This window comes from Bacillus sp. 17RED48, assembly GCF_019837545.1.
Lineage (GTDB): Bacteria > Bacillota > Bacilli > Bacillales > Bacillaceae_G > Bacillus_A > Bacillus_A wiedmannii.
On the sequence record NZ_JADAXG010000001.1, the window covers coordinates 513,722 to 627,419 of the forward strand.

Sequence of the window (113,698 nt, forward strand, 5' to 3'; positions counted from 1 at the left end):
CGGCGAACATATGGAGTACGAAAGTAGCTTGTCAAAAAATTGTCCACCCATATGTATCCCCACGTATTTTTCCTTATCGAGAAGGAGCGAAAACATTACCATGTGATTACATAGTAGATCAGGGAATGATAGCAGATTTATTTCCACATTTTTCGATAGAGAAAAGTACAAATAAGCAGTTATGGACGGAAGGTATAAATACTATTTCAGAGAATCGTTTTCAGCAAATAGCAGATGAATTTCTTCTTTGGTGCTATGAGCTAGGCGCTGAAAGAATTTGCATTGTATCTCACGACGGGATAATTACAGCGTATAGGCAATATGTACAGAAAGTCGTTTTAACTAGATCTGATTTTTTGCAAGAAACGGGTATATATGAAATGGATCTATCCCTTAAAAGTTTGATGGATGAGATCTAATGATAGGATGGAGGGTGTATGTTGAATGTTGCATTAGTAGTTGGTTTTAATTCGGATTTAGAGGCGCAATCAATCCGAGCATCGCTTGAATATTTTGGGGCAAAAGTTGTAACATACTGGATTGGTAGACCGAGAGAGTTCATTAATATTCTTTCTGGAAAGGGTTTATATAACGATATCGATTATGTTATTTTTTGCTTTCATGGTGAGGAAGGAAAGTTTGTCATGGAAGAGTTAGGTGAAGATATATATGAACAAGATGAACCGAGGGGATACTTTGGTGCAGCAGAAATTTATAAATATGCAAAATTGCATAATACACATATTGTAAATAGTGGGTGTACGTTAGGGGAGAGAAAACTAGCAGAATCTTTCTTACGTAGTGGGGCGAAATCGTATATTGGATCGATAGATTATGTAGATGGGAATGCAGCACTTATGCTTACAATACGCTTATTTTATGGGCTTATTAACCATGAAAAAACGTTAGAAGATGCTTTTCAAGAGGCGAAATTAATCGATGAGGAGACACATACATTTCAATTATATAAATAGTAAAAAACGCCTATATTCTATATTCGAATATAGGCGTTTCACATTTAACTCACATTTTTTTTACATTTTCTTCAATGAAAATGATTATCACCTATGGTATGATATGTTCAAGTTTTTACAGGTAAAAAAAGTTACTATATAAACGTTAGTTTTTAATGTTTCATACACATGTCACAAATTATTCGTAATTAACGTTTGAAAAATAAGTAACTAATGTTATTATATTATCTGTAACTAACTTAATTACAACTTTAGGAGGAAGATATGGTTATTCAATTTTTAAGAGAAAACAAAGCAGTTTCTTTTGTGTTGGCAATAATTCGAGTGTATCTTGGTTACACATGGTTAATGGCTGGAATCGGTAAACTACAAGGAAAAGGATTCGATGCAACTGGTTATTTACAAGGTGCAATTGAAAAATCTAAAGGAGCACAACCGGCTGTTCAATCTTGGTGGGCATCATTTTTACAAGATTTCGCAATTCCAAACGTTGATCTATTTAATACACTTGTAACGTGGGGAGAAATTTTAGTTGGAATTGGTTTAATTGTAGGCTGTTTAACAAAAACAGCGGTCTTTTTCGGTCTTGTAATGAACTTTTCCTATATGTTTAGTGGGTCAATTGGTGTAAACCCTGAAATGGTTATCCTATCAATGTTTGTTCTAGTCTCTGGTATGAACGCTGGTAAATTTGGAATAGATGGTTTCATTATTCCGAAAGTATTAGGATCAAAAACTCAAAAACGCCAAAAGCAAGCTGCTTAATATATGAAAGCGGGTATCTCAAAATGAGATACCCGCTTATTTTATTTTTCAACTTTATTGTTCTTAAAGAAGTCTTTTACATACCCTACAAATTCTTGTGGCTCTTGACGAAATGGTGCATGATAACCTTTTTCGATAATATGGAAAGTACTATTTTTTAAGAATTGATGATACGTTTCTCCTTCTTTCCAAGAAACGCTACTATCATTTCTTCCCCATATAATTAAGGTTGGTTGTGTAATTTCATTTGCATTGATTTGAAGACGTCTAGGCCATAATTTCATTTTATTGTAATGCTCTTCATCATTACGCTTGGATTTTACTTTGCCCTCATCATAATCTGCAATAGTAGAAACGGTATTTAAATCAGTCGATAACTGTGGTTTTGGTGAGCCTTGTTTATTAACGAATGTATGAGGACCGCCTGTAGCATCAGTTAAAATAAGGTGGGTAACGGCTTCAGGATATAAATACGTTAAATTAAGAGAAATTTCTCCGCCCATTGAGTGTCCCAGTATTGCAAACGAATCATAACCTAGTTTTTTCATTAGTTTATAATACAAATTTGCATGGGTTGGGAAAGAATAGTAAAAATCCATTGGCTTAGATGAGCGCCCGAATCCTAAAGCATCTACAGAAATAATTGTATGATCTTTTGCTAAGTCTGAGTAAATCTTTTGAAAACCATCTGATGATCCACCAAATCCATGGATCATAAGTAAAGGTGGTTTTTCATTACCAATCTTTTTAAAGTAAATGGTTTGACCATCTATTTCTACCATTTTTTCCTCGGTAGCTAGTTTCGCTGTAAGTGTATTTTTAACTTGTTTTACTTGTTCTACTGGCTTTTTTGCTGCACTACATCCTACTAAAAGTGTAAGAGTAAGACAACCTACCATAAAATAGCTAAATCGCTTCAATGAGGTGTCCCCTTTCTAACATAACGCTGTGTCTATCATAGCAAATAGCATATTACGATTTCCAGGAAGTTGGCTACCATTTTTCATCATAAGAGGTGAAAGAAGCGTTTCTTGGAAATTTTCTGTTTGAAGAAATTTACGAAATGAAAATTGTGAATGTGGGACATCGATCCTTACTGTGCCATTCCAACACTCGCAGATCTTCTTGAATAATTGAATAGCATCCTTCTCTTGTTTTGCGATAAGTGGAGTGACGCATAATATATTACCTTTTTGTATACATAAGGAAAAAGCTTCTATACAGTTATTTCTCTCAATTTTAAAAGAGTGTATGGCTCTTGGTAATAGTAACGAGTAAAGTAGAGAGCGATTAACACCAGTTACGATTTGATCGAGAGAAGTGAGAGACAAAAGGTCTTTTTCTTTTACTTGTTGTGTATGAGCAATATGTGTCTTAGTAGTTTGTTTTTCAAAACGATGAATCGTTGTTACTGTGTGAAATTCGCATGATGTATAAAGAGGCTCGCCAGCTTTTGTTGCAATAAGTGCAATTGGTTGTTTTGGGAGAGTGTGTTCTAAGCAACGATTTAGCAAAATACGCCCGATGCCTCGGCCTTGAAAATTAGGATGAACGATTAACATGCCAATAGTAGAAAAACTATCTTTAAAAGGAAATACTCCTCCAGCTGCAATCAGTTTATTTTCATGCATATAACCGATAAGTGTGCCGAGAGAAAGATACATTTCAAATTGTTTTTTCATAAATGCTTTATCTTGTAACCATCCAATAGTTTTGCAAAGGTCGAGTAAATCAAAAATAAAAGTTTCATCTAGCTTTATTGTTTTCATAAATGTTCACCACTTTTCTATTAATTTTCATAAAAGTAAATTGAAAATGTTAAATAAGAGATTTACTTTAAATGAAATCCAACTTATTTATATTTTGATTGTAAAGGGGAAGGAGGTTGCTATGAAAGGACAAAGTTATACAAATTATAACTGATATTTACATAAGTTAACAAAAAATTTACATATAACTAATTTTCTCTTAATAGTCTTCTATTAAATTTGATAGTGGGAAATGAATAACCTAATTAGGGGGACAAGACAGTGAAAAAGTTTGTGAAAAAAGCATGGCCATTTGCAGTTGTGGCGTCGTTAGCAGTTACTTCGGTAGCAACATGGAATTTTACTCGTTCTAGTGAGGTTAATGCAGATGAGAACGGAAGCAATGCAAAGATTAAAAATGTCATCGTATTAATTGGGGATGGTATGGGACCTTCATATATGACGGCTCACCGTTATATGAAAGATAATCCAAAAACTTTTGAGATGGAATCTACAGAATTTGATAAGCATCTTGTAGGAACGCAAAAGACATATCCGGAAGATGAACATGAAAATATTACAGACTCTGCATCTGCAGCAACAGCTATGTCAGCAGGAATTAAAACATATAATGCAGCAATTGCAGTTGATAATGATAAAGCAGAAGTGAAAACTGTACTTGAACAAGCGAAAGAAAAAGGGAAATCAACGGGACTCGTTGCTACTTCTGAAATTACACATGCAACACCAGCTGCTTTCGGTGCGCATGACATTAGTCGTAAAAATATGGATGCAATTGCAAATGATTATTTTGATGAGAAAATTAAAGGGAAGCATAAAGTAGATGTTATGCTTGGCGGCGGCGTAAAAAACTTTGTTAGAAAAGATCGTAATCTTACAGAAGAGTTTAAGAAATCTGGTTATAGCTACGTAACAGATCGAGATCAATTGTTAAATGATAAAAATGATCAAATCCTTGGTTTATTTGCACCAGGTGGATTAGATAAAATGATTGATCGTAATGAGAAGACACCTTCATTAGAAGAAATGACAAATGCAGCAATTGAGCGTTTGAACAAAAATAAAAATGGTTTCTTCTTAATGGTTGAAGGAAGCCAAATTGACTGGGCTGGACACGATAATGATATCGTTGGTGCAATGAGTGAAATGGAAGACTTTGAAAAAGCATTTAAAGCAGCGATTGAGTTTGCGAAAAAAGATAAAAATACGTTAGTCGTTGCAACGGCAGATCACGCTACTGGCGGATTATCTTTAGGTGCGAATGGTGAGTATAACTTTAAAGTAGATCCAATTAAAGCTGCAAAACGCACACCAGACTTCATGGCAAATGAGATTGCAAAAGGTGCAAATGTAGAAGAGACATTGAAAAAATATATTGATTTACAATTAACACCAGAAGAAATTAAAGCGGTAAATGATATTGCTCCTTCAAAAGATGTAACAAAGATTGATAATGCGATTGAGGATATTTTCAATAAGCGTTCGGTTACAGGATGGACGACAGGTGGACATACAGGGGAAGATGTAAACGTATATGCATTTGGCCCAGGTAAATATTTGTTCTCTGGCGTTCAAGAGAATACAAATATCGCTAAACGTGTCTTTGATATTGTTGGCGGTGGCGATCCGAATAAAGGAAGACGCTAATTATAAATGAAAGTGAGGCGAAATGCCTCACTTTTCTTTTTAGGAGATGGAAAGATGAGATCTTTTTTCATGGGAATCGGACCTTTGCTAGTAGGTATAGTATTGCTCGCTGGATGTCAATCTCAAGAGAATCATATAGAACAAAAATCTACTACTAAAAAAATTGAGGAAAAGGTACAAATAACGAAAGAAGAAGAGAAATCGATTCAAGATGTTATGGAGAAATTTGTACGGACGACAAATGAAAAAAATCTGGCTGAACATATGGAATTATTTTCAAAGAAGATGCCTAGTGCTGAAGACTTAAAAACACAAAAAGAAGCAGCTTTTCAAAAGGGAAATAAGAAAATTGAATTGGAACATATAGACATGAAAGCTAGTAAAGCAGGATATGTCTTAGTTGAAATAAAGGAAAAGGAAATAGATGGGGAGGTCACTCTTCAGAAAAATGTACAGTATGCGCTTGGAAAAGAAGAAGATGGATGGAAAATTGAAGAAGTTCGCACGATAGGAAAAAAATAACGTGAAACTTGGGAGCTTACTGCCCGTAAATAGCGAAATAAAAAAGGTTCTCATTGGCGAGAACCTTTTTTTATAGTGGTAACATAATTTGATTTGAGCATGCTTCGATCTCATCAATATCTTGGCGAATTGTTGCCATTTTATTATCAAGATCTTCAGCTTTCATTGCTGCATCATGTAGTTCATCTTTTAAATACTCAGGTATTTTCCCTTCATATTTATAGTAAAGTTTATGTTCTAAACTTGCCCAAAAGTCCATTGCTAGCGTACGTAACTGGATTTCTGCAAATACATCTTTTGTACCAGAATTCAGTGATAAAGGATATTTAATAATCATGTGTAAACTTTTATACCCGTTTCCCTTTGGATTAGCGATATAATCTTTTACTTCTATGATTTCCATATCTTCACGCTTTTGAATGACTTCTTTTAAATGATAAATATCTTCTACGAAGCAACATGTAATACGAATGCCGATGATATCTTGTAAATGAGTTTGGGCATTTTCAACTGTCGGTAATAAATTTTTACGCTCAAGCTTTTTAATAATACTTTCAGGTTGTTTTAATCTTGTTTTTATATGTTCAAACGGGTTGTAATCCTCTAAAAATTGGGCTTCCCGGTTCATAATTTCAAATTTAGTTTTTAACTCTTCTAAAGCAAATGTATATGGTAGTACAAAAGCTTTCCAATAGTTAACTGTTGATTGATTATATTCCATTTATATACACACCTTTTCCAATTTACAAGCGAGGTTATTATACTAAATACCAAAGCATATAAGCGCAAGCAGCAAATGATGAGATCATAAAACGATATTTAGTTTTCATAATTTCAACTCCTTTCGAGTAAGATTCTATATGAATAAACGTGATTGTTAATAAGTTCACTATGTACAATTCCTATAGTAATAGATTCGTGTGAATTTCGTATGAACTAATTGTTTCAGATTTTTGTCTTTTTTTACAATTGACAAATAGAATGAAGTTATATAACATATAAATCGTAATCATTACGTTTTAGTTTGCGATCTTTGAAAGAAAGGAGAATTACATATGCGTGTAAATATTACATTGGCTTGTACAGAGTGCGGTGATCTTAATTATATTTCTAAAAAAAATAAACGAAACAATCCAGAGCGCATCGAACTAAAAAAATATTGTCCACGATTAAAGCGAGTAACGCTACATCGTGAGACGAAGTAGAAGACTAGAGATATCTCTAGTCTTTTTTGTTTATAATTCTTTGGTTTTATTTGTTATAATTAACTTAAATTGTAATGATGGAGAGGTATGATGAATCAAAAAGATAAAGAAAGAAAAGAGCAAGTGGCTCATATGATTGATATTCCAGATGATTTTAGGCTTGTCGTAGATGATCAAGAAGGTGTGGATGACCCATATCATCTATTATGGTGGGAACATAAAGAGGATGAGGAGAGAACGATACAAATTACGCTGAATAGACATACTGGTAATTTAATCGAATTTAGTATAGATGATAAAAAATATTTTTCGAGTGGTAAGGAAGCGCTAGAGGAGAATAAAGCAAGAGAGATTGCAAATGCATTCTTAAAAAAATATACAAAAGAAGGATATGAATTTTATACATATGTAACGGTTAAGGACGACAGGCGCGGTCGGAAAGAATTAAATTATATGCAAGAAGTAAATGGCTATCCATTGCCGAATACAGGGTGTGTTGTGCGAGTTCATCCTTCAGGTAATGTTATGTATTTTCGTTATAATGGACAAAAAGCTATCGAGAAAAAACCTTTATGGCCAAGTGGAATTGTTGAGGAGAACGTCGTTTTAGAAAATTTGAAAGCTAGACAAGATATGAGACTTGTATTTGTAGATTTAACACACTCTTCATGTGAGTATGAAAATGGAGAAGAAGTAAAAGGGTACCATCTTGTATATGAACCAGAACCTAGTCATGCATCTATTAATGCAAGTACGGGAGAAGATTTATTTGGACCAGAACATTATAAATTACCGCCGACAGTAGCTGTTGAAAAAACAAAAAAAGATAGCCGGCAAGGTGACATATTCGAATTAATTGGCTGGGATAAAGAAAGTTTTACAAAAGTAGATGAGACAGAAAATGATGATGAAATAAGGACGAAATTTGTTCCGAAAGAGGAATTACAAAAACAGAAAGAAGAAAAGAACTCATATTTAATGAATGAATTCTTTAAAAAGCATTTACCAATGTTAAAATATAATAATTTAATTGGAATTACGGTTGATAAATATACCAATGAATTAATTGGCTTTATAAAACTGACAGACGATAAAGAAGTAAAGAAAATACTGTCTAGAGAGGAATGTTTACAAAAAGCACTTCAATTTTTGGAACAAGTTATTCCAGATGTCACACAATATCTACGTCTTTGGGAAGAACGTGAAGAAGCAGAAGATGGGATTGAAAGATTTACCTTTTCTGTATATGTGAATGGCATTCCGGCAGAGTATAAGCAATTTATGGTTAATATCAATGCGGAAAATGGGGCTGTGGTGCATTATTCCGGAGAGTCTAGCAACCTTATAAAAGAACTGCTTACATACGAAACAATACCGAAAGTAACAAAAGAAAAAGCGTTACAAATATACAAAGAGGCCATCCTAGTGAAATTAGAATGGCATATAGATGTTGATGTAGAGGAAATGAAATACGAACTGTTGTATAAACAAACGACAGATGAAAATCATAAAGAATCCTTTGGCTGTAGTCGAGAAATTCGTTATATTGATGCTCACACTGGGGAAAAAATTTGGAGTAAATAAGTCTTTAAATAGGGAAAAAGGTCTTCGAGGGAAGACCTTTGTTAGAAAGAACGATTATTTTTCGTATGTATCAATTTTGTATAACCACTTCTGTACACTAGCGGGTGGTCCTTCTGTTCGCCACTTTGTTGTACACATTCCGCAAGAACAGTGGACTTTTCCTTTCGCAAAAATACCGGAAATTTCAGGGATATATCCCCAGGCATGTTTTACGATATTCATCTTTCGGCGCATTGTGCGTTGACGTTGATGTCTTGTATAAGCACGTGTTTTTTCAAATTTCATATTTGTAATCCCTCCTTGTAGTACAAGCAGCTTGCAAGAGCGTACAAGGAGTTCATCTCTTACAAGCTACTTAGGTACAAGAAGGCAATAAAATGTTGCATATTTTACCCTCCTATCTGTTGTTTAAGTATACGTAGCAAATCTTTGTGAGACAAGAATTATGCTTAAAAAGATGTTGGAATGATATCGTACAGACACAAACAACCTCACGCCCACATACACATAGTAAAGACCACTATTTTGGCGGAGGTGAAAGGTTTGAGTCTATTCGCCGCAATTGGATATATGGTTCGAGAAGTGTTTGTCTTTGTTTCTTATGTGAAGAATAATGCGTTTCCGCAGCCGTTATCATCAGACGATGAGAGAAAGTACTTAGAGTTAATGGAGCAAGGTGATGCTCAAGCGAGAAATCTGTTAATTGAACATAATTTACGGCTTGTAGCTCATATCGTTAAAAAATTTGAAAACACAGGAGAAGATGCAGAAGATTTAATTTCAATTGGTACAATTGGGCTCATTAAAGCGATCGAGAGCTATTCGGCAGGAAAAGGCACAAAACTTGCGACGTATGCAGCACGCTGTATTGAAAATGAAATTTTGATGCATTTACGTGTACTGAAAAAAACGAAAAAAGACGTTTCACTTCATGATCCGATCGGGCAAGATAAAGAGGGGAATGAAATATCGCTTATCGATATATTAAAATCAGAGTCTGAAGATGTAATTGATATGATTCAGCTTAGTATGGAGTTAGAAAAGATTAAAGAGTATATCGATATTTTAGACGAACGAGAGAAAGAAGTAATCGTGAAGCGTTTTGGACTGGGGCTTGATAAGGAGAAAACGCAACGAGAGATTGCGAAGGCACTTGGTATTTCCAGAAGCTACGTATCAAGAATTGAAAAGCGCGCTTTAATGAAAATGTTCCATGAATTTGTAAGAGCTGAAAAAGAGAAAAAAGCGAAAGAATAATGTACATTGCAAGCAGCCATATTTTAAAATGGGCTGCTTTTCTTTTTGTAAATAAGGAAAGAAAAAGAGTTGTGTTCAGAAGAAATCTATGTTCACTGTTGAAAATGACGGATTCTATCTGTAATATTAGAGGGTGCTAAACAATTTAAGAATAATACCATACTTAGTTTTCCGCATGTATAATGAAACAGTTCTATATGATATGTGGGAATAAGAACCAATTTTACATATGATATAGAAGGAAAAGAAGGGGAAGCTAAAGTTATAGACTGATTAGGAGGTTTCGCAATTTGCGACGTACATTATATCGACTTATGATCGAACTTACAAATGGTCGTTTTACTTCTTATATATTGCGTAAATTTGCACAATCTCGTTTGAGCTCTATCATTATTCCATCGTATGCGAAAGTTTTTCAAATTAACCAAGATGAGATGGAAAAGGGTTTGAAGGAATATAGAACATTGCATGAATTATTTACGCGTAAGCTAAAAGAAGGAAAACGTAGTGTTGATACAGATGCATCGAGTATCGTTAGTCCTGTTGATGGTGTTTTTGCTGATTACGGTCCTATTGAGGACACAAAAACATTTGATATTAAAGGTAAGCGTTATTCAATCGTGGATATGCTAGGTAATGAAGAACGTGCAAAGCGATATGCAGGTGGTACATACATGGTTATTTATTTAAGCCCAAGTCATTATCATCGTATTCATAGTCCGCTTTCCGGTTCTGTGACTGAAAGGTTTGTACTTGGTAGAAAGTCATATCCGGTAAATGCAGCTGGTATGGAATACGGGAAAGAGCCATTGTCAAAAAATTATCGCTCTGTTACAGAAGTAAATAGTGACGGTGAACATATGGCACTTGTAAAAGTAGGAGCTATGTTTGTTAATAGTATTGAGCTGTTGCATGAAAGAGACACTGTTCAAAAAGGTGAAGAAATGGCATACTTTACATTTGGTTCAACAGTTGTGTTATTGTTTGAAAAAGATATGATAAAAGTAGTGCAGGAATTGAAGAGTGGACAAGAGATTCGTCTTGGTGAAAAAATTGCTACTCGTTCGGCTCATAAGTAAAGAAAACATTTTATAACTGTAAGCAAGAGTTATGGACAAAGATGCTTAATGATGAAATTCCCTAGATGGGAGTACTTGTTTATTCGAGAGCCATCGCAGGATGGCTCTTTTTACAAGTTAGCTCATTAAAATTTCACTTTATATGTAATCAAGACGATTTGACAAGCTTGTCCTCTAATGAGCGTCTAATCATTTCTTGTTTTATAAGTAAAATGAAGTCGGGATTTAATTTTAGTTCTTTTGCTTTATAATAAGACTCAGTGAGTAACTCAGTAGATAACTGTTCCATATATTTTGTTTTCAAGGTGAGTCACCTCCTAATAATTTAAGGATTGATTCGTTGTTGCATTTAATGTACCAAAAAAATATGACAGTCACAAACGAGTGGTTATCCACATACCTAGGTGGATAAAATGTGTATAGATTGTTAGTAAATTCCAAATTGACTGATAAATTAATGTGGAAAATGTGTACAATTTTATCCACAGGTCATATATCGAAATATGTTGTCGAAAAATTTTTATGAAAACTCCTCAAAGAGGTGAAAGAAATTGAAGCTATTTTTACCAAATGAATATGTGAAAAATGTATATCATGTTCAACCAGAAGATTTGAAAAAACGTGGAATTAAAGGTGTCATTACTGATTTAGATAACACGTTAATTGAATGGGATCGTCCAAATGCAACGCCACAACTTGAAGAATGGTTTTTGAAAATGAAAGAGCAAGGCATTCAAGTAACGGTCGTTTCAAATAATAATGAGCAACGTGTGAAAGACTTTGCTGATCCATTAGGTATTCCATTTATTCATAGTGCGCGTAAACCATTTGTTCGCGCGTTTAAGCGTGCGATACAAGAGATGCACCTGCAGCCAGATGAAGTTGTAGTAATTGGAGATCAGTTATTAACGGATGTTTTAGGTGGAAACCGAGTGGGACTTCATACGATTTTAGTTGTACCGGTAGCACAAACGGACGGATTAGTAACGCGCTTTAATCGAAAAATTGAACGAAGAATTATGAGAAATATGAAGAAAAAAGGTTTAATTAACTGGGAGGAATAAAGTTTGACTGAAACAATTAAATGTATTGGTTGCGGTGTAGAAATTCAAACAGAAGATAAAAATGAAGTAGGATATGCTCCTGCCTCATCTTTAGAGAAAGAACAAGTAATTTGTCAACGCTGTTTTCGCTTGAAGCATTACAACGAAATTCAAGATGTATCATTAACAGATGATGACTTCCTACGTATTCTAAACGGAATTGGAAAATCAGATGCATTAGTAGTTAAGATTGTAGATATTTTTGATTTTAATGGTAGCTGGTTACCTGGTTTACATCGTTTCGTGGGAAATAATAAAGTATTACTTGTTGGAAATAAAGCTGATTTAATTCCTAAGTCAGTAAAACATGATAAAGTAAAGCATTGGATGCGCTATAGTGCAAAGCAGCTAGGATTAAAGCCAGAAGATGTCTTTTTAATTAGTGCAGCAAGGGGACAAGGGATTGCTGAGCTGGCAGATGCTATTGAGTATTACCGCGGCGGAAAAGATGTTTACGTTGTTGGATGTACGAATGTAGGAAAATCAACATTTATTAATCGTATGATTAAAGAATTTAGTGATGAGACTGAAAATGTAATTACAACATCTCATTTCCCAGGAACAACACTTGATTTAATTGATATTCCGTTAGACGAAGAATCTTCTTTATATGATACGCCAGGTATTATTAACCACCATCAAATGGCTCATTATGTTGGAAAAGAAAGCTTAAAGCTTATTACACCAACAAAAGAAATTAAGCCAATGGTGTTCCAATTAAATGAAGAACAAACATTATTCTTCAGTGGATTGGCACGTTTTGATTATGTAAGTGGTGGTCGTCGTGCGTTTACTTGTCACTTCTCGAATCGTTTAACAATCCATCGTACAAAGCTTGAGAAAGCAGATGAATTGTATAAAAATCATGCTGGGGATTTACTAAGCCCGCCAACACCAGAAGAATTAGAAAATATGCCAGAGTTAGTGAAATACGAATTTAATATTCGTGAACCAAAAACGGATGTTGTATTCTCTGGATTAGGATGGGTTACGGTAAACGAACCGGGAGCAAAAATTGTTGCACACGTACCAAAAGGAGTAAGTGTTTCGCTACGTAAATCTTTAATTTAATATGGAGAGGGATTTATGAAACAATTATATGGTGTAATCGGAAATCCAATTGGACATTCATTATCACCCGTTATGCATAACGATGCATTTGAACACTTGAATATGGATGCCCATTATCATGCATTTCTTGTTAAAGAGGAAGTGCTAGGGGAAGCAGTAAGAGGTTTAAAAGCATTAGGTATTTCAGGATTTAATGTAACAACTCCGCACAAAGTTGCTATTATGGATTATTTGGATGAGATTGACCCACTAGCAAAACAAATTGGTGCAGTAAATACAGTGGTTCATAATGATGGGAAATTAATTGGCTACAATACAGATGGAATTGGTTTTGTCCGAGCGCTGCAGTCAATTAGTAGTGAACCACTTCAGGAGAAACGTATTTTATTGCTTGGCGCAGGTGGTGCTAGTCGAGCTATTTATTTTTCTCTTGCTGATGTAGGTGTGAAAGAGATTGATGTAGCTAATCGTACAGTAAATAAGGCGAAAGAACTTATTGCTGCATGTACGGCTACTGTTAATTCTGTTGCTTTATCGCTAGAAAAAGCAACGGAAGAACAAGGAAATTATGATATTATCATTCAGACGACAACGATAGGTATGCATCCACGCGTTGAACATACGCCATTACAAATTTCTTCGTTAAAAAAAGGGACGATTGTATCAGATATAATTTATAATCCATTTGAAACGAAAATTTTATGTGAGGCAAAAGAGCAAGGTGCAATGATTCAAAATGGTATTGATATGTTTGTTTATCAAGGTGCGCTTGCATTTGAAATGTGGACAGGGCGTGTACCAAATATCGATAGAATGAAACAATTAGTTATAAGAAAGCTTGGAGGCTAACATATATGTTAACAGGAAAACAAAAAAGATTTTTACGTGCACAAGCACATCATTTAACACCAATTTTTCAAGTAGGAAAAGGTGGAGTAAATGAAAATATGATTAAACAAATCGCAGATACTTTAGAAGTTCGTGAACTATTTAAAGTAAGTGTGCTACAAAACTGTGAATTCGATCGTCGTGAAGTTGCAGAAGAACTTGCAAAAGGCGCACGTGCTGAAATCGTTCAAGTAATTGGAAGTACAATCGTTTTATACAAAGAATCTAGAGAAAATAAACAAATTAAACTTCCGCGATCAAAAGAATAGCATATGCTATTTTTTATCGTTAGTGCGTAATGATGTAGAGAGCGAAACCAATTGAACTTTTATTAACGGTAACTCTCTTCGGATAGGAATGAAGAGAGTTACTGTAGGTAAAAGGAAGGGGCGTTTCTTTTGAGAAAAATTGGCATCATTGGCGGTACATTTGATCCGCCGCATTATGGGCATTTGCTAATTGCAAATGAAGTATATCACGCTTTAAATTTAGAAGAAGTATGGTTCTTACCGAACCAAATTCCGCCGCATAAACAAGGGCGGAATATTACAAGTGTAGAAAATCGCTTACAAATGTTAGAGCTTGCGACTGAGGCAGAGGAACATTTTTCTATTTGTTTAGAAGAGCTAAGCAGGAAGGGCCCATCTTATACGTATGACACTATGTTACAATTGACGAAGAAGTATCCGGATGTGCAGTTTCACTTTATTATTGGTGGAGATATGGTTGAGTATTTACCGAAGTGGTATAACATTGAAGCGTTACTTGATCTTGTGACGTTTGTTGGGGTTGCAAGACCTGGTTATACATTGCGTACACCTTATCCTATCACCACTGTGGAAATTCCGGAGTTTGCAGTTTCTTCATCTTTATTGCGTGAGAGATATAAAGAGAAGAGAACGTGTAAATATTTACTTCCTGAAAAAGTACAGGTGTATATCGAGAGGAATGGGTTGTATGAATCGTGAGAAAGCACTTCATATTGTCAAACAACAAATGCATGAAAAACGTTATATACACACAATAGGTGTAATGGAGACAGCAATTGAACTTGCTAAGTTATACGGTGTGGATGAAAAAAAGGCTGAAGTTGCAGCTATATTCCATGATTATGCGAAGTGTAGAGCGATTTCTGAGATGGAAGAGATTATTAAAAGTGAAGGTTTGCCGAAAGATTTACTTTGTTATAACAAAGAGTTATGGCATGCACCTGTTGGGGCATACTTAGTAGAAAAAGAAGTAGGCATTACGGATCCTGAAATCCTGCAAGCTATTACATATCATACAAGTGGTCATGAGAAAATGACGATGTTAGATAAAGTAATTTATGTAGCTGATTACATTGAGCCTGGGCGAAAATTTCCAGGGGTGGAGGAAGCTCGCAAACTAGCATATACGGATATAAATCAAGCTTTATTATTTGCGTTAAAGCGAACAATTCAATTTTTAATGGAAAAAAATCAAACGATTTATCCATTAACATTCCAAACATACAACGCAGTTATCAAGGAGGAAATTAGTAAATGAAAGATAAAGATTTATTAGTATTAGCAGCAAAAGCGGCTGATGATAAAAGAGCAGAAGATATGGTTGTCCTAAATATGCAAGGTATTTCACCAATTGCAGATTATTTCATTATTTGTCACGGTAACTCAGATAAGCAAGTGCAAGCAATTGCGCGTGAAATTAAATCAAAAGCACATGAGTTTGAAATCGACGTACAACGTATGGAAGGTTTTGACGAAGCACGCTGGGTACTAGTTGACCTTGGAGATGTAGTTGCTCATGTATTCCATAAAGATGAGCGTAATCACTATAATTTAGAGCGTCTTTGGGGCGATGTGCCACGTGAGGATATTACAGACGAGCTAGACCAATGAAATACGAACAATTTGCATTGTTGTACGACGAACTAATGAATGATGTTCCTTATGATAAATGGGTGGAATTCACAGAAGAAAGTTTACAGCAAGCGGATATGAAAGAGGCGAAGATTCTTGATGTAGCATGCGGTACTGGTAATGTAACACTTCCGCTTGTACAAAAGGGTTACGATTTAATCGGTGTCGATCTTTCAGAAGAGATGTTAACGGTCGCTCAGCAAAAACTAGGCGGAGAAGGATACTTTATTCCTTTTTACCAACAAGACATGCGAGAGCTTGATGTTCCAGGTGAGTTTGACTGTGTAACGATTTTTTGTGATTCATTAAATTATGTATTGCAAGAAGATGGAGTGCAAGAAACATTTCGAAGAGTGTTTCACCATTTACGTCAAGATGGTTTGTTTTTATTTGATGTACATTCTTTATATAAAATACATCATGTATTTCAAAATGAAACATACACAGTGAATGGAGAAGAAATATCTCTTATTTGGAATTGCTTCCCTGGTGAAGAATCAAATAGTGTAGAACATGATTTAACATTCTTTGTTCAAGACCCAGAAGAAGATGTGTACCATCGTTTTGACGAATGTCACGTGCAACGTGCATATCAGGTTGAAGAGTTAACGAAATGGCTTGAAGAAGCTGGTTTTACAGTGCTTCGTGTGACTGGTGACTTTGAGCGACTTGAAGTTACAGAACAAACAGAGCGTATTTTCTTCATGGCGAAGAAAAACGCATAAAACAAAAGCAACCGATAAGGTTGCTTTTGTTTTATAAAGAAGTTGTAATTTTAGTTCTAGCATAATAGGAAGATGATATACGTGAAGTGTGAAAATGCTAGTTTAAGTGAAAATGTAATGTAAAAAAGTAAGTATTTATAAAAAGGATTTGGAATGACGATGGCGTATTTATTATGTGTGTTTATTGAATTGTTGATCGACGCATTTTAAATCTTCATCAAATTTCTCGTGTGTCCGCTCAATTAATTTATGAAACATATCCCCAACATGTTCTTCTAAAACACGAATGCCTTCTCCTGTAACGCCGCCTTTAACACATACTTTTTCTTGTAAAGTAGGCAATGTGAAAATCTCTTTTTCAAGTAGTTTCCCCATTCCAATGACCATTTCACTTACTAAAGTAGTGGCTTCTTCATGTGTAATATTTGTTTTATCTACAGCAGCGTTAATGAAACATTGTAATAAATAACTAAAGAATGCAGGGCCGCAGCTTGCTATATCAGATGAAACGCGCGTTATATCTTCTTCTATCATAAGAGGAGTAGAAATGTTTTTGAATAGGCGAAATAGCTTTTGTTGCCACTCTTCAGAGCATTTACTTCCAAATGTAAATAGTGATGCGCCAGACAGGGCGCGGTTTGTAATGCTCGGAATGATACGTGCAATGTGGCAAGGTACAAGCGTCTCTAATTGTGACGGAGATATTGGACTTGTGATAGAAACTAAGCACTTTTCATCAGAAAAATGTTCAGCGTATTTTTGTAGGATCGGGTATATATCTATCGGCTTTACGCAAATAAAAATAAGATGTGATCGTTCGATTACCTCATCGATAGTTTTGGCTATATGAACAGAAGGGTATTTTTCCTTTATATGATATGCTTTGGCGGGCGTTCGATTAATGATTGTAAGGCACGAAGGTTTGACAGCACGGGTTTCTAAAAATGCGTCGATTAGTATATTCCCCATGTTCCCTGTCCCTATAATTCCTATGTTCAATGTTTCATCCCTCCTTCGTAACAGCTTTCTCCTAAACAATATGAATGATGTTATAAATTTATGATTAGAGGTGTAAAATGATGTGGGATTTTCCAAAGAAATGGTTAGGGTTAGTAGCTATTATTGGAACTGTACTTTTTCTTCTTTTTTGGAAAACGAACCAGCATACAGAGCGATCAGTCGTTGCAACGGATGTGCAAGCGAAAGAGATAGAGAAAAAAAGTAAACCGAAAATATCGGATATAAAGCAGCAGAAAAAAATAATTATAATTGATATGAAAGGGGCTGTTGTTAAAGAAGGGGTGTATGAAATGAAAGAAGGGGACCGGGTCAAGGATGCCATTGAAAAGGCAGGTGGTTTTTTGCCTGAGGCAGATAGGAAGAATGTAAATTTAGCACAAATGGTACAAGACCAAATGATCCTTTATGTGCCGAATAAAAATGAACAAGTACAAGAAGTAGCTGCTATTTCAAAGGGGGAGGGGAAAGTTCAAATAAATGCGGCTTCTAAAGAACAACTTGAAAAAATTACAGGCATTGGTTCTCGGAAAGCAGAAAGTATTTTGAAATATCGAGAAGAACATGGTCCTTTTCAGAAAATAGAAGATTTGTTAGAGATTGATGGGATCGGTGTGAAGTCATTGGAAAAAATAAAAGATCAAATTATTATTCCGTAAAAGATTGACGAAGTTTTTCTTCATTCGCTACACTACAAGTAGACAAAAAAGTAGGTGAAAAATATGGAACGAATTTCATGGGATCAATATTTTATGACGCAAAGCCATCTGCTATCTTTACGTAGTACATGTACAAGGCTTGCAGTAGGAGCGACAATCGTTCGTGATAAACGAATTATTGCTGGTGGATACAATGGTTCAATTAAAGGTGGCGTACATTGTATAGATGATGGATGCTACGTTATCGATAATCATTGTGTTCGTACAATTCACGCAGAAATGAATGCTTTATTACAGTGTGCAAAATTCGGTGTGAAAACGGAGGAAGCGGAAATTTATGTTACACATTTCCCTTGTTTACAATGCTGTAAGGCGATTATTCAAAGTGGTATTACAGCAGTTTATTATGCGCAGGATTATAAAAATCATCCATATGCTGTAGAGTTATTTGAAAAAGCGAATGTAACAGTGAAACACGTTCCGCTAGAATATAATATTGCAGCATTAGAGGATCAAAAGCGTCATATGGAGTTAAAAGAACTATTTGCATCTTTAGAAAAAGAAAACTTATCAATGGAAGAATTACAGCATGTATTCACGAAAGCAAAAATGATGCTATAAGGAGTGAGTATAGTTGTATGGACAATGGGGCTATGTTGCAATCTCATTTATCATAGGGATTGCAATTGCCTTTTCCACTTCAGTTGTATTGCTGACTTGTTGTCTCGTTTTGTATGTTTTCTATTGTTTATATCGTACTTCGCGTAAAACCTTCTTTTTTTGTATGTTAGCGTGTTTTAGTGGTGCTATGTACACTACTTATATTCAAGAGCAAAACAAGCCTCTAGGAGAACCTTACGAAGTTACAAGGGGGGTAATACAAAATACACCTCTTATTAACGGGGATCGCCTAACATTTCAAGTTGAAGATCAGAATAAAAATATAGTGCAGTTAAGTTACAAAATTAAATCGGCCTTGGAAAAGAAACAACTGCGACAATTACATGCAGGAGTATCATGTGTATTCGAAGGTGAGAGGAAAGAACCACCAATAGCTCGGAATTTTCATGGTTTTAATTATCGTGATTATTTGTATAAGCAAAATATTCATTTCATATTGGAGGCTACATATATTTCTGAATGCCAAAAAACTTCGTTGTCACTCGTGCAATGGATTCTTCTTTTGAGACAGCAAGCAATCTCGGGCGTTACAGAAATGTTTCCGGAGCAATCAGGTGCATTTATGAATGCATTAGTATTTGGTGATAGACAACAAATGACATTTGAAGTTGAAGAGCAATATCAGCAATTTGGTCTTGTACATTTGTTGGCGATTTCAGGATCGCATATCGTATTGTTAATGGTGATTGTGTATTTTATTTTACTAAGAAGTGGTGTGACGAGGGAGGTAGTGACAATATGTCTGATCTTTTGCATTCCTCTATATATGATTTTAGCAGGAGCGTCACCGTCTGTTATAAGAGCTTCTATAACAGGAGTTTTGATGTTGATTGCTTTCATATGTTCTATTCGTTTATCCAGCTTAGATGCTTTAAGTGTTACAGCTATATGCATGCTTATATTTGATCCGTATCTTGTTTTTAATATTGGCTTTCAGTTTTCGTTCGTTGGTAGTTTCGCTTTGCTTTTGTCAGCCCCGCTTTTACTAGATAGTAGTAATGGAGTAATTCGAAATTCCATTTATATTTCTCTTATTTCACAACTCGTTAGTACTCCGATTTTGTTATATCACTTCGGTTATTTTTCTCCATATAGTATTTTTCTTAATATCCTATACGTTCCGTTTTTATCTCTCATTGTATTGCCGTGTAGTATTATCGTTTTGGTATGTATACCGATCGTCCCGTTTCTTGCAAAAGGACTTGCGAATGTACTATCAATAGGTTTGAATTTTTCTAATGATTTTCTAAGTTATTGTGAAAGTTTACCATTTATCCGCCTTGTTTTCGGGCAAACGCCTATACTTCTTGTAGCTCTATATTGCGCGAGTATTGTTAGTATATTGATGATTTGGGAAAGGCGGGTGTCGAAGGAAATTATGTTCATAGCTTCAGGTATATTTCTTTTTGTTTGTACATGTCATTATTTATATCCGTATTTTCGAGAAAGTGGGAGTGTTACATTTCTTGATGTTGGACAGGGAGACGCAATATTAATTCGCCTCCCGTACGATAAAGAGATTTACCTCATTGATACTGGTGGCACAATGCGTGTAAATAAGGAAGAATGGCAGCGGAAAAAGCATGAATTTTCTGTTGGAAATGATATTTTAATCCCTTATTTACAAAAGGAAGGTATTAAAACCATCGATAAATTAATCGTAACGCATGGAGATGCGGATCATATAGGTGCTGCGCAAGAGTTATTATCGAATATAATTGTAAAAGAAGTTGTATTTGGCCGAAAGGAACAAGATGCGGTATTAGAAAAAGTATTAAAGAAACAGGCATTAGAAAAGGAAGTGAAAATAAGTGAAGTGGGGGAAGGAGAGAATTGGAGTGTAAATGAAGCGGAATTTTTTGTGTTAGCTCCAACAGGAAAAGCAAGAAGTGAAAATAACGCTTCAATTGTAATATGGGCAAAATTAGGAGGGTTAACGTGGCTGTTTACAGGTGATTTAGAAGAAGAAGGAGAGAAGTTTTTAATAGCTACGTATCCAGATTTACGGGCGGATGTTTTAAAGGTTGCTCATCATGGGAGTAATACGTCATCTATAGCGCCTTTTTTGAGCGCTGTACAGCCTGATGTAGCGATTATTTCTGTCGGTGAGCGTAATAGGTATGGGCATCCTCATAAGGAAGTTATAGAGCGTTTTGAGAAGATGGGAATTGAAATATGGCGTACGGATAAGCAAGGCGCTATTTCCTATGTTTTTAAAGAGGAACACGGAACCTTTCGTAGTAAAATCACATATGATGAAACACATAATAGATAAAAAAGAAGACTGCCAGTAGGCAGCAGTCTTTAAGAACCGATAAATTTAATAACAGTTGCAATGATGAAAAGTGTTGCGAAAAAACCAAATGAGACGATAAATCCTACCCCTGAATCAATAGCGTCATTGCGTTTACTTTGAACGTTTTGTTCAAAATCATTCATTTAGAATCCCTCCCCAACATTCCACTTTAGTATAAAATATTGTCAGAAAAAAATCTACAATTTCCAGTGTGAAGAGAAATCGAGCGTTTTTACTACTTTTAGATCATTAAGGAACGTGAGTTTTTTGTTTCCAAGCATGTTAACAGTTGGCACTTATACTCGAATTTTTATTGTGAATAATAAAGGGAAGGTGATTACCGCACACCAATAAGAAACCCGGGGCTTATTGCGTGGCGTTTAATATAAATAAAGGAACGGGTTATAAAGCCTGTTCCTTTGTACTTGTAAAACGAAAGCTAGGGCATTAGTATAAATATATATTGCCAAGTTAGGGAGTAGGAAAAAGTATGAGTGATATACATAAAAAGATTAAAAAGAAGCAGTTTGCTCCAGTGTATTTACTGTATGGAACGGAAGCGTTTTTTATAAATGAAACGATAAAGCTTATTACAACAGAAGCGCTTGAAGAGGAAGATCGCGAGTTTAATGTTGTGACATATGATTTAGAAGAAGCGTATTTAGAAGATGTTGTTGAGGATGCACGTACACTTCCTTTTTTTGGGGAACGTAAAGTGATAGTAATAAAATCACCACTATTTTTAACTTCACAAAAAGAAAAATTAGAGCAAAATATAAAAATTTTAGAAGAATATATTGGAGAGCCTTCTCCATTTTCTATTCTTGTTTTTGTTGCGCCTTACGAAAAACTTGATGAACGAAAAAAAATTACAAAACTATTAAAGAAAACAGCGGACGTAGTAGAAGCGAATGCGATGCAAGTGCAGGATGTTCAGAAGTGGATTGTTGCTCGTGCAGATGAAGTGCATGTGCATATAGATAATGCAGCTGTTAGTTTGTTGTTAGAGCTTGTGGGAAGTAATGTAACGATGTTGGCGAAGGAAATGGACAAGTTAACGTTATACGTCGGTATGGGCGGAGAGATTACACCGAAACTTGTTGCAGAGCTTGTGCCAAAATCGGTTGAACAAAATGTGTTTGCTTTGACAGAAAGAGTGGTAAAAAAAGATATCGCGGGTGCGATGCAAATTTTGGATGGATTATTTACGCAGCAAGAGGAACCGATTAAACTGCTTGCGTTATTAGTAAGTCAATTCCGCTTGCTCTATCAAGTGAAAGAGTTACAGCAGCGTGGTTATGGACAAAATCAAATTGCGTCTCATATTGGTGTGCATCCATATCGTGTAAAGTTAGCGATGAATCAAACGAAGTTTTTCTCTTTTGAAGAATTAAAAAAAGTGATTATAGAATTAGCGGAAGCTGATTATAGTATGAAGACTGGAAAAATGGATAAGAAACTTGTGCTTGAGTTTTTCTTAATGCGGTTAAATCATATGTGATGAAACAAAAAGTTCACGTGCTAAGCACGTGAACTTTTTGTATATAAAAAAACGATCCAAATGGATCGTTTTTTAAACGCCTTACGCGTTTACTTGTTTCGCTAAGCGAGATTTTTGACGAGCTGCAGCGTTTTGGTGGATAAGACCTTTACGAGCTGCTTTGTCAAGTTTTTTAGAAGCAGTTTTGAAAGCTTCTTTAGCATTTTCAAGATCGTTATTAGTAACTAAAGCTTCTACAGTTTTAACAGCAGAACGCATGTCAGACTTGATAGAAGCGTTATGTGAACGACGCTCTTCGCTAAGTTTAGCGCGTTTGATAGCAGATTTGATGTTTGCCATACTTTTCACCTCCCTGGTGCAATCGAATGACTCGATTCTTAACATAGAACAAGTGATATTCTATCAAACGGTGAAGAGAATTGCAATAGTATATCAATGAAATTTCACGTAAAGGAAAGAATGACCTTATATAACTTTGGGAAATCTAACGATATTTACTATGAATTACGGAGGAGATACGATGAAAGAACCATTAGATTTAAGTAAATATAGTGTTAGAACTGACCTTGCTGTAGAGGCACATCAAATGCTGCAAGAGAGTCAAGAAGAGCAAAAAGGGATACAAGGAGTTATTGTAAAAGAGAGGGAAGAAGAAGGTATTACGATTACAAAAGTAACGATTGATGAAGTTGCCTCTGAATCGATGGGTAAAAAACCTGGGAGTTATTTAACGCTTGAAGTACAAGGTATACGTCAACAAGATACGGAACTGCAACAAAAAGTAGAGCGCATTTTTGCAAAGGAATTTTCTTATTTCTTAGAAGAGGTTGGCGTTACGAAAGAAGCGAGTTGTTTAATTGTTGGTCTTGGGAATTGGAATGTAACGCCAGATGCGCTTGGACCGATCGTTGTAGAAAATGTATTGGTAACGAGACATTTGTTTCAATTGCAGCCTGAAAGTGTAGAAGAAGGGTTTAGGCCTGTTAGTGCCATTCGGCCGGGGGTAATGGGAATTACAGGAATCGAAACGAGCGATGTCATTTATGGAATCATTGAGAAGACGAAGCCGGACTTTGTCATTGCAATTGATGCATTAGCTGCCCGCTCTATTGAACGAGTAAATAGTACGATACAAATTTCTGATACGGGAATTCATCCCGGATCAGGTGTTGGGAATAAGCGTAAGGAACTCAGTAAAGAAACATTGGGTATTCCTGTTATCGCGATTGGTGTTCCGACTGTGGTTGATGCCGTTTCGATTACAAGTGATACAATTGATTTTATTTTGAAACATTTTGGACGGGAGATGAAAGAAGGAAACAAACCTTCCCGTTCTCTGTTACCAGCTGGTTTTACATTTGGAGAAAAGAAAAAATTAACAGAAGAAGATATGCCGGATGATAAGAGTCGGAATATGTTTTTAGGTGCTGTAGGTACATTGGAAGATGAAGAGAAGAGAAAATTAATTTATGAAGTGTTATCTCCTCTTGGCCATAATTTAATGGTGACTCCGAAAGAAGTGGATGCTTTCATAGAGGATATGGCAAATGTAATAGCGAGTGGTTTAAATGCAGCCTTGCATCATCAAATTGACCAAGATAATACAGGAGCGTATACACATTGATGGGAAGAGACGATAATCGTTTAAGCCATTTTTCGCTATTATGTATATGTAGTGCGGCCTTATGTTTACTTATGATAATAGCAGGGGTGGCACTTGCTAATCATGGTTTAAAAAGTATGAAAGGTTATCAGCAAATGTCGTATGAACAAATAGCTCATATGACAGGGACAGAGGGTGCGGGTGCTGAATCAGCAATTTTGGGAAGTTCGTTTTCCGTTACTGAAAAACAAAAACAATTAGAAAGCTTAAAAAGCTTTAATGTTGTAGAAGGAATTGGTATGGCAATAGCAAGTGCTACTTATGAAGTAACAAAGTTTGGAACGGATATAGTTGTTGGGAAAGTGAAAGAGATTTTTAGTTAAGGGTAGCAGGAGGAACGGTTGTCTTACCATTTTGTACGACAGCCGTTTTTTAATTTGAAAAAGGTTTGTCTCTTATGGTTTGTTCGCATAAGATATAGATAGAATGATTTGTATTGTAAGCAGCACGAGTTTTCATTGAATCTTTGCTGCTCTATTGATATAATCAGTGCTAGTGTATATTGGCGAGACTATTAGGAGTTGAGAACATAGATGAACAAAGAAGAAAGAGCAAAAAGACAGTCTAAAATCCGTAATTTCTCTATCATTGCTCATATTGACCACGGAAAATCAACGTTAGCAGACCGTATTTTAGAGAAAACAAACGCGTTAACACAACGTGAAATGAAAGCTCAATTGCTTGACTCTATGGATTTAGAGCGTGAGCGTGGTATTACAATTAAATTAAATGCAGTACAATTAACGTATAAAGCAAAAGACGGTGAAGAGTATATTCTTCACCTAATTGATACACCAGGACACGTCGACTTTACGTACGAAGTATCTCGTAGTTTAGCGGCTTGTGAAGGTGCAATTCTTGTAGTGGATGCAGCGCAAGGTATTGAGGCGCAAACATTAGCGAATGTATATTTAGCGCTTGATAATAATTTAGAAATATTACCAGTTATTAATAAAATCGACTTACCAAGTGCAGACCCAGAACGTGTACGTCAAGAGGTAGAAGATGTAATTGGTTTAGATGCATCAGAAGCTGTACTTGCTTCAGCGAAAGCTGGTATTGGTATTGAAGATATTTTAGAACAAATCGTTGAAAAAGTACCAGCACCAACAGGTGATTCTGAAGAACCGTTACAATGTATGATTTTCGATTCTTTATATGATCCGTACCGCGGTGTAATTGCATATATCCGTGTTGTAAATGGAACGGTAAAAGTTGGCGATAAAGTACGTATGATGGCAACTGGAAAAGAATTTGAAGTAACAGAAGTAGGTGTGTTTACACCGAAAACAACGCAACGTGACGAGTTAACAGTAGGTGATGTAGGGTTCTTAGCGGCATCTATTAAAAACGTAGGTGATACACGCGTAGGTGATACAATTACACATGCAAAACGTCCGGCTACAGAGGCGTTAGCGGGTTATCGTAAATTAAACCCAATGGTATTCTGTGGTTTATATCCAATCGATTCTGCACGTTACAACGACTTACGTGATGCGTTAGAAAAATTAGAGTTAAACGATTCTGCTCTTGAGTTTGAACCAGAAACATCTCAAGCGCTAGGATTTGGTTTCCGTTGTGGTTTCTTAGGACTTCTTCACATGGAAATCATTCAAGAACGTATTGAACGTGAATTTAAAATTGATTTAATTACAACAGCGCCAAGCGTTATTTATAAAGTTTATTTAACAAGCGGTGAAGATGTTATTGTTGATAACCCATCTAATATGCCGGATCCACAGTCTATCGATCGTGTAGAAGAGCCGTTTGTGAAGGCGTCAATTATGGTTCCGAATGACTATGTGGGAGCTGTAATGGAAATTTGCCAAGGTAAACGTGGAACGTTTATTGATATGCAATATTTAGATGAAACACGTGTTACACTAACATACGAAATTCCTTTATCAGAGATCGTATATGACTTCTTCGATCAGTTGAAATCAAATACGAAAGGATATGCATCGTTTGACTACGAGTTAATCGGTTATAAACCGTCGAAACTTGTGAAGATGGATATTCTTTTAAATAATGAACAAGTCGATGCTCTATCATTTATCGTACACCGTGATTCAGCGTATGACCGTGGTAAAGTAATCGTAGAGAAGTTAAAAGAATTAATTCCAAGACAACAGTTCGAAGTACCAATTCAGGCGACTATCGGAAACAAGGTTGTAGCACGTTCTACAATTAAGGCGATGCGTAAAAACGTACTTGCGAAATGTTACGGTGGTGACATTTCTCGTAAGCGTAAACTTCTTGATAAGCAAAAAGAAGGTAAAAAACGTATGAAGTCTGTTGGTTCTGTAGAAGTACCGCAAGAAGCATTCATGGCTGTACTGAAAATGGATGATAACTAATAATTAATTGTTATTTCGTACGAATTGAGATAAAAAGAGAAGTCGTTTATACGGCTTCTTTTTTATGTATAATTACTTTTTAGACAACGTAGCTTCTCTCATTTACAATAGTGAGGTGGCTATATTTATGAATGATTGATATAGAGTTAGGAGACTATTAATGTCCGAAAATATTCGAAAAGATATTCACGAGAAAATAAAAAATGGCAATTTTAATTGTGAAAAGGAATTGACGCTTTCTATTATTAGCGGGAAGTGGAAAGTTGTGATACTGTGGCATCTTGGTGTGGAAGGGCCTCATCGTTTTAGTGAATTGCAACGATTATTCCCAAGCATTTCTCATAAAGTTTTGTCGAACCAATTAAAAGAGTTAATGGAAGATGGGATTGTTGACCGAACAGTATACCCAGAAGTTCCTCCGCGAGTAGAGTATTATATGACGGAATTAGGCATGTCGCTTTTACCGATCGTTGAAATGATGTATGATTGGGGAAAAATGCGAATGGAACAAATTCGTAATACGTTAGAGAAGTGAAGATTCCTCCGGAGTGCGGAGGTTTTCTTTTTAGAAAGGTAGGAGTTATATTTGGTGCAAGCTGCATATATTCATATTCCATTTTGTCAGCATATTTGTCACTATTGTGATTTTAATAAAGTGTTTATTGAACGCCAACCGGTCGATCAATATTTAGAGTATTTAGAGAAAGAAATAATAAATACAGTTCAAAAAGTACCGTTTGATAGTATGAAAACGATTTTTGTTGGTGGAGGAACTCCGACAGCGTTAAATATGGAACAGACAAAAAAGTTACTAGATATTATAAACCGTCGCTTACGTCCGTTTGCTCCAAATTGTGAATTAACATTTGAAGCGAATCCAGGTGATTTACCGAAAGAGAAGTTAAATGTATTGCTAGAAGGTGGAGTGAACCGAATTAGTTTTGGCGTGCAAACATTTCGGGATGATTTGCTTGAGAAAATTGGGCGTAAGCATACGAGGGAAGATGCATTTGTAGCAATTAGAGAAGCGCAGGAAGTGGGCTTTGAAAATATAAATGTAGATATTATTTATGCTCTGCCAGGGCAGACGATAGAAGATGTAAAAGAAACATTAGACATTGCTTTTACGCTTGGTGTACAACATTTCTCGGCATATTCATTAATTGTGGAACCGAAAACTGTGTTTTATAACTTAATGAATAAAGGGAAATTAAGACTCCCAGGTGAAGATCATGAAGCGAAAATGTATGAAATGGTAATGGATGAAATGGAGAAACACGGCTATACCCAGTATGAAATTAGCAATTTCTCAAAAGGTGATAATGAAAGTAGACACAATCTCACATACTGGAATAATGAGGAGTATTATGGATTTGGAGCTGGAGCGCATAGTTATGTAAATGGAGAACGTATCCAAAATGTAGGGCCGCTCAAGCAATATTTCAATAAAATCGATGAAACTGGATTTCCGTATTTAGATGTTCACGCGGTGACGGAGAAAGAAAGAATGGAAGAAGAGTTGTTCTTAGGCCTTCGAAAAACAAAAGGTGTATCTAAAGTAGCGTTTCAAATGAAATTTAATATGGAGATGGATCAAGTTTTCGCGAAGCAGTTGCAAAAAAATCAAGAACAAGGATTGCTTGAAGAGAAAGATGGATATGTTCGTTTAACGCGAAAAGGAAAATTATTAGGGAATGAAGTATTCCAATCGTTTTTGATTGACTAATTAAATGTTCCATAAACGTGAAAAAGTTTCATTATTTCGTGACGTTTCCGTTGACAATTGAATGTCAATTTTGGTAAGTTATTAATAGATTTAGCACTCGAAGACAAAGAGTGCTAACAGAGGTGATGATGAGATGCTTACGGAACGTCAGCTCTTAATTTTACAAACAATTATTGATGACTTTATTGGATCAGCGCAACCTGTTGGGTCGAGGACGTTGGCTAAGAAAGATGAAATTACGTTTAGTTCAGCTACTATTCGAAATGAAATGGCTGATTTAGAGGAACTAGGGTTTATTGAGAAAACGCATAGTTCTTCAGGACGTGTTCCTTCTGAAAAAGGATATCGTTTTTATGTAGACCATCTTTTAGCGCCGCAAAACTTACCGAACGATGAAATTGTACAAATTAAAGATTTATTTGCTGAAAGAATTTTTGAAGCGGAAAAGATTGCACAGCAATCGGCTCAAATTTTATCAGAGCTTACGAATTATACGGCCATTGTTCTTGGACCGAAGTTAAGCACAAATAAACTTAAAAACGTACAAATTGTACCGCTTGATCGTCAGACTGCAGTCGCTATTATTGTAACGGATACAGGGCATGTACAAAGCAAAACGATTACCGTTCCGGAATCTGTTGATTTATCAGATTTAGAAAAAATGGTTAATATTTTAAATGAAAAGCTATCGGGTGTACCAATGGTAGAACTGCATAACAAAATCTTTAAAGAGATTGTTACAGTTTTACGTGGATATGTTCATAATTACGATAGTGCAATAAAAATGTTAGATGGTACATTTCAAGTTCCTTTATCGGAAAAGATATACTTTGGAGGTAAAGCAAATATGCTTTCGCAACCAGAGTTCCATGACATTCACAAAGTAAGATCCTTGTTGACGATGATTGATAATGAAGCTGAGTTTTATGACATTTTGCGTCATAAACAAGTAGGTATTCAAGTGAACATTGGTAGGGAAAACTCTGCGACAGCCATGGAAGATTGTAGTTTAATTTCTGCAACATATTCGATTGGAGAAGAACAGCTTGGAACAATTGCTATTTTAGGTCCGACAAGAATGCAATACTCTCGGGTAATTAGTTTGTTACAGTTATTTACGAGACAATTTACTGATGGGCTTAAAAAGTAAATGAGAGTAATACATTCGCTCAAGTAATGAAATTTTCATTGCTGTGTGTAATATATAATGCTTAGGTAATTGTGTTCAGCATAATACCTAATACCTTTTAAGGAGGTGAATATTGTGGAAGAGCGTAACGAACAAGTGGTAGAAGAAGTAAAAGAAGCGCAAGTTGAAGAAGCTGTCACGACAGAAAACAGTGAAAAAACTGTAGAAGAAAAAAGTGAGGCTGCTCTTTTACAAGAAAAAGTAGATGAGTTACAAGCGAAGCTAACGGAAACGGAAGGTCGCACATTACGTCTACAAGCTGATTTTGAAAATTATAAGCGTCGTGTCCAAATGGATAAACAGGCTGCTGAAAAATATAGAGCACAAAGTCTAGTTTCAGATATTGTGCCAGCTCTTGATAATTTTGAAAGAGCGATGCAAGTGGAAGCGACTGATGAACAAACGAAATCCTTGTTACAAGGTATGGAAATGGTGCATCGTCAATTGCTAGAAGCGTTGACTAAAGAAGGTGTTGAAGCGATTGAAGCTGTTGGTAAACAGTTTGATCCTAATGAACACCAAGCTATTATGCAAGTGGAAGATAGTGAATTTGAATCAAACGCGGTAGTTGAAGAATTCCAAAAAGGTTATAAACTAAAAGACCGTGTGATTCGCCCATCAATGGTAAAAGTAAATCAATAATTTACATAAAAGTAGGAGGATTCGCCATGAGTAAAATTATCGGTATTGACTTAGGTACAACAAACTCTTGTGTAGCTGTTATGGAAGGTGGAGAACCAAAGGTTATCCCAAATCCAGAAGGAAACCGTACAACACCTTCTGTTGTAGCTTTCAAAAATGAAGAGCGTCAAGTTGGGGAAGTTGCAAAGCGTCAAGCAATTACAAACCCAAATACAATCATGTCTGTTAAACGTCATATGGGTACAGACTACAAAGTAGAAGTTGAAGGTAAAGATTATACACCTCAAGAAATTTCTGCAATCATTTTACAAAACTTAAAAGCTTCTGCTGAAGCATACTTAGGTGAAACGGTAACGAAAGCTGTTATTACAGTACCTGCATACTTCAACGATGCAGAACGTCAAGCAACAAAAGATGCTGGTCGTATCGCTGGTTTAGAAGTTGAGCGTATCATTAACGAACCAACAGCAGCAGCGCTTGCTTACGGTTTAGAAAAACAAGATGAAGAGCAAAAAATCTTAGTATATGACTTAGGTGGCGGTACATTTGACGTATCTATCCTTGAGTTAGCAGACGGAACATTCGAAGTTATTTCAACTGCTGGTGACAACCGTCTTGGTGGAGATGACTTTGACCAAGTTATTATTGACCACTTAGTAGCTGAGTTCAAAAAAGAAAATAACATTGATTTAAGCCAAGATAAAATGGCACTTCAACGTTTGAAAGATGCAGCTGAAAAAGCGAAAAAAGATCTTTCTGGCGTAACACAAACACAAATTTCATTACCATTCATTAGTGCTGGAGCTGCTGGTCCATTACACTTAGAATTAACGTTAACAAGAGCGAAATTCGAAGAGATTTCAGCAGGTCTTGTTGAAAGAACGTTAGAGCCAACTCGTCGTGCATTAAAAGACGCTGGTTTTGCTCCAAGCGAATTAGATAAAGTTATCCTTGTTGGTGGATCTACTCGTATTCCAGCTGTACAAGAAGCTATTAAACGTGAAACTGGTAAAGAACCATATAAAGGTGTAAACCCTGATGAAGTTGTAGCATTAGGTGCTGCAGTTCAAGGTGGCGTACTTACTGGTGATGTAGAAGGCGTACTATTATTAGACGTAACTCCACTTTCTTTAGGTATTGAAACTATGGGTGGTGTGTTCACGAAATTAATCGAGCGTAACACTACAATTCCAACAAGTAAGTCACAAGTATTCTCAACAGCTGCTGATAACCAACCGGCAGTAGACATTCACGTATTACAAGGTGAGCGTCCAATGTCAGCTGACAACAAAACATTAGGTCGTTTCCAATTAACAGACCTTCCACCAGCACCACGTGGTATTCCACAAATCGAAGTAACATTCGATATTGATGCGAACGGTATCGTTAACGTACGTGCAAAAGACTTAGGAACAAGCAAAGAGCAAACTATTACAATCCAATCTTCTTCAGGTCTTTCTGATGAAGAAGTAGATCGTATGGTACAAGAAGCAGAAGCAAATGCTGACGCTGACCAAAAACGTAAGGAAGAAGTTGAACTTCGTAACGAAGCTGATCAGCTTGTATTCCAAACGGATAAAGTTGTAAAAGATTTAGAAGGTAAAGTGGATGCGGCTGAAGTTGCAAAAGCAACAGAAGCGAAAGAAGCATTACAAGCTGCGATCGAGAAGAACGAGCTTGAGGAAATCCGTGCGAAAAAAGATGCTTTACAAGAAATCGTACAACAATTAACTGTTAAATTATATGAGCAAGCTCAAGCAGCTGCAGGGCAAGCAGAAGGTGCACAAGGAGCACAAGATGCTGGCGCGAAGAAAGACAATGTAGTAGACGCTGAGTTTGAAGAAGTAAAAGAAGATAAGTAATATAAATAAGTAAGATGACAAAAAGTCAAAGTCAAGCGTGCCTTGACTTTGACTTTTTTCACGAATGAAAAGAAAAGTGTGAGGTTCTTAAGTTTTTTACTTTGCATACTGTAAGTGAGGAAACTTTGTTGCAAAGCACTTTCTTTCGGTGTTAAAATTACGTTTATGTGAAAGATTCGGGGGTTGTAAATTTATGAGTAAACGAGACTATTATGAGGTCCTTGGACTTAGCCAGGGTGCTTCAAAAGATGAAATAAAAAAAGCGTATCGTCGTTTGGCTAAAAAATACCATCCAGACGTAAGTAAAGAAGAAAATGCAATTGAAAAGTTTAAAGAAGTACAAGAAGCATACGAAGTATTAAGCGACGATCAAAAGCGCGCGCAATATGATCAATTTGGTCATGCTGGTGCAAATCAAGGCTTTGGCGGCGGAGGAGACTTCGGCGGTGGCTTCGGTTTCGAAGATATCTTTAGTTCGTTCTTTGGCGGCGGTGGCGGGAGACGTCGTGATCCAAATGCTCCGCGTCAAGGTGCTGACTTACAATATCAAGTTACTTTAGAGTTTGAGGAAGCTATTTTTGGTAAAGAATTAAATGTTGAGATTCCAGTAGAAGATCCATGTGATACTTGTAAAGGTAGCGGAGCGAAACCAGGAACTTCAAAAGAAACATGTAAACATTGTTCAGGATCAGGGCAAGTAAGTGTAGAACAAAATACACCATTTGGTCGTATCGTAAACCGTCAAGCTTGTGGTCATTGTTCAGGAACTGGTCAAATGATTAAAGAAAAATGTACGACATGTCACGGTTCTGGTAAAGTACGTAAACGTAAAAAAATCAACGTTAAGATTCCGGCAGGTATCGATAATGGTCAACAAATTCGTGTATCTGGAAAAGGTGAAGCAGGCGTAAATGGCGGACCGGCAGGAGATTTATATGTTGTTGTTCATGTTAGAAATCATGAATTCTTTGAGCGTGAAGGAGATCACATTATTTGTGAAATGCCATTAACATTTGCGCAAATGGCACTTGGTGCTGAAGTGGAAGTTCCTACTGTTCATGGGAAAGTGAAGCTGAAAATTCCAGCAGGAACACAAACAGGAACAGAATTCCGCTTAAAAGGAAAAGGTGCTCCGAACGTACGTGGATACGGTCAAGGAGATCAATATGTAGTCGTTCGTGTTGTTGTACCGACGAAATTAACTTCACATCAAAAAGAGTTATTACGTGAATTTGCGGGACAAGAAGAGCAGGATGATAGTTTATTTGGAAAGCTTAAACGTGCTTTCAAAGGGGAATAATGGAAATAAAAAATGGAGTTGGTAAATTGTGAAATGGTCAGAAGTTAGTATTCATACAACAGAAGAAGCAGTAGAAGCTGTCTCTCATATTTTACACGAAGCTGGTGCTAGTGGAGTTGCAATTGAGGATCCAGCGGAGTTGACGAAAGAGCGCGAGCAACAATATGGTGAAATTTATGCATTGAACCCAGATGAATATCCGGCGGAAGGTGTATTAATAAAAGCATATTTCCCACAAACGGATTCTTTACAGGAAACGATTGCGGGTGTAAAATCATCTATTGATATGCTTCCATCTTACGACATCGAAATTGGTACTGGAAATATTACCGTTAACGAAGTCAATGAAGAAGATTGGGCTACTGCTTGGAAAAAATATTACCATCCAGTACAAATTTCTGATACATTCACAATTGTGCCGACGTGGGAAGAATATACACCAGCTTCTCCGGAAGAAAAAATTATTGAATTAGATCCAGGTATGGCGTTTGGGACAGGAACCCATCCGACAACAACGATGTGTATTCGTGCTTTAGAAAAAACAGTTCAGCCAGGTGATACTGTCATTGATGTAGGAACAGGTTCTGGTGTACTTAGTATTGCAGCGGCAAAATTAGGTGCGTCTTCTGTTCAAGCCTATGATTTAGATCCAGTTGCAGTAGATAGTGCAGAAATGAATGTACGTTTAAATAAAACAGATGATATCGTGTCTGTTGGACAAAATAGTCTTTTAGAAGGTATTGAAGGTCCTGTTGATTTAATCGTAGCTAACTTATTGGCAGAAATTATTCTTTTATTCCCTGAGGATGCAGCAAGAGTTGTGAAGTCGGGCGGATTATTTATTACATCGGGCATTATTGCAGCGAAGGAAAAGATAATTTCTGAGGCGCTAGAAAAAGCTGGATTTACAATTGAAGAAGTATTACGAATGGAAGATTGGGTAGCAATTATTGCACGAAATGCGTAATATAGATTTTAGTTTATAATGAAAAGGGGGAGTCTCTCACTATAAGGTGAGGGACTTGCCGTTTGTTATATGAAAAAATGATAACGTTTCGTTCTTTTCGTAAGTGTTGACTTACGAAAGGAACGAAACTCTACTAAGGTGATTATATGCAACGTTATTTTGTAGAAGAGAAATATGTAAATGAGACAAGTATTCGCATTGTAGGTGATGACGTACATCATATCGCAAGAGTGATGCGTATGTCAGCTGGGGATCACATTTATTGCTGTGTAAACGGAAAAACAGCAGTATGTTCAATTGATGAAATTACCAGTGAATTTATTAATACGGCTATTGTAGAATGGGTAGAGGCGTCAAGTGAACTTCCTGTTTTCGTGACGATTGCAAGTGGACTGCCGAAAGGAGACAAGCTAGAGTTAATTTTCCAAAAAGGAACTGAGCTTGGGGCAGCCGCATTTTTACCATTTCAAGCATCTCGCTCTATTGTAAAATGGGATGCGAAAAAAGCTGATAAAAAAGTTGAGCGTTTAAGAAAAATTGTGAAAGAAGCTGCGGAACAATCGCATAGAAGCGAAATTCCAGAAGTGCATGCACCGGCATCATTTAAGCAATTGCTTTCAATGAGTAATGAGTATGATGTATGCCTTGTTGCGTACGAAGAGGAAGCAAAACAAGGTGAGAAATCCAATTTTGCTAAAGCTTTAACGACGATGAAACCAGGCCAAAAACTATTGATTGTATTTGGACCAGAAGGTGGTTTAGCGGAGGAAGAGATTACTACGCTTCGTGAACATAAATTTGTACCATGTAGTTTAGGACCAAGAATTTTAAGAACAGAAACGGCGCCGTTATACGCGTTAAGTGCTGCTTCGTATCATTTTGAATTGATGGGGTGATGATCAATGTCAACTGTTGCGTTCCATACGTTAGGTTGTAAAGTAAACCACTATGAAACAGAGGCCATTTGGCAATTGTTTAAACAAGGTGGATATGAAAGAACTGAATATGAAAAGAAAGCTGATGTATATGTTATTAATACGTGTACAGTAACGAATACGGGAGATAAGAAAAGCCGTCAAGTTATTAGACGTGCTGTTCGTCAAAATCCGGATGCAGTTATTTGTGTAACGGGATGTTATGCACAAACATCTCCAGCGGAAATTATGGCGATTCCAGGTGTAGATATTGTAGTTGGTACACAGGATCGTGAAAAGATGTTAGGATACATCGAAGAATTCCGCAAAGAGCGTCAACCAATTAATGCTGTCCGCAACATTATGAAAACACGTGTATACGAAGAACTGGATGTACCTTATTTCACGGATCGTACACGTGCATCTTTAAAAATACAAGAAGGTTGTAATAATTTCTGTACATTCTGTATTATTCCTTGGGCACGTGGTTTAATGCGTTCTCGTGATGGAAAAGAAGTTATTAAACAAGCGCAGCAATTAGTAGATGCAGGTTATAAAGAAATCGTATTAACAGGTATTCATACAGGTGGGTACGGTGAAGATATTAAAGATTATAACTTAGCTGGATTACTTCGTGATATGGAAGCGGAAGTAGGCGGATTAAAACGTCTTCGTATTTCTTCTATTGAAGCGAGTCAGATTTCAGATGAAGTAATTGAAGTGTTAGATAAGTCTGAAGTAGTTGTACGTCACTTGCACATTCCATTGCAATCTGGATCTAATACTGTATTAAAGCGTATGCGTCGTAAGTATACGATGGAATTTTTCCAAGAGCGTTTAGATCGATTGAAAGAAGCGTTACCAGGTCTTGCGATTACATCGGATGTGATTGTTGGTTTTCCGGGTGAAACAGAAGAAGAATTTATGGAAACATACAATTTCATTAAAGAGAATCGCTTCTCAGAGTTACACGTATTCCCTTACTCAAAGCGTACAGGAACACCTGCAGCGCGTATGGAGGATCAAGTTCCTGAAGATGTGAAGAATGATCGTGTTCATCGTTTAATTGAACTATCTAACCAATTAGCGAAAGAGTATGCGTCACAGTTTGAAGGGGAAGTGCTTGAAATCATTCCGGAAGAGCAATTTAAAGAGGGCGACCGTAAAGGGTTATATGTAGGCTATACGGATAACTACTTAAAAATTGTATTTGAAGGATCAGAAGAATTAATTGGTAAGCTAGTGAAAGTGAAAATTACGAAAGCTGGTTATCCATATAACGAAGCGCAATTTGTTCGTGTTCTTGAAGATGATGTAAAAAAAGAATCAGCAAGCGCATAAAATGAAACTTTAATGAGTGGGGTTTTTGTTCCTCCCCGCTCATTATCAGCCGGACTCCTACCTAAGTTCTTTGCTTTTGCTGAATTTTGAGGTGGGGGTCTTACTGCCCGGTAAATAGCAGGATAAAAAAAGCATGCAAACGGAAACGATTTGCATGCTTTCTTTTTTTTCGTGGAGAAGTTAAGTACTGAAAAGGCAGGTACGTCGAATGAGTAGTTATTTAATATTTTCTTGTATTAAAAAAGATGTAATGATAAAAATATAGTTGTCTTCAGGGGAAAAGGATAATAGCTATCTATATAGCTTTTGAACAGGGAAGGGCATCTATTCTTCTTTTATTCTGCCAAATAGTTGACCTGAAGTGATAAAATGTATTATAATCGTAAAAGACATGCTGAAGAAGGGTTTCTTTTTGCATGCTGAAATTAGTATGTAAGTGTGATGTTTCGGAGGGAGGGAAAGAGAATGTCAAAAACAGTCGTTCGTAAAAACGAGTCTTTGGAGGATGCACTTCGCCGTTTTAAAAGATCGGTTTCTAAAACTGGTACACTTGCTGAAGCAAGAAAGCGCGAGTTTTATGAAAAGCCAAGTGTAAAACGTAAGAAGAAATCTGAAGCGGCAAGAAAGCGTAAATTCTAAGAGAGGGTGTAAGTTATGAGTCTTCTCGGTCGTTTAAACGATGATATGAAACAAGCGATGAAGAATAAACAAAAAGAAAAATTAACCGTTATTCGTATGGTTAAGGCTGCTTTACAAAATGAAGGTATTAAACTGCAACATACTCTTACTGAAGAAGAGGAATTAACAGTTTTAGCTCGTGAAGTAAAACAGTATAAGGACTCCCTCCTTGAATTTAAAAAAGCTGGTCGTGAAGACCTTGTTAATAAACTGCAAAGTGAAATTCAGATTTTAAGCGCATATTTGCCGGAGCAATTAACAGAAGAAGAACTAGCGAATGTAATTAAGCAAGTTATTTCTGAAGTTGGTGCGACTTCTAAAGCAGATATGGGTAAGGTGATGACTGCTGTTATGCCGAAAGTAAAAGGTAAAACAGACGGATCACTTGTGAATAAGCTGGTTATCCAGCTATTAGCATAAAAAAACGTCTCATTTCGTATGAGACGTTTTTTTATGCTTTTTTTCAGTTTGGACGTGATATTACAAGCTCTTTTTTCATACATATGGGATGAGAGGGGGTCTTTTGAGATGAAAAAATTAGAACAAATGAAGAATTGGTTAACAAAGCAAATAGACCTGCCAGTGGATGTGCTAATGGATCTACCTCGGATCACGCTTGTTGGGCAAGTGCATATCTATATAGAAAATCATCGGGGTTTATTAGTGTTTTCAGATAAAGAAGTAAGATTGTTATTAAAGCACGGTCAATTATTAATTAAAGGGCAATCCTTTATTATTAAAACAATCCTTCCAGAAGAACTTTTGCTTGAAGGAATAATTGAGCAAGTGACATTTTTAGAAAACGAAAAAAAAGAGGAGTGAGGGAAACTTCCATATGTGAAGTTTTTCTTCGTTATTTTCGTGATTCGAACTTACTATTCAGTTTATCTCGCTATTTATGGGGGGTAGAACTCTTTATTTCATTTTCGTACGAGCTATTTTGCTAATTAAAGTGAAAAAAGTAGTGTGTATACTTTTGGAAAGGTAGTGGAGATAGTAGATGAAAAATAAATGGTTTATAAAGTGGCTTGGATATGTAAAAGTACGAATTGAAGGTAGAGGAGCGGAACGGTTCGTTAACGAATGTGTACGTAGAAAATTATTAGTTTGGGATGTTAAGAAGATTGCTGATGAAACGTTAGTTTTTTGTATGTTATTACGAGATGTGAAGAAAATAAAACCAATTTATAGAAAAAATGAATGTAAACTATATTTTATTGGGCGTTACGGTTTTCCCTTTTTGAATAAGCGTTTAATTAAAAATAGTGGATTCTTAATTGGTTTTTTAATTTTCTTTTTTGGCATGATTGCATTATCCAATATGGTTTGGAAAATTGAAATTACAGGGGCGAAACCTGAAACAGAATATATATTGATGAAAGAATTGGACAAAATGGGTATTAAAAAAGGGAAATTACAATTCCAAATGCCTAATGTAGAAGATGTACAACGTCATTTGACAGACAATATTAATGCGATTACTTGGGCGGGACTAGAAATAAGAGGAACGACGTATCATTTTAAAATTGTTGAAAAAAACGAGCCGAAAAAAGAAAAGGAACAAAGGCCGCAAAATTTAGTAGCAAAAAAAGAAGCGATTGTGACAAAAACATTTGTTGAAGTAGGAAAACCAGTCGTCTTGAAAAATGACCATGTCGAAAAAGGGCAGCTTCTCGTATCAGGGGTATACGGTAATGAGGAGAGTCCGACGATTGTTTCGGCGAAAGGTATTGTATATGGAGAAACGTGGTACACATCTGAGGTGAATGTACCACTGAAGACGCAATTTCAAGTATATACTGGCAATGCATATAATGAGCATTACCTTACGTTTGGGAGTGCGAAAATAAAAATATGGGGATTTCAACATGATAAGTATAAACGCTCTCGTACTGAAAGTGTAAAACACGATGTGAAACTATTTGGTTTTACACTGCCGATCGCGTATGAAAAAGATATTGTACGAGAAGAGGAAGAAGCGAATCGGGAATATACAGAAAAACAGGCAATGAAAGTAGCAAAAGAGATGGCTGAAAAAGAACTAAAGAAAAAATTGGATGAACATGCTATGATTGTAAGTGATAAGATTTTGAGTAAAGAGGTTGAGGCGGATCAACTAAAAGTCACGTTGCATTATACTGTGATCGAAAATATTGCAGAGCCACAACCAATATCCGAATCCGATATTCAAGGAGACTGAGTAATGGCAGAACAATTAGTAGAAATGAACCAACAATTGGAAAATACTAACGAAGCAATCGCTCTTTTTGGAGTCAATGATGCTCATTTGAAAGTAATTGAACGTGAACTGAATGTATCGATTGTAACTAGAGGTGAAACTGTTCATGCATCTGGAGCAGTTGAAACTGTGACACTCGTAGAAAAAATCTTACAGCAATTACTTGTTGTTATTCGAAAAGGTATATCAATTACAGAAAGAGATGTTGCGTATGCAATTCAGCTCGCACAACAAGGGAAAATTGCTCAATTTGAAGAGTTATATGAAGAAGAAATCTTTAAAACGGCAAAAGGTAAATCCATTCGTGTAAAAACAATGGGGCAAAGAAGATATATTCATGCAATGAAGAAGAATGATATTGTATTTGGAATGGGACCTGCTGGGACTGGGAAAACATACTTAGCTGTAGTAATGGCTGTGAGAGCTTTAAAGCAAGGGTATGTAAAGAAAATTATTTTAACGAGACCGGCTGTAGAAGCTGGAGAGAGTTTAGGTTTTTTACCAGGAGATTTGAAAGAGAAGGTAGATCCGTATTTACGTCCATTGTATGATGCTTTGCACGATATTCTTGGACAAGAATATACGCAACGTATGATGGAGCGAGGGGTAATTGAAATCGCACCTCTTGCTTATATGAGAGGGCGTACGCTCGATGATTCATTTGTTATTTTAGATGAAGCGCAAAATACAACGGGTGCACAAATAAAAATGTTTTTAACTAGATTAGGTTTTAGTTCTAAAATGGTTATTACGGGGGATCCTTCACAAGTAGACTTACCAAAAGGGGTAAAATCAGGGCTTTCGCTAGCTTCTAACATTTTATCTGGTGTGTCAGGTCTTTCATTTATTACATTAGAACAAACGGACGTTGTGAGGCATCCGCTGGTGCAACGTATTATTGAGGCATATGATAAAATGGAATGATCCTATTTGTCAGGATCATTTCTTTTTGTATTAAGGTTGGCGAACGGCATGTTTTTTACTATCATAAAAGATAAGAGAAATAAACTATAGGTACTGGTTTATCAAAATGTTACTTAAAAGTATCGTTGGCTAGAAGAAATGAAAGCTATAAATAGTTTCACTTTATTTCTGGAGAGGAGAAGGTATTGAAATCATGTTAAGATCTGAAGAAATTTCTAAGTGGTTTCGTAATTTACAACATTCGAAAAAACTAAGTTGGATTTCTTACGTTTTATTAGGAGCAGTGTTGTTTTTTGCACTTATGAATAATGTAAAACCAGAGCAATTAGATGTTGATATGTATTCTATTGCAAAAAAAACAATTCATTCTCCTATTAAAATTGAAGATAAGGTTATAACGGACAGAAAAAAACAAGAGGCCGCTCAAAAAGTTGGGGATCAATATACATATAGAAGTGAATATAAACAAAATAGAGTAGATATTGTAAATGATGTTTTTGCTAAGGTAAATGAAGCAATTCAAGAGATGAAAGCTGCTGGACCTGAAGAGCAAAAAAAGATGACCGATGCAAATAAATTAGAAAAGTTGAAGAAGAAGTTGCCATCTAATTTAACAAAGGAATTATCTGATGAGAATTTATTATATTTTATTAATGCAGAACCGGATCAATTAGAATTAGCAAAGAACGCGGCTCTAACGTCTGTTAGTGTTATTATGGGTGGAAATATTAAAATGTCCGAAGAAATAGCAGCAAAAGAGCGATTTGTTAATGAAATGAAAAGCCTCAATGTGAATAGCGGATTGAAGGAAGCTGTGAACGCGCTAGGATCATATGCAATTACAGCAAATTATTTTTATGATCCGGCTGTAACGAAAGAGAAGAAGAAAGCGGAAGAAGATTTAGTTCCACCTGTTTATATTCTTCAAGGACAAGTTATTGTTAGAGAAGGTGAAACAATTTCAAGTGATATGTATAATCAGTTGAAATTAGTCGGTTTATTAGAGAAAGGTAATAGTTTTCAGCCTTATGTTGGATTAGCAGTGCTCATTGGTGTGTTACTGTACTTTATGCATAAGCAGTTTGAAGTATTTTTACAGCGTAAAAGAGAAGATAGACCATATATTTTAGCGTATATTACAATTTTGTCTATCACGATTGTTTTAATGAAAACGATTAGTTTGTTTCAAAAGCTTGAATATGCAGGAATTGCGTATGTTGTCCCGGTTGCGATGGGAACAATACTTGTAAAACTAATGATTGGCGATCGATTTGTATTTTTAACAAGTATGATTTTTTCTGTGTGCGGAAGTATTATGTTTAATGAAGGGGTAACAAGTACACTGAATTATAGTGTAGGTATTTATGTGTTGTTAAGTTCATTATCAGTAAGCATTTTCTTAAGAGAAAAAAATCGTCGTACGATGATTTTGCAAGCTGGTATACTCGTTTCTATCTTAAATGTGGTCGTCTTAGCGGCGTTATTATTATTACGTAATGGGAATTTTTCACCTCTTGAAATTGGAACGCAATTATTGATGGCTTCCGTTTCAGGAATTATCTCATCCGTTTTGGCTATGGGGATATTACCATATTTAGAGAGTGGACTTGGAATTGTATCAAGCATGAAGCTTATGGAACTATCAAGTCCGAATCATCCGCTTTTGCGTAGAATTTTGTTAGAAGCGCCAGGAACGTATCACCACAGTGTAATGGTAGCGAATCTTTCTGAGGCAGCGTGTGAAGCGGTTGGAGCAAATGGTGTATTAGCACGTGTAGGGGCGTATTATCATGATGTAGGAAAAACAGTACAACCGCAATTCTTTATTGAAAACCAGATGGGAATTGAAAATCCACATGATAAATTAGAGCCTGTGACGAGTAAAGATATTATCATTGCTCATGTAACAGATGGAGTCAGAATGCTCGAAGAATACCATATTCCGCAAGAAATTATCGATATTGCTGGACAACACCATGGTACAACATTACTTAAATATTTTTACTATAAGGCAATTAAAGAAGATAAAGAAAAATATACAGAAGAGATGTTTCGCTATCCGGGATCAAAAGCAACTTCTAAAGAGTCGGCAATTGTTGGTATTGCTGATAGTGTTGAGGCGGCGGTACGATCTATGAATCACCCAACGCCAGATCAAATTAATAATTTAGTGCAAAGTATTATTAAAGATCGCCTGCAAGATGGGCAATTTAGTGAATGTGATTTGACGTTTAAGGAACTACAAATCGTTGGAAAAACGTTATGTGAAACGTTAAATGGTATTTTCCATTCGCGTATTACATATCCGGAACCACCGGAAGAGAAGGAGAAAGAATGAGTTTATTAATTGATTTCATTGATGAAACAGAAGAAGTGAAAGAAGAATATGTGAATTTAATTCGTGAGATATTAGAAAAAGCAGCTCAAATGGAAAAAATAGAGGATGGTGCGGAGTTATCAGTGACATTTGTAGATAACGAACGCATTCGCGAGATTAATCGTGATTACCGAGATAAGGATCAGCCTACTGATGTCATTTCCTTTGCTATGGAAGAAATGGGAGAAGGAGAAATGGAAATTGTAGGTGCAGAGATGCCTCGTATGTTAGGTGACCTTATTATTTCTATTCCGAGAGCGAAAGAACAAGCTGAAGAGTATGGACATTCTTTTGATCGTGAACTTGGCTTTTTAGCGTTACATGGCTTTTTACATTTACTTGGTTATGACCACATGACAGAAGAGGATGAAAAAGAAATGTTTGGAAGACAAAAAGAAATTTTAGAGGCATTTGGATTAGGACGATGAAAAAAGGAAAACTTATAAATAGTTTTGGATATGCTATAGCAGGTATATTCTTTTGTTTTCGTCATGAACGAAATATGAAAATTCATTATTTAGCCGCAGTCATTGTTATATGCTGCGGCTTTTATTTCCATATTACGAAAGTAGAGTGGACAGTATTACTTATTGTAATAGGAATTGTAATGAGTTTAGAGATGGTAAATACGGCTGTGGAAAAAACAGTAGATTTAGCGACTACCGATATACATCCGTTTGCGAAAATTGCAAAGGATGTCGCAGCCGGATCGGTTTTATTGTTTGCGATAATAGCTGTTATAATTGGTGCTATTATCTTTTTGCCGTATGTGGTATAGTTGCATTCCAAAGCTTTTATGAAGCTTTGAAAGTGCCGTAAAGGCCTTTAATGAGAGAGTGTATCTATTCACAGCTGTGGACAGGAAGGATGCGGGAATATGAATAGTAAACAATTAATTCAAGAAGCAATCGAAGCGCGTAAACAAGCGTACGTACCATATTCTAAATTTCAAGTAGGTGCAGCATTATTAACACAGGATGGAAAAGTATATCGTGGATGTAATGTTGAGAATGCATCATATGGCTTATGTAACTGTGCAGAAAGAACAGCTTTATTTAAGGCGGTTTCTGAAGGAGATAAAGAGTTTGTAGCTATCGCGATTGTGGCGGATACAAAGCGTCCAGTACCTCCTTGTGGAGCATGTCGACAAGTTATGGTAGAATTATGTAAACAGGATACGAAAGTATACCTATCAAATTTACATGGTGACGTTCAAGGGACGACAGTCGGAGAATTGTTACCAGGAGCATTTTTAGCGGAGGATTTACATGAATAGAAAAGGTTATAAATCAGGTTTTGTCTCTATTATTGGCAGACCGAATGTTGGGAAATCTACATTTTTAAATCGTATTATCGGCCAGAAAATTGCCATTATGAGTGACAAGCCACAAACAACTCGTAATAAAATTCAAGGCGTATATACAGAAAATGATTCACAAGTAATTTTCATTGATACACCAGGAATACATAAACCTAAACATAAATTAGGCGACTTCATGGTGAAGATGGCTCAAACGACATTAAAAGAAGTTGATATTGTTCTGTTTATGGTCAATGCAGTTGAAGGATTTGGTCGTGGTGAGGAATTTATTATTGAGAAATTAAAAGAAACGAAACAACCAGTATTTTTAGTAATTAATAAAATTGACCAACTTCATCCAGAGCAATTGTTAGAGTTAATTGATCAATACCGTAAACTATATGAGTTTGCAGAGATTGTACCAATTTCTGCATTAGACGGCAATAATGTGGATGCTTTAATTGGAACAATTAAAAAGTATTTACCAGAAGGACCGCAATACTACCCAGATAATCAAGTAACGGATCATCCAGAGCGATTTATTATTTCAGAGCTTATTCGTGAAAAAGTATTACATTTAACACGTGAAGAAGTGCCGCACTCTGTAGCGGTTGTTATTGATGCAATTCAAAAACGTGAGGGCGGAGCGGTTTATATAAACGCAACGATTGTTGTTGAACGTGCATCACAAAAAGGAATTATTATAGGTAAGCAAGGAAAGATGTTAAAAGAAGTCGGTAAGCGAGCTCGTTTTGACATTGAAGCACTACTTGGTTCTAAAGTATTTTTAGAAGTATGGGTAAAAGTGCAAAAGGATTGGCGTAATAAAATGTCTCAGCTTCGTGACCTTGGTTTCCGCGAAGACGAGTACTAAAATAGAGTAAAGCTGTAATCAGCGGATGTTTTGTTCATCCGCTGATTATTGGTTTTTATAAGTTTTGATAAATTAGGAAAAATTTTTCTCACATGAAAATGGACAAAATGGGTCAATTTAATAACAACAAAGGAAATTGGTTTATAGGCTACGCTTATTGAGAAAGGTGGATTCTTATGCTAGATTTTACCTGGAAGTTTTTCTCCAAAACAGGAAGCATTGAAACGTACTTGCTTTTGAAAGAAATGGAAAAAGACGTAAACGATGAGATGGATCAACATGAAGAGGAGCTAGCGCATCTAGACTCTCCAATTTCTTGACCCGTTTTGTTCAAACCTTGGATGGTGACGAACATGTTTCAAAAAGTTGAGGGCATCGTTATCCGTACGACAGATTACGGAGAAACGAACAAGATTGTTACAATATTCTCAAGAGAATTGGGTAAGGTAAGTGCAATGGCAAGAGGAGCGAAAAAACCGAAAAGCCGGTTAGCATCTGTTTCGCAACTTATGACCCATGGTAATTTTCTTATTCAAATGGGATCTGGACTTGGAACTTTGCAACAAGGCGAGATTATTTCAACTATGAAAGAAATTCGCGAGGATATATTTTTAACTGCTTATGCATCATTTATTGTTGAGTTAACTGATAAAGCAACAGAAGATAAAAAACATAATCCATATTTATTTGAAATGTTATATCAAACGTTGCATTATATGTGTGAGGGTGTTGATTCAGAAGTATTATCATTAATTTATCAAACGAAAATGCTTCCGGTATTAGGGATGCGCCCGTACTTTGATACATGTGCGATTTGTCATCAAGAAACAGATTTTGTCGCCTTCTCTGTCCGGGAAGGCGGTTTTCTGTGCTCGCGTCATGCTGAGCAAGACCAGTATCGTATACCAGTGGGGGAAGCTGTTCATAAATTATTACGTCTTTTCTACCACTTCGATTTACATAGACTTGGCAATGTATCAGTGAAGGATAGCACAAAAAAACAAATGCGTTTAGTATTGAATACATATTATGATGAATATTGCGGGATTTATTTGAAGTCAAGACGTTTCTTAGAACAACTTGATAAGTTTCAAATATAATTTGGGACCGTATACGGTCCTTTTTACATCCTATCTTTTTCGAATAGCATATTTAGTATATAATATTTAAGAGATAGTATAACTTTTTTCGTTGTGCATTAAAGGTGGTGATTATCATAGAGCTGAATAAACGGCAAGAACATATCATTCAGATTGTAAAAGATCACGGTCCTATTACAGGGGAGTCAATTGCTGCGCAATTAGGACTAACACGTGCAACGCTAAGACCAGACTTAGCAATTTTAACGATGGCTGGTTATTTAGAAGCGCGTCCACGCGTAGGTTATTTTTATACGGGTAAAACCGGGGGGCAGCTATTATCTGAAGCTGTTAAGAAAATTAAAGTACAAGATTATCAATCTAGACCAGCTGTAATTGATAAAAATGTATCAGTATACGATGCGATTTGTACTATGTTTTTAGAGGATGTAGGTACATTGTTCGTTGTAGATCAATCGACGCTATTAGTTGGCGTTGTATCTCGTAAAGATTTATTACGAGCTAGCCTTGGAAAGCAGGATTTAACCTCTCTTCCGGTTAATATTATCATGACAAGGATGCCGAACATTGCGATGTGTCGTAGAGAAGATTCTTTATATGATATTGCGATGGAATTAATAGAAAGACAGATTGATGCAATGCCAGTTGTAAAAGATACGAAACAAGGTTTAGAAGTGATTGGACGAATTACAAAAACAAATATTACACGTGCGTTTGTAAACTTAGTAAATAACGAATAAGTGTAATTTGTTTAAAGTGAGGTAATGTAATGGATAATAAAATCGTATATGTCGTATCTGACTCTGTTGGAGAAACGGCTGATTTGGTTGTTCGAGCAGCGATGGGGCAATTCCCATTTGCTCCTGATATTAGACGTGTACCGTATGTAGAAGATACAGGGACATTAAAAGAAGTGATTTCGATTGCTAAGAGCAATCAAGCGCTTATTTGTTTTACGTTAGTAAAGCCTGACATGCGTCAGTATTTAGTGACAGAGGCTGCGAAAGAAGGCGTAGAGGCATATGATATTATCGGGCCTCTTATCGATCAAATTGAAGAAATTACAGGGCAAGTACCAAGATATGAGCCGGGTGTTGTTCGTAGATTAGATGAAGAATACTTTAAAAAGATTGAAGCGATTGAGTTTGCTGTAAAGTATGATGATGGTAGAGACGCACGTGGTATTTTAAAAGCAGATATCGTGTTGATTGGAATTTCGCGCACATCAAAAACACCACTTTCTCAATATTTAGCTCATAACAAACGTTTGAAAGTTGCCAATGTACCGCTCGTACCAGAAGTAGATCCGCCTGAAGAATTATATCAAGTGGCTAAAGAAAAATGCTTCGGTTTGAAAATTACGCCAGATAAGTTGAATCATATTCGAAAAGAGCGATTGAAATCACTTGGACTAAGTGACGGTGCAACATATGCCAATATTAATCGTATTAAAGAAGAAATTGATCACTTTGAGAATGTAGTTGGTAAAATAAATTGTCAAGTAATTGATGTATCGAATAAAGCGATTGAAGAAACAGCCAACATTATTGTGAATGCAGTGCAAAACCAAAAATTGTTTTAGCACATTTACCAAAGGTGAATGTGCTTTTTTCGCTCGTGAGAAACACAATACCTGTTGATTTCGTAATAGATTATAGCGGAGTGGTTATACTTATATTCTTCTGTCTTTTTATTATGCTAAAGGCAGGGTTTCGTTATCCTGAAATAGAAGATGAAAAAATAAAGGGATATGTAGCGTAGTTGAAGAAAATATATTATAATAAAAAATTGTGATAAAAACCTATATTTTACGTTTAGACTTTAATTTTTCAGAATAAACTAGGGATAGGATTTACGAAAAGACATGTAATTACGTTAAATCGACAAAATCTATACAAGAAAACGCACATTATGGAAGGATTCGCAGAAGGGATGTAGAATACAGAAATATGCAAAACATCAATATCGTATTAGTTGATGCAGATGCATATCCTGTGAATGCTGAAAATTGTGCAAGTTGGAACGAAAGTTCATGTCGAAATTTTGTTTGTCACATCGTATGCTCATCGTTTAAGGAAGTAGCAAGGGAAATTGGATCTATGTAGATGCTGAATAAGCTAAAGTTGATTTTTTATATGTATCAACATGCAAAAGAAACAGATCTCGTGATCACATAGGATATGGTGCTTGCTAGTCTTCTTGTAAAAAAAGTGTATATGTATTGTCTCCAGGAGGTACATTTGTAACAGATGAGCAAATGGATACAATTTTATATAGTAGGTACGTATCTGCGAAATTACGCAGAAAAGGGCCTGCAAAATCGTTTGATAACGTGATCGACAACACTTTCTAATAAGTTTAGAAAAAATATTGTCGAATTATAAAGGAATTTTTTAATTTATATCGAATACAAAATACGACACGGAGATGGATTTATGGGGAACAGAATTCCCGAAGAAGTTGTTGAACAGATTCGGACGTCATCGGATATTGTAGAAGTGATTGGTGAATACGTTCAACTTAGAAAACAGGGGCGTAACTATTTCGGCCTTTGTCCATTTCATGGTGAGAATTCTCCTTCATTCTCTGTTTCATCTGATAAGCAAATTTTTCATTGCTTCGGATGTGGAGAAGGTGGAAATGTATTTTCCTTTCTAATGAAAATGGAAGGATTGGCTTTTACCGAGGCTGTTCAAAAGCTAGGTGAAAGAAATGGAATTGCGGTTGCAGAGTATACATCAGGGCAAGGACAACAAGAAGACATATCTGATGACACTGTCATCATGCAACAGGCTCATGAACTTTTGAAAAAGTATTATCACCATTTATTGGTAAATACAGAAGAAGGAAATGAAGCACTTTCGTATTTGCTAAAACGTGGTATTACGAAAGAGATGATTGAGAAGTTTGAAATTGGTTATGCGTCACCTGCTTGGGATGCAGCAACGAAAATTTTACAAAAAAGAGGTTTATCGCTGTCTAGTATGGAACAAGCTGGTCTTCTCATAAGAAGCGAGAAGGATGGTAGTCATTATGATCGCTTCCGTGGAAGGGTTATGTTTCCAATCTCTACGTTACAAGGTAAAGTGATAGCGTTTAGTGGAAGGGCGTTAGGAGATGACACTCCGAAATATTTAAATAGCCCTGAAACACCAATTTTTCATAAAAGTAAATTGTTGTATAACTTCCACCTAGCGAGGCCGTTTATTAGAAAACGTGGGCAAGTGGTCCTTTTTGAAGGGTATGCCGACGTACTAGCTGCGGTAAAAAGTGGTGTGGAAGAAGCTGTTGCGACAATGGGAACAGCTTTAACTGAAGAACAAGCAAAACTTCTGCGACGTAACGTTGAAACTGTTGTTCTTTGCTATGATGGTGATAAAGCAGGGCGAGAAGCAACGATGAAAGCAGGGCAATTATTGCTAAAAGTTGGTTGCCAAGTGAAAGTTACATCCTTGCCAGATAAGCTTGATCCTGATGAATATGTGCAACAATATGGGACAACTGCTTTTGAAAATCTTGTGAAATCAAGTATAAGTTTTGTTGGTTTTAAAATAAATTATTTGCGTTTAGGGAAAAATTTGCAAGATGAGTCTGGCAAAGAAGAATATGTGAAAAGTGTTTTAAAAGAGTTATCGTTGCTACAGGATGCGATGCAGGCAGAATCATATTTGAAGTCATTATCGCAAGAATTTTCGTATTCAATGGAAACTCTTTTGAATCAATTGCACCAATATCGCAAAGAACAAAAGGTACAGCAAAAACAAGTAAAGCAGGTTTCTAAGCCGTCTCAAATTGTTCAAACAAAACCGAAGTTAACAGGTTTTGAAAGGGCAGAAAGAGAAATTATTTATCATATGTTGCAAAGTCCAGAAGTGGCTGTTCGTATGGAATCCCACATAGAAGATTTTCATACAGAAGAACATAAAGGGATTTTATATGAACTATACGCATATTATGAAAAGGGAAATGAACCTTCAGTCGGAACATTTTTAAGTTGGCTCTCTGATGAGAAGTTGAAAAATATTATCACTGATATTTCGACGGATGAATTTATTAATCCAGAATACACAGAAGAAGTGTTACAAGGCCATTTAGAGACGCTCAACCGTCATCAAGAAAAACTTGAAAAGATGGAAATCATCTTTAAGGTAAAACAAATGGAAAAAACAGATCCTGTAGAGGCTGCTAAATATTATGTAGCATATTTACAAAATCAAAAAGCGAGAAAATAGCTTTTTTGATAAATTTTTAGTATAATGAATGTTTGTATCTCGCGTAAGGAGGGGAACAGATGGCTGACAAACCAGCTCGTTCTAAACAAATTGAAACTGAAATGACCCTTGAGCAAGTGAAAGAACAACTCACTGAGCTCGGAAAAAAACGTGGCGTTCTTACATATGAAGAGATTGCAGAACGCATGAATGGATTTGAAATTGAATCCGATCAAATGGATGAATACTATGAATATTTAGGTGAACAAGGAATTGACTTAGTTGGTGACAATGACAACGACGAAGGTCCTAATAATCGCCAAATTACAAAAGCGGAAGAAGAATTTGACCTTAATGATTTAAGTGTACCACCTGGGGTTAAAATCAATGATCCTGTTCGTATGTATTTAAAAGAAATTGGTCGTGTAGATTTACTATCCGCAGAAGAAGAAATTCGACTTGCAACGCGTATTGAAGAAGGCGATGAAGAAGCGAAACGTCGTCTGGCAGAAGCAAACTTACGTCTTGTAGTAAGTATTGCAAAGCGCTACGTGGGCCGTGGTATGCTTTTCTTAGACTTAATCCAAGAAGGGAATATGGGTCTAATTAAAGCGGTTGAAAAGTTCGATTATCGTAAAGGTTTCAAATTTAGTACGTATGCAACTTGGTGGATTCGCCAAGCGATTACACGTGCGATTGCAGACCAAGCACGAACAATTCGTATCCCAGTTCATATGGTTGAAACGATTAATAAGTTAATTCGTGTACAACGTCAATTACTACAAGATTTAGGACGCGAACCATCTCCTGAAGAGATTGGTGAAGAAATGGATCTTGCTCCAGAAAAAGTACGCGAAATCTTAAAAATTGCACAGGAGCCAGTTTCTCTTGAAACACCGATTGGTGAAGAAGATGACTCCCATTTAGGTGATTTTATTGAAGACCAAGAAGCAACATCGCCTGCGGACCATGCAGCGTATGAATTGCTAAAAGAACAATTAGAAGATGTGTTAGATACCCTAACAGATCGTGAAGAAAATGTTCTACGTCTTCGTTTTGGTTTAGATGATGGACGAACTCGTACGCTTGAAGAAGTTGGGAAAGTATTCGGCGTAACGAGAGAACGTATCCGTCAAATTGAAGCAAAAGCACTTCGTAAATTAAGACATCCAAGCCGTAGTAAGCGTCTTAAGGATTTCTTAGAATAGGCTACCTTTAAGTTTACTTCACCTTTGTGAAGTAAACTTTTTTATTTTGTTAACTTTTGTTAAACTTTAGCTATCGGCAACGATTACAATTTCTTGTAATTTATTTTACAGAATTGTCTTTTGATTTGCAAATGCTCATTTTTCGATTTTTCGATTAATTTTGTGTATTCTATACAAAAATATATGTAGAAAAGTGAAAAATATGATGAGAAACGTTAATAATTATCGAAATAATAAGCGATATAACAATAAAAAACAATAAACTGAATTTATGGAATATTTTCGACGATTAATAGTTTACTCTTTTCTGATAGAGCGTTTTCAAGTACAATGGAAATGACTGAATCATCTAACTATTTAGGGGTATAGAGGGGGGAGAAGAGATATGAAACGTAATCCGCTGATTCCGTTCGCTCTTATTGCAGCATTAGGTATTATCGTTATGTTTGTATTTTCATTTCAGGGGCTAAATAAATCTAAAGAGTTAGCTGATGCAAAAAATGGCGGGAAGCCAGCGCAAACAGCATCAAAACCAGAGGATATTGTGAAGCAAAGCTGTACGAGCTGCCACGGTGATCAGTTACAAGGGGCAGTAGGGCCTAATTTACAAAAAATTGGTGGGAAACTTTCGAAAGAAGAGATTCAAGAAGTTATTTCGAAAGGAAAAGGAAATATGCCACCAAATATAGTTCCAGCTGATCAAGCCGCTAAAGTAGCTGATTGGTTATCGAAGAAAAAATAAAGTTCCGTATAACAAGCCTGTTGCTTATGCAAAGGGCTTGTTTTTCTATATTTTCTAAAATACGATGAGTGATAGAGAATGGAATTGTTGTTATAGGCTTGCAACAACTACTATAAATTCATTATCATGGAGACAGACTGACAAGAGAAGGAGTAATGGAAATACATGAATGAAGTAAAGCTTTCAAAACGATTAGAAGAAGTTGTGCGTGAAATACCGGCAGGATCTACAGTTGCTGATATTGGATCGGATCATGCGTATTTACCGTGTTATACAATTATAAATAATATTGCTACAAAAGCAGTTGCTGGAGAGGTTGTAGATGGGCCATTTCGCTCTGCGCAAGCAACTGTAGCTGAAAGTGGCTTACAAGATAAAGTAGATGTGCGTAAAGGGAATGGATTAGCTGTTATCGCGCCAGGAGAAGTAGATGTAATTACGGTTGCTGGAATGGGTGGAGCGTTAATTCGTGACATTTTAGAAAGTGGTAAAGAAAAATTAGAAGGGGTAACTCGTTTAATTTTACAGCCGAATATTGCAGCGCATCATATTCGTGAATGGTTTATTGAGAATGGATGGGAGCTTATCCATGAAAAAATCGTAAAAGAAGATGGGAAAATTTACGAGATTTTAGTAGGCGAGCGAGGAAACATCGTGGTGCCTTATTCTGAAAATAAACAAGCGGAATTATTTATGGGGCCATTTTTAATAAAAGAAAAAGGTGAAGCTTTCGTTGAAAAATGGGAAGGGGAATTGAAAAACTTCCAAAATATTTTAAAGCAGTTAGAACGTGCGGCTGATTCTAAAGAAACAAAAGCGAAGCGTGTGGAAGTAGAAGCGAAAATGAAAATGATACGGGAGGTTTTATCATGAGTAAAATTCCAAATGGCCATGAAATTATTTCTTTATTTGAAAGTATGTATCCGAAGCATTTGGCGATGGAAGGAGATAAGGTTGGCCTGCAAATTGGAGCGCTTAATAAACCCGTACAACACGTATTGATTGCGTTAGATGTAACGGAGGAAGTTGTGGATGAAGCAATTCAATTAGGGGCGAATGTCATTATTGCGCATCACCCTTTAATTTTTAATCCGTTAAAAGCGATTCATACAGATAAAGCGTACGGAAGAATTATTGAAACGTGTATTAAAAATGATATTGCCATTTATGCAGCACATACAAATGTGGATGTTGCTAAGGGCGGGGTAAATGATTTACTTGCTGAGGCGTTAGGATTGCAAAATACAGAAGTTTTGGCACCGACATATGCAGAAGAAATGAAAAAAGTTGTTGCGTTTGTGCCAGTAACTCATGCAGAAGAAGTACGAAAAGTATTAGGAGACGCAGGTGCTGGTCATATCGGCAATTATAGCCACTGTACGTTTAATAGCGAGGGTACAGGCACGTTTGTACCTCAAGAGGGAACAAATCCTTATATCGGGGAAACTGGGCAGTTAGAACACGTAGAAGAAGTGCGAATCGAAACGATAATTCCAGCTTCACTACAGCGAAAAGTGATTAAAGCAATGGTAACTGCACATCCATATGAAGAAGTAGCATATGATGTGTATCCACTTGATAACAAAGGTGAAACATTAGGGCTTGGAAAAATAGGATATTTACAAGAAGAAATGACACTTGGACAGTTTGCGGAACATGTAAAGAAATCATTAGATGTAAAGGGTGCACGAGTTGTTGGGGATTTAAATGATAAAGTGCGCAAAGTAGCTGTACTTGGTGGCGATGGTAACAAATACATCAATCAGGCTAAATTTAAAGGAGCGGATGTATATGTAACAGGTGACATGTATTATCATGTTGCTCATGATGCGATGATGCTCGGTTTAAATATAGTTGACCCAGGACATAACGTTGAAAAAGTAATGAAGCAAGGGGTACAAAAGCAATTACAAGAAAAAGTGGATGAAAAGAAACTCAATGTACACATTCATGCTTCGCAATTACATACAGATCCATTTACATTTGTATAAGAAAAATAAAAACCGTTGCTCATATAGGCAACGGTTTTTATTATTGTTCTTTTTTCACTTTTACACGAGGTAATATTTTTTGTAATGGTACTTTTCGAACTCTCTCCCATGTAGCGGGATTCATTGGATCATATTGATCTAAGAAAGCGATAACTTCTTTTGTAATTGGAGTTGGAGTAGAAGCACCTGCTGTAACAGCTACGTTTTCTACACCTTGTAGCCACTCTAATTTAATCTCACTTACGTCTGCAACGCGGTATGCTTTCGTACCAGCGATTTCTTGTGATACTTGTGCTAAACGGTTTGAGTTGTTACTTTTCGGATCACCGACAACAATTGTTAAGTCTGCAACATCAGCTTGTTTAGCGACAGCTTCTTGGCGAACTTGAGTTGCTAAACAAATTTCCTTATGGAATTCTGCTGTTGGGAATTTCTTCTGAATGTCCTCCATTAAATGTTGAACATCCCATTGGCTCATCGTTGTTTGATTTGTAACTAAAATTTTATCTGTTGGAATTTCTAATGTTTTTAAATCATCAGCTCTTTCGATAAGGTGAACGATGTCAGGTGCAATACCAACTGCGCCTTCTGGTTCTGGATGATTTTTTTTGCCGATATAAATGACATGGTAACCTTCAGCTTTCTTTGCTTCAATAAGGTCATGTGTTTTTGTAACATCTGGACAAGTGGCATCGATTGTCGTTAAACCTTTTTCTTTTGCACGTTGTTTAACTTCTGGAGAAACGCCGTGTGCAGTGAAAATAACAGTACCAGATTCGATTTTATCTAAAATTTCTAATCGACTTGGACCGTCTAATGTAATGATGCCATCTTCTTCGAATGCATCTGTTACATGTTTGTTGTGAACAATCATACCTAAAATATAAATAGGTCTTGGTAATGATGTATCTAATGCGGCGTTACGTGCAATAACCATCGCGTCCACAACACCGTAGCAATAACCACGAGGGGAAATTTTAACAATTTTCATATGAGTAATCCTCTCCTTCTAAACAAGAGATACTTTTGTGCATAGTCTTTTACATTATAAAGGAGGAGTGGATAGAAAACAAAGGATTGTTACACATATAGTTTTGGTTTTGTTGCTATTTTTTGAACAGGCTCCTCTCGTAATTCCTTTTCTATGACAGGCTCAATCACTATTTTTTTTCTTTTTCTTTTTTTTTGTGGAGGAGGCGGAGTTGCTACCTCAACCTTTTCTGTTATGTCTTCAGTTGGATTTTCAGTTGGATCTTCTTCCGTACTTTTTCCAGAGGTGAGGATTTTAACAATGCTTGGTAGGTTACGCATAATAGGACCGTACTGTTCGACGACAGGGCTTACAGATTGAACGACTTGGGATACTTTTTCAATATTGTTTATCATATTAGTTGGATTCGAAATTAAATTTGCAAAAAAACTGCCGATGCCGCTACTTGATGCTGCTGTAGTTGCTGCACCGCCGCGCGTTTCATTTGATTCATACATTTGAGGGGGGATCATTTGCTCTGGATGTTGCTGCATGTATGGTTGATATTGTTGTGAGTATTGCTGCGGGTATTGTTGTTGGTATTGGTATTGGTATTGGTATTGTTGTTGATATTGGGGCGGTGGTTGCTGGTGCATCATTGGCGGCGGTCCTTCCATTTGTCGATAAGGTGGAACCATTTGCATGAAAGGCTCGGTTGGATCGTGTTTTTTAAAGAGTTTAGCAAGGAACCCTTTCTTTTTTTGTGCCATCGGTGGTAGCTGTGGAATTGGATATGGTGTATAAGGTTGTTGTCCTTGATTCGGATACATTTGCCTTGTGGGGGATTTTGGAAACATGTGAGAAATCCTCCTTTCTTCAGTTAGGTATATACACATACAATATGCAATAAGAGGGAAGAAGGTTAGTTTTTGAAGGAAAAACCTAAACTAAAGATGGATTTTACTTGTAGATTTCGATATAATGTAGACTTGACTGATTTGTGCGCGCAGTAGAAATTTAGAAAGAAGGTGTAACTTATGACACAACAAACTTTTACACAGTATGATTTTAAACCATTTTTAATAGATGCAGTTCGTGAACTACGCTTTACAGAACCGACAGGAATTCAAAAGAAAATTTTCCCGGTCGTGAAAAAAGGTGTAAGTGTAATTGGACAATCCCAAACAGGTTCTGGGAAAACACATGCATACTTACTTCCTACATTGAACAGAATTAATGCAAGTCGTGAAGAAGTACAACTTGTTATTACAGCGCCTACTCGTGAGTTAGCACAACAAATTTACGAAGAAATCGTGAAATTAACAAAGTTTTGTGCGGAAGATCAAATGATTACAGCACGTTGTTTAATTGGTGGAACTGATAAACAACGATCAATTGAAAAGTTGAAAAAACAACCTCATATTGTAGTTGGAACACCAGGACGTATTAAAGATTTAGTAGAAGCGCAAGCATTATTTGTTCATAAAGCAAATACTATTATTGTCGATGAAGCAGACTTAATGCTTGATATGGGATTCATTCATGATGTAGACAAAATTGCATCACGCATGCCTAGAAACTTGCAAATGCTAGTTTTCTCTGCAACAATTCCTCAAAAACTAAAACCGTTTCTGAAGAAATATATGGAGAATCCAGAGCATATTCATATCAATCCAAAACAAGTTGCGGCTGGGAATATTGAGCATTATTTAGTACCTTCTAAACATCGTAACAAAATCGATTTAGTGAACAAAATGTTGCTACAATTTAAACCGTATTTAGCAGTTGTTTTCACGAATACGAAGAAGATGGCGGATCAGGTTGCTGACGGATTAATGGAACGTGGCTTAAAAGTTGGACGAATTCACGGAGATTTATCACCGCGTGATCGTAAAAAAATGATGAAACAAATTCGTGATCTTGAATTCCAATATATTGTTGCAACTGATTTAGCAGCACGTGGTATTGATATTGAAGGAATTAGTCATGTTATTAACTACGAACTTCCATCAGATTTAGATTTCTTCGTTCACCGCGTTGGAAGAACAGCACGTGCGGGGCATTCAGGTATTGCAGTGACGATTTATGATCCAGCAAATGAAGAAGCGTTAGATAGTTTAGAAAAACAACGTCATATTGAGTTCAAGCATGTAGAGTTACGCGGAGATGAGTGGGCGGATTTAGGTGAACGTCGTCGTCGTAAGAGCCGTAAAAAACCAAATGATGAACTTGACGTTATGGCAACGAAAGTTATTAAAAAGCCGAAAAAAGTAAAACCAAACTATAAACGTAAACTTGCAACAGAACGTGACAAAGTCAAGAAAAAATATAGCAATAAAAAAAGATAAGGGGAGCCCCCTTATCTTTTTTTATCCGGCTATTTGCGGGATAATAATCGGTGGGGAATGGAAAAACACTGATTAAAGTTTCGGTGTAGCTAGTTACAATTTGCGTAGTGTTTTAGGAACAAACAATTCGCTACATATTTCTACAAATTATGCTATCATTATATCTATTGTATATTGAAGAGGTGATTGTATGTTAAAGATTGGATCTCATGTTTCTATGAGTGGTAAGAAAATGTTATTAGCAGCAAGTGAAGAGGCTGTTTCATACGGTGCAACGACGTTTATGATTTATACAGGTGCACCGCAAAATACACGAAGAAAACCAATTGAAGAATTGAACATAGAAGCAGGAAGAAAACATATGGAACTAAACGGTATTGAGGAAATTATCGTACATGCACCATATATTATTAATCTTGGGAATACGACGAAGCCAGAAACATTCCAATTAGGTGTAGACTTCCTTCGCATGGAAATTGAAAGAACATCGGCATTAGGTGTAGCGAAACAAATCGTTCTTCACCCAGGTGCGCACGTTGGTGCAGGAGCGGATGCTGGTATTCAACAAATTATTAAAGGGCTTAATGAAGTATTAACGTCAGAGCAGACGGTTAACATTGCGTTAGAAACGATGGCAGGAAAAGGAACAGAATGCGGTCGTAGCTTTGAAGAAATTGCAAAGATTATTGATGGTGTAAAATATAATGAAAAATTATCAGTATGCTTTGATACGTGTCATACGCACGATGCAGGATATGATATTGTAAATAATTTTGACGGCGTATTAAACGAATTTGATAAGATTGTTGGTATGGATCGTTTGCAAGTACTTCATATTAATGATAGTAAAAATGTATGCGGCGCAGGAAAGGACCGTCATGAAAATATCGGCTTCGGTCATATCGGTTATAAAGCGTTACATCATATTGTACATCATCCGCAGTTAATGCACGTACCAAAAATTCTTGAAACGCCATATGTAGGTGAAGATAAAAAAGATAAGAAGCCGCCATATAAATTAGAAATCGAAATGCTGAAAAATGGTACTTTTGATGAAGGAATTCTTGAGAAAATTAAAGCGCAATAAGAAATAAGGAGGGGATTTTCCCCTCCTTATTTTAGTAGTTGCTGAAATAAAGTATTTACTTGTTGGGCAGTAGCAGGGGAGGTTACTTTTGCTATTTGTTTTAAGAGCTCTAGCCGTTCGTCATTATCGTAAATGTTAATATTCTTACCTTTCATAAGTAAAACAATTTGATCCGCTTGTGCAGTCGTAATAGAAACTTCATACTCTTTACTATATTTCAATAACTCTTTTGTAGAAATATGATTTAATTTTTTATTTACAAGTTGTTTAATGAGGTTCATTGAGTTATCCTCCTTCACACGTTCTTCTATCGAAATATATGAGTACGTAGCTTGTACATATTCGCGTAGAGTTTCTTTTTTCATGAGAAAAAGAAGCGTATGTTATAATATAAGGACGAAACTATAGAAAAAGAGTATAAGGAGGACTTATGGAACAAAAGCAACATCGAAAAGAAAGTGTTATCCATCTTATTTATCGTTTAGTTATGATTATTTTTGGGGCAGCATGCGCAGCGGTAGCGATTGAACTATTTTTAATGCCAAATAAAATTATTGATGGTGGAATTATTGGTATTTCTCTTATATTAGATTATCTTACTCCTAATATTTGGTGGTTAAGTTTCTCTACTTTAGTCGTTATTCTCAATATCCCATTTATGTATTCAGGTTATAAGCAAATCGGAAAAACGTTTATGCTATCTTCGGCGTTCGGTATTGTAGCTTTAGCGTTTATTGAATCAACGTTACATGCTGTTCCGCCATTTACAACAGAGCCAATTTTAGCAACAGTGTTTGGTGGTCTTATTTTAGGGATTGGTGTAGGGCTCGTTATTCGCCATGGTGGATCAATGGACGGAACAGAAATCATGGGTATTTTATTAACGAAGAAATTACCTTTCTCTGTTGGCGAATTTGTAATGTTTGTGAACTTATTCATTTTTGCATGGGCAGCATTTGTATTTGGTGTTGAACAAGCTATGTATTCTGTTATGACGTACTATATCGCATTCAAAACAATTGATACAGTTATTCAAGGTTTAGATGAAACGAAAGCAGTTTTAATTGTATCAGATCAATATGAGGAAGTATCAAATGCGATTTTGCATCGTCTTGGTCGTGGAACTACAAAGCTTGTAGCGAAAGGCGGTTACACGGATAAAGAAAAAGAAGTTATTTATGCAGTTGTAACGCGTCTGGAAGTGACGAAGTTAAAATCAATTGTGTATGAAATTGATGCGAATGCGTTTGTTACGATTATGAATACACAAGAGACAAATGGTGGCAAGTTTAAATCAGCTATCCACTAGAAAAATTATCCAGAAAAAGCCCTCGCCAATCGTTAGGGGATGGCCTCATCTGATTAAGGTTTCATTTTATCCCGCTTTAATGGGCAGTAAGACCCCCACCTCAAAATTCAGCGAAAGCAAAGAAGTTAGGTGGGGGATCAACTGCCCATAAAAGTCCGATTGGTTCAACTAATAATCAGTGGGGGATGAAGAAAACCCCCACTGATTAAAGTTTCACTTTATAGGAATACTTTTCGAAAGCAGAGAATTTTTCTCTGCTTTTTGTTATAATAGTAAGGTTTCTTGAAAAAATTGATATATTTTAGGCAGATTGGTTTACAACTATAATAAGCTGTACTATAATTCAAATAGATATAAATCGGAATCATTCTGAATTAAAATAGGTGAGATGCTATGAATAATATATTAGAAATAGAAGGATTGTCATTTCGATATGAAGATCGAAATGTGTTAGAAGATATTAATTTGCAAGTTCCGAAGGGAGCTTTTTTAGGTTTAGTTGGGCCAAATGGTTCTGGGAAATCAACTTTGCTAAAATGTTTATTAGGCGTTTTAAAGCCAAAACAGGGAAGTATTCGTTTGTTTGGTGTTGATAGTAAGAAGTTTAAAGAATGGAACAAAGTTGGTTATGTGTCGCAAAAGGCAAATAGCTTTAATTCTGGTTTTCCGGCCACTGTTTTTGAAGTTGTATCAATGGGACTCGTTTCGAAAAAAGGGCTGTTTCGCTTTTTCACGAAAAACGATAAGGAAAAGGTGGAAAAAGCGATTGCTGATGTAGGGATGAGTGCGTTTCAAGGGCGCAATATCGGAGAACTTTCTGGTGGACAACAACAGCGTGTATTTATTGCTCGTGCGCTCGTTAGTGATCCTGAATTACTTATTTTGGACGAGCCCACTGTTGGAATAGATGTGAAGAATGTAGAAAGTTTTTATGAGACATTAGAGGATTTAAACAAAAGGTTAGGAATCACATTAATTCTCGTTACTCATGATATGGGAGCTGTTACAGAGAAGGTAACACATGTGGCATGCTTAAACCAACATCTACATTTCCATGGAAATGTAGAGAAGTTCCGAGAGTTAGAAGATGCAGAAATGTCCGTCTTATATGGACATCATGTTCATCGCTTAGAACACGAGCATGAGCATCACGGGAGGATATAATGATACAAGATTTTTTACAATATGACTTTTTACGTAACTCTTTATATGCAGGGGTTTTAATAGGACTTGTTGCGCCGCTTATCGGTGTATTTGTTGTCATTCGCCGAATGTCGCTTATTGCGGATGCTTTAAGTCACGTGACATTATCGGGTATTGCTGCAAGTTTACTACTAGAAAAAACAATTTTCACAGGAGGATTTTTAAATCCGTTATATATGGGAATGATTTTTTCTATTGGTGGGGCGTTACTAATTGAAAAATTACGTACTGTATATAAACATTATCAAGAATTAGCAATTCCGATTATTCTTTCAGCAGGAATGGGGATTGGGGTTATTTTTATATCACTTGCAAATGGATTTAACACTGATTTATTTAGTTATTTATTTGGGAGTGTAAGTGCTGTAACAAGTACGGATTTAATAATCATCGGCATTGTAGCAATTGTTGTTATTATAACGATCACTTTATTATACAAAGAGTTATTTTTACTATCGTTTGATGAGGAATATGCTGTATCAACCGGTTTGAGTGCAAAGTGGATTCACTTTATTTTCATTATATTGGTTGCTCTTGTTATTGCAGTATCAATGCGTGTAGTAGGGGTTCTTCTTGTATCATCATTAATGACGTTACCAGTTGCAGCAAGTATTCGTATTGCGAATGGATTTAAACAAACAATTTTCTTTTCCATTTTATTTGGTGAAATTGCAGTAATTGGTGGAATGTTTGCTTCATATCAACTTGATCTAGCACCAGGTGGTACAATTGTTATGATAGCAGTTCTTATTTTAATTGGTGCGATTTTATGGAAAAAGAAAAAAACTGCATAAAGTAGGGATAGATATGAATCTAACAGAAGCTTTACGCCTAATGAAAGATAAAGGATACAAACATACTGGGAAAAGGGAAGAAATGCTCAGGTTATTTGCGGCTCACAATCGTTATTTAACGGCGAAAGACGTTTTAGAGCATATGAAGGATGATTATCCAGGTCTTAGCTTTGATACGATTTATCGTAACTTAACGGTGTTTGCTGAAATTGGTGTTTTAGAACAAACGGAATTAAATGGTGAAAAACATTTTCGTTTTACATGTTCTATTATGGAACATCATCATCATTTTATTTGTTTAGATTGCGGGGGGACGAAAGAGATTACTTCCTGCCCGATGGATTTTATGAATAAAGATTTTAACGGTTATGAAGTAACCGGGCATAAGTTTGAAATATATGGCCGTTGTCCAAAATGTGCAAAATAAGAACTCGTCGGTTACATAACTGACGAGCTTTTTTACGTAAAAAAGAAGGTTGCCCACAAATATTGTGGCAACCTTCTTTTTATTGTTCTTGTGTTTCTTTTTCTTTTTCTTTTTCTCGTTCAGCAGCCATTTCAGCAGCAATTACATCGATTTCTTTTTTCAGTTCTTCTACCATTATTTCTTCTGGTACTTTACGAACAACTTGCCCTTTACGGAATAATAATCCTTCTCCACGTGCACCGGCAATACCGATATCAGCTTCACGAGCTTCACCAGGACCGTTTACAGCGCAACCAAGTACTGCAACTTTAATTGGTACTTTTAGTGTAGAGATGTATTCTTCCACTTCGTTAGCGATGCTAATTAAATCAATTTCAATACGACCACAAGTTGGACAAGAAATAAGTGTTGCTGCATTAGATGCAAGACCGAATGACTTTAATAGTTCACGCGCAACTTTTACTTCTTCAACTGGGTCAGCACTTAATGAAATACGTAGTGTATTTCCGATGCCTTTATTTAAGATTGCGCCAAGACCAGCGGCACTTTTTACAGTTCCGGCAAATAATGTTCCGGATTCTGTAATACCTAAATGTAATGGGTAATCAAAAGCACGAGCAGCTTTTTCGTATGCTTCAATTGCTAAGTTAACATCAGAGGCTTTCATAGATACGATAATATCGTGGAAATCTAAGTCCTCTAAAATTTTAATGTGATGTAGGGCGCTCTCGACCATACCATCTGCAGTTGGGTATCCGTACTTTTCTAAAATGTGACGTTCTAATGAACCTGCGTTTACACCGATACGGATTGGAATACCGCGTTCTTTTGCTGCATTTACAACAGCTTCTACTTTATGGCGACGACCAATGTTACCTGGATTGATACGTACTTTATCAATGCCACCTTCAATTGCTTTTAAAGCAAGGCGATAATCAAAATGAATATCAGCAACAAGTGGAATGTTGATTTGTTTTTTAATATCAGCAATAGCATTTGCTGCACGTTCGTCTGGAACAGCAACACGGACGACTTGACAGCCAGCTTCTTCTAAACGTTTAATTTCAGCAACTGTTGCTTCAACATCATGTGTTTTTGTTGTTGTCATACTTTGTATAATTAATTCATTATTACCGCCAATTGTTAAATTACCGACTTTAACTGGACGTGTTTTTGTACGATGAGTCATTTCATTCACGAATAGATCGCTCTCCTTATAAAAGAAGTTTCTTATTTAGTCCCTCATATCAATGAAAGTATACGTGATACAGGGCTATAGAAACCGAAGTGCTCGGTTTCACTTTTACTATTGTATCAGCGCCTTTATGCAATTGACAAGGATTAAGTGATTGCTCATTGATATAACGGGAATTTATAAGACTTTCCAATTTGTATTTTTGTAGCAGACGTACTTTTGTTTAGTTGTTTAAAGTCATCAATTACCTTTTCGATGGAAGGGATTTTTTTCTTATTAATTTGTTCGGTAATAGAAAGAACTGTCTCACCTGTTTTGACTTCAATTGTTTTATAAGTTACATCTGTTTCTTTTTCTGCCTTGTTCTCTTTATTTTGTTTTGTATCTGTACTTTCTTGTTTTATCGTTTGGGCCGCATTTGTTTTTTTATATGAACTTAACATCGGTAAAGTGCCGATTTTTATATCGTAATAAAATATATAACCAAGAACAAGCACGAATAAGAATACACCTAATCTCTTCATATTCTTCACTCCTTTGCTAGGAATATATGCTTGTCCAAAAAAAAAATGCCTATTTAGGCATTTTTTTCGTTCTTATTTTTCTTTCGGTTTTGGAACTTCTTTAATCGTTAAGTAAAGAACAATTAAAACAACTGCGATATAAATGAATGTTGAACCAGGTACAACAATTTTGAATAGATCCATAATCATAAAGAAGATTGTTGGAATTGTGTAGCTGTATGCAGTTAACGTCCATACTTGCTTATAAGATAATTTACGTTGACCGCTCATAGCAGAACCTATAAACGCAAGTAAAGTAATTCCTAAGAAAGTAATAAACAATTGGAATAGGTATACTAACACGCCGATAACAGCTAGTAAAATTGGATAAATACTATCGAATACAGAAATGAAATCTTGCAAATCTTTCTTCTCAAGAGATGTCCCTAATAAATCATTATAGGAGTATGTTTGTGTCTGACCATTTCCTATAGAAACTACTTTATCTTTTAAAATAAATAAACCAGTTTTGTTTTGATATGTTTCTATATCTGTTGTATTGGGATCGAATACGAAAAGAGCATCTCCCTCTTCCTTTAGAATAGGTTGTTCAATATCTGCTTTTAGTTCACCGTTTTCGATTTTAAAATCAGGTAAATCTTTTTCAATTGCTTGATTTACCATGGTAACACTATCTTGAATAAAGCTACCGTAAAAGAATGTTCTTGGAATAGTAGTGATTAGACAAAGTAGCATAATATACAAAATGGTTTTTCCGATTTTTTGAAAACGGAATAACGCCATATCTTTAGGCGAATACACGCTTTTGGCTAATTGGGTAAATATGGACATAGATTCACTTCCTTTATGTATGTATAAAATCATTGTAACGTAGGAATCTAGAGAATCTCAAGATATATTATATTTACATATAGTGGAGATAACTAAATTTCTTTTTATTAATTTTCTTCTTTTATATGAGAAAAATACAATTGACACTTTTCTTTGCCATATGGTAAATTTATCTTACATTTCTTAAAGGATATATCTGATAGGAATTCCTTTATTTGATATGTTGTTACATACATAATTGTGGACCCTTAGCTCAGCTGGTTAGAGCAGACGGCTCATAACCGTCCGGTCGTAGGTTCGAGTCCTACAGGGTCCATATCCATTTCACATGTTTATTATGTCAGTGGGAAGCTTCCTTGTAGAAGGGAGCTTTTTTTACGGAATATATGAGCATTTTAATTGAAAAGAAGTGGGATTTTTGCTACGTTAATGATAGCAAGACAATGTGATTTATTTGTTTGCACCCTATGGCAATTAGGGTAGAATGAAGTTGTATGTCACTTAAGTGGCAATACATAAATTGGGAGGAATATAACAATGGCAAAACACGAATTACCAAATTTACCTTATGCGTATGATGCTTTAGAGCCTCACTTTGACAAAGAAACAATGAACATCCATCATACAAAACATCATAACACGTACATTACAAACTTAAACGCTGCTTTAGAAGGTCATGCAGAATTAGCTGACAAAAGCGTAGAAGAATTAGTTGCAAACTTAAACGAAGTACCAGAAGCAATCCGTACAGCAGTACGTAACAATGGTGGCGGACATGCTAACCATACATTCTTCTGGACAATCTTATCTCCAAACGGCGGCGGACAACCAGTAGGCGAACTTGCAACTGCAATTGAAGCGAAATTCGGTAGCTTCGATGCATTCAAAGAAGAATTCGCAAAAGCTGGCGCAACTCGTTTCGGTTCTGGTTGGGCTTGGTTAGTAGTAAACAATGGTGAGTTAGAAGTAACAAGCACGCCAAACCAAGATTCTCCTCTAACTGAAGGTAAAACTCCAGTTGTAGGTTTAGATGTTTGGGAACATGCTTACTACCTAAATTACCAAAACCGTCGTCCTGACTACATCGGTGCATTCTGGAACGTTGTAGATTGGAACGCTGCTGAAAAACGTTACCAAGAAGCAAAATAATTGTAATAACGATAGAAAAAGCTAGGAGAATGCTCCTAGCTTTTTTCTATGCTTTCCTTTTACATAATTGGGCTTGTCTTTGGAAGACTAGAACATGAAGTAAAGGAGAGTTGTGTATGAAGTGGAAACATGTAATTGGTGACGTTGAAGTGAATCGGGATTTAGTGTTATTGCTCCTTATTGGAGGTTTATACACGCTCGCAATTTCTTTATCGAATACGTTTGTTAACATTTATTTATGGAAACAAACACAAAATTATGTGAATCTTGGCTTGTATAATTTGGCCAGCGTTGTATTACAGCCTCTCACATTTCTTATAGGTGGGAAATTAGCGAAGCGTATTGATCGCTCAATCTTGTTACGAATAGGCGTAGGCACGTTAGCTATTTTTTTTATCGTTGTTTTAGTAGCGGGAAAAAGCGCTTCTCACTATATTTTATTAATGGGGGCTCTTTTAGGAGTCGGATATGGTTTTTACTGGCTCGCGTTTAACTTATTAACATTTGAGATTACAGAACCAGAAACAAGAGATTTCTTTAATGGGTTTCTTGGACTTCTTACATCCTTCTCTGGCATGATTGGACCGATAGCAGCTGGATACACAATTTCACGTATGGAAAAATGGAGTGGTTATACGGTCATATTCTTTCTTTCGTTACTGTTATTTGCAATTGCTGTCATTTTAAGCTTTTTTGTATCTAAGAGAGAATGTGAAGGACGGTATGAAATTGTACAAGTATTGAAAGAGCGGCAGATTGATAAAAATTGGGGAAGAATTACACGTGCTCATTTTTTCCAAGGGTTGAGAGAGGGAACGTTTATTTTTGTAATTTCCGTGTACGTGTATTTAGCGACGGATAGCGAACTCGCCTTAGGAAAATATAGCTTAGTAAATTCTGCTGTATCATTTGTATGTTACTACTTAGTCACTCGTATGTTAAAGAAAGAGTGGCGGAAAAAAGCAATTTTGCTTGGCGGCATTATTTTATATGCAGTCGTATTTTTAGTTATATTCAATGTTACATACGCAAAATTACTTATTTACGCAGCGTGTATTGCGATTGCATACCCTATTTTGCTCGTTCCGTACGGGTCCATGACATATGATGTAATTGGCAGAGCGAAAAATGCGAGAGAGTGGCGTGTAGAGTATGTAGTTGTCCGGGAATTATGGTTAAATGCAGGAAGAATTTGCTCGATTTTAAGTTTTTTATGTGCTGTACTATTCTTTCCGCCCGAAAAAAGTTTACCTTACTTATTATGTATTTTAGGTGCAGGACATTTTCTTATTTATTTTGCAGTTAAAAATGTCAAATATGATGAGGGAAATGCAAGTAAAACAAGTGTTGTAACGCAAGCAACTGCGCAGAATCAAACAGAACCAGAAGGTTAACTTCTCGGTTGTTTTATGCTAGAATAGAAAAAGATGTAAGACAGCAGTGAGGACACCTGTATGAAGGTGTCCCTTTCACATTACATAGCTGTTGGTAGAGGGGGTTTGTATGAGCAAGAAGCAGAAACAACAAAAGAAAAAGACTCACGTTCCTTTTCGGTTAAACGTGCTGTTTTTCTGCGTGTTTTTAATGTTCTCCGCGGTTATTGTAAGACTTGGATATGTACAAATTGTTCGCGGTGAGGAATATAAGAATGAAGTGGAGAGGAAAGAGAACTCGACGATAAGTAATCCTGTACCACGTGGGAAAATATTTGACCGTTATGGGCGAGCTGTAGTAGATAATGCAGCTGTTCGTACGATTACATTTACAAAAATGAAAGGATCAACTGCAGAGGCTCGCTTAGAAACAGCGGAAAAGCTAGCAGATTTGATTGAAGTACCGACAGATAAATTAACAGATCGCGATAAAAAAGATTATTGGCTTGCTATGCACAAAGAGGAAGCTAAAGAAAAGATTACGAATAAAGATCGTCAAGAGTTAAAAGATAAAAAAATTGACGATAAAGAATTAGATGAACGTCAACGAAGTCGCGTGACAGAAGAAGAAGTGAATCAATTATCCGCAAAAGATTTAGAAATACTAGCGATTAAAAGCAAAATGGACGGCGGATATGCAATGACACCTCAAGTTATTAAAAAAGATGCTACAGAAGAAGAATATGCGATTATTAGTGAAAGCCTAGCAGCATTACCGGGTGTAGATACGAATGTTGATTGGGATCGAAAGTATATTTATGATGATTTATTCCGAAGTGTACTTGGCGGGGTGTCAACGTCTGATGAAGGTTTACCTAGAGAAAGACTAGATTACTATCTTGTTCGTGATTATAATCGAAATGACCGCGTAGGGAAAAGTTATCTTGAGCAGCAGTATGAAGATAGTTTGCATGGTAATAAAGCGGAAGTGAAAAATATTACAGATAAAAACGGTAATATTTTAGAAACGATTAATGTATCAAAAGGGCAAAGTGGTAACAATCTGAATTTAACAATTGATATGGAATTACAAAAGCGTGTAGAAGAAATTATCACTAAAAATTTATTGAGATATAAAGGGGGACAACCTCTTTTAGATCGTGCATTCGTTGTAATGATGAATCCGAAAAATGGTGAAGTTTTATCTATGGCAGGGAAACAGTTAGTGAATGAAAATGGCGAAACGAAAGTGCAGGATTTCGCATTAGGAACGATGACAAGTTCCTATCCGATGGGATCAACTGTAAAAGGTGCGACAGTACTTACAGGCTATCAAACAGGTGCGATTCAACCAGGTTCAGTTCAACTCGATGAACCAATCGTATTGAAAGGAACGCCGAAAAAATCTTCTTGGAAGACGATGGGATATATTAATGATTTGACAGCATTAAAAATGTCTTCTAACGTTTATATGTTTAAAACGGCGATGAATCTCGCAGGTGTTCAATATGTGAGAGGTGGTACGTTAGATATACCACAAAAAGCATTTGATACGATGCGTTATTATTTCGGACAGTTTGGACTTGGTGTGAAAACAGGTATTGATTTACCGAATGAATCAGCGGGCCAAACAGGTAAAGGAATTCAGCCAGGTTTCTTATTAGATTTATCAATTGGACAGTATGATACGTATACACCACTTCAATTAGCGCAATATGTTTCAACAATTGCAAATGGTGGTTACCGTATGCAGCCGCAAGTTGTGAAAGAAATTCGTCAACCGGCAGTGAAACCAGACGAAGTTGGAAAAGTGGTTCATTCAATGGAACCGAAAGTGCTAAATCGTATTGATATGCCTGAATCACAAATTAAACGTGTTCAGGAAGGATTTAGACAAGTATTTAACGATTCTGGTGGTACAGCTGCGAAATACTTTGCAGGTGCACAATATAAAGCTGCTGGTAAAACAGGTACAGCTCAAACTGTGTATGGCGGAGATAAAGAGATTGGTAGAAAGGCAAACGGTGAGCGTAAAGAAACATATAACTTAACATTAGTAGGTTATGCGCCACTTGAAGACCCTGAAGTAGCATTTTCTGTTGTTGTACCTTGGGTAGATGATAAATCAGGTATTAACGGATATATTAGCCGTGACATTATGGACGCGTACTTTGATTTGAAAAAAATAGAAAATGGCGAAGCTTCAAAAGAGGAAATAGATAATAAAAAGAAAAATAAAGAGCAAGATGATGAATAAAAAAGTTGTAAAAAAAGCACACTATCTGAAAAGATAGTGTGCTTTTTTTTATGGTTCATGCATACGTTCTAATAAAGTGGACAAGCATATCATATCGGAAAATTAAGAGGCCTCACAAATGATACTTATACATTCCTCTGGAGGAAAATGGTTTTATGAACCAATCATCAGTGAAAATGAACAGTGGCTACGGATTAAAGTTTTACCTAATGTTGATTCTTGTGGAACTTTACAAAACTTTTACAAACAATTAAAACCGAATTAATAGTTTAGCAGTATTCTTATATCTGTAATCCTGTTATTTCCGGTTACTTCTAGGAGGAAGAACACGTGAAATGGATAAGTGCATCGATTAAAGTTTTCATGCTGTCGACATGTTTCCTTTATGTTGGCACGTCTACTGCATTTGCTGTGAATGAAATGGGAGAAGTGAGAGTTGATGGATCCTCAACAGTTTTTCCTGTTATAGAAGCAGTAGCGGAGGAATATACAAAGGTGCATCCAAACGTGAAAATTTCTATTAGTGTTTCTGGAACAGGAGGAGGATTTAATCGTTTCAGTAAAGGAGAAGTAGATATAAATAATGCTTCGAGAGCAATGAAACAAGTGGAAGAAAATGAGATGAAGAAAAACTCCATTCAGTTTACACCGTTTGAAGTCGCTTACGATGGTCTTACGATCGTTGTAAATCGCCAAAATACTTGGGTAGACAATATGACGGTAGAAGAGTTACGTCTATTATGGAGTGAAGATGAAAGCGAAAAGCGATGGTCACAAATTCATTCATCATGGCCACGTGAACAGGTGAAGTTTTATGCGCCAGGTGTAGACTCTGGTACGTATGATTATTTTCAAAATGTCATCTTACAAAATAGTCGCATTGTAAAAAAAGTCTCTTTGTCTGAAGATGATCAAGTTATTATGCAAGGGGTAATGAATGATAAAAATGCCATTGCTTTTGTAGGATATGCTTATTATATGGCCAATCGAGATAAGGTGAGAGCAATAAAAGTGAATGGTGTACTTCCGACGAAAGATACCATTCAATCAGGTAAGTATAAGCCATTATCTAGGCCACTATTTGCTTATGTGAATGATGCATCTATCCGAAATAAAATGAATGTAGCAAATTATATTGAGTTTATGATTCAACATGTTGGTGATCTTGCTGAAGAGGTTGGATATGTAAAATTACCAAAAGAACAATACAATGAACAGCTGCGGATGTTAACAGAAATAAAAAGGTAATGTCAGGGTGGAGAGGGGTTTTCATCTTTGGCTCATAATGACAAAAATCAAATTACATTTTCTGTACAACATTTGATTGAAAGAAATACAAAACAAAGAAAAAAAACGCAGCGAATCAATCGAATCGTTCCGTTATTACTAAAAATAATTGCTAGCGTGTCTATTGTAACGACACTTGGAATTATTTTCACATTGGCAAATGAAACATTGATGTTTTTTCAAAAAATACCATTACTCTCCTTTTTGACGGGAAAAGAATGGTTACCTTTTTTTGAAGATCCTAAATTCGGTATATTACCACTTATATGTGGAACGTTCCTTGTAACAGCAATTGCCATGCTTGTAGCAATTCCTATCGGTTTAGCGTGTGCCGTATTTTTAAGCGAATATGCTTCAAACGGTGCAAGGAAAGTATTAAAACCGATGTTAGAACTATTAGCAGGTATTCCGACAATTGTATATGGTTTTTTTGCATTAACAGTTGTCACACCACTTTTACAACGGATTATACCAGATTTACAGTTTTTTAATGCGATTAGTCCAGGTATTGTTATTGGCTTTATGATGATACCTACAATTGCATCTCTATCTGAAGACGCGATGAGAGCTGTAGCGAAAGGGACGAAAGAAGCTTCGTTAGCACTTGGAGCAACTCGGTTTGAGATGGTAAAACAAGTCGTGTTTCCTTCGGCTTTTACAGGGATTATGGCAGCGATTATATTAGCTGCTTCCAGGGCAATTGGTGAAACGATGATAGTTGTAATTGCAGCGGGATCTACACCGAATGTATCGCTTGATCCGACACACTCTATTCAAACGCTAACAGCCTATATTGTGCAAGTGAGCTTAGGTGATGCTCCGCATGGAACAATTACGTATTACAGCATGTACGCTGTAGGCGCAACGTTATTCTTGTTTACTCTTATAATGAACATCATTTCACACTCTATTATGCGCCGCTTTAGGAGGGTGACATAATATGCGAATGTTGAATCATAAAAAAATACAAGAAAATATGGCATCACGTTTTTTAAAAGACCGAGTTTACAAGTTGTTATTTTATATAGCAATTTTATTTTCAATAGCAATACTACTTATTTTGCTTTTTCAAATTTTTGAAAAAGGTATAAGTTACCTTTCGATAGATTTCTTTACAAACTTCGCTTCGCGTAATCCGAAAGAAGCTGGGATTGCTGCAGCTTTGTCAGGAACAATATTATTTATGAGTATTGTTATACCAGTCTCCTTTATATTTGGAGTTGGAACTGCTCTTTATTTGGAGCAATATGCGAAGGAATCTATATTTAAAAAGGTAATAGAAATTAATAATCAAACGTTAGCAGGAGTACCTTCCGTTGTATTTGGATTACTCGGCTTAACTATCTTTGTATATGCTCTTCATTTAGGTGAGAGTATTATTGCGGCGGCACTGACGATGAGTTTACTCGTTTTACCGACAGTTGTTGTAGCGAGTCAAGAAGCGATACGATCTGTACCAAGTTCATTATTAGAAGCCTCTTACGGATTAGGTGCTACGAAGTGGCAAACGATGTATCAAATTGTATTGCCATCTGCTTTCCCAGGAATTATAACGGGTTGTACGTTAGCGATATCAAGGGCGATTGGAGAAGCGGCACCGCTATTAGTTATCGGGGCACTTGCATTTGCAAATTATGTTCCATTTAGTATGTTTGATAGATTTACAGTTTTACCAATTCAAATTTTTAATTGGATGAGTAGACCGCAAGAAGAATTTCAGTACGTAGCAGCTGCTGGGATGATTGTCTTGTTAGGTTTATTACTCTTTATCAATATATTTGTCTTATGGTTACGAAATCGAAAATAAGTTGGAAATGGATGAAAGGGGAATTCAAATGGTAGCAACAGTAGTAAATGTACAGGTGAAAAACGAGGAGAAAATCGAGACTGCACCAAATAAAGTAGTATTTGATACGAAAAACTTAAATTTATGGTACGGAGAAGACCATGCTTTAAAAGATATTAACTTAAGCATTCATGAGAATGAAGTTACAGCAATTATCGGACCAAGTGGTTGTGGTAAATCAACGTACTTAAAAACATTAAATCGTATGGTAGAGTTAGTACCAATCGTGCGAACTACAGGTGTAATTGAATATAGAGAGCGCAATATATTTGAAAAATCATACCCAGTTGAAGAATTAAGAACTCATGTGGGAATGGTGTTCCAAAAGCCAAATCCATTTCCGAAATCTATTTATGAAAATGTAGCATATGGCCCGAAAATTCATGGTATTCGTGATAAGAAAACATTGGATGAAATTGTTGAAAAAAGTTTACGTGGAGCAGCGATTTGGGATGAGTTAAAAGATCGTTTGCATGATAATGCATACGGTTTATCTGGTGGACAGCAACAGCGTCTATGTATCGCACGTTGTTTAGCAATTGAACCAGACGTTATTTTAATGGATGAGCCAACATCGGCACTAGATCCAATTTCAACATTAAAAGTAGAAGAATTAATTCAAGAGTTAAAGAAAGACTTTAGTATTGTGATCGTAACGCATAACATGCAACAAGCAGCACGTATTTCAGACAAAACTGCTTTCTTCTTAAGTGGAGAAGTTGTGGAATATACAGATACAAATAAATTATTTACGACACCTTCAGATAAGCGTACAGAAGATTATATTACAGGCCGATTCGGTTGATATCGTTGCAAGGATAAGAGTAAATACCCTCTTAACAGAGGGTATTTCTTATTTTTACCTCATTTAATTAGAGAAGTAATACTTCTCCTATCTTAAGGCTTATTACAAATAGGCTAGGTAGGAGATCTATATATAATGGCACATAATATTGAGGGGGGAAGAAACAATGGTAAGAGAACAGTTTCAATGTGATTTAAAAATGTTACAGCAAAAGGTGATTGAGCTTGGAGAGCTAGCGAGGGAAGCTTTATTGCTTGCTATGGAAGGTCTTCATAAAAGGGATGTAGAGAAAGCGTTAGAGGTAATTGATGGTGATTATCGTATGGATAATTTAGAAGAGGAAATAAATGATCTTGCGCTGATGCTTATTACGAAGCAGCAACCTGTAGCAAGTGATTTAAGAAGGATTTTCATTTCAATTAAAACAGCGACAGATTTAGAGCGTATTGCAGATCATGCTGTTAATATTGCGAAATCAACAATTCGTCTTGGGGAAAAAGAGGTGGTTGTTAGTTTGCACAATCTTGATGAAATGTTTGCAATTGCAAATAAGATGCTACAGTTAGCGCTAGAAGCATATGAGCAAGAAAATTTAACTTTTGCGAAACAAATTGCCGAAATGGATGATTCAGTTGATGAAATATATGGGAAAGCGATTCGTGAATTTATATCTTCAGTTCCAGAACAACCAGAAGCAATTACACAAATTACACAATTATCCTTTGTGGCGAGATATATCGAGCGTGTAGCAGATCATATTACAAATATTGCTGAAAATGTTTTTTATTTAGTAAAAGGAAAGCATTACTTATTAAATGAATAAAGAAAAAAGGCAGGTGAAACATCACCTGCCTTTTTTAGTCAAAACATGACAAAAAAAGCTCGTTGTTTCCTTTAGTTTATGATGATAAGATGTATCATAATGTAATGGAAAAAATAGGACACATATGTTGTTCATTTAATAAGTAATAGTTTAACGAGTTAATAGTAAGCGCTTTCTTTCGTGGCATTTAAAATGTACATGTATATAGGGAGTTTTACTGCCTGTAAAAGCCCGAGTCGAGTGGTCAAGGCTAATAATCAGTGGGGGATGCACAAAATCCCTACTAATTAAAGTTTTATTTTATACTGCTAGTTAATGCGGGGTAGATAATATACATATCGTATATGAAGTTACTGAACATTATATAAGTGGAGGCTGAAGTATATGAAGGGGGTTATTTTAGCTGGAGGAAAAGGACGACGCCTTAGACCATTAACATGTAATACTCCAAAGCCGATGTTGCCATTATTAGAAAAGCCAGTTTTGGAATACAATATTGAATTATTACGTCAGCATGGTATTCGTGAAATTGCAATTACTGTTCAGTATATGAGTACAGCCATTAAGCAATATTTTGGTGACGGTAGCAAATGGGGCGTTAACTTGTACTATTTTGAAGACTCTCCACCGCTTGGAACCGCAGGGAGTATTAAACAAGCGGAAACATTTTTAGATGAAACGTTTGTTGTCATAAGCGGGGATGCGTTAACTGATTTTCAATTATCAGAAGGAATTATGTTTCATGAACAAAAGAAAAGAATGGTAACTATGTTTGTAAAGGAAGTAGAAAACCCACTCTCATTCGGTTTAGTTGTAATGAACAAAGAACAAGAGGTTACACGATATATAGAAAAACCGAGCTGGAATGAAGTAGTCTCTAATATTGTGAATACAGGTATATATATTATGGAGCCAGAAATTTTTTCTTACATACCGCCCGGAGAATTTTTTGATTTCAGTCAAGATGTGTTTCCGCTATTGGCAAATAAGAACGCATTATTTGCATATTTGTCAGAAGGTTATTGGTTAGATATCGGTACATTTGATCAATATCGACAAGCACAATTTGATTTGTTAACGAAAAAATTGCAAGTACCAATTCCTTATACGGAAGTATTGCCGATGGTATGGATGGGAGAAGGTGTGACGATAGGAAAAGGAACGAAAATTCACGGTCCTTCTTTTATTGGAGAAGGAGTAAAGATTGGTGCTGGAGCTGTAATTGAACCGTACTCTATTATCGGGAAAAATAGTATTGTTTCAAGTTATTCTCATCTTCAAAAAAGTATTGTTTTTGCAAATACGCACATTGGGCAGTATTGCGAGCTATTAGAAACGACAATAGGAGAGCATACAATGGTGGAAGATGACGTTACGCTGTTTCAAAAAAGCATTGTAGCAGATCATTGTCATATAGGGAAAAGTACGGTAATTAAGCAAAAGGGAAAACTATGGCCATATAAGGCGATTGACAGCTATTCGGTAGTAGGATCGGCTGGTGTTCAAGAAAGTGAAAAGAGTGCAGGATGGCTGCAAAAAAGCCGCATTGTAGGAAGAGGTAATGTTGAGATCACTCCTCAATTTATTGTAAAGGTTGCAATGGCGTACGGGTCCCTTTTTGCGAAAGGGGAAAGTATATTAATTGGGAGTCAAGAACATATAGAAACGACTTCTTATAAAAATCTCTTTCTTCATGCGATTCATGGTATCGGGGTTCATACGATGGAATGCAAAGAAATGAACGAATCGCTTTTTCAGTATAGCATTCAGGATTTACAATGTGCTGGTGGGGTTTTCATTCAAGTGGAAAATGAAAAAGAGGTTGTTATAAAGTTATATGGTAAGGATGGGGTACAATTAACGTATAAGCAGCAAAAAGCGATAGAACAAGTATATATGTCTGAGTCGTTTTATTACGTATGTGAGAAAGAAATGGGGCGGAATAAGCTAGTCCACGTTTCTTTACATGATTATATAGAGGCTGTATTAGAGCGCGTTGATATTGAGAAAATACAAAAACAAAAGTTTCATCTTCTTATTAATAAGAGGAATGATATGTTACAACATTTACTGATGCTCTTTTTACAAAGGCTCGGATGCACAGTTACATGGATTTATGCGGGCCAACAAAAGGATCATGTGAAAGCTTTGATGAAATCAAGTAAAGCAAATATGGCACTTATGTTTTCAGAGCAAGGAAATTATTTCGAGTTATATGATAATCATAGTAATATTTACCAAGGAACAGATTTTGAAGAGGTAGATATTCCAGATTTATTACTTGAATCGGCAGGAAATATTTACCCGATGTCTTTGAAATTAGGAGAATGTTACCTTCTATTTTATACGCAGGATGAAAAAAAGTCGTTTCAAGCAAGATGGAAGCGAGATATTTTATATCGAATTGGAAAATTATTCGAGTTAATAGCATTGCAGGGGAAAACATTTCTCAGCATAGTAGAGCAATCACCGCCGCTCTACCTACTTTGTGATGAAGTTGTATGTTCATGGAATGAAAAAGGGAAAGTAATGAGGAAATTATTGGCTGATATGGAAAGAAAGGAAGAAGGTATATTTGAAGGAGTACAGTTCAAATATACCGAAAAAGAGTGGTCTTATATCGTTTCTGACACAAAACAACCGAAATTTTTAGTGTATTCACATGCCAGAAACCCAGTAATAGCAAGGGAAAACATGAAAAATCTTATAGAAAAAATTAGACAATATCAAAAGGTGTAGAATTTTTATTTTAAAAGTGGTATTATAGTATAGTCTGATTTAAGTTATTAGTACTGGAGGGAATAAGAATGCGTGTGAATATTACTCTAGCATGTACAGAATGCGGAGATCGTAACTATATCTCAAAGAAAAACAAACGTAACAACGCTGAGCGTATCGAGCTTAAAAAGTATTGCAAGCGTGACAAGAAGTCTACGTTACACCGTGAAACAAAGTAAGCAGTAGGAATATTTTCCTACTGTTTCTTTTTTTATTCGATTCCCCTGTTAAAAGTGATACACTATCATCGTAGAGCAAAGTATTACTGTGAGGGGGAAAGTGTGTGAGAGAAGAGAAAGTACGTTTACGTAAACAAATAATAGAGCACATGAATTCTTTATCAGAAGAACGGTATACAACTTTATCAGAGCAAATTGCATTTTCGTTGTATGCGCAAAAAGAGTGGGCTGAAGCTAAAACAATTGGAATCACTCTCTCAATGGAAAATGAAGTGAATACATATTCTATTATCGAAAAAGCTTGGGAAGAAGGAAAGAGAGTTGTTGTTCCAAAGTGTAATAAAGGAACACGAACAATGTCTTTCCGGCAAATTAGTAATTTTGATCAATTAGAAATAGTGTATATGAATTTACGTGAACCAATTCCAGCGCGTACGGAAGAAGTGAATGCAGATGACATTGATCTTCAAATCGTGCCAGGTGTAGCTTATACAGAGCGAGGAGAACGGATTGGATATGGCGGTGGGTATTATGATCGTTATCTCGTGCATTATAAAGGGAAAACGCTATCATTAGCTTATAGTTTTCAAATGGTAGACCATATTCCAGTAGAGCCGTTTGATAAAAACGTAGAAAAAATTATTACAGAAAAAGGAACAATGGTTAAGAATGGGCTTGTATAGACAAATAAAAATTGACGAGACTTTTTCTTCTTGATTATAATAAAATATGTGAACGTTTTCTTATTATAATTTTTTATAGTAAGTGAGCATAGAGGGTGATGAAATGGTATCTATTTATGATATTCAACAATTGCTAAAGAAATTTGGTACGATTATTTATACGGGTGATCGAATTGCAGATTTACAATTAATGCAAGATGAATTGCGTGAATTAAATCAATCACAGTTAATCGATCCACAAGACTATCAAACAGCTTTATTTTTATTGAAGCAAGAAATTCAAAAAGAGCTAAATAAGAATTAGATAAAGGTAGGTAAGCAACATGGAAGAGAAATGGTTAGTTGGGGTTGACCTTGGTGGTACAACGATTAAATTAGCATTTATTAATGTGTACGGTGAAATTTTACATAAGTGGGAAATCCCTACGAATACAAATGAGCAAGGAAAACATATTACGCTTGATGTAGCGAAAGCTATCGATAAAAAGTTAGAAGAGTTAGGTGAATTGAAAAGCAAGTTAATCGGTATTGGTATGGGAGCTCCTGGTCCTGTACACGTGGCGTCTGGAATGATCTATGAAGCGGTTAATTTAGGATGGAAAAACTATCCGTTAAAAGATTTATTAGAAGTAGAAACAGGATTACCTGTTGTTATTGATAATGATGCAAACTTAGCAGCGCTTGGTGAAATGTGGAAAGGTGCTGGTGAAGGAGCAAAAGATTTAATCTGTATGACACTTGGTACTGGTGTTGGCGGCGGTGTAATTGCCAATGGTGAAATTGTACACGGCGTAAGCGGAGCTGCTGGTGAAATCGGACACATTACAGTAGTTACAGAGAATGCTTTCCCATGTAATTGCGGGAAATTTGGTTGCTTAGAAACTGTAGCATCTGCAACGGGTATTGTGCGTGTTGCTATGCAAAAAATACAAGAGACTAATAAAGAGAGTGTTCTACGTTCTATGTTAGCAGAAGAAGGGCGTATTACATCAAAAGATGTGTTTGAAGCACTTGGACAAGGTGACGAGCTAGCAGGCGAAGTAGTAGAAAAAGTAGCTTCTTATTTAGGATTAGCTGTAGCGAACCTTGCTAGTACGTTGAACCCAGAGAAAATTGTTATTGGCGGGGGCGTATCTAAAGCTGGAGATGCACTATTAGAGCCAATTCAACGTTATTTCGAGCAATATGCTTTCTCACGTGCTGTAAAGAGCACAAAGTTAGCGATTGCAATACTTGGTAATGATGCAGGTGTTATCGGAGGAGCTTGGCTTGTAAAAAAGCACAAATACGAAGCGAAGATGGCATAAGTTGTGAAATATGAAAAGAGGAAGGGGAAACCCTTCCTCTTTTTGTGTGAAACCTTGATGAAGAATAACATGTAAATGAATTAAGCTGCTGGTGGGTACCCGTTATATAGAACAGTCATGATCGTAAACCATCCGAAAACGAGTACAGTTGCAATTGCAAAGCCGCCCGCGAATAAATTTTTTTCGCGAAGAGTTCTAAGCGTAGCGAATACAGCTAACAGAGTGACTAGCGCAAAAATAATAACAAGGCCCATACAATATCCTCCTCTGTCTACCCATTCCTTAATATGAGTTTTTAGAATATTAACTCTTTTATATTGTACATGTTTTAAAAATGATTGTCGAGATAGCATCCTTTCTTTTCCTAAGAGAAAAAAATGTTGTATCATTGAAAGTAAGTTTAATAATTGGAGGAGATTTTCATATGAAATGGATACAAATGCCGTTAGGCCCATTACAAACGAATGCTTATATTTTAACGAATGATCAAAATGAGTGTATTATCTTTGATCCTGGTCACGAAGGAGAGAAGCTCGTTACATATTTACAAGAAGAACAATTAAAGCCACTGGCTGTTTTATTAACACATGCTCACTTTGATCATATTGGTGCTGTTGACGCGGTAAGAGACGCTTTTCATATTCCTGTGTATGTACATAAAGAAGAAGCAGATTGGTTAGGCGATGCAACTGTAAATGGCTCTCAAATTTTTATGATGAATCGCAGTATTACAGCAAAACCAGCAGATCATATTATTGATGCAGAAGGTGCATTAGCAATTGGTTCATTTAATTTTGAGATTTTTGAGACGCCAGGACATTCTCCAGGCAGTATTTCTTATTATTGTAAAGAGGCGAATGCTGTATTTTCTGGTGATGTATTGTTCCAAATGAGCATCGGAAGAACAGATTTACCCGGTGGAAGTTTTGCTGAATTGATTGGAAGCATTGAAGAAAAATTATTTGTATTACCAGATGAAACAGCGGTGCTATGTGGACATGGTCCAGAAACAAGCATTGGTTTTGAAAAAGAAAATAATCCATTTTTACAGTAAGGAGCTAGTATGGAGATGGAGCTCATTTTAAAAGAATGGATGGAGAAAGAGAAGGATTATTCAATTTCATATAGTACGTATATGAACCTCGTATTGTACACAGAGGGACATGGCTATTATATGAAGGAACGTGAAAAAATTGGAAGACAAGGGGATTTTTTTACAAGTAGCAACGTATCCTCTGTTTTTGCAAAAACATTTGCTAAGTTTTTTATTCGTCTTGTTGAAAATGGTGAAGTTGCTCCGAATATTTGTGAGATTGGTGGGGGAACAGGAAGGTTTGCCTATGATATTTTACAAGAGTGGAAGCAAGTATCTCCAGAAACCTTTATGGATTTAAACTATTCAATGATTGAAATGAGCCCTTTTCATAGAAACTTACAGCAGAAAAATCTTTGTTCGTTTTCTAATGTGTCGTATTATACGTCGCATAGTGAAATGGGAGAATCGTTCGAAGGGATTCTTTTTTCGAATGAGTTATTTGATGCATTTCCTGTTGAAGTAATTGAGAAGAGAAATGGAATATTGTATGAAGTACGTGTTACGTACACAGAGGAAGGGAAACTCGCAGAAGTATGTAGACCGCTACAGAAAAGTATTGGTCGATACTTATTGAAATATAATATTCATCTTGCTGAAGGTCAGCGTTTTGAAGTGCCACTTGCGATGGAAGAATATATAGTAGAAATGGCGAAATGGTTTCAACGAGGTGTATGTATTACCGTTGATTATGGATACACAAAAGAAGAATGGATGCATCCTGCACATCAAGAAGGAAGTTTACGAGGATATTACGAGCATAAGTTAATCCGTAATCCTTTAGCGCATCCAGGTGAAATGGATCTTACTACTCATATTCATTGGGACGAACTGAAAGAGATGTTTAGCCTGCAAGGCATGAATATAGTATGGCATAAGAAGCAATCTGAGTTTTTGTTAGCAGCAGGAATATTAGATCAGCTTACGGATCACCAAGATCGAAATCCTTTTTCTGAAACTCAAAAACAAAATCGTGCAGTTCGTTCTATGATTTTGAGCGGAGGATTAGGGATTGCATTTGATGTTGTGATACATACGAAACATATGCAACAGTTACACTTGAATCAGTATTTGAAAATATAAAAAAACAAGACACAGCATATTTCTGTGTCTTGTTTTTTAATACGACTTTTTAATTATGTAGCATCATATATTTTCTCTCATGATATATATTTATATTAAAGATATGAGATGAAAAATATAAAATACGCCCTTTTTCTCTGTTTATGAGCTCTTAACCTAATAATACGCGAACGAGTTGAATAATTGTCTCGTTTTCTACTTTGTAATAAATTTCCAATCCTTTTCTTTCACTTGAAACGATTTTAGCACTTTTTAATTTTGCTAAATGCTGTGAAATTGTAGATTGTGGCATGTTTAAGCCAGTGTACATTGTAGAAACGTTGCTTGGACCACGTTCAATTAATCCTTTTACAATACATAAGCGAACAGGATGAGCAAGTACTTTCAATAATTCTGCATTGCTTTCATATAGTTCTATTTCTTTTTGAAAGGTTTCTAACATGTTCTTTTCCACCTCCGTGTGAGCTGTTATACCATACTATACATACCAAAAAATTAAAGAAAAGAAAACAGTTGTTGCAGAAAAAAATTCCTAAAGTAAAGAAATTGTAAGAAAAGAGACCCTGATGTAAATAAAGTAGGTAAATTTGCATGGTTTTGTAAAATGACATTTTTGGGTGAAAATTTTGATGCGTTTTAAAAATTGAAAGATATAGATATATTTGTAACACAATTTTATCATGATTTTCTTATTCTTTCAAATGAATATACAAAATTTTTAAAATAATAAGAAAAAGGAATTATAATGTTATATATAGAATATAAAACAGGTTAAAAGAAAAGAAGCTGAATGTAGTCAGCATCTTTATGGTGATAACAAAACATTTGAGTATAGCTGATAAATTTTAGAATTACCAAGACATTAGTTATATATTCTAGAGTTCATCTTTTATCAGCTTTAAAAATCTGCGGTTCCATATGTTCTCATAAAAATCAATTGTCTCTTTTGCGGACATAAATGGATTATTTAACGTAGAGGTTGCTTTCTGTACCATGAAGTTTTCGTATTCTAGTCCATGGGAAAATTTAATCGTAGCATCCATACAGTACTCTGTTTGGGCGCCACAAAATTCAATACGGTGTACAGATAATTGTTCTAAAATCTCTTTCAAGTTTGTTTTATAAAATGAATTGGCATGTGTTTTTCTTACAAAAAAATCTTGTTCCTGAACATCTAGATCAGCATGAATAGCCCAAAGTTCTTTTTCGGGTACTAAATCATCATCACAATGTTGAATAAAAATGATTGGTTTATTTGATTTTCTGTATGAAGAAATTCTTTTATTTACTTTTGTAAGTAAATTTTGTAAATCAAATAAATGCTCTTCGCTATAACATACTCCATTTTGTAAATCGATAACGATTAAAACATCTGCACAAGTATCCATTATTTTTGCCCCTTTTTTACTTCTTAATATATCAATTAATTCATTATTTAGAAATAGATGGTGCTCTTTCGTTTTTTTTATGAACTATACGAAAAGTAAAAAATATACGTAACGGCATAAAACAGAAGATATGAAAACTTAATTTCATACCTTCTGTTCGTTCTATGCATTTACAGGTTCTTCTACATAAGAAAGGGCATTTTCAAAATCGGATATTAAATCGTCAACATTTTCAAGACCGACGGATAACCGAAGTAATGAATTAGAAATCCCTCTTTCATCACGAGCTTCTTGCGACAGTGCTGCATGTGACATTTTAGCTGGGTAGGAAAGAATCGATTCGACAGCTCCTAAACTAACTGCAAAGACAGGTAATTTTACTTTTGATAAAAATTGGCGGAGTGCGTCTTCTGATTGTAAAGTGAAAGATAGGACAGCTCCGGCTGATGTAGCTTGAGATTGTTGAATATTAAATCCAAGATGTGTTTGTAAGCCAGGATAATAGACGTTTTTAACTTTAGCGTGCTCTTGTAAATAGTGTGCAATTTTATTGGTGTTTGCAGCTGAATGCTCAAGACGTACATGCAATGTTTTTAGACCGCGAAGTACGAGAGAACAATCTTGAGGACCTAAAATAGCGCCGAATGCATTTTGTAAAAATCCAAGTTTTTGAGCGAGTTCGGCATCTTTTACAACCGCTAATCCGGCAGTAACATCACTATGACCGGCAATGAATTTTGTGGCACTGTGAAGAACGACATCGGCGCCAAGATCAAGTGGTTTCTGGAATAGTGGTGTCAAAAATGTATTATCAACAAAAGTAAGGGCAGCAATAGATTTTGCAAGTTTAGAAACAGCACGAATATCTGTCACTTTTAAAAGTGGATTAGAGGGTGTTTCCACATAAAAGAGTTTTGTGTTTGGCTTAATGTTTTGCTTTATTTCTTCTAAATTTGTCATATCAACAAATGTATGTGACACACCGTAACGGGAGAGCACTTCAGTTATAATTCGGTAAGTTCCTCCGTATACGTCTTCTGAAATGAGTACGTGATCGCCTTGTGAAAGAAGGAGGAATGCAGTAGAAATCGCTGCAATTCCTGATGCGAAGGCAAATCCCTTTGTTCCTCCTTCTAATAAAGCAATGATATCTTCAAGAGCTTCACGAGTTGGATTACCAGAGCGACTATAGTCATATTTTCCGAACGTATCTACATCAAACTGGTGGAATGTTGATGTATTATAGATGGGAACGTTAACAGCTCCTGTTTGCGAGTCATGTTTATATTGGTTGTGCAGTAAGAGTGTATCTATAGAATAACTCATATTCTTACACCTTCTTTTACAAGTTTAATGGCTTGCTTTAAGTCTTGAATTAAATCGTTACTATTTTCAATGCCAACGGAAAATCGTAGAAGACGATTACATACACCGTTTGCTGTTCTGATTTCTTCAGGAATATCAGCGTGTGTTTGCGTTGCTGGATACGTCATTAAACTTTCAACACCACCAAGACTTTCAGCGAATGTAATTAAGGATAAAGATTGTAAGAATGGATTGATCCATGTTTCATCTTTCAGACGAAATGAGATCATGCCGCCTCTTCCAGGATAAAATACATCTGTCACTCCGTCAGCGTCATTTAAATAAGCAACAACTGCTTTTGCATTTTCTTCATGTTGTCTCATACGAAGCGCTAACGTTTTCATACCACGAATTAATAGCCATGAGTCAAATGGACTTAAGACCGCACCAGAGGCATTATGATAATGAGCGATTTCCTCACAAAGTTCCTTTCCTTTTGCAACGACAAGTCCGCTTAGGACATCGTTATGTCCCCCTAAATATTTCGTTGCGCTATGAAGTACAATGTCGGCACCTTCTGTTAATGGCTGCTGTATATAAGGCGTATAGAATGTGTTGTCTACAATAAGAAGGAGTCCGTGTCTTTTCGCTACAGTTGCGACAGCGGCAATATCAGTAACTTGCATTAACGGATTAGTTGGAGTTTCTATGAAAATAGCTTTCGTTTCAGTTGTGATAGCTTGCTCAATTTGTTTAATAGATTGTGTATTTACGTATCTACATCGAACATTCCACTTTTTTTCGTGCTCAGAAAATAATCGATAAGTGCCCCCGTATAAATCTTCAGATACAATAAGTTCGTCTCCAGAACGGAATAGGGAAAGGACGAGGAGAACAGCTGCCATCCCTGAACTACAGGCATAACCTTGTTCACCGTACTCTAAATCTGCAATTGCCTGCTCTAAAAGACCGCGAGTTGGATTGCCAGTTCGTGAATAGTCAAAGCCAGTAGAGTTACCAATTCCTTCGTGACGATAAGCAGTTGAAAAGTAAACAGGTGGGTTAACAGTTCCTGTTGTAGTTTCGCTCCGGTTTCCGATTTGTGCTAGTTTTGTTTCAATAGTTGACATGTGAAAATTCCTCCTTTTTAAATTAACAATTAAGTGAATGTAAAATAAAAAAAGCCTTCTAAAGAAGAAGGCTTTCGGTTTGAATAGAGTCTTCTTCTCATCTGTCAAATCTTTCACAATTTGCTGGAATTAGCACCTTATTAACAAATGTTAATGGTTGCTGAGGCGTCATAGGGCCAGTCCCTCTACCTCTCTAGATAAGAATGTTCGTATGAAATTTTATTATGTTTTTAACTTTACAACAAAAGATAATTGAATTGCAACTTTATTTTAAATAATTTTTATTTTTCCGCAAGTGTCATTGACTTTTGAATTTGTGCATGCTAAATTTATTAAAAAATTAACAAACATTGTTAAAAGGGGAACGTATTTCCTTTTAGCTACATAAATAAAATAATAAAGACAAACTCTTATTGAGAGCGGTGGAGGGAAAGGCCCTGTGAAACCCGGCAACCTTCAAACGAAATGTTTGAAACGGTGCTAATACCTGCAAAACGAATGTTTTGCATAATAAGAGGAGGAACGATTATGTCCCCCTCTTCAAAGTGAAGAGGGGGTTTTTTATATTGATAGAAATGAGGGAGATTTGTGAAATTACTAGATTTATTATCAAAAGGAATTGTAATAGGTGATGGTGCGGTTGGAACGTTATTACATTCACATGGTTTGCAAAGTAGTTTTGAAGAATTAAATATATCTGATCCAGATTTAATTATATCGATTCATAAACAATATGTAGCTGCTGGGGCAGATGTGATTCAAACAAATACGTACGGAGCAAATGAGGCGAAATTACGTATGTATGGTTTAGAAAATCAAGTTACTGAAATTAATAGAGCCGCAGTAAAACTGGCGAAAGCATCTGTTACAGACAGAAATGCAATTTTAGGAACAATTGGCGGTATGAAACATATTGGAGCTGTTACGACAACTGATATGGAGCGAGAATTTATGTTACTGGAACAGGCAAGTGCATTACTAGAAGAACAGGTTGATGGACTGCTATTAGAGACTTTCTATGATGAGTTTGAATTACTTCATGCTGTTCAGGTGTTACGAAAACAAACGAATATTCCAATTGTAGCTCAATTAGCATTACATGAGGCAGGTACGACTCAAAATGGAAATGATGTAAATGAAATATTAAAACAGCTTTTAGATTACGGTGCAAATGTCGTTGGATTGAACTGCCAACTAGGGCCACTTCACATGACGGAAGCTTTTAAAATGATATCGATTCCTCAAAATGGCTACTTGTCAGCATATCCAAATGCAGGTCTCCCGAATTATGTGGAGGGACGCTACGTATATGAGGGAAGTCCGGCTTATTTCGAAGCGATGACACCGAAATTTATTGAGCAAGGTATTCGGTTATTGGGTGGTTGTTGTGGCACTACTCCAGAACATATCGAAAGTATGAAACGTGCTACTCTAAATGTTACGCCTGTAATAGAAAAGGATACGATTCAAAGACCGAAAGTAGTTCATACACATGAGAAACGTTCGAAAGCTCATGTCACTTTAGCAGAGAAAGCAAAAAAACAAACGACAGTAGTAGTGGAATTAGATCCACCGAAAACGTTAGATACGCAGCGATTTTTTGAAGGAGCAAGAGCATTGAAAAGGGCTGGTGCAGATGCTATTACTCTAGCAGATAATTCATTAGCATCGCCTCGCATCTCGAATATGGCAATGGGGGCATTATTAACGAAGCACGATATTCCGGTATTGACGCACTTAACGTGTAGAGACCATAACGTCATCGGACTACAATCTCATTTACTAGGCCTATCAGCGTTAGGCATGGAAGAAGTGTTAGCTTTAACTGGGGATCCAGCACGCGTCGGTGATTTTCCAGGTGCCACTTCTGTATATGATTTGTCCTCTATTGAGCTCATTAAAATGATTAAAGAAATGAACGACGGGCGCTCGATTTTAGGGAAATCAATAGGTCCAGCAACAAGGTTTTCAGTGGGAGGTGCGTTTAATCCGCATGTAAGACATTTAAAAGCAGCGGTTAAGCGAATGGAACGGAAAATAGATGCTGGAGCGGAATATTTCTTAACGCAGCCAATTTATGATATCGCGTTAATTGAAGAAGTGTATGAAGCGACAAAGCATTTGGAACAACCTATTTTTATTGGGATTATGCCATTAATAAGTAAAAGGAATGCAGATTTCCTTCATTTTGAGGTACCGGGTATTACTCTACCTGAAGAAATAAGGGAGAGAATGGATGGACATGAAACGAAAGAGGCAGCAATTGAGGAAGGAATTCTCATTTCACAAGAATTAATTGATGCGGCGATGAAGTATTTTAACGGCATTTATCTTATTACACCATTTCTAAAATATGAAATTACAGAACATCTTGTTAAATATGTGAGAGAAAAGCAAGAAGTGAAAGAAGGTATTAACTGATGAAATGTATAGAAGAAAAATTACAAAATAACATCTTAATATTAGATGGTGCAATGGGAACAATGATCCAGCAAGAGGACTTAACTGCGGAAGATTTCGGAGGAGAAGAGTACGAAGGCTGTAATGAATATTTAGTAGAAACAAGGCCTGATGTCATTTTAAAGATTCATAAAGCTTATGTTGAAGCTGGAGCGGATATTATTGAAACAAATACATTTGGGGCGACGAATATCGTATTAAGTGATTATGAGTTGTCTCATTTAGATGAGGAATTAAATGAGAAGGCAGCACGTTTAGCGAAGCAAGCGGTCAAAGAAAGCGGGAAGGAAGTATATGTTGCGGGAGCAATGGGACCAACAACGAAAGCGATTAGTGTTACAGGTGGTGTGACGTTCGGAGAATTAATTGAAGCCTATACACGGCAGGCGAGAGGTTTATTGAATGGCGACGTAGATGTATTACTCGTTGAGACGAGTCAAGATATGCGTAACGTGAAGGCTGCTTATATTGGAATTCAAGCAGCTTTTGACGAGCTAAATAAAATTGTCCCTATTATGATTTCGGGAACGATCGAACCGATGGGAACGACTCTGGCTGGGCAAACAATTGAGGCTTTTTACTTATCGATAGAACATATGAAGCCATTATCTGTTGGATTAAACTGTGCGACTGGTCCGGAGTTTATGAGAGACCATATTCGTTCACTATCTGATTTGTCGGAGTGTTACATTTCTTGTTATCCAAATGCAGGTCTTCCTGATGAAGATGGACATTATCATGAATCTCCATCTTCTCTCGCTGAAAAAGTGAAGCGATTTGCTGAAGAAGGATGGGTTAATATTATCGGTGGTTGTTGTGGCACAAAACCAGAACATATAAAAGCGATGAAATCCGCGTTAGCTTCTCTTAAGCCGCGTGAACACCACGAAAGAGCTGGACACGGGGTTAGTGGATTAGAGGCACTTCAATATGATGACTCTATGAGACCATTATTTGTTGGTGAAAGAACAAACGTTATTGGGTCACGTAAATTTAAACGATTAGTAGCAGAAGGGAAATTTGAAGAGGCTGCTGAAGTCGCAAGAGCGCAAGTGAAGAAAAATGCTCATATTATTGATATTTGTATGGCAGACCCTGATCGCGATGAAATAGAAGATATGGAAAACTTCTTGGCAGAAGTTACGAAAGTGTTAAAAGTACCGATTATGATTGATTCAACAGATGAAAATGTGATGGAGCGAGCTCTTACTTATATTCAAGGAAAAGCTGTTATTAACTCAATTAATTTAGAAGATGGAGAAGAACGATTTAAAAAAGTGACGCCGCTTCTTCAGAAATATGGTGCTGCTATTGTTGTAGGAACAATTGATGAAGATGGTATGGCGGTTAGTGCAGAACGAAAACTCGAAATCGCGAAAAGAAGTTATGAGTTATTGACGACGAAATATGGTATACGCCCGTCAGATATTATTTTTGATGCACTTGTATTTCCTGTAGGTACAGGTGATGAAGAATATATTGGTTCAGCGGCAGCGACGATAGAAGGAATTCGCCTTATTAAAGAAGCATTACCAGAGTGTTTAACGATTTTAGGTGTAAGTAACATATCATTTGGTTTACCACCAGCTGGCCGCGAAGTATTAAATTCCGTCTTTTTATATCATGCAACGAAAGCAGGATTAGATTACGCGATTGTGAATACGGAAAAATTAGAACGGTATGCGTCAATTCCAGAGGAAGAAAAACGTCTTGCAGATGCATTACTTTTTGAAACGACGCAAGAGACGTTAGAAGAATTTACAAACTTTTATCGCGCGGCAAAAAAGAAAGATGTCGTTATCCAAGAAACATTAACTCTTGATGAAAGGTTGGCAAATTACATTGTTGAAGGTACGAAACAAGGGCTACAAGAAGATTTAAGCCTCGCACTTACAGAAGGAAGAAAACCTTTGGATATTATTAATGGCCCACTTATGACAGGAATGGATGAGGTGGGACGATTATTTAATAATAATGAGCTTATCGTTGCCGAAGTATTGCAAAGTGCTGAAAGTATGAAAGCTGCCGTAAGCTATTTAGAGCCACATATGGAATCTAGCGAGAGTGCGAAAAAAGGGAAAGTATTATTAGCAACTGTTAAAGGTGACGTACATGATATTGGGAAAAACCTCGTTGAAATTATTTTATCGAATAACGGATATGAGATTATTAATTTAGGAATCAATGTTCGCTCGGATCGAATCGTACAAGAAGTACAAGAAAAGAAGCCTGACATTATTGGCCTTTCTGGTTTATTAGTAAAATCAGCGCAACAAATGGTAACGACTGCTGAAGATTTAAAAGCGGCAAATATTGATATTCCAATCGTTGTAGGCGGGGCAGCATTAACGAGAAAGTTTACAGATAATCGTATTTCACCATCATATACAGGGCTCGTATGCTATGCGAGTGATGCGATGACCGGGCTTGATATTATTAATAAGCTTCAAAAAGAAGAAGAGCGCGAGAAGATGAAACAAGATAAAAAAGAGCGTCATCTTCATATCGTAAAAAAAGAGGAGAAGAAAGTAGAAATTCCAGCAGTAATTGAACCATTACCGAAGGCTGAGGTTATGATACCTGATTCAACAAAGCGAATTGTATTACGTGATATTCCAGTTGCACACCTCGCTCCATTTTTAAATAGACAAATGCTACTTGGACATCACCTTGGATTAAAAGGAAATGTGAAGAAGCTTTTGCGAGAGGGAGATAAGAAAGCACATGAATTAAATGATTTAATAGATGAATTATTGCAGGAAGGACAATCTTGGTTAAAACCGAAAGCGGTGTATCAATTTTTCCCAGCGCAAAGTGACGGACAAAACATTGTAATATATGATCCAGAAGATCATACGCGTGTTATAGAGCGTTTCACATTCCCAAGACAAGGAAAAGCACCATATCGTACTTTAGGTGATTATGTACGACCAGTTGGAGATGAGATGGACTATGTTGCTTTCCTATCTGTTACGGTTGGGGAAGGCGTTCGGGACATTGCTGAAGAGTGGAAGGCGAAGGGTGATTATTTACGCAGTCATGCTATTCAATCGTTAGCGCTTGAACTAGCAGAAGGACTTGCTGAAAAAACACATATGCTCATTCGTGATCGCTGGGGCATTCCAGATTCACCAGAACTGAAGATGGAAGAACGCTTCCGTACGAAATATAGAGGGATACGCGTGTCCTTCGGTTATCCAGCATGTCCAGAACTTGCGGATCAAGAAAAGTTATTTCGCCTTATTCATCCAGAAGAAATAGGTATTTCATTAACGGAAGGATTTATGATGGAACCAGAAGCATCTGTAACGGCTATGGTATTTTCTCACCCTGAGGCAAGATATTTTAGTGTATTATAGTGTAGAAGGGGGAGACGTATGAAGAAAATAGTCTTTACAGGTGGCGGTTCGGCAGGGCATGTAACACCTAATTTAGCCATCATTCCACATTTACAAGAACAGAATTGGGATATCTCTTATATCGGTTCTCATCAAGGAATTGAGAAAACAATTATAGAAAAGGAAGGCATTCCGTACTATAGTATTGCAAGCGGAAAGCTACGTCGTTATTTTGATTTGAAAAATATAAAAGATCCTTTTCTTGTAATGAAGGGTGTTATGGATGCCTATGTAAGGATTCGAAAACTAAAACCGGATGTGATTTTTTCAAAAGGTGGTTTCGTATCTGTACCAGTCGTAATTGGAGGATGGCTAAATAGAGTCCCTGTTTTATTACATGAATCTGATATGACGCCAGGACTAGCAAACAAAATTGCGCTCCGTTTTGCTTCGAAAATATTTGTTACATTTGAAGAAGCTGCGAAACATTTACCGAAAGAAAAAGTAATCTATACAGGATCTCCTGTACGTGAAGACGTGCTAAAGGGAAATCATGAAAAAGGTTTAGTGTTTTTAGGTTTTTCACGTAAAAAGCCAGTTATTACAATTATGGGAGGAAGTTTGGGCGCAAAGAAAATTAATGAAACTGTTCGAGAAGCGTTACCAGAACTTCTGAAAAAGTATCAAATTGTTCATCTTTGTGGAAAAGATAATCTTGATGAAAGCTTACAAAATCAAGAAGGATATAGACAATTTGAATATATACATGGAGAGCTGCCAGACATATTAGCGATAACAGATTTTGTTATTTCACGTGCGGGCTCTAATGCCATTTTTGAGTTTTTAACATTGCAAAAGCCGATGGTTTTAATTCCGCTATCGAAATTTGCAAGCCGTGGAGATCAAATACTAAATGCAGAGTCTTTTGAAAGACAAGGATATGCTTCCGTATTGTATGAAGAAGATGTGACTGTGAAATCTCTTATAAAGCATGTCGAAGAATTAAATCAAAATAATGAGATGTATAAAACAGCTCTAAAAAAATATAATGGAAAAGAAGCAATTCAAACAATCATTCAACATATTTCAGAGGCATGATGAAACAATCATGTCTTTTTTAATAGGATGAAAGATTCCAAGGATTGATATTTTTATGTTACAATAGCAAATGGATTAGTAGGGAAATTCCAATTAATGAAGCGTGAAAATACGAATGGATTAGGAGTGACTGTGTTGGAGCTAAGTCTCTATGAAAATACTGCACTTATTATATGCTTTGTGTTGTACGTTGGTAGTGTTATTGTTTATATTTCAAGGAAATTTTCGCAAGAAAGAGAGCTTGAAAAATCAGAAATAACAGCTGAACTAGAAATGTTAGCTGATGAAAGTTATAAAAAGAAAAAAATAAAAGAAGAGCATGAAGAATCCCATCATTTAAACGCAAATAAGTTTTAAAGATGGGCATTTTTTTTTGAAGTCGTTCTTTATTATGTTTATAGCAAGTAACGCTAAAAGGAGTTTCCCGTACATAATGAAGGAGTGTATATAAATGAATTTTTATGTCGCCTCAGGATTCCAAAATAAACATCTTGTACGTTCTATAGCAAATGAACTGAAACATGCAGGATGGCACCATACATATGATTGGACAAGAAACGAAAGAGCAGTGAATCAAGATCAATTAAGAGAGATTGGTCAGGCAGAAAAGAATGCTATTAAAGAAGCGGATGTCTTTTTACTTATGTTAGATGGCGGAAACGGGAGCCATACAGAGTTTGGAATGGCGATTGCGCTAGAGAAAAAGATATATGTATATCATGAAAGAAACCCGCTTCAAACAACGTTCTATCATTTGCCAGAAATAAATATTTTTGAAGGAGATGCAACTGCATTTGCATCTTATGTTATGAATCATGTGAAATAATAGTAACGACCTAAAAGGTTATAAAAGTGATCTTTTGGGTACAGTGATGATAAGAAACGTATATAAAGGAGTATATAATATGAAATTAGAAAATGGATGGGAAACGAGCTTTTTAGAAGTTGTACAAAATAGTGAATTTAAGAAAGAGGCTGTTCTTAGTCAATTGCTTTGTGAGGATAGTGAAGAAGTAGAAGAGCTTGTGGATGATTACGGATATGAAGAGATTATTGAACGCGAACATGATGATGAATTAGCAGAAGTTTTAGGTGAAGAACTTTTCGATGAGATGGAACGACACGTATTCTTATCTTCACAGCCAGAAGAAAAACTTATTTCATTCGTAAATGGATTAGGTTTTCATGTGTTAGATTGGATTGTTCTTCTTGAAACAGAATTTGGCATTGATAGCGTACACTTTACGTCAGACGCCGTGAAAACGTTAGAAAAACGCTTTAGACAATTTCCATACATAGAAGATAAGACAATTTTTGATATGACATTTGGAGAAGCAATGGATGTATTAGAATCCATTACAGGATTACAACTGAAGGGAAAGATGAACGTATAATGTGAAAAAAAAAGAACGTGATATCCTCACGTTCTTTTTTTTACATTATAATAATTTTGTCATCTAGTTTTGTTTGTCCGCTAAGAAGTGCGTTTAAATATTCCACTTTTCTTATACAGGCCTGTATATGTCTTTCAACCTCTTGTAACTCTGCTTGGTGATGTGTTTCAATCGGATGAATTTGTACGTTGAATTTTTCAAATTGACTACTATATGTTATTTCTGCATAGCCGCTCATAATATCCATTTCGTTATGAAATAAAAATTGTTTCGTTTTGTCACAGAATGATACATTCTGAAAGCCATATACTTTTAATGCGTCAATTACTTTTTTAATCATTTTTGTATTCATTTTTTTTAACCCTCTTTGCGAAGTTCTACTTATATATTATAACACAAAAAATTACATAGAAAGCGCTTCCAAGTGTATTTTATTATAAACTTTACGTTTCAATCACAAAAATGAAACAAAGAAAAAATAATTGTAAAGAAGGGAGGACTCTTTTATTGTTTCGTCATATATATAGAGAAATAGTGCAAGGAAAGGGAATTTTCCGAATTTGAGTTCGTATTTCAAATTTAAGCGCAATAAAAGAGGTGAGAGACTTGAACTTTGATATTGTAGGACAAAAAGCATATATAAAAGATGGACCGCATCGGAACCGAATTGGAATTGTAAAGAACAGCGAGACAAAATTAGAAGCGCAGTTTGCTATTGTAATTGGAGAACAAATCATTGATGTAGAGCTAAAGGATATCGTGTTAGTTGGAGTAGACGTAGGACAATTTCATAAATGGTGCGAACAAAATGGTTATTTGTAAGAAGGACGGGCTGTGAGATAATAAAAATAATTGTAGCAGCATAAGAATGAGAGAATACGAGATTGGTATTCTCTTTTTCAGTGTTTTAGGAGGCGAGAATGAAGTATAAAGAACAAGATTTTACATTGGAGTTAAAAGAGAAAATTCAGTGTATGGAGAAGGAAATAGAGAGAATATCATTTAAACTTTTTAAAGATTATTCACATTTGTACATAGAAAAAAACATGGAATTATTTATAGAACTGATCAGAGATAAAGAAAATCCTTTTGAAACAGGATATTCTTCATCGATTTCGATAGCTGTATTAGATGAAGAAGGAAAGATGATTGAATTTTATACAGTTCCTATCTGGGAATGTTGTAGTTATTTTTTAGGAGTAACGCTTCAAATAAGGTTTTGGGGAAGTAAGTTAAGTGGTGAACTTGTTGGTGAATCTTATTGTGAGATAGAGGAGGAGTTAAAGGAGCGGTTGGAAGAGTTTTTACAGTTTGCAGATGAGGAATAATAGTTATTAAAAAAATGAAAAATGGTATTATTTCATTATATCTATACGTAATAATATACAGGTGATGTTTTACCATGGTTGAAGTAATTTGTAGAGCTTTATACATAGTGTTTGAAACAATATGTTATGCCTTATGTATAAAAGACAAAGAGGAAGATGGAAAGAACTAAAAAAGGACGCTAACAGTTTTTGTTAGCGTCCTTTTTATTATGAAGCAATTTCACCAGTTTTTGTATCATCTTGATTGTACGTATCTTGATCTAATTCACCAAGCCATTTACTAGAAATAAGACCTGCTGTCATAGAACCACTTACGTTAAGAGCTGTACGACCCATATCGATTAATGGTTCAACTGAGATAACAAGAGCGACAATACCAATTGGTAAGTTCATTGTAGATAGTACGATTAACGCTGCGAATGTTGCACCGCCACCAACACCGGCAACACCGAATGAGCTAATAGCAACGACAGCGATTAAAGTTAAAATAAATTGTGGTTGTAATGGATCGATTCCTACAGTTGGAGCGACCATCATTGCAAGCATTGCTGGATAAATACCTGCGCAACCGTTTTGTCCGATAGATACTCCAAATGATGCTGCAAAGTTTGCAATCCCTTCGGAAATACCAAGCTTTTCTTTTTGCGCTTCAATATTTAATGGCATTGCACCAGCACTAGAGCGAGATGTGAATGCAAATGTTAATACAGGGAACACCTTTTTTAAATATTGAATTGGATTTAAACCAGATAGAGCAATTAATAATAAGTGGATAACGAACATTACGATAAGTGCCACGTAAGACGCTAATACGAAGTTACCAAGTTTTAAAATAGCATTTATGTCGCTACCAGCAACTGTTTTTGCCATAAGAGCTAATACGCCATATGGAGTAAGACGTAAAATTAATGTTACCATACGCATTACGATTGCATATACAGCATCAAGCATTTTCTTAAATAGTTCTGCTTGTTCTGGATATTTTCGTTTTACCCCTATAAAGGCGATACCGATAAAGGCTGCAAATATTACAACAGAAATTGTTGATGTTGGACGAGCACCTGTTAAATCAAGAAACGGATTTGTAGGCAACAGCTCTAATAATTTATCTGGAATTGTTGTTTTTTCAATAGAAGTAAATCTTTCTTCAACTAACTTCAGACGAGCGGATTCTGCATCACCTTGTTGTAAGCCTGTTGCTGATACATCAAATCCTGCACTTGCAGCGATACCGACAGCTGCAGCGATTCCTGTAGTAAGAATTAAAATTCCGATAATAAGACCACTAATTTTACCAAGGTTTTTCGTTAACTGTAATTTTGTAAATGCGGAAATAATAGATACTAAAATAAGTGGCATAACAATCATTTGAAGTAATTTCACATAACCGTTACCGATCAAGCTAAACCAAGTATTTGATTCAATAATTACTTTAGAAGTTGGCTCATAAATAAATTGTAATATAAGACCGAATATAATGCCGACTCCTAAAGCAGTAAATACACGTTTATTAAAAGATACATGCTTACGTTGCATATAATATAATACGCCAACTAAGATGAGCATGACTGCAACGTTAATTCCGACAAGCAGTGTATTCATGTTGATTCCCCCTAATTCCAATCTGTTATATAGAATATAAGGTAATAAAACCTATAAGTCAACTAGGGAATTGCGGAATTAAAAAAAAGATGGCAAAATGCCATCTTTAATGTCCAGCTCCAGGGACAAGTAAAAACGTCGTGTAGTATGTAAATCCTATGAAGAAAACAGTTAAATATGCCCCGAATACGTATATATACATACGCTCTGTTAAATTTAAATAGCTTAAAAGTACGAAGAAACCTGTTTGTCCTAAAAATAGTAGTGCGGTCGAATGCATATCCCCTACGTAAAACATAACCGAGAAAATTCCAGTCCAAAAGCCGAGAACGCGAAACATGCGCTCCATGCCATCTCCCTCCTTTTCTAAAAAAAGTAAACCTCTCCTCATTATAGTTTATTTTTCTTACTATTGTAAATATTCGTTCATATAAAAAGAAGCCAATTATAATTGGCTTCTTTTTATATGAGAAATTAAATTGTTAGTTTATAATTACAAGATTTACATCCATCTAGTAGACTATCGTTTCGAGTTAATTCCGTGTTAGGGAATAGGATTTCGAAAATCCCTTTCATCATATCCCCGTGCATATTACAAATTTCAGTTGGGTGATGAACAGCAACCTCTTTAAATGGACAATTGTGTACATCGTAGAAAATTTTCGTTCCATCTGCACTTAATTCAAAAGCAGGTGATAAGCCAGCTGTTGAGAAAGCTTCTTTTGCAATTTGAACTTTTTGCTCTACTGTTAAAGCATCTTCATTCACATGTAAACGCTGCATATGTTGTTGCATTAACTCGGCCCCGAATTGTTTTCCTGTTTCGTATAGCGCCTTTTCACCAGCAGCGCCAAGGCTAAGTAAAGAATTAAATGCGATTCTTGCTAACAATTGATAATCACGGAATGGAAATTGCAATTGAATTACATCTTCAGATAATACATATAATCTGCTTGGTCTTCCGCCTTTTCCAGTTTTCTTCGTTTCCGATTTCAGCATATGAACATCTTCTAATTTAGATAAATGTAAACGCGCTACGTTCGGATGAATGTCAAACTCATCTGCAATTTCTTGTACAGTTACGTAACTATGTTTTTGAGAAATATATTTATAAATGTAATAACGAGTTGGGTCAGATAATACGCCTGTAATTTTTAAAGTTTGTTCCATGAGGATCTCCACCTTTATCACTTTATCCAAGATAATAACATTATAATACAGATAAACTTCCATATAGGTAATTTCAGACAATAATTCGGAAATTGTTCATAATTTCACAAACATATTTTCCCTTTTTTCTCTGGTGAAAATACAAAATTATCGATTTTTCTTATCTGTTTTTTCATGCTATATACATAGTGGGGAGGGAAAAATGATGAATGGAATTGAAATTTTTGCGAATATGATTTTGAAAGAGGCGTGCAGGGTACAAGCTTCGGATTTACATATTGTGCCCCGGAAGAAGGATGTAGCGGTTCAACTGCGTATAGGAAAAGATTTAATGACGAAACACTGTATCGAAAAGGAATTTGGAGAAAAACTTGTTTCACACTTTAAATTTTTAGCATCCATGGATATAGGGGAGAGACGGAAGCCACAAAATGGTTCACTGTATTTACAAATGGATGGACAAGAAGTGTATTTACGCCTTTCCACGCTTCCAACCGTATATCAAGAAAGTCTCGTTATTCGTCTTCATTTACAAGCATCTATTCAGCCGTTATCTCATCTTTCGTTATTTCCAAGTACAGCGAAAAAAATACTCTCTTTTTTACACTATTCACATGGGTTACTCGTATTTACTGGACCGACTGGTTCTGGCAAGACAACAACAATGTATGCATTATTAGAGGCGATTAGAAAAAAGAAAACACGTCGCATCATTACACTTGAAGATCCGGTTGAAAAAAGAAATGATGATGTATTACAAATTCAAATAAATGAAAAAGCAGGTATCACATATGAGACGGGATTAAAGGCTATTTTACGTCATGACCCAGATATTATTTTAGTCGGTGAAATCCGTGATGAAGAAACCGCAAAAATAGCTGTAAGAGCAAGTTTGACTGGCCATTTAGTAATGACGACATTGCATACTAGTGACGCGAAAGGAGCGATACTACGATTTATGGATTATGGCATAACGAGGCAAGAGATTGAACAATCTTTATTGGCTGTAGCTGCACAGCGACTTGTCGAATTGAAGTGCCCGTTTTGCAGAGGAAACTGCTCTGTTTTATGTAAATCAATGCGGCAAGTAAGGCAAGCGAGCATTTATGAGTTGTTATATGGATATGAGTTAAAACAAGCGATTAAAGGAGCGAACGGAGAATGTGTTACGTACAAGCATGAAACATTAGAATCTTCGTTACGTAAAGGATACGCCTTAGGATTTTTAGAAGAAGATGTTTATGTTTAAGAAAACATGGAGTTTAAGTGATCAAGTAGTATTACTGAAACGATTAGGAGAATTATTAGAGAAAGGGTACTCTCTTTTGCAGGCACTAGAATTTTTGCGGTTTCAATTACCTTTAGAAAAGAAAGTACAATTGCAGCATATGATTGATGGATTAAAAGATGGAAAAAGTCTACACGATTCTTTTCATCAATTAAAGTTTCATCAGGAGATGTTAAGTTATTTATTTTATGCCGAGAAACATGGTGATATTTCTTTTGCATTGCAACAAGGGAGCGCACTTCTTTATAAAAAGGATAAGTATAGGAAAGATATGATCAAAATAATGCAGTATCCTATGTTTTTGGCGCTCTTTTTACTAATCATGATTTTGATTTTTAATCGCATTTTATTACCACAGGTCGACATGGTATATAGTTCGTTTGGTTCCACAGCACCGTTATTTACAGAACAAATATTAAGTGCAATTAAGCTACTACCCTATCTTATTTTTAGCACTATTTTTATCGTTATGATTGGCTGTAGTGTATATATATTTTACTTTCAAAAACTCCCGCATATGAAGCAGGTAAAAATTAAGCTTTGTATCCCCCTCGTAAAAAAATTTCTTATTTTAAAGCATTCACATTATTTCGCCACTCAATTGAGCGGTTTATTACACGGCGGACTATCAGTACTTGAGGCTCTAACAATAATGATGGAGCAACATTATCATCCGTTTTTTCAATATGAAGCGGGCCGAATTGAACGTCAATTAATTGCGGGAGAACCGTTGCAATCTATTATTGCTAAAAGCGGATATTATGAGGAAGAACTTTCTTATATTATTACGCATGGACAAGCAAACGGTAATTTGGCGATTGAATTAGGTGACTATAGCGATCTTATTATGGAAAAAATGGAGCAAAAAGTTAAACGTATGTTAGTGATCATTCAACCAATTTTATTTACGTGTATTGGAGGAATAGTCGTTCTTATGTATTTAGCGATGATTATGCCAATGTTTCAAATGATGAATTCTATTTAGGAGGCATTTACATGCAGAATGAAGAAGGGTTTACCCTTTTAGAAATGTTATTAGTTATGGTCGTCATAACTGTATTATTACTATTAATTATTCCGAATGTAGTTACACAGCGTTCATCCGTCGAAGGAAAAGGATGTAAAGCCTATGTGAAATCTATAGAAGCTCAAATACAAGCATACCATTTACAACATAATAAAATACCCTCGCTAAAAGAGCTAAGGGATGAAAAATATATTACAGCTGATGAGTGTCCGAATGGTGAATCCATTCATATTTCAAATGATGGCACAGTAACAACTGGGAAACTGTGAAGCAAAAAGGTTTTACTCTTTTAGAAATGCTACTCGTTCTATTTGCAATTTCTGTACTAAGTATGGTCACGTATTTTAACGTACATTCATTACATGAAAAACAAAAAGTGGAACAATTTTTAAGACAGTTTTCAAATGATATTTTGTATATGCAACAATTAGCGATAAACCGTCAAAAACACTATACATTACGATGGCATAAAGATAGACATACGTATTATATAGGGGATTCGAGTACGAATCTTTCTATCATTAAAAGAGAATATGATAGCGATGTACAAATTGATTTGAATACTTTTCCTAATCCGATGACATATAATCCGAGTGGAAATATTAATAGAGGTGGAACGATTTTACTTTCGTATCGAAGTTATAAATATGAGATTGTATTTCAACTTGGAAGAGGGAGATTTACGTATCGTGAAATGTCAAAAAGGGTCAGTGATGGCTGAGATGCTTGTAGCATTAAGTATAGTAATGATGACAGTATCTTTACTACTTCCGCAAACAGTATTGGTTATGCAAGAACGAAAAAACATACAAATTCGTTATAAAGCATTTGTATTATTAAAAAGGGAAGCAGCTTTATATATGTATGAGAATGGGGCGAAACGACCGCAAGAAAAAGTCGTAAACGGAAATGTATATTACACATATTGGGGAGGAAATGAAGTTTGTGCTATGTGGAAAGATGTGAAAGGAAGAATGATGGAACAATGCTTTTATGCAGGAGAAAAAATAAATTAGAAGTTGGGTTTACATTAATAGAAATGATCGTATGTTTTTTTCTGTTATCACTGTTCTTTTTACTCTTACCACGTTTGAATTTTATTGGAATAGAAAACAACCAATCAAAAGGATTAAATAATTGGGAATGGGATGTGTTTATAGGACAGATACAATTAATTATTTTTCTTGTCTTAATTACAATTTAGTTAAATCTGAAACACATTGATACATAAGGGATTTGCGGGCTTGTTTTCAGTTGGTTAGGAAGAGATATTCTTTTTGTTAAAACTGAATTGCCCCGCTTTTGCCCCGCTTTTTTTAAAAAACAAATTCTTGCCCCACATAAGCTTCATATTTACTTTGTTCATTTTCTATTATTTTAGGTGTGACATGCGAATAAATATTAGAAGTAATTTCGATACTTTTATGCCCCAATCTTTCTTGGATGTATTTCATTTCTACTCCAGCTTCTAAAAGAAGGACAGCATGAGTATGTCTTAATCCATGAACACCGATTCGAGGTAATTCCGCATTTTTTAGAATGCGATCTAAAACATTTTTCAATGTTGATTTTGGTATTGGTTTACCTGTAGTTGTAAATACAAAATCAAAAGTCTTATCATACCTAGCACCGAGTTTTAGCTTGCACTCATTTTGATAAGTTTTAAATGTTTTTAGTACAGAGACAAGTCTATCTGAAATGGTAATTGAACGCACAGAATCATAAGTTTTCGTTTTACCTATTAGGTCTTTACTATTCTTCTGTCCTGTAGGAGTATAGGCATGATAATTTATAGTTCTATCGATGTGAATCTTTTTATTATCTAAATCAATATTTGTGTCCCACTCTAATGCTGTTGCTTCGCCTTTGCGCATACCAGTCTCTACTAATGTATAAATTAATACATAATATATCATTTTGTCTTTGTAAGCCGAATTCAGTAATTTAGATACTTGTTCTTTTGTTAAGTAATTTTCTTTTACAGAATGTTGGTTGAAACGATCTGCAGCAATTAGAATTCTGTTTGTGAAATCTTTGTAGACCATTTCTAAATCTATAGCACGTTTTATCGAATTGGACATTGTTGAATTAACAATCTCTACTGTTCGTTTGGAATAACCTTTGTTTATAAGGTGATTAATAAATTTTTGGTATTCGATTTTATTCATATCCGCTAATTTGATGTTTTTAAAATATGGGATGATGTGATTGTTAATATTGTTTTTATGGAGAATATAAGTGCTTTGCCCCACTTTTCCTTTTTTATATGTCTCTAGCCACTCAAGTAAATATTCACTTAATAGAGTTTTTTTGCCGTCCGCAGCCATTCCGTGAAACAGCTGACGTTCTCGTTCGTTAGCATGAAAGGTAGCTTCTTTTTTTGAATCAAATCCACCTTTACTGATTTCTCTTTTCTTACCAGTAGTTTTATCGACATATCGGATTCGGTATTCCCATTTTTTGCCCCGCTTTCTGAAAGTTGCCATATCAAATCCTCCTTTATATCGTGACATAGCACCTAATATGGGATATGTCACTGTTGAACTTAATTTGAATCATAGCACGATAACCTAATTACTGTAAAAGAAAACTTACATATGTGAACATGCGTGCTAAAATGATTATGTATTCATAATAAGAAAGGGGAATGGAAAGATGAAGAGTTTTACCGGAGAACCAGGTGGTCACGAAATAGCTGATCCAGGAGGATGGTCATCATTATATGGACCAGGTGGTGGAATGGGTAAACAAAAGTTATTTGGACCTGGTACTGGGATATAACAAAAAAAAGACACTTTTTAAGTGTCTTTTTTTGTAGATAAAATCAGTATTTTAACCAAAAAGAAAAGACACCCTAAGGTGCCCTCCTCCGACTTGATAACCACTTTAATTTTAATAATATGTATCTCGCAAATATCATTTTACCATATTTATCTATATAGTTTGTTGAGAAATATGAATCAAATCAATATTTTGTTACTTCATCACTTTTTATTTTTATATCATTAGCTTCTTTTATTTTTTCTGATTGATTTTTTATTTCATCAGTAATTGAGATATCTATGTTACCCTTAGCTTTTTTGTATTCTTGTTGCAAAGAGTTAACATTTTGATTAAATGAAATCAAACTACCAGTTGGAGAACTAACTTGTTCATTAAGTGCAGTAATAGTACTGTAGATAGTTTTATATTCGTCATATACGTCTTTGTATAAATTAGGTTGTTCTTTAGCAGCCTCTGATATTAATTTCAATTGTTGTCCCATCTCAGTATAGATCATATCAGCGCGTTTAATCATTGGATCAGATTCTGTCTTTTTTAAAGTAAGTTCTGTATTAAAATCTTTTTGGTTTTTAATTGCGCTAGACCATGTTTCAGAATAACCAAATAAGACTAATGTAGAATACATTTCAAATGATTCAAGATCGTTATAGAAATTAGCAGCGGCCATTAAATATTCACTCTCTTTTTTCTTCTCCTCAGCAATAGCTTTATGTTCATTTTCAATGCTCATCGTGATAAAAATAATTACAAATAGCACTATAAATGAAGTAATGGCTGTTCCGAAAGATATAGCAGATTTCATAAAAAATGGTTTTGTTTCATTGTTTTTCTTCTTGTTAATAAATCCTATAACTAGAAAGATCAATGAAGCTATAAATGCAATAATGCTGAACCAAGCTAACGTTCCTCCTACAGCTTGTCCAAGAACATATCCTGTTCCATATTCTGAGTCTCCAAACTTAATGCTATTATAGAGTCCTCTAATAAATAGTAGGGTTAGTATCCCTATACTAATTAAAATAAACATTTTATTAGATATTTTCATTTTTAATCCTCCAAAAATGTAAGATTTCTGAAGTTAGCATAGCAAACATAACATTAATAAATTGTCACATTGTGTCGAATGAACAAATAAAAAAAGAGAGCAATAGCTCTCTTGCTCAAATTGTAAAAAGATGAATATTTTACAATTTGAAATTGGAAAACATTTCTTCTACAATCAAATCATAACAACTCGTCAGTCTCGGCTAAGACTTTAGAATAAAATACGAGTTGTTTGCAGAAACGCTCTCTTCGAGGTTCATCTAACGCCGCATACGTTTGTTGAACTTCTTTGAGGGTATTGCGTAACATTTCATCCTTTGTATTGCTATACCCATTACATAGTAGGTCTAACGATACATCAAAAAAGGAGCTAATTTGAAGAAGTGTTTCCATGCTCGGCTCAAACATTGCATTCTCATAATTATTTATCTGATTGCGACTGAGGTTTAGTTGTTCGCCGAGCTGTTCTTGTGTTAAATCTTTAGACTTTCTAAGCTTTTTTAAATTTTGACCAAATACTTCTAACGCTTTCATAATTTGAGTATAGTCTTTAAGTATTCAACATACTATATATGATTGTAAAAAAATCAATAGTGTATATAATGATTGTTTAAGAGTGCAAAAAGTGGATAACGATAAGAACTAATGTTCCCTTTTAGGGTGATTGGTGGTAAAATATGCATATAAGCTTCATTGAAAAAATATGTAAAATTGCATATGCAACTAAATCTTGATTTATAGCGATTAAAAAACTTTCTCAACATTTGATTAATAATTATTTTATTAAAATTGTAAAAATTCGTGTTAGTATTTAAATAACTAAAACGAACGAAAAAAGACCCATATGAGCGCGTTCAAGAGGGACTCTCACACCGCCTCTTAAACCGTTCCCTAACCTAGACTTAGGAAACACTTACCCATACGAGTCACATCCAAGTATAACATAAAATTAAGATATTCCCTTCTCGTAATCCGTTTCCAACTTGAGAAATTGTTAGGATGGCGTCCTATGTTCAGGAAAGGGAAGTGTAGTTATCGTGGAAGATTTAATGAAACGTATTAAAAAACAAGCTGATAGAAGGGGATTAACATTCCCAGATATTGAACGAAAAACAGGCGTAGATCGAGTTGTTATAACAGATGCAGTAAGTGGTAAAACCTCAGAAATGAAATTTGATAAGTTTTTACCTGTAGCTTCAATTCTTTTTGAAGATATGGAGGAACGAAAAGGAATTCTTAATGAATTTATCATGCTATGTTCGGGAGATTTGAACATTCGCAAAGCGTTATGTTATTGCCAAGGAATTGGCGAGTATGAAGTTATAGATAAACTTATAGAGAAACATCAGAGAAATAGTCATTTAAAGAAATACTTTAAAATCTACAAGTTATTTAATTATAGAAGTCAAAATGTTAAACGAGGACAAGCCTTAATTGATGATATGGACAAAGTTATGTTTGCAAATGATCCAGAAGTTCAAGTTCTAGTAAATATGTTATACAGTTTTTCGATGTACGATATTTTTAATTATAGAGCTATGCTTCCTTATTCAGATAAAGTAGAGAAAAATTTAATAACTATAAAGAATGCATTTATACAATCTTGTCATGAGATACATTACAATGTTCGAAGTGCTTACATTAATTTATTTAACGAAGATTTAGAGGCATGCAGAATTAAATGTAATGCAATATTAAAATCTGAATTAGAAGCACCCATTGTAAAGGCGACGGCATTATGTGGGCTCGGAGAGAGTTATCTTTTTACTGATGTTTTGAAAGCGGAAAAATATTTATTACAAAGTCTAAAATATTTAGAAGAAAACGGGATTTCGAAAGAGAGTAGGAAGTATAAATCTTTTCAGTCCACATTAGCATTCTTGTATATAGATAATGGTTTTAATCTCGATAAAATAGATTTTACATCTATCGATTTATCTGAAGTAGCTTATTATGAAGGACTATATGGGAACAAAGAAAAGGCATTAAAAATGTTTGAAGAATTAACTAAGGAAAGAAAATTAGATTCACCGTTCACAATGTACTATATTTCCAGAATTAACAATGATATACTAGGATTAAGAGAAGCTTTGAAACGCTTTGAACGGGTTGGAAACTATCACTATGCTAATGCTGTGAAATGTGTGTTAGCATCATTAGAAAAGAAAGTGGGATGAGGATGAAAAAAATTAGTGTAGCAGTTTTATGTATTATGAGTGCTTTTACTCTATCATTGAATGTAGGGGCAGCGACTAAGGACAGTAAAGAACAACCACTTAAACAACAAGTACAATATATGATGTCTGAGCCTGGCGGACTTTAATAATAAAAATTAAATAGTTAATAAAGAGTTAGAGGTTGCGATTTCGCAGCCTCTTTCGTAATTTTTAGGGAATGTTGGCTTTTGGATAAGGGACAAAAAGTCGACACCTAATATTTACCAAAAAATAAGGGAGGAAGTTATTTTGATGAATAAAGGGGTAGAAGTACAAGTGAAGCAAATGGTACAAGTGTTATTAGGAAGTGACAATGTGACAGGTGATGTGGTTTATGTATTAGACGAATTACATAAGCAAGGGCTACTGACGGATGTTGAATTAAGAAAATTTCAACATATACGGACAACAAAAAAAGGAATAGCTTCTTGCTAATCCTTTTTTGTTATTTAAGCATTCTTTTAACCGCAACTTCTAACAAATCTTTAAGACTTTCCACATCATCCTCAGATAATTTTTTTCCGTCCCAATGTAATTTTTGATTATCAAAGAAATCTTTAATATTAGAAGATGTTGCTTTCTCTAGCGTTGGATCGTCAGTTTTACACAAAATATAGTCGGTTGTTGTATTATGCAAGTCAGCTAATTTACAAATCATTTCCGCATCTGGTTTTCTATAATTAGTTTCATACCCACTATAAGTTGAGTCGCCTATCCCTAACTTGGAAGAAATTTCTTTCATAGTCCATTTTTGTTTATTCCTTAAATATTTTAAGCGTTCCCCTATGTTCATGTTTAAAACCTCCCTATAAATAAAGATAACATTTCACAGAACAAAATCAATAATTTTTTCGCGCTACGCGAATTTATTTTATTTCGAAAAAATTTCAGAAAAGATATTTACATATTCGCGAATCGCGAGTATACTAAAGTCAAACATATGACATCGGAGGTAAACATGAAAAGAGAATGGTTAATCAAATTGCGTGAAAATAAAGGTCTTAAGCAATTTGAAGTAGCTAAGAAACTAGATATTTCTTCTAACTATTATTGTGAAATTGAAAACGGAAAGAAGAATCCTAGATGGAATATAGCTATGCGAATTGCGGAGTTCTTTGGTGTATCAGTAGATAATTTTTTTTATAACCCCACTCGCGTTTCGAGAGTGAAAAAGGAAGAGAGGTAAACGTAAATGAATCGATTGCAAGTTGCGCAACATCCAGTAAGTGAGTTTGTTTTTATGGAAGGGCGTAAAGTGGTTACGGATAGCATAACGATTTCTCAAATGTTCAGTAAACGTCACGATCATGTGATGAGAGACATTGAAATTCAAATCGAAAAGCTAATAGAAGCAGGAGAACAACAGTGGGGTATCACCAACTTTGGGGAGACCCAGTATCAACACCCACAAAACAAACAATGGTATGAAAAATATAACTTAACAGAAGATGCTTTTGCGATTGTCGCAATGAGCTACATAACGCCTGAAGCGATGAAGATGAAAATTAAATTTTTAAATGAATTCAAACGAATGAAAGAATACATTCAAAAACAGCAGCAACCATCAGTAGAAGATTCGATTATTTACAGCATGAATGAACTAAAACAAATCAAATCACGTCAAGATCATACGGAAGAAGAAATGAACAAAATGAAACTTTTAGTAGATAACGAACTTTGGCTTACCGAACAAAACAAAGGTGCTGTTCAACGAAAAGTGAAACAACGTGTTTTCGAACTAAGAAAAGAAGGCTACGATAATGCATCTTATCAAGGCGTATATGGAGCATTAAAAAGGCATTTCGGGGTAGCTAAATACGATAAGATACCACGAAAATACTATCAAAATGCAATGAAATTCATTTCTGGATGGTATCCACCTGAAAGGCCTAATTTATTCGATGATCATGTTTCTTAATTGCAAAATTAAAATTTTATAGAAAAGGAGATACGAAAATGATTAGTGTTCAAGTTGATGAAAAAGAAGTGAGAAACCTTTATCTAGCAGAAATTGCGGAAAAAGTTAAAGAAATCGATGCTGAGTTAGTGTATTGGGACGCTAACGAATTAAAACGAAGAACTTGTATGGGATGGAATACCATTCAAAAAACATTCTTTTTTGATCCTAGATTTCCAAAACACAAAGTAGGAGGTAAATGGTATTTCCCAGCTCAACAAGTAAAAGAGTTCTTGTTGCAATGGATAACTGAACAATAAGGAGGTGTTTTTGTGGAAGATACAACATCGTTAGTAGTATTCGCAGTATTTATCGCGTGCAGTGTGTTGTTGCTTTACATTACTTATGAACCGATAAAACAGTGGGCTTGGAGTGACGCAGAAAAAAATAAAAAGACCCATGGCAGTGGGTCCCTTAAGAAAAACAACTTGTTATAAGTATATCACGGAAAGTAGGGAAATAGTACATGCGTTTAACTGAATATCAAGTGCTATTACCTAATAAGTTCTGGAGCTTAGCAGAGAGCAAGGATGAATTAAAACAAATGATTGAGCAGTATTTAAAGATTGGTTATCCGCATTATGAAATTCAACGAATTATCCAAAGTGGACAAGCATATATAGCGGTTTGCGTAAGGAGGTAAGGAATATGTCTGAAGTAAAAGTGAAGTGGATTAAACTTTCGACAACGATGTTTGAGGATGAAAAAATACGTTTAATAGAGAGCATGCCTGAAGCTGATACATTGTTAATCATTTGGATTAAGTTGTTGGCTCAAGCTGGTAAGACAAATGCAAGTGGGTATATTTTTCTGAACGAAAATATCCCATATACGGAAGATATGCTAGCAACTCTTTTTAATCGACCTTTAAATACAGTTCGAATGGCATTAAGTGTATTTAAGAAATTCGGAATGATTGATATTGACGATAATCATTACATCAATGTTGTTAACTGGGGAAACCATCAGAATCTAGACCGTTTAGAAAAGATTAAGGAAGACACTAGAAAACGCGTAGCAGCACATCGAGAAAGAAAAAAACAACAAACACTTAGTTGTAACGTTACATGTAACGAAGAAGTAACGGACATAGATAAAGATTTAGATAAAGATTTAGATAAAGATTTAAAAGAAAAACATAGTCCTGAAATAATTCAGGACAACACTCAACCTATTCCATATCAAGAAATTGTTGATTATCTCAACATAAAAGCAAAAACCAATTATAAACATACATCAAAAAAAACACAGGATTTAATTAAAGCAAGATGGAGAGAAGGATTCGGTTTAACTCATTTTCAACAGGTAATTGACATCAAGGCTTCACAATGGATTGATAATACGGAAATGAGTGGCTATTTAAGACCTATCACTTTATTTGGAACTAAATTCGAAAGTTATTTAAATGAAAAACCTGTAAAACGAAAAGGAGTTTTTAAAGGAGGGACAACTAATGCAAGCAATCAAAAAGATAGTAGCTTCATCGACAAATACGACTTCAAGAAACGCTAATCAAAGATATGTATTGTCGCCTAAAAGATGTACGAATGTATTTTTAGTAGGAAAAGAAAATTTCAAAGACGTTTGCAGCAAACGCATGTTGATAGATATAGAAACAAATGAGGAATTTTGTCCTCAATGCAGATCGGTAGAAAAGGAAGATCAGAAATTAGCTATAGAGACACTAGCTATAAAAAAGAAAAATGAAATCATTCATTTATATGATTCATTTGCTGATAACAGTTTAATAAATGACAAACTCAAAAAAGCTACATTTGAAAATTATGTACCAACTAAAAAAGAATTGGCTGATGCAAAAGAAACGATTATGGATTTTGTTACTTCATTCAATAGAGAAGAACCAACAAGCATGATAATAACGGGTGATTACGGAGTAGGGAAAAGCCATTTGTGTGTGGCAGCCACTAAAGAACTTATGAAGAAGGGTCACAGTGCAATGTTTATTCAAATGAATAAGCTATTTACCAAAATCAAATCAACTTGGAATAAAAATAGCGAAATGACAGAGGACAAGCTTATGTCTCTTCTAGCAAAAGTTGATGTCTTGATTATCGATGACTTTGGAGCGGAATTCACAGAGAAAGATAAAGAAGGCGTCACTTGGAAACAAACGAAAACAAATGAAATTGTAGATAGTCGTATAGGTAAAAGTACATTATTTACTACTAATTTTACGGTCGATGAATTAGCAGGAATGTATGGAGAACGTGATTTTAGTCGGATGATGGAAAACGCTGAAATGTTAGAAATGTATGGGGATAATTATAGATTACGAAATTTTAAAAAGGAGGAATAAGTATGTGTGTATTATGCCGTAATACAGGAATTATTCGTAAAGAAATTTATCCAGGTGTAGGTCTAACGGAAGGGTGTAACTGTGAAGTAGCAAAGCAACAACAAGAAGAAAACGATAAGCGTTGGCAAGCATGGTTAATAAAATTCGAATCAATGAAACAAGAGTTGCACCGTAATAAACAACAAAAAGTCAGTTAACAAGGGGGAGTAAGGAATGAAAAACACAGGCGTTACAAGAAAAGTGGACGAGCTAGGGCGTGTAGTAATTCCGGTAGAGTTACGCAGAACTTTAGGGATTGCTGAAGGTACAGCATTAGACTTTCATGTTGATGGGGAAAATGTCGTTTTAAGAAAACAAGAAAAGTCATGCTTGGTAACGGGTGAAGTTTCTGAATCAAACATAGAGTTGCTAGGTGGCCGAATGTTTTTGAGCAAGGAAGGCGCAAGTGAATTACTGGACCTTCTTCAGAAGAGTGTGAAGTAACATGCCTAAACAATTGAATATTTTCGATGTAGAGCCAGCGATTTGCGAGTTTGATGTAATGAAAGCAAATGTGAAAAGAGGAATGGGACGCGTTACATATGCAGATGTACGTGTCCAAGTTCCGAGAAATGCAAAGAGTACGGATGAATTACCACGCACAACTAAACAAGATGATCGTTATGAAATCTTTGAACAATATGTAATGGCAATTTGGAGATTTCAAAGAGCTGTAGATAAGTTTTTCAATTGGGATACAGCTGAAGAGTTGTGTAAGGCAGCAAGGGATAAAAAAGAAGCTATTGCGGTAAGGGTTTACTTAGGGAGCGGCTTTAAACCTGATGTTGTTGAGTACATGCGGTAGTAAAAGGGAGAGGGACATATGAAAAAAATAGAAATTGATGTTAGCAGCAACAAGCTTTTAATAGTGAAGGACGGAACTGTAACAGCAGTAAATCCACCAATGAGCGGATTTGGTGAGCAAGTCGCGGTTTGGGTAAACGGTAAAGTTGATCGTGTGGATACTAAGTTTACTGAAAAGATAAAATAATCATTTTTAGAAAGTAGGTTCGCTTATGAGTGTAGCAAGAAATCATGAGGCGATGAAGGAATCAAGATTGAAAATTTACATCGCTTTAGAAGAAGCTAACTTCATTTGGGATGAAAGAGATGTAGTACGTTTTCGTGAAATGTGGAGTCAAGGTATGAGCTTACCGAAGATGGCAAAAGCGTTAAGGAGACACCAAGCGGAGGTTGCGCTCCTTGTAATAGATCAGGCTGATAAGTATTTAATTGAAAATCGTCCGATGGGATTAGGAATTTGTTAAAGAGAGGGGAAAACAAAATGAAAGCAATGGAAAACGGTGTATATGCAACAACTAAATTAGTTAGTGAATCAAAGGGAGGACAAGTTGTAATGGATATCAATCAAATCTGTGAATTAGATCAATATCAGGAAGCAACATTACGTACATGGAATGCAAATAATGATTTCGGTGGACGCGTTTTAAATGCAGCATTAGGGCTTACGGGAGAAGCTGGTGAGGTTGCTGATATCGTAAAAAAAGCTATCTTTCATGGTCATGGATTTGATCCAGCGCATTGTCCAGGAGAAGAGAACGGGAATACTCATAAGTTGGCATTAGAGTTAGGGGACATCATGTACTATATCTCCATTATGGCCCACGAGATGGGATATACATTAGAAGATATCGCTCAAATGAATATCTCTAAGTTGGCAAAAAGATACCCAGATGGATTTAGCAGAGAAGCTAGTCAAAAGCGTGTGGATGTGAAGTAAGACCAAATTTGAATTTTATTAAAAAGAAGGAACAGAGGAATATGTAAAAGAGTTTGAAAGGTCTATAAAAAAAGAATTCAGTAAAACTCTGAATTCTTTTACAAGTATTTTTATTTGTTAATCCATTTAGAAATAATAGGATAATGAAAGTCTTTTTCTTGTATCACATATAAAATTCCTTTTATAGGACCGAAAATTAACAAAAGAAACAGTATTAAATATAAAGGAGCTACTCCGAAAATAATCAAAGCGTTATTTGAAGTTAAGTCTAAATTAGACAAAGATAACATTAAGATTCTTATTATGAATAGATTCCAAATCATTGTAATTATCCAAATGAATAGTTGGTAAAAAACAGCTTCAAGGATATTTTTTCGAATGTCTTGTGATTTGCATATGAAATAAAAAATCAATGGTATATAAAAAATTGTGATGCTAAAGAAAATAAGAATAAAAAAAGATAACAAGGTAAGAAAATGCATAATTAATTTTATGTTCTTTTCTTGAGTTAGGATCATTAAGGTCCTCCTATATGTATGAGATTTGTTGTGCCTATTAATATATATGCTGTAGATAATTATAACATCAAAATTAATTGTAATAGAATACTGCATCGAAAAGAACACGTATTAAATTAAACAAAAGCGTTATTTTAATCGAAAAGGGGATAGTTAAAATGGGAATTTCAAAGTACAAAATACCATCTGTTAACGGTGAAGGTTGGGGAGTTTTCTTATTCGATGATACAGGAATATTCACGGCGATTACGGATTTCGGCAACTTCTCATATTGGTTCGAAACATGGAATGGTGAAATTATGAAAGATTTCTTGAGTAGTAGACGTCCTGATCAGATTCTTTGCAAGATAGCAAGAGAAAATGTAATTGATGTTAAGGAAACATTTAAATACATCAAAGAAGAATTGATAAGTCAACGTAGGTCGGAATATTTCACGAAAGAAGAGGCACGCGAGCAATGGAAACTTATCGAAAAGTTGAAAGAAGAAATTCACATTTACTCTGAAGATACAGCATTCACTCTGTTTTATGAGGAAACAAAGATCCAATTTGACGATGGTTTTCTGAGGTTTAAATATCCAAATGCAGCAGTTAGGTTTTGCAATGAAACATTCGTGAGATTACAAGAAAAGATCAGATTGGAAATGGGGAATTAGAGATGGAATACACAATCGTTAAATATGATATGGAACTATGGTTCGATGAAAATAAAGAAGCGGAAGTTATAAAAGTTGTAAAGTGTGATTTAGCGATAAGTACAAACATCATGATAGATGGTAAAGTTTATCACGTTTGTGCAAAATATCCGCAAAATAATCTAATCGGTGTTAGAGAAATACAATTGCAGTCTACACCAGAAGAAGTTGAATATGAAGAATATTTAACATGTCCTTATTGTGGCGAGAAGGATATAGATGCCTGGGAGCGTTCGCAAGACAATGACAAAATTGATTG

Annotated in this window: 134 protein-coding genes, 1 tRNA gene, 1 pseudogene and 2 riboswitches (2 of these 138 cut by a window edge); of the genes and pseudogenes, 108 read left to right on the plus strand and 28 right to left on the minus strand. The window is 35.7% G+C overall.

Annotation, left to right across the window (positions count from 1 at the left end):
• From ILT06_RS02740 to ILT06_RS02750, 3 genes are all read left to right on the plus strand, one after another.
• Positions 1-419, plus strand: partial view of a histidine phosphatase family protein gene (locus tag ILT06_RS02740; protein ID WP_222654805.1) — the 3' portion only. 184 nt of this gene lie to the left of the window's left edge; the window shows 419 of its 603 coding nt (coding positions 185-603); its start codon lies beyond the left edge, outside the window; its stop codon occupies positions 417-419.
• A gap of 18 nt (positions 420-437) precedes the next feature.
• Positions 438-974: a hypothetical protein gene (locus ILT06_RS02745; RefSeq protein WP_064474746.1), complete on the plus strand. Its 537-nt coding sequence runs from the start codon at positions 438-440 to the stop codon at positions 972-974.
• Positions 975-1,238: 264 nt separating this feature from the next.
• Complete coding sequence (locus ILT06_RS02750; protein ID WP_088048088.1) at positions 1,239-1,739, plus strand: DoxX family protein; 501 nt, start codon at positions 1,239-1,241, stop codon at positions 1,737-1,739.
• 41 nt (positions 1,740-1,780) lie between these two features.
• Here the strand turns inward: ILT06_RS02750 and ILT06_RS02755 are convergent, their stop codons facing one another.
• Together ILT06_RS02755 and ILT06_RS02760 are read right to left on the minus strand one after the other, a co-directional pair.
• A complete protein-coding gene (locus tag ILT06_RS02755) occupies positions 1,781-2,659 on the minus strand; it encodes an alpha/beta fold hydrolase (protein WP_064474748.1) in 879 nt (292 codons plus the stop codon).
• 15 nt (positions 2,660-2,674) lie between these two features.
• Positions 2,675-3,508, minus strand: coding sequence for a GNAT family N-acetyltransferase (locus ILT06_RS02760; protein ID WP_064474749.1), 834 nt, complete (start codon positions 3,506-3,508; stop codon positions 2,675-2,677).
• A 261-nt stretch (positions 3,509-3,769) separates the two neighbouring features.
• Between ILT06_RS02760 and ILT06_RS02765 the strand changes: the two genes are divergently transcribed.
• Entirely contained in the window at positions 3,770-5,155 is a 1,386-nt protein-coding gene (locus ILT06_RS02765) for an alkaline phosphatase (RefSeq protein WP_064474750.1), read from the plus strand.
• Positions 5,156-5,209: 54 nt separating this feature from the next.
• Complete coding sequence (locus ILT06_RS02770) at positions 5,210-5,677, plus strand: hypothetical protein (RefSeq protein WP_222654806.1); 468 nt, start codon at positions 5,210-5,212, stop codon at positions 5,675-5,677.
• Positions 5,678-5,747: 70 nt separating this feature from the next.
• Here the strand turns inward: ILT06_RS02770 and ILT06_RS02775 are convergent, their stop codons facing one another.
• Complete coding sequence (locus ILT06_RS02775; RefSeq protein WP_048562265.1) at positions 5,748-6,398, minus strand: GTP pyrophosphokinase; 651 nt, start codon at positions 6,396-6,398, stop codon at positions 5,748-5,750.
• A 334-nt stretch (positions 6,399-6,732) separates the two neighbouring features.
• On the opposite strand from ILT06_RS02775, the gene rpmG (ILT06_RS02780) reads away from it, so the two are divergent.
• Positions 6,733-6,882 (plus strand): 50S ribosomal protein L33, encoded by a 150-nt coding sequence (gene rpmG, locus ILT06_RS02780; RefSeq protein WP_222654807.1) that lies wholly within the window; start codon positions 6,733-6,735, stop codon positions 6,880-6,882.
• Between the two features lie 87 nt (positions 6,883-6,969).
• Entirely contained in the window at positions 6,970-8,466 is a 1,497-nt protein-coding gene (locus tag ILT06_RS02785) for a YcdB/YcdC domain-containing protein (RefSeq protein ID WP_142289406.1), read from the plus strand.
• Positions 8,467-8,520: 54 nt separating this feature from the next.
• On the opposite strand, the gene ILT06_RS02790 is transcribed toward ILT06_RS02785, so the two are convergent.
• Positions 8,521-8,751 (minus strand): hypothetical protein, encoded by a 231-nt coding sequence (locus ILT06_RS02790; protein WP_222654808.1) that lies wholly within the window; start codon positions 8,749-8,751, stop codon positions 8,521-8,523.
• 258 nt (positions 8,752-9,009) lie between these two features.
• Between ILT06_RS02790 and sigK the strand changes: the two genes are divergently transcribed.
• Both sigK and ILT06_RS02800 read left to right on the plus strand, forming a co-directional pair.
• The gene (gene sigK, locus ILT06_RS02795; protein ID WP_000051382.1) at positions 9,010-9,723 is read left to right on the plus strand and encodes an RNA polymerase sporulation sigma factor SigK; all 714 of its coding nucleotides are present in this window, start codon (positions 9,010-9,012) and stop codon (positions 9,721-9,723) included.
• 290 nt (positions 9,724-10,013) lie between these two features.
• Positions 10,014-10,802 carry a phosphatidylserine decarboxylase gene (locus ILT06_RS02800; protein WP_064474754.1) on the plus strand — a complete coding sequence of 263 codons (789 nt, stop codon included), beginning with the start codon at positions 10,014-10,016 and terminating at the stop codon, positions 10,800-10,802.
• Positions 10,803-10,950: 148 nt separating this feature from the next.
• Here ILT06_RS02800 and sda read toward each other — a convergent pair whose 3' ends face one another.
• The gene (gene sda / locus ILT06_RS02805) at positions 10,951-11,106 is read right to left on the minus strand and encodes a sporulation histidine kinase inhibitor Sda (protein ID WP_000853283.1); all 156 of its coding nucleotides are present in this window, start codon (positions 11,104-11,106) and stop codon (positions 10,951-10,953) included.
• 247 nt (positions 11,107-11,353) lie between these two features.
• Between sda and ILT06_RS02810 the strand changes: the two genes are divergently transcribed.
• The 8 genes from ILT06_RS02810 (at position 11,354) to ILT06_RS02845 (ending at position 16,490) form a co-directional block, all read left to right on the plus strand.
• A complete protein-coding gene (locus ILT06_RS02810; protein WP_000765308.1) occupies positions 11,354-11,866 on the plus strand; it encodes a YqeG family HAD IIIA-type phosphatase in 513 nt (170 codons plus the stop codon).
• 3 nt (positions 11,867-11,869) lie between these two features.
• Entirely contained in the window at positions 11,870-12,976 is a 1,107-nt protein-coding gene (yqeH, locus tag ILT06_RS02815) for a ribosome biogenesis GTPase YqeH (RefSeq protein ID WP_064474755.1), read from the plus strand.
• Positions 12,977-12,991: 15 nt separating this feature from the next.
• A complete protein-coding gene (gene aroE, locus ILT06_RS02820; RefSeq protein WP_064474756.1) occupies positions 12,992-13,825 on the plus strand; it encodes a shikimate dehydrogenase in 834 nt (277 codons plus the stop codon).
• A gap of 5 nt (positions 13,826-13,830) precedes the next feature.
• The gene (gene yhbY, locus ILT06_RS02825; protein WP_000955225.1) at positions 13,831-14,133 is read left to right on the plus strand and encodes a ribosome assembly RNA-binding protein YhbY; all 303 of its coding nucleotides are present in this window, start codon (positions 13,831-13,833) and stop codon (positions 14,131-14,133) included.
• Positions 14,134-14,262: 129 nt separating this feature from the next.
• Complete coding sequence (gene nadD, locus ILT06_RS02830) at positions 14,263-14,832, plus strand: nicotinate-nucleotide adenylyltransferase (RefSeq protein ID WP_001226041.1); 570 nt, start codon at positions 14,263-14,265, stop codon at positions 14,830-14,832.
• On the plus strand, positions 14,822-15,391 hold the full coding sequence (gene yqeK / locus ILT06_RS02835; protein ID WP_064474757.1) for a bis(5'-nucleosyl)-tetraphosphatase (symmetrical) YqeK: 570 nt from the start codon (positions 14,822-14,824) through the stop codon (positions 15,389-15,391). The genes nadD and yqeK overlap by 11 nt, the downstream gene beginning before the upstream one ends.
• A complete protein-coding gene (gene rsfS, locus ILT06_RS02840) occupies positions 15,388-15,744 on the plus strand; it encodes a ribosome silencing factor (RefSeq protein WP_000653202.1) in 357 nt (118 codons plus the stop codon). The genes yqeK and rsfS overlap by 4 nt, the downstream gene beginning before the upstream one ends.
• Positions 15,741-16,490, plus strand: a complete 750-nt coding sequence (locus tag ILT06_RS02845) for a class I SAM-dependent methyltransferase (protein WP_000873068.1) — start codon at positions 15,741-15,743, stop codon at positions 16,488-16,490. The genes rsfS and ILT06_RS02845 overlap by 4 nt, the downstream gene beginning before the upstream one ends.
• Positions 16,491-16,661: 171 nt before the next feature.
• On the opposite strand, the gene comER is transcribed toward ILT06_RS02845, so the two are convergent.
• Entirely contained in the window at positions 16,662-17,489 is an 828-nt protein-coding gene (gene comER, locus ILT06_RS02850) for a late competence protein ComER (RefSeq protein ID WP_064474758.1), read from the minus strand.
• 77 nt (positions 17,490-17,566) lie between these two features.
• On the opposite strand from comER, the gene ILT06_RS02855 reads away from it, so the two are divergent.
• From ILT06_RS02855 to ILT06_RS02865, 3 genes are all read left to right on the plus strand, one after another.
• On the plus strand, positions 17,567-18,166 hold the full coding sequence (locus ILT06_RS02855) for a helix-hairpin-helix domain-containing protein (RefSeq protein ID WP_088048093.1): 600 nt from the start codon (positions 17,567-17,569) through the stop codon (positions 18,164-18,166).
• A 63-nt stretch (positions 18,167-18,229) separates the two neighbouring features.
• Complete coding sequence (locus ILT06_RS02860) at positions 18,230-18,787, plus strand: ComE operon protein 2 (RefSeq protein ID WP_000439786.1); 558 nt, start codon at positions 18,230-18,232, stop codon at positions 18,785-18,787.
• Between the two features lie 13 nt (positions 18,788-18,800).
• Positions 18,801-21,122 carry a DNA internalization-related competence protein ComEC/Rec2 gene (locus ILT06_RS02865; RefSeq protein ID WP_088048094.1) on the plus strand — a complete coding sequence of 774 codons (2,322 nt, stop codon included), beginning with the start codon at positions 18,801-18,803 and terminating at the stop codon, positions 21,120-21,122.
• A gap of 29 nt (positions 21,123-21,151) precedes the next feature.
• Here the strand turns inward: ILT06_RS02865 and ILT06_RS02870 are convergent, their stop codons facing one another.
• On the minus strand, positions 21,152-21,286 hold the full coding sequence (locus ILT06_RS02870) for a YqzM family protein (RefSeq protein WP_000997609.1): 135 nt from the start codon (positions 21,284-21,286) through the stop codon (positions 21,152-21,154).
• A gap of 347 nt (positions 21,287-21,633) precedes the next feature.
• On the opposite strand from ILT06_RS02870, the gene holA reads away from it, so the two are divergent.
• Positions 21,634-22,644 (plus strand): DNA polymerase III subunit delta, encoded by a 1,011-nt coding sequence (gene holA / locus ILT06_RS02875; protein WP_064474762.1) that lies wholly within the window; start codon positions 21,634-21,636, stop codon positions 22,642-22,644.
• An 81-nt stretch (positions 22,645-22,725) separates the two neighbouring features.
• Here the strand turns inward: holA and rpsT are convergent, their stop codons facing one another.
• Positions 22,726-22,983 (minus strand): 30S ribosomal protein S20, encoded by a 258-nt coding sequence (gene rpsT, locus ILT06_RS02880; RefSeq protein WP_001274014.1) that lies wholly within the window; start codon positions 22,981-22,983, stop codon positions 22,726-22,728.
• Positions 22,984-23,164: 181 nt separating this feature from the next.
• Between rpsT and gpr the strand changes: the two genes are divergently transcribed.
• The 32 genes from gpr to ILT06_RS03040 all read left to right on the plus strand — a co-directional run bounded on the left by gpr (position 23,165) and on the right by ILT06_RS03040 (position 54,249).
• Positions 23,165-24,268, plus strand: a complete 1,104-nt coding sequence (gpr, locus tag ILT06_RS02885) for a GPR endopeptidase (RefSeq protein ID WP_064474763.1) — start codon at positions 23,165-23,167, stop codon at positions 24,266-24,268.
• On the plus strand, positions 24,265-24,630 hold the full coding sequence (locus ILT06_RS02890) for a YqxA family protein (protein ID WP_081257180.1): 366 nt from the start codon (positions 24,265-24,267) through the stop codon (positions 24,628-24,630). Before gpr ends, ILT06_RS02890 begins: the two co-directional genes overlap by 4 nt.
• Before the next feature lie 210 nt (positions 24,631-24,840).
• Positions 24,841-26,664: an elongation factor 4 gene (lepA, locus tag ILT06_RS02895; RefSeq protein WP_064474765.1), complete on the plus strand. Its 1,824-nt coding sequence runs from the start codon at positions 24,841-24,843 to the stop codon at positions 26,662-26,664.
• Between the two features lie 160 nt (positions 26,665-26,824).
• Positions 26,825-27,199, plus strand: a complete 375-nt coding sequence (locus ILT06_RS02900) for a winged helix-turn-helix transcriptional regulator (RefSeq protein WP_064474766.1) — start codon at positions 26,825-26,827, stop codon at positions 27,197-27,199.
• A 51-nt stretch (positions 27,200-27,250) separates the two neighbouring features.
• Complete coding sequence (hemW, locus tag ILT06_RS02905) at positions 27,251-28,390, plus strand: radical SAM family heme chaperone HemW (RefSeq protein WP_222654809.1); 1,140 nt, start codon at positions 27,251-27,253, stop codon at positions 28,388-28,390.
• 133 nt (positions 28,391-28,523) lie between these two features.
• Entirely contained in the window at positions 28,524-29,540 is a 1,017-nt protein-coding gene (gene hrcA / locus ILT06_RS02910; RefSeq protein ID WP_064474768.1) for a heat-inducible transcriptional repressor HrcA, read from the plus strand.
• Positions 29,541-29,654: 114 nt separating this feature from the next.
• On the plus strand, positions 29,655-30,221 hold the full coding sequence (gene grpE / locus ILT06_RS02915) for a nucleotide exchange factor GrpE (RefSeq protein ID WP_088048097.1): 567 nt from the start codon (positions 29,655-29,657) through the stop codon (positions 30,219-30,221).
• 26 nt (positions 30,222-30,247) lie between these two features.
• A complete protein-coding gene (dnaK, locus tag ILT06_RS02920) occupies positions 30,248-32,083 on the plus strand; it encodes a chaperone protein DnaK (RefSeq protein ID WP_000034697.1) in 1,836 nt (611 codons plus the stop codon).
• Positions 32,084-32,276: 193 nt separating this feature from the next.
• The gene (dnaJ, locus tag ILT06_RS02925) at positions 32,277-33,383 is read left to right on the plus strand and encodes a chaperone protein DnaJ (protein WP_064470265.1); all 1,107 of its coding nucleotides are present in this window, start codon (positions 32,277-32,279) and stop codon (positions 33,381-33,383) included.
• Positions 33,384-33,411: 28 nt separating this feature from the next.
• The gene (gene prmA / locus ILT06_RS02930; protein ID WP_222654810.1) at positions 33,412-34,350 is read left to right on the plus strand and encodes a 50S ribosomal protein L11 methyltransferase; all 939 of its coding nucleotides are present in this window, start codon (positions 33,412-33,414) and stop codon (positions 34,348-34,350) included.
• Positions 34,351-34,496: 146 nt separating this feature from the next.
• Positions 34,497-35,246: a 16S rRNA (uracil(1498)-N(3))-methyltransferase gene (locus ILT06_RS02935; RefSeq protein WP_064474770.1), complete on the plus strand. Its 750-nt coding sequence runs from the start codon at positions 34,497-34,499 to the stop codon at positions 35,244-35,246.
• A 6-nt stretch (positions 35,247-35,252) separates the two neighbouring features.
• Positions 35,253-36,605, plus strand: coding sequence for a tRNA (N(6)-L-threonylcarbamoyladenosine(37)-C(2))-methylthiotransferase MtaB (gene mtaB, locus ILT06_RS02940; protein WP_000108688.1), 1,353 nt, complete (start codon positions 35,253-35,255; stop codon positions 36,603-36,605).
• Positions 36,606-37,070: 465 nt separating this feature from the next.
• A complete protein-coding gene (rpsU, locus tag ILT06_RS02945; RefSeq protein ID WP_000048061.1) occupies positions 37,071-37,244 on the plus strand; it encodes a 30S ribosomal protein S21 in 174 nt (57 codons plus the stop codon).
• 15 nt (positions 37,245-37,259) lie between these two features.
• Positions 37,260-37,703 carry a GatB/YqeY domain-containing protein gene (locus tag ILT06_RS02950; protein WP_000054579.1) on the plus strand — a complete coding sequence of 148 codons (444 nt, stop codon included), beginning with the start codon at positions 37,260-37,262 and terminating at the stop codon, positions 37,701-37,703.
• 108 nt (positions 37,704-37,811) lie between these two features.
• The gene (gene yqfC / locus ILT06_RS02955; protein ID WP_000732264.1) at positions 37,812-38,105 is read left to right on the plus strand and encodes a sporulation protein YqfC; all 294 of its coding nucleotides are present in this window, start codon (positions 37,812-37,814) and stop codon (positions 38,103-38,105) included.
• A 178-nt stretch (positions 38,106-38,283) separates the two neighbouring features.
• Entirely contained in the window at positions 38,284-39,483 is a 1,200-nt protein-coding gene (gene yqfD / locus ILT06_RS02960; protein ID WP_048541519.1) for a sporulation protein YqfD, read from the plus strand.
• 3 nt (positions 39,484-39,486) lie between these two features.
• A complete protein-coding gene (locus tag ILT06_RS02965; protein WP_046957565.1) occupies positions 39,487-40,446 on the plus strand; it encodes a PhoH family protein in 960 nt (319 codons plus the stop codon).
• Between the two features lie 193 nt (positions 40,447-40,639).
• Positions 40,640-42,784: an HD family phosphohydrolase gene (locus tag ILT06_RS02970; RefSeq protein ID WP_088048099.1), complete on the plus strand. Its 2,145-nt coding sequence runs from the start codon at positions 40,640-40,642 to the stop codon at positions 42,782-42,784.
• On the plus strand, positions 42,781-43,251 hold the full coding sequence (ybeY, locus tag ILT06_RS02975; protein WP_000054689.1) for an rRNA maturation RNase YbeY: 471 nt from the start codon (positions 42,781-42,783) through the stop codon (positions 43,249-43,251). Before ILT06_RS02970 ends, ybeY begins: the two co-directional genes overlap by 4 nt.
• Positions 43,248-43,601, plus strand: a complete 354-nt coding sequence (locus ILT06_RS02980) for a diacylglycerol kinase family protein (protein ID WP_064474774.1) — start codon at positions 43,248-43,250, stop codon at positions 43,599-43,601. Before ybeY ends, ILT06_RS02980 begins: the two co-directional genes overlap by 4 nt.
• 99 nt (positions 43,602-43,700) lie before the next feature.
• The gene (locus tag ILT06_RS02985) at positions 43,701-44,099 is read left to right on the plus strand and encodes a cytidine deaminase (protein WP_222654811.1); all 399 of its coding nucleotides are present in this window, start codon (positions 43,701-43,703) and stop codon (positions 44,097-44,099) included.
• Positions 44,092-44,997, plus strand: a complete 906-nt coding sequence (era, locus tag ILT06_RS02990; RefSeq protein WP_001080239.1) for a GTPase Era — start codon at positions 44,092-44,094, stop codon at positions 44,995-44,997. Before ILT06_RS02985 ends, era begins: the two co-directional genes overlap by 8 nt.
• 176 nt (positions 44,998-45,173) lie before the next feature.
• Positions 45,174-45,317, plus strand: coding sequence for a YqzL family protein (locus ILT06_RS02995; RefSeq protein WP_000883924.1), 144 nt, complete (start codon positions 45,174-45,176; stop codon positions 45,315-45,317).
• A 33-nt stretch (positions 45,318-45,350) separates the two neighbouring features.
• Positions 45,351-46,097, plus strand: coding sequence for a DNA repair protein RecO (recO, locus tag ILT06_RS03000; protein WP_000487012.1), 747 nt, complete (start codon positions 45,351-45,353; stop codon positions 46,095-46,097).
• Between the two features lie 107 nt (positions 46,098-46,204).
• Entirely contained in the window at positions 46,205-46,837 is a 633-nt protein-coding gene (ccpN, locus tag ILT06_RS03005; protein WP_000583755.1) for a transcriptional regulator CcpN, read from the plus strand.
• Positions 46,838-46,866: 29 nt separating this feature from the next.
• Positions 46,867-47,679: a pyruvate, water dikinase regulatory protein gene (locus ILT06_RS03010; RefSeq protein ID WP_000368940.1), complete on the plus strand. Its 813-nt coding sequence runs from the start codon at positions 46,867-46,869 to the stop codon at positions 47,677-47,679.
• Between the two features lie 367 nt (positions 47,680-48,046).
• Positions 48,047-48,202, plus strand: a complete 156-nt coding sequence (locus ILT06_RS03015) for a hypothetical protein (protein ID WP_169833821.1) — start codon at positions 48,047-48,049, stop codon at positions 48,200-48,202.
• A 330-nt stretch (positions 48,203-48,532) separates the two neighbouring features.
• Positions 48,533-50,329: a DNA primase gene (dnaG, locus tag ILT06_RS03020; RefSeq protein WP_064474776.1), complete on the plus strand. Its 1,797-nt coding sequence runs from the start codon at positions 48,533-48,535 to the stop codon at positions 50,327-50,329.
• A 59-nt stretch (positions 50,330-50,388) separates the two neighbouring features.
• The gene (rpoD, locus tag ILT06_RS03025) at positions 50,389-51,516 is read left to right on the plus strand and encodes an RNA polymerase sigma factor RpoD (protein ID WP_000764061.1); all 1,128 of its coding nucleotides are present in this window, start codon (positions 50,389-50,391) and stop codon (positions 51,514-51,516) included.
• A 385-nt stretch (positions 51,517-51,901) separates the two neighbouring features.
• A complete protein-coding gene (gene cccA / locus ILT06_RS03030; protein ID WP_000828147.1) occupies positions 51,902-52,258 on the plus strand; it encodes a cytochrome c550 in 357 nt (118 codons plus the stop codon).
• Positions 52,259-52,423: 165 nt separating this feature from the next.
• Positions 52,424-53,131 (plus strand): tRNA (adenine(22)-N(1))-methyltransferase, encoded by a 708-nt coding sequence (locus ILT06_RS03035; RefSeq protein WP_064474777.1) that lies wholly within the window; start codon positions 52,424-52,426, stop codon positions 53,129-53,131.
• Positions 53,128-54,249, plus strand: coding sequence for a Nif3-like dinuclear metal center hexameric protein (locus ILT06_RS03040; RefSeq protein WP_064474778.1), 1,122 nt, complete (start codon positions 53,128-53,130; stop codon positions 54,247-54,249). The genes ILT06_RS03035 and ILT06_RS03040 overlap by 4 nt, the downstream gene beginning before the upstream one ends.
• Before the next feature lie 40 nt (positions 54,250-54,289).
• Here ILT06_RS03040 and ILT06_RS03045 read toward each other — a convergent pair whose 3' ends face one another.
• A complete protein-coding gene (locus ILT06_RS03045) occupies positions 54,290-55,240 on the minus strand; it encodes a 4-hydroxy-3-methylbut-2-enyl diphosphate reductase (RefSeq protein ID WP_000706674.1) in 951 nt (316 codons plus the stop codon).
• A gap of 89 nt (positions 55,241-55,329) precedes the next feature.
• Positions 55,330-56,076 (minus strand): VrrA/YqfQ family protein, encoded by a 747-nt coding sequence (vrrA, locus tag ILT06_RS03050; RefSeq protein WP_064474779.1) that lies wholly within the window; start codon positions 56,074-56,076, stop codon positions 55,330-55,332.
• Between the two features lie 180 nt (positions 56,077-56,256).
• Between vrrA and ILT06_RS03055 the strand changes: the two genes are divergently transcribed.
• Complete coding sequence (locus tag ILT06_RS03055) at positions 56,257-57,567, plus strand: DEAD/DEAH box helicase (protein WP_000194012.1); 1,311 nt, start codon at positions 56,257-56,259, stop codon at positions 57,565-57,567.
• A gap of 190 nt (positions 57,568-57,757) precedes the next feature.
• Positions 57,758-58,654: a deoxyribonuclease IV gene (locus ILT06_RS03060; protein ID WP_064474780.1), complete on the plus strand. Its 897-nt coding sequence runs from the start codon at positions 57,758-57,760 to the stop codon at positions 58,652-58,654.
• A gap of 26 nt (positions 58,655-58,680) precedes the next feature.
• On the opposite strand, the gene ILT06_RS03065 is transcribed toward ILT06_RS03060, so the two are convergent.
• Positions 58,681-58,935, minus strand: coding sequence for a DUF2624 domain-containing protein (locus tag ILT06_RS03065; RefSeq protein ID WP_001048965.1), 255 nt, complete (start codon positions 58,933-58,935; stop codon positions 58,681-58,683).
• Positions 58,936-59,084: 149 nt separating this feature from the next.
• Between ILT06_RS03065 and ILT06_RS03070 the strand changes: the two genes are divergently transcribed.
• The 4 genes from ILT06_RS03070 (at position 59,085) to ILT06_RS03085 (ending at position 62,387) form a co-directional block, all read left to right on the plus strand.
• A complete protein-coding gene (locus tag ILT06_RS03070) occupies positions 59,085-59,963 on the plus strand; it encodes a YitT family protein (RefSeq protein ID WP_000435955.1) in 879 nt (292 codons plus the stop codon).
• A gap of 393 nt (positions 59,964-60,356) precedes the next feature.
• The gene (locus tag ILT06_RS03075; RefSeq protein ID WP_064474781.1) at positions 60,357-61,127 is read left to right on the plus strand and encodes a metal ABC transporter ATP-binding protein; all 771 of its coding nucleotides are present in this window, start codon (positions 60,357-60,359) and stop codon (positions 61,125-61,127) included.
• Positions 61,127-61,960 (plus strand): metal ABC transporter permease, encoded by an 834-nt coding sequence (locus ILT06_RS03080; protein WP_064474782.1) that lies wholly within the window; start codon positions 61,127-61,129, stop codon positions 61,958-61,960. Before ILT06_RS03075 ends, ILT06_RS03080 begins: the two co-directional genes overlap by 1 nt.
• Positions 61,961-61,973: 13 nt before the next feature.
• On the plus strand, positions 61,974-62,387 hold the full coding sequence (locus tag ILT06_RS03085) for a Fur family transcriptional regulator (protein WP_001054512.1): 414 nt from the start codon (positions 61,974-61,976) through the stop codon (positions 62,385-62,387).
• A 79-nt stretch (positions 62,388-62,466) separates the two neighbouring features.
• Here ILT06_RS03085 and ispG read toward each other — a convergent pair whose 3' ends face one another.
• The 3 genes from ispG to ILT06_RS03100 form a co-directional block, all read right to left on the minus strand.
• Complete coding sequence (ispG, locus tag ILT06_RS03090; protein ID WP_122950842.1) at positions 62,467-63,576, minus strand: flavodoxin-dependent (E)-4-hydroxy-3-methylbut-2-enyl-diphosphate synthase; 1,110 nt, start codon at positions 63,574-63,576, stop codon at positions 62,467-62,469.
• A gap of 164 nt (positions 63,577-63,740) precedes the next feature.
• Entirely contained in the window at positions 63,741-64,106 is a 366-nt protein-coding gene (locus ILT06_RS03095) for a hypothetical protein (RefSeq protein ID WP_088048102.1), read from the minus strand.
• Positions 64,107-64,178: 72 nt separating this feature from the next.
• Positions 64,179-64,937, minus strand: coding sequence for a DUF1189 domain-containing protein (locus tag ILT06_RS03100; protein ID WP_000021902.1), 759 nt, complete (start codon positions 64,935-64,937; stop codon positions 64,179-64,181).
• 242 nt (positions 64,938-65,179) lie between these two features.
• Here ILT06_RS03100 and ILT06_RS03105 point away from each other — a divergent pair.
• The 14 genes from ILT06_RS03105 to glcK all read left to right on the plus strand — a co-directional run bounded on the left by ILT06_RS03105 (position 65,180) and on the right by glcK (position 79,424).
• Positions 65,180-65,253, plus strand: a tRNA-Ile gene (locus tag ILT06_RS03105).
• Positions 65,254-65,474: 221 nt separating this feature from the next.
• Entirely contained in the window at positions 65,475-66,086 is a 612-nt protein-coding gene (gene sodA, locus ILT06_RS03110) for a superoxide dismutase [Mn] (protein ID WP_001052034.1), read from the plus strand.
• A gap of 116 nt (positions 66,087-66,202) precedes the next feature.
• Positions 66,203-67,480 (plus strand): MFS transporter, encoded by a 1,278-nt coding sequence (locus ILT06_RS03115; RefSeq protein ID WP_088048103.1) that lies wholly within the window; start codon positions 66,203-66,205, stop codon positions 67,478-67,480.
• Positions 67,481-67,589: 109 nt separating this feature from the next.
• Entirely contained in the window at positions 67,590-69,716 is a 2,127-nt protein-coding gene (locus ILT06_RS03120; RefSeq protein ID WP_064474785.1) for a peptidoglycan D,D-transpeptidase FtsI family protein, read from the plus strand.
• A gap of 330 nt (positions 69,717-70,046) precedes the next feature.
• The gene (gene phoX / locus ILT06_RS03125; protein WP_088048104.1) at positions 70,047-70,964 is read left to right on the plus strand and encodes a phosphate ABC transporter substrate-binding protein PhoX; all 918 of its coding nucleotides are present in this window, start codon (positions 70,047-70,049) and stop codon (positions 70,962-70,964) included.
• A gap of 27 nt (positions 70,965-70,991) precedes the next feature.
• Positions 70,992-71,942: a phosphate ABC transporter permease subunit PstC gene (gene pstC / locus ILT06_RS03130; RefSeq protein ID WP_222654812.1), complete on the plus strand. Its 951-nt coding sequence runs from the start codon at positions 70,992-70,994 to the stop codon at positions 71,940-71,942.
• Between the two features lies 1 nt (position 71,943).
• Positions 71,944-72,810 (plus strand): phosphate ABC transporter permease PstA, encoded by an 867-nt coding sequence (pstA, locus tag ILT06_RS03135; RefSeq protein ID WP_088048106.1) that lies wholly within the window; start codon positions 71,944-71,946, stop codon positions 72,808-72,810.
• 28 nt (positions 72,811-72,838) lie between these two features.
• Positions 72,839-73,654, plus strand: a complete 816-nt coding sequence (gene pstB, locus ILT06_RS03140) for a phosphate ABC transporter ATP-binding protein (RefSeq protein WP_064474789.1) — start codon at positions 72,839-72,841, stop codon at positions 73,652-73,654.
• A gap of 166 nt (positions 73,655-73,820) precedes the next feature.
• The gene (gene phoU / locus ILT06_RS03145) at positions 73,821-74,477 is read left to right on the plus strand and encodes a phosphate signaling complex protein PhoU (RefSeq protein ID WP_033657724.1); all 657 of its coding nucleotides are present in this window, start codon (positions 73,821-73,823) and stop codon (positions 74,475-74,477) included.
• A 384-nt stretch (positions 74,478-74,861) separates the two neighbouring features.
• Positions 74,862-77,216 (plus strand): sugar phosphate nucleotidyltransferase, encoded by a 2,355-nt coding sequence (locus ILT06_RS03150; RefSeq protein ID WP_064474790.1) that lies wholly within the window; start codon positions 74,862-74,864, stop codon positions 77,214-77,216.
• A gap of 68 nt (positions 77,217-77,284) precedes the next feature.
• The gene (gene rpmG / locus ILT06_RS03155; RefSeq protein WP_001265616.1) at positions 77,285-77,434 is read left to right on the plus strand and encodes a 50S ribosomal protein L33; all 150 of its coding nucleotides are present in this window, start codon (positions 77,285-77,287) and stop codon (positions 77,432-77,434) included.
• A 104-nt stretch (positions 77,435-77,538) separates the two neighbouring features.
• Positions 77,539-78,117, plus strand: coding sequence for a 5-formyltetrahydrofolate cyclo-ligase (locus ILT06_RS03160; protein ID WP_064474791.1), 579 nt, complete (start codon positions 77,539-77,541; stop codon positions 78,115-78,117).
• A 103-nt stretch (positions 78,118-78,220) separates the two neighbouring features.
• Positions 78,221-78,421 carry a YqgQ family protein gene (locus ILT06_RS03165; protein ID WP_000253699.1) on the plus strand — a complete coding sequence of 67 codons (201 nt, stop codon included), beginning with the start codon at positions 78,221-78,223 and terminating at the stop codon, positions 78,419-78,421.
• Between the two features lie 19 nt (positions 78,422-78,440).
• Positions 78,441-79,424, plus strand: a complete 984-nt coding sequence (glcK, locus tag ILT06_RS03170; protein WP_064474792.1) for a glucokinase — start codon at positions 78,441-78,443, stop codon at positions 79,422-79,424.
• Positions 79,425-79,504: 80 nt separating this feature from the next.
• Here glcK and ILT06_RS03175 read toward each other — a convergent pair whose 3' ends face one another.
• Positions 79,505-79,678 carry a DUF2759 domain-containing protein gene (locus ILT06_RS03175; protein ID WP_000524847.1) on the minus strand — a complete coding sequence of 58 codons (174 nt, stop codon included), beginning with the start codon at positions 79,676-79,678 and terminating at the stop codon, positions 79,505-79,507.
• Positions 79,679-79,848: 170 nt separating this feature from the next.
• Here ILT06_RS03175 and ILT06_RS03180 point away from each other — a divergent pair, with 170 nt between their 5' ends.
• Both ILT06_RS03180 and ILT06_RS03185 read left to right on the plus strand, forming a co-directional pair.
• On the plus strand, positions 79,849-80,478 hold the full coding sequence (locus tag ILT06_RS03180) for an MBL fold metallo-hydrolase (protein ID WP_000871244.1): 630 nt from the start codon (positions 79,849-79,851) through the stop codon (positions 80,476-80,478).
• Between the two features lie 9 nt (positions 80,479-80,487).
• A complete protein-coding gene (locus ILT06_RS03185; RefSeq protein WP_088048108.1) occupies positions 80,488-81,600 on the plus strand; it encodes a class I SAM-dependent methyltransferase in 1,113 nt (370 codons plus the stop codon).
• Between the two features lie 151 nt (positions 81,601-81,751).
• Here ILT06_RS03185 and ILT06_RS03190 read toward each other — a convergent pair whose 3' ends face one another.
• The 4 genes from ILT06_RS03190 to metI form a co-directional block, all read right to left on the minus strand.
• Positions 81,752-82,042 carry an ArsR/SmtB family transcription factor gene (locus tag ILT06_RS03190; RefSeq protein WP_000894375.1) on the minus strand — a complete coding sequence of 97 codons (291 nt, stop codon included), beginning with the start codon at positions 82,040-82,042 and terminating at the stop codon, positions 81,752-81,754.
• Between the two features lie 433 nt (positions 82,043-82,475).
• Positions 82,476-82,988: a cysteine hydrolase family protein gene (locus ILT06_RS03195; RefSeq protein ID WP_000379163.1), complete on the minus strand. Its 513-nt coding sequence runs from the start codon at positions 82,986-82,988 to the stop codon at positions 82,476-82,478.
• Between the two features lie 162 nt (positions 82,989-83,150).
• Positions 83,151-84,314, minus strand: coding sequence for a cystathionine beta-lyase (metC, locus tag ILT06_RS03200; protein ID WP_149173396.1), 1,164 nt, complete (start codon positions 84,312-84,314; stop codon positions 83,151-83,153).
• Positions 84,311-85,423, minus strand: a complete 1,113-nt coding sequence (gene metI / locus ILT06_RS03205) for a cystathionine gamma-synthase/O-acetylhomoserine thiolyase (RefSeq protein WP_088048110.1) — start codon at positions 85,421-85,423, stop codon at positions 84,311-84,313. Before metI ends, metC begins: the two co-directional genes overlap by 4 nt.
• A gap of 94 nt (positions 85,424-85,517) precedes the next feature.
• A riboswitch (SAM riboswitch) is annotated at positions 85,518-85,627 on the minus strand.
• Between the two features lie 203 nt (positions 85,628-85,830).
• Positions 85,831-85,940: riboswitch (SAM riboswitch) on the plus strand.
• A gap of 71 nt (positions 85,941-86,011) precedes the next feature.
• On the opposite strand from metI, the gene ILT06_RS03210 reads away from it, so the two are divergent.
• The 6 genes from ILT06_RS03210 (at position 86,012) to ILT06_RS03235 (ending at position 93,713) form a co-directional block, all read left to right on the plus strand.
• Complete coding sequence (locus tag ILT06_RS03210) at positions 86,012-87,844, plus strand: bifunctional homocysteine S-methyltransferase/methylenetetrahydrofolate reductase (RefSeq protein ID WP_088048111.1); 1,833 nt, start codon at positions 86,012-86,014, stop codon at positions 87,842-87,844.
• Positions 87,844-91,242, plus strand: a complete 3,399-nt coding sequence (gene metH, locus ILT06_RS03215; protein WP_088048112.1) for a methionine synthase — start codon at positions 87,844-87,846, stop codon at positions 91,240-91,242. The genes ILT06_RS03210 and metH overlap by 1 nt, the downstream gene beginning before the upstream one ends.
• An 18-nt stretch (positions 91,243-91,260) precedes the next feature.
• The gene (murG, locus tag ILT06_RS03220) at positions 91,261-92,319 is read left to right on the plus strand and encodes an undecaprenyldiphospho-muramoylpentapeptide beta-N-acetylglucosaminyltransferase (protein WP_064474799.1); all 1,059 of its coding nucleotides are present in this window, start codon (positions 91,261-91,263) and stop codon (positions 92,317-92,319) included.
• Positions 92,320-92,415: 96 nt separating this feature from the next.
• On the plus strand, positions 92,416-92,676 hold the full coding sequence (locus ILT06_RS03225; protein WP_000817963.1) for a DUF3966 domain-containing protein: 261 nt from the start codon (positions 92,416-92,418) through the stop codon (positions 92,674-92,676).
• 94 nt (positions 92,677-92,770) lie between these two features.
• Positions 92,771-93,145: a nucleoside 2-deoxyribosyltransferase gene (locus ILT06_RS03230; RefSeq protein ID WP_064474800.1), complete on the plus strand. Its 375-nt coding sequence runs from the start codon at positions 92,771-92,773 to the stop codon at positions 93,143-93,145.
• A 79-nt stretch (positions 93,146-93,224) separates the two neighbouring features.
• Complete coding sequence (locus ILT06_RS03235; protein ID WP_064474801.1) at positions 93,225-93,713, plus strand: hypothetical protein; 489 nt, start codon at positions 93,225-93,227, stop codon at positions 93,711-93,713.
• Positions 93,714-93,753: 40 nt separating this feature from the next.
• Here the strand turns inward: ILT06_RS03235 and ILT06_RS03240 are convergent, their stop codons facing one another.
• A complete protein-coding gene (locus tag ILT06_RS03240) occupies positions 93,754-94,065 on the minus strand; it encodes a hypothetical protein (protein WP_001093232.1) in 312 nt (103 codons plus the stop codon).
• A gap of 254 nt (positions 94,066-94,319) precedes the next feature.
• Between ILT06_RS03240 and ILT06_RS03245 the strand changes: the two genes are divergently transcribed.
• Both ILT06_RS03245 and ILT06_RS03250 read left to right on the plus strand, forming a co-directional pair.
• Positions 94,320-94,535 (plus strand): DUF3912 family protein, encoded by a 216-nt coding sequence (locus ILT06_RS03245; protein ID WP_064474802.1) that lies wholly within the window; start codon positions 94,320-94,322, stop codon positions 94,533-94,535.
• A 98-nt stretch (positions 94,536-94,633) separates the two neighbouring features.
• On the plus strand, positions 94,634-95,041 hold the full coding sequence (locus ILT06_RS03250; protein ID WP_064474803.1) for a hypothetical protein: 408 nt from the start codon (positions 94,634-94,636) through the stop codon (positions 95,039-95,041).
• Between the two features lie 207 nt (positions 95,042-95,248).
• Here ILT06_RS03250 and ILT06_RS03255 read toward each other — a convergent pair whose 3' ends face one another.
• The 3 genes from ILT06_RS03255 to ILT06_RS03265 all read right to left on the minus strand — a co-directional run bounded on the left by ILT06_RS03255 (position 95,249) and on the right by ILT06_RS03265 (position 97,813).
• Positions 95,249-96,643: an L-cystine transporter gene (locus ILT06_RS03255; RefSeq protein ID WP_048562307.1), complete on the minus strand. Its 1,395-nt coding sequence runs from the start codon at positions 96,641-96,643 to the stop codon at positions 95,249-95,251.
• Between the two features lie 106 nt (positions 96,644-96,749).
• Positions 96,750-96,992 (minus strand): DUF2626 domain-containing protein, encoded by a 243-nt coding sequence (locus tag ILT06_RS03260; protein WP_000440714.1) that lies wholly within the window; start codon positions 96,990-96,992, stop codon positions 96,750-96,752.
• Positions 96,993-97,117: 125 nt separating this feature from the next.
• Positions 97,118-97,813, minus strand: coding sequence for a helix-turn-helix transcriptional regulator (locus ILT06_RS03265; RefSeq protein ID WP_222654813.1), 696 nt, complete (start codon positions 97,811-97,813; stop codon positions 97,118-97,120).
• 205 nt (positions 97,814-98,018) lie between these two features.
• On the opposite strand from ILT06_RS03265, the gene comGA reads away from it, so the two are divergent.
• The 6 genes and pseudogenes from comGA to ILT06_RS32375 form a co-directional block, all read left to right on the plus strand.
• Positions 98,019-99,062 (plus strand): competence type IV pilus ATPase ComGA, encoded by a 1,044-nt coding sequence (gene comGA, locus ILT06_RS03270; RefSeq protein WP_064474804.1) that lies wholly within the window; start codon positions 98,019-98,021, stop codon positions 99,060-99,062.
• Positions 99,055-100,086, plus strand: a complete 1,032-nt coding sequence (comGB, locus tag ILT06_RS03275) for a competence type IV pilus assembly protein ComGB (RefSeq protein WP_088048114.1) — start codon at positions 99,055-99,057, stop codon at positions 100,084-100,086. Before comGA ends, comGB begins: the two co-directional genes overlap by 8 nt.
• A gap of 11 nt (positions 100,087-100,097) precedes the next feature.
• Entirely contained in the window at positions 100,098-100,397 is a 300-nt protein-coding gene (comGC, locus tag ILT06_RS03280; RefSeq protein WP_001178693.1) for a competence type IV pilus major pilin ComGC, read from the plus strand.
• A complete protein-coding gene (gene comGD, locus ILT06_RS03285) occupies positions 100,394-100,849 on the plus strand; it encodes a comG operon protein ComGD (protein WP_064474806.1) in 456 nt (151 codons plus the stop codon). Before comGC ends, comGD begins: the two co-directional genes overlap by 4 nt.
• Complete coding sequence (locus ILT06_RS03290) at positions 100,842-101,144, plus strand: hypothetical protein (RefSeq protein ID WP_000829519.1); 303 nt, start codon at positions 100,842-100,844, stop codon at positions 101,142-101,144. The genes comGD and ILT06_RS03290 overlap by 8 nt, the downstream gene beginning before the upstream one ends.
• Positions 101,114-101,302, plus strand: a pseudogene (locus ILT06_RS32375) (pilus assembly FimT family protein); the annotation flags it as partial. The gene ILT06_RS03290 and the pseudogene ILT06_RS32375, both read left to right, overlap by 31 nt.
• A gap of 142 nt (positions 101,303-101,444) precedes the next feature.
• On the opposite strand, the gene ILT06_RS03295 reads toward ILT06_RS32375, so the two are convergent.
• Entirely contained in the window at positions 101,445-102,614 is a 1,170-nt protein-coding gene (locus ILT06_RS03295) for a site-specific integrase (RefSeq protein ID WP_222654814.1), read from the minus strand.
• Between the two features lie 169 nt (positions 102,615-102,783).
• On the opposite strand from ILT06_RS03295, the gene ILT06_RS32380 reads away from it, so the two are divergent.
• Positions 102,784-102,909, plus strand: a complete 126-nt coding sequence (locus ILT06_RS32380) for a hypothetical protein (protein WP_261784461.1) — start codon at positions 102,784-102,786, stop codon at positions 102,907-102,909.
• Between the two features lie 184 nt (positions 102,910-103,093).
• Here ILT06_RS32380 and ILT06_RS03300 read toward each other — a convergent pair whose 3' ends face one another.
• On the minus strand, positions 103,094-103,957 hold the full coding sequence (locus ILT06_RS03300) for a hypothetical protein (RefSeq protein ID WP_222654815.1): 864 nt from the start codon (positions 103,955-103,957) through the stop codon (positions 103,094-103,096).
• A 179-nt stretch (positions 103,958-104,136) separates the two neighbouring features.
• Positions 104,137-104,490 (minus strand): helix-turn-helix domain-containing protein, encoded by a 354-nt coding sequence (locus ILT06_RS03305; protein WP_042596951.1) that lies wholly within the window; start codon positions 104,488-104,490, stop codon positions 104,137-104,139.
• 503 nt (positions 104,491-104,993) lie between these two features.
• Between ILT06_RS03305 and ILT06_RS03310 the strand changes: the two genes are divergently transcribed.
• The 3 genes from ILT06_RS03310 (at position 104,994) to ILT06_RS03320 (ending at position 106,607) form a co-directional block, all read left to right on the plus strand.
• Positions 104,994-106,133, plus strand: a complete 1,140-nt coding sequence (locus tag ILT06_RS03310) for an AimR family lysis-lysogeny pheromone receptor (RefSeq protein WP_222654816.1) — start codon at positions 104,994-104,996, stop codon at positions 106,131-106,133.
• 2 nt (positions 106,134-106,135) lie between these two features.
• A complete protein-coding gene (locus tag ILT06_RS03315; RefSeq protein WP_222654817.1) occupies positions 106,136-106,279 on the plus strand; it encodes a hypothetical protein in 144 nt (47 codons plus the stop codon).
• Positions 106,280-106,424: 145 nt separating this feature from the next.
• On the plus strand, positions 106,425-106,607 hold the full coding sequence (locus ILT06_RS03320) for a hypothetical protein (RefSeq protein WP_222654938.1): 183 nt from the start codon (positions 106,425-106,427) through the stop codon (positions 106,605-106,607).
• 10 nt (positions 106,608-106,617) lie between these two features.
• Here the strand turns inward: ILT06_RS03320 and ILT06_RS03325 are convergent, their stop codons facing one another.
• Positions 106,618-106,965 carry a helix-turn-helix domain-containing protein gene (locus tag ILT06_RS03325; RefSeq protein WP_001020466.1) on the minus strand — a complete coding sequence of 116 codons (348 nt, stop codon included), beginning with the start codon at positions 106,963-106,965 and terminating at the stop codon, positions 106,618-106,620.
• A gap of 165 nt (positions 106,966-107,130) precedes the next feature.
• Between ILT06_RS03325 and ILT06_RS03330 the strand changes: the two genes are divergently transcribed.
• Genes ILT06_RS03330 through ILT06_RS03390 form a run of 13 tightly spaced genes read left to right on the plus strand, consistent with a single transcriptional unit; the run spans position 107,131 to position 112,226 of the window.
• A complete protein-coding gene (locus ILT06_RS03330; protein ID WP_261784462.1) occupies positions 107,131-107,358 on the plus strand; it encodes a helix-turn-helix transcriptional regulator in 228 nt (75 codons plus the stop codon).
• Positions 107,359-107,364: 6 nt separating this feature from the next.
• Positions 107,365-108,090, plus strand: coding sequence for an ORF6C domain-containing protein (locus ILT06_RS03335; protein ID WP_222654818.1), 726 nt, complete (start codon positions 107,365-107,367; stop codon positions 108,088-108,090).
• Positions 108,091-108,128: 38 nt separating this feature from the next.
• The gene (locus ILT06_RS03340; RefSeq protein WP_222654819.1) at positions 108,129-108,389 is read left to right on the plus strand and encodes a group-specific protein; all 261 of its coding nucleotides are present in this window, start codon (positions 108,129-108,131) and stop codon (positions 108,387-108,389) included.
• Between the two features lie 12 nt (positions 108,390-108,401).
• On the plus strand, positions 108,402-108,566 hold the full coding sequence (locus ILT06_RS03345) for a hypothetical protein (RefSeq protein WP_222654820.1): 165 nt from the start codon (positions 108,402-108,404) through the stop codon (positions 108,564-108,566).
• A 29-nt stretch (positions 108,567-108,595) separates the two neighbouring features.
• On the plus strand, positions 108,596-108,772 hold the full coding sequence (locus ILT06_RS03350; RefSeq protein ID WP_098082037.1) for a hypothetical protein: 177 nt from the start codon (positions 108,596-108,598) through the stop codon (positions 108,770-108,772).
• Between the two features lie 5 nt (positions 108,773-108,777).
• Complete coding sequence (locus tag ILT06_RS03355) at positions 108,778-109,641, plus strand: phage replisome organizer N-terminal domain-containing protein (protein ID WP_222654821.1); 864 nt, start codon at positions 108,778-108,780, stop codon at positions 109,639-109,641.
• Positions 109,583-110,446 carry an ATP-binding protein gene (locus ILT06_RS03360; RefSeq protein WP_222654822.1) on the plus strand — a complete coding sequence of 288 codons (864 nt, stop codon included), beginning with the start codon at positions 109,583-109,585 and terminating at the stop codon, positions 110,444-110,446. Before ILT06_RS03355 ends, ILT06_RS03360 begins: the two co-directional genes overlap by 59 nt.
• A 2-nt stretch (positions 110,447-110,448) precedes the next feature.
• On the plus strand, positions 110,449-110,643 hold the full coding sequence (locus ILT06_RS03365; protein ID WP_222654823.1) for a hypothetical protein: 195 nt from the start codon (positions 110,449-110,451) through the stop codon (positions 110,641-110,643).
• Between the two features lie 16 nt (positions 110,644-110,659).
• Positions 110,660-110,929: an AbrB/MazE/SpoVT family DNA-binding domain-containing protein gene (locus tag ILT06_RS03370; RefSeq protein WP_222654824.1), complete on the plus strand. Its 270-nt coding sequence runs from the start codon at positions 110,660-110,662 to the stop codon at positions 110,927-110,929.
• Position 110,930: 1 nt separating this feature from the next.
• Entirely contained in the window at positions 110,931-111,290 is a 360-nt protein-coding gene (locus tag ILT06_RS03375; protein WP_222654825.1) for a cell division protein SepF, read from the plus strand.
• A gap of 18 nt (positions 111,291-111,308) precedes the next feature.
• Positions 111,309-111,476 carry a DUF3954 domain-containing protein gene (locus tag ILT06_RS03380; protein ID WP_087985222.1) on the plus strand — a complete coding sequence of 56 codons (168 nt, stop codon included), beginning with the start codon at positions 111,309-111,311 and terminating at the stop codon, positions 111,474-111,476.
• A gap of 25 nt (positions 111,477-111,501) precedes the next feature.
• Positions 111,502-111,753, plus strand: coding sequence for a helix-turn-helix domain containing protein (locus tag ILT06_RS03385; RefSeq protein WP_087966859.1), 252 nt, complete (start codon positions 111,502-111,504; stop codon positions 111,751-111,753).
• 17 nt (positions 111,754-111,770) lie between these two features.
• The gene (locus ILT06_RS03390; RefSeq protein WP_222654826.1) at positions 111,771-112,226 is read left to right on the plus strand and encodes a nucleoside triphosphate pyrophosphohydrolase family protein; all 456 of its coding nucleotides are present in this window, start codon (positions 111,771-111,773) and stop codon (positions 112,224-112,226) included.
• Positions 112,227-112,336: 110 nt separating this feature from the next.
• Here the strand turns inward: ILT06_RS03390 and ILT06_RS03395 are convergent, their stop codons facing one another.
• Positions 112,337-112,744: a magnetosome magnetite crystal formation protein family gene (locus tag ILT06_RS03395; RefSeq protein ID WP_000604158.1), complete on the minus strand. Its 408-nt coding sequence runs from the start codon at positions 112,742-112,744 to the stop codon at positions 112,337-112,339.
• 158 nt (positions 112,745-112,902) lie between these two features.
• On the opposite strand from ILT06_RS03395, the gene ILT06_RS03400 reads away from it, so the two are divergent.
• Both ILT06_RS03400 and ILT06_RS03405 read left to right on the plus strand, forming a co-directional pair.
• Complete coding sequence (locus tag ILT06_RS03400; RefSeq protein WP_222654827.1) at positions 112,903-113,400, plus strand: phiTE_072 family protein; 498 nt, start codon at positions 112,903-112,905, stop codon at positions 113,398-113,400.
• A 2-nt stretch (positions 113,401-113,402) separates the two neighbouring features.
• Positions 113,403-113,698, plus strand: the 5' portion of a protein-coding gene (locus ILT06_RS03405) for a hypothetical protein (RefSeq protein ID WP_222654828.1). It continues 94 nt past the right edge of the window; only the first 296 of its 390 coding nucleotides appear in the window; its start codon is at positions 113,403-113,405; its stop codon lies beyond the right edge, outside the window.

Bases quoted from the DNA above. Each gene is read 5' to 3' on its own strand.
- ILT06_RS02770 (WP_222654806.1), top strand. From the start codon at position 5,210: ATGAGATCTTTTTTCATGGGAATCGGACCTTTGCTAGTAGGTATAGTA.
- vrrA (WP_064474779.1), bottom strand. From the start codon at position 56,076: ATGTTTCCAAAATCCCCCACAAGGCAAATGTATCCGAATCAAGGACAA.
- ILT06_RS02950 (WP_000054579.1), top strand. From the start codon at position 37,260: ATGAGTCTTCTCGGTCGTTTAAACGATGATATGAAACAAGCGATGAAG.
- metH (WP_088048112.1), top strand. From the start codon at position 87,844: ATGAAATGTATAGAAGAAAAATTACAAAATAACATCTTAATATTAGAT.
- ILT06_RS03095 (WP_088048102.1), bottom strand. From the start codon at position 64,106: ATGAAGAGATTAGGTGTATTCTTATTCGTGCTTGTTCTTGGTTATATA.
- ILT06_RS03350 (WP_098082037.1), top strand. From the start codon at position 108,596: ATGCGTTTAACTGAATATCAAGTGCTATTACCTAATAAGTTCTGGAGC.
- holA (WP_064474762.1), top strand. From the start codon at position 21,634: ATGAGTGATATACATAAAAAGATTAAAAAGAAGCAGTTTGCTCCAGTG.
- ILT06_RS02790 (WP_222654808.1), bottom strand. From the start codon at position 8,751: ATGAAATTTGAAAAAACACGTGCTTATACAAGACATCAACGTCAACGC.
- rpmG (WP_222654807.1), top strand. From the start codon at position 6,733: ATGCGTGTAAATATTACATTGGCTTGTACAGAGTGCGGTGATCTTAAT.
- ILT06_RS03045 (WP_000706674.1), bottom strand. From the start codon at position 55,240: ATGAAAATTGTTAAAATTTCCCCTCGTGGTTATTGCTACGGTGTTGTG.
- comGA (WP_064474804.1), top strand. From the start codon at position 98,019: ATGAATGGAATTGAAATTTTTGCGAATATGATTTTGAAAGAGGCGTGC.
- yqfD (WP_048541519.1), top strand. From the start codon at position 38,284: ATGAAAAATAAATGGTTTATAAAGTGGCTTGGATATGTAAAAGTACGA.
- rpsT (WP_001274014.1), bottom strand. From the start codon at position 22,983: ATGGCAAACATCAAATCTGCTATCAAACGCGCTAAACTTAGCGAAGAG.
- ispG (WP_122950842.1), bottom strand. From the start codon at position 63,576: ATGACTCATCGTACAAAAACACGTCCAGTTAAAGTCGGTAATTTAACA.
- mtaB (WP_000108688.1), top strand. From the start codon at position 35,253: ATGTCAACTGTTGCGTTCCATACGTTAGGTTGTAAAGTAAACCACTAT.
- metC (WP_149173396.1), bottom strand. From the start codon at position 84,314: ATGAGTTATTCTATAGATACACTCTTACTGCACAACCAATATAAACAT.
- ILT06_RS03235 (WP_064474801.1), top strand. From the start codon at position 93,225: ATGAAATTAGAAAATGGATGGGAAACGAGCTTTTTAGAAGTTGTACAA.
- sodA (WP_001052034.1), top strand. From the start codon at position 65,475: ATGGCAAAACACGAATTACCAAATTTACCTTATGCGTATGATGCTTTA.
- comGB (WP_088048114.1), top strand. From the start codon at position 99,055: ATGTTTAAGAAAACATGGAGTTTAAGTGATCAAGTAGTATTACTGAAA.
- ILT06_RS03065 (WP_001048965.1), bottom strand. From the start codon at position 58,935: ATGAACCTCATTAAACAACTTGTAAATAAAAAATTAAATCATATTTCT.
- ILT06_RS03260 (WP_000440714.1), bottom strand. From the start codon at position 96,992: ATGGAGCGCATGTTTCGCGTTCTCGGCTTTTGGACTGGAATTTTCTCG.
- yqeK (WP_064474757.1), top strand. From the start codon at position 14,822: ATGAATCGTGAGAAAGCACTTCATATTGTCAAACAACAAATGCATGAA.
- ILT06_RS03165 (WP_000253699.1), top strand. From the start codon at position 78,221: ATGGTATCTATTTATGATATTCAACAATTGCTAAAGAAATTTGGTACG.
- ILT06_RS03395 (WP_000604158.1), bottom strand. From the start codon at position 112,744: ATGATCCTAACTCAAGAAAAGAACATAAAATTAATTATGCATTTTCTT.
- recO (WP_000487012.1), top strand. From the start codon at position 45,351: ATGTTTCAAAAAGTTGAGGGCATCGTTATCCGTACGACAGATTACGGA.
- pstA (WP_088048106.1), top strand. From the start codon at position 71,944: ATGCGAATGTTGAATCATAAAAAAATACAAGAAAATATGGCATCACGT.
- rpoD (WP_000764061.1), top strand. From the start codon at position 50,389: ATGGCTGACAAACCAGCTCGTTCTAAACAAATTGAAACTGAAATGACC.
- ILT06_RS03305 (WP_042596951.1), bottom strand. From the start codon at position 104,490: ATGAAAGCGTTAGAAGTATTTGGTCAAAATTTAAAAAAGCTTAGAAAG.
- ILT06_RS03375 (WP_222654825.1), top strand. From the start codon at position 110,931: ATGCCTAAACAATTGAATATTTTCGATGTAGAGCCAGCGATTTGCGAG.
- dnaG (WP_064474776.1), top strand. From the start codon at position 48,533: ATGGGGAACAGAATTCCCGAAGAAGTTGTTGAACAGATTCGGACGTCA.
- ILT06_RS03365 (WP_222654823.1), top strand. From the start codon at position 110,449: ATGTGTGTATTATGCCGTAATACAGGAATTATTCGTAAAGAAATTTAT.
- ybeY (WP_000054689.1), top strand. From the start codon at position 42,781: ATGAGTTTATTAATTGATTTCATTGATGAAACAGAAGAAGTGAAAGAA.
- ILT06_RS03040 (WP_064474778.1), top strand. From the start codon at position 53,128: ATGAGTAAAATTCCAAATGGCCATGAAATTATTTCTTTATTTGAAAGT.
- ILT06_RS02965 (WP_046957565.1), top strand. From the start codon at position 39,487: ATGGCAGAACAATTAGTAGAAATGAACCAACAATTGGAAAATACTAAC.
- ILT06_RS02995 (WP_000883924.1), top strand. From the start codon at position 45,174: ATGCTAGATTTTACCTGGAAGTTTTTCTCCAAAACAGGAAGCATTGAA.
- gpr (WP_064474763.1), top strand. From the start codon at position 23,165: ATGAAAGAACCATTAGATTTAAGTAAATATAGTGTTAGAACTGACCTT.
- ILT06_RS03055 (WP_000194012.1), top strand. From the start codon at position 56,257: ATGACACAACAAACTTTTACACAGTATGATTTTAAACCATTTTTAATA.
- ILT06_RS03015 (WP_169833821.1), top strand. From the start codon at position 48,047: ATGCAAAACATCAATATCGTATTAGTTGATGCAGATGCATATCCTGTG.
- ILT06_RS03180 (WP_000871244.1), top strand. From the start codon at position 79,849: ATGAAATGGATACAAATGCCGTTAGGCCCATTACAAACGAATGCTTAT.
- lepA (WP_064474765.1), top strand. From the start codon at position 24,841: ATGAACAAAGAAGAAAGAGCAAAAAGACAGTCTAAAATCCGTAATTTC.
- ILT06_RS03330 (WP_261784462.1), top strand. From the start codon at position 107,131: ATGAAAAGAGAATGGTTAATCAAATTGCGTGAAAATAAAGGTCTTAAG.
- hrcA (WP_064474768.1), top strand. From the start codon at position 28,524: ATGCTTACGGAACGTCAGCTCTTAATTTTACAAACAATTATTGATGAC.
- ILT06_RS03075 (WP_064474781.1), top strand. From the start codon at position 60,357: ATGAATAATATATTAGAAATAGAAGGATTGTCATTTCGATATGAAGAT.
- ILT06_RS03115 (WP_088048103.1), top strand. From the start codon at position 66,203: ATGAAGTGGAAACATGTAATTGGTGACGTTGAAGTGAATCGGGATTTA.
- ILT06_RS03175 (WP_000524847.1), bottom strand. From the start codon at position 79,678: ATGGGCCTTGTTATTATTTTTGCGCTAGTCACTCTGTTAGCTGTATTC.
- era (WP_001080239.1), top strand. From the start codon at position 44,092: ATGAATAGAAAAGGTTATAAATCAGGTTTTGTCTCTATTATTGGCAGA.
- ILT06_RS03120 (WP_064474785.1), top strand. From the start codon at position 67,590: ATGAGCAAGAAGCAGAAACAACAAAAGAAAAAGACTCACGTTCCTTTT.
- ILT06_RS03070 (WP_000435955.1), top strand. From the start codon at position 59,085: ATGGAACAAAAGCAACATCGAAAAGAAAGTGTTATCCATCTTATTTAT.
- yqfC (WP_000732264.1), top strand. From the start codon at position 37,812: ATGAAAAAATTAGAACAAATGAAGAATTGGTTAACAAAGCAAATAGAC.
- metI (WP_088048110.1), bottom strand. From the start codon at position 85,423: ATGTCAACTATTGAAACAAAACTAGCACAAATCGGAAACCGGAGCGAA.
- ILT06_RS03240 (WP_001093232.1), bottom strand. From the start codon at position 94,065: ATGAATACAAAAATGATTAAAAAAGTAATTGACGCATTAAAAGTATAT.
- ILT06_RS03355 (WP_222654821.1), top strand. From the start codon at position 108,778: ATGTCTGAAGTAAAAGTGAAGTGGATTAAACTTTCGACAACGATGTTT.
- dnaJ (WP_064470265.1), top strand. From the start codon at position 32,277: ATGAGTAAACGAGACTATTATGAGGTCCTTGGACTTAGCCAGGGTGCT.
- ILT06_RS03295 (WP_222654814.1), bottom strand. From the start codon at position 102,614: ATGGCAACTTTCAGAAAGCGGGGCAAAAAATGGGAATACCGAATCCGA.
- ILT06_RS03010 (WP_000368940.1), top strand. From the start codon at position 46,867: ATGGATAATAAAATCGTATATGTCGTATCTGACTCTGTTGGAGAAACG.
- dnaK (WP_000034697.1), top strand. From the start codon at position 30,248: ATGAGTAAAATTATCGGTATTGACTTAGGTACAACAAACTCTTGTGTA.
- ILT06_RS03290 (WP_000829519.1), top strand. From the start codon at position 100,842: ATGGCTGAGATGCTTGTAGCATTAAGTATAGTAATGATGACAGTATCT.
- ILT06_RS02775 (WP_048562265.1), bottom strand. From the start codon at position 6,398: ATGGAATATAATCAATCAACAGTTAACTATTGGAAAGCTTTTGTACTA.
- ILT06_RS02985 (WP_222654811.1), top strand. From the start codon at position 43,701: ATGAATAGTAAACAATTAATTCAAGAAGCAATCGAAGCGCGTAAACAA.
- ILT06_RS03335 (WP_222654818.1), top strand. From the start codon at position 107,365: ATGAATCGATTGCAAGTTGCGCAACATCCAGTAAGTGAGTTTGTTTTT.
- ILT06_RS03225 (WP_000817963.1), top strand. From the start codon at position 92,416: ATGAAGCGTGAAAATACGAATGGATTAGGAGTGACTGTGTTGGAGCTA.
- ILT06_RS03080 (WP_064474782.1), top strand. From the start codon at position 61,127: ATGATACAAGATTTTTTACAATATGACTTTTTACGTAACTCTTTATAT.
- ILT06_RS03300 (WP_222654815.1), bottom strand. From the start codon at position 103,957: ATGAAAATATCTAATAAAATGTTTATTTTAATTAGTATAGGGATACTA.
- ILT06_RS03060 (WP_064474780.1), top strand. From the start codon at position 57,758: ATGTTAAAGATTGGATCTCATGTTTCTATGAGTGGTAAGAAAATGTTA.
- ILT06_RS03315 (WP_222654817.1), top strand. From the start codon at position 106,136: ATGAAAAAAATTAGTGTAGCAGTTTTATGTATTATGAGTGCTTTTACT.
- glcK (WP_064474792.1), top strand. From the start codon at position 78,441: ATGGAAGAGAAATGGTTAGTTGGGGTTGACCTTGGTGGTACAACGATT.
- ILT06_RS03185 (WP_088048108.1), top strand. From the start codon at position 80,488: ATGGAGATGGAGCTCATTTTAAAAGAATGGATGGAGAAAGAGAAGGAT.
- rpmG (WP_001265616.1), top strand. From the start codon at position 77,285: ATGCGTGTGAATATTACTCTAGCATGTACAGAATGCGGAGATCGTAAC.
- ILT06_RS02845 (WP_000873068.1), top strand. From the start codon at position 15,741: ATGAAATACGAACAATTTGCATTGTTGTACGACGAACTAATGAATGAT.
- ILT06_RS02750 (WP_088048088.1), top strand. From the start codon at position 1,239: ATGGTTATTCAATTTTTAAGAGAAAACAAAGCAGTTTCTTTTGTGTTG.
- ILT06_RS02745 (WP_064474746.1), top strand. From the start codon at position 438: ATGTTGAATGTTGCATTAGTAGTTGGTTTTAATTCGGATTTAGAGGCG.
- cccA (WP_000828147.1), top strand. From the start codon at position 51,902: ATGAAACGTAATCCGCTGATTCCGTTCGCTCTTATTGCAGCATTAGGT.
- ILT06_RS02900 (WP_064474766.1), top strand. From the start codon at position 26,825: ATGTCCGAAAATATTCGAAAAGATATTCACGAGAAAATAAAAAATGGC.
- ILT06_RS03255 (WP_048562307.1), bottom strand. From the start codon at position 96,643: ATGAATACACTGCTTGTCGGAATTAACGTTGCAGTCATGCTCATCTTA.
- comGC (WP_001178693.1), top strand. From the start codon at position 100,098: ATGCAGAATGAAGAAGGGTTTACCCTTTTAGAAATGTTATTAGTTATG.
- ILT06_RS03100 (WP_000021902.1), bottom strand. From the start codon at position 64,937: ATGTCCATATTTACCCAATTAGCCAAAAGCGTGTATTCGCCTAAAGAT.
- ILT06_RS03340 (WP_222654819.1), top strand. From the start codon at position 108,129: ATGATTAGTGTTCAAGTTGATGAAAAAGAAGTGAGAAACCTTTATCTA.
- murG (WP_064474799.1), top strand. From the start codon at position 91,261: ATGAAGAAAATAGTCTTTACAGGTGGCGGTTCGGCAGGGCATGTAACA.
- ILT06_RS02760 (WP_064474749.1), bottom strand. From the start codon at position 3,508: ATGAAAACAATAAAGCTAGATGAAACTTTTATTTTTGATTTACTCGAC.
- ILT06_RS03390 (WP_222654826.1), top strand. From the start codon at position 111,771: ATGAAAGCAATGGAAAACGGTGTATATGCAACAACTAAATTAGTTAGT.
- ILT06_RS03265 (WP_222654813.1), bottom strand. From the start codon at position 97,813: ATGGAACAAACTTTAAAAATTACAGGCGTATTATCTGACCCAACTCGT.
- rpsU (WP_000048061.1), top strand. From the start codon at position 37,071: ATGTCAAAAACAGTCGTTCGTAAAAACGAGTCTTTGGAGGATGCACTT.
- ILT06_RS32380 (WP_261784461.1), top strand. From the start codon at position 102,784: ATGAAGAGTTTTACCGGAGAACCAGGTGGTCACGAAATAGCTGATCCA.
- ILT06_RS03325 (WP_001020466.1), bottom strand. From the start codon at position 106,965: ATGAACATAGGGGAACGCTTAAAATATTTAAGGAATAAACAAAAATGG.
- ILT06_RS03380 (WP_087985222.1), top strand. From the start codon at position 111,309: ATGAAAAAAATAGAAATTGATGTTAGCAGCAACAAGCTTTTAATAGTG.
- ILT06_RS03195 (WP_000379163.1), bottom strand. From the start codon at position 82,988: ATGGATACTTGTGCAGATGTTTTAATCGTTATCGATTTACAAAATGGA.
- ILT06_RS03400 (WP_222654827.1), top strand. From the start codon at position 112,903: ATGGGAATTTCAAAGTACAAAATACCATCTGTTAACGGTGAAGGTTGG.
- ILT06_RS02935 (WP_064474770.1), top strand. From the start codon at position 34,497: ATGCAACGTTATTTTGTAGAAGAGAAATATGTAAATGAGACAAGTATT.
- ILT06_RS02980 (WP_064474774.1), top strand. From the start codon at position 43,248: ATGAAAAAAGGAAAACTTATAAATAGTTTTGGATATGCTATAGCAGGT.
- ILT06_RS02870 (WP_000997609.1), bottom strand. From the start codon at position 21,286: ATGAATGATTTTGAACAAAACGTTCAAAGTAAACGCAATGACGCTATT.
- aroE (WP_064474756.1), top strand. From the start codon at position 12,992: ATGAAACAATTATATGGTGTAATCGGAAATCCAATTGGACATTCATTA.
- ILT06_RS03035 (WP_064474777.1), top strand. From the start codon at position 52,424: ATGAATGAAGTAAAGCTTTCAAAACGATTAGAAGAAGTTGTGCGTGAA.
- ILT06_RS03360 (WP_222654822.1), top strand. From the start codon at position 109,583: ATGCAAGCAATCAAAAAGATAGTAGCTTCATCGACAAATACGACTTCA.
- ILT06_RS03085 (WP_001054512.1), top strand. From the start codon at position 61,974: ATGAATCTAACAGAAGCTTTACGCCTAATGAAAGATAAAGGATACAAA.
- ILT06_RS03385 (WP_087966859.1), top strand. From the start codon at position 111,502: ATGAGTGTAGCAAGAAATCATGAGGCGATGAAGGAATCAAGATTGAAA.
- ILT06_RS02970 (WP_088048099.1), top strand. From the start codon at position 40,640: ATGTTAAGATCTGAAGAAATTTCTAAGTGGTTTCGTAATTTACAACAT.
- pstB (WP_064474789.1), top strand. From the start codon at position 72,839: ATGGTAGCAACAGTAGTAAATGTACAGGTGAAAAACGAGGAGAAAATC.
- ILT06_RS03250 (WP_064474803.1), top strand. From the start codon at position 94,634: ATGAAGTATAAAGAACAAGATTTTACATTGGAGTTAAAAGAGAAAATT.
- ILT06_RS02860 (WP_000439786.1), top strand. From the start codon at position 18,230: ATGGAACGAATTTCATGGGATCAATATTTTATGACGCAAAGCCATCTG.
- ILT06_RS03190 (WP_000894375.1), bottom strand. From the start codon at position 82,042: ATGTTAGAAACCTTTCAAAAAGAAATAGAACTATATGAAAGCAATGCA.
- ILT06_RS03320 (WP_222654938.1), top strand. From the start codon at position 106,425: ATGAATAAAGGGGTAGAAGTACAAGTGAAGCAAATGGTACAAGTGTTA.
- yhbY (WP_000955225.1), top strand. From the start codon at position 13,831: ATGTTAACAGGAAAACAAAAAAGATTTTTACGTGCACAAGCACATCAT.
- ILT06_RS03150 (WP_064474790.1), top strand. From the start codon at position 74,862: ATGAAGGGGGTTATTTTAGCTGGAGGAAAAGGACGACGCCTTAGACCA.
- ILT06_RS03370 (WP_222654824.1), top strand. From the start codon at position 110,660: ATGAAAAACACAGGCGTTACAAGAAAAGTGGACGAGCTAGGGCGTGTA.
- ILT06_RS03230 (WP_064474800.1), top strand. From the start codon at position 92,771: ATGAATTTTTATGTCGCCTCAGGATTCCAAAATAAACATCTTGTACGT.
- ILT06_RS02785 (WP_142289406.1), top strand. From the start codon at position 6,970: ATGATGAATCAAAAAGATAAAGAAAGAAAAGAGCAAGTGGCTCATATG.
- ILT06_RS02855 (WP_088048093.1), top strand. From the start codon at position 17,567: ATGATGTGGGATTTTCCAAAGAAATGGTTAGGGTTAGTAGCTATTATT.
- phoU (WP_033657724.1), top strand. From the start codon at position 73,821: ATGGTAAGAGAACAGTTTCAATGTGATTTAAAAATGTTACAGCAAAAG.
- rsfS (WP_000653202.1), top strand. From the start codon at position 15,388: ATGAAAGATAAAGATTTATTAGTATTAGCAGCAAAAGCGGCTGATGAT.